The organism is Chryseobacterium sp. NG-CE01 (assembly GCF_055695505.1).
Map to the genome: position 1 here is coordinate 402,372 of NZ_CM146369.1, position 115,343 is coordinate 517,714.

The 115,343-nt window shown below is 35.2% G+C and carries 121 protein-coding genes and 1 tRNA gene (2 of these 122 cut by a window edge); 74 read left to right on the top strand and 48 right to left on the bottom strand.

Going from position 1 to position 115,343, the window contains the following annotated elements; genetic code table 11:
* The 5 genes from rpmB to ACYT6F_RS01945 all read left to right on the top strand — a co-directional run.
* Positions 1-172: the 3' portion of a 50S ribosomal protein L28 gene (gene rpmB / locus ACYT6F_RS01925; protein ID WP_029294538.1), read on the top strand. 68 nt of this gene lie to the left of the window's left edge; the window shows 172 of its 240 coding nt (coding positions 69-240); the start codon falls outside the window, past its left edge; it ends in the stop codon at positions 170-172.
* Positions 173-179: 7 nt separating this feature from the next.
* Positions 180-362, top strand: coding sequence for a 50S ribosomal protein L33 (gene rpmG, locus ACYT6F_RS01930; protein ID WP_027379950.1), 183 nt, complete (start codon positions 180-182; stop codon positions 360-362).
* Between the two features lie 20 nt (positions 363-382).
* Positions 383-535 carry a DUF4295 domain-containing protein gene (locus tag ACYT6F_RS01935; protein WP_002976755.1) on the top strand — a complete coding sequence of 51 codons (153 nt, stop codon included), beginning with the start codon at positions 383-385 and terminating at the stop codon, positions 533-535.
* Between the two features lie 189 nt (positions 536-724).
* Positions 725-1,678 (top strand): signal recognition particle-docking protein FtsY, encoded by a 954-nt coding sequence (gene ftsY, locus ACYT6F_RS01940; protein WP_472599641.1) that lies wholly within the window; start codon positions 725-727, stop codon positions 1,676-1,678.
* Between the two features lie 69 nt (positions 1,679-1,747).
* Complete coding sequence (locus ACYT6F_RS01945; protein ID WP_472599642.1) at positions 1,748-2,008, top strand: GlsB/YeaQ/YmgE family stress response membrane protein; 261 nt, start codon at positions 1,748-1,750, stop codon at positions 2,006-2,008.
* Positions 2,009-2,079: 71 nt separating this feature from the next.
* Here ACYT6F_RS01945 and sppA read toward each other — a convergent pair whose 3' ends face one another.
* Positions 2,080-3,837, bottom strand: a complete 1,758-nt coding sequence (gene sppA, locus ACYT6F_RS01950; RefSeq protein WP_472599643.1) for a signal peptide peptidase SppA — start codon at positions 3,835-3,837, stop codon at positions 2,080-2,082.
* Between the two features lie 18 nt (positions 3,838-3,855).
* On the opposite strand from sppA, the gene folK reads away from it, so the two are divergent.
* The 5 genes from folK to fmt all read left to right on the top strand — a co-directional run bounded on the left by folK (position 3,856) and on the right by fmt (position 9,880).
* On the top strand, positions 3,856-4,272 hold the full coding sequence (gene folK / locus ACYT6F_RS01955; protein ID WP_472599644.1) for a 2-amino-4-hydroxy-6-hydroxymethyldihydropteridine diphosphokinase: 417 nt from the start codon (positions 3,856-3,858) through the stop codon (positions 4,270-4,272).
* Positions 4,273-4,294: 22 nt separating this feature from the next.
* Positions 4,295-5,407: an OmpA family protein gene (locus tag ACYT6F_RS01960; protein WP_472599645.1), complete on the top strand. Its 1,113-nt coding sequence runs from the start codon at positions 4,295-4,297 to the stop codon at positions 5,405-5,407.
* Positions 5,408-5,436: 29 nt separating this feature from the next.
* Positions 5,437-6,897, top strand: a complete 1,461-nt coding sequence (locus ACYT6F_RS01965; protein ID WP_472599646.1) for an OmpA family protein — start codon at positions 5,437-5,439, stop codon at positions 6,895-6,897.
* A 79-nt stretch (positions 6,898-6,976) separates the two neighbouring features.
* Positions 6,977-8,878, top strand: coding sequence for a RecQ family ATP-dependent DNA helicase (locus ACYT6F_RS01970; protein ID WP_472599647.1), 1,902 nt, complete (start codon positions 6,977-6,979; stop codon positions 8,876-8,878).
* A gap of 54 nt (positions 8,879-8,932) precedes the next feature.
* Positions 8,933-9,880, top strand: coding sequence for a methionyl-tRNA formyltransferase (fmt, locus tag ACYT6F_RS01975; protein WP_472599648.1), 948 nt, complete (start codon positions 8,933-8,935; stop codon positions 9,878-9,880).
* A gap of 107 nt (positions 9,881-9,987) precedes the next feature.
* On the opposite strand, the gene ribB is transcribed toward fmt, so the two are convergent.
* Together ribB and ACYT6F_RS01985 are read right to left on the bottom strand one after the other, a co-directional pair.
* Complete coding sequence (gene ribB / locus ACYT6F_RS01980) at positions 9,988-11,109, bottom strand: 3,4-dihydroxy-2-butanone-4-phosphate synthase (protein ID WP_472599649.1); 1,122 nt, start codon at positions 11,107-11,109, stop codon at positions 9,988-9,990.
* Positions 11,110-11,173: 64 nt separating this feature from the next.
* Positions 11,174-12,178, bottom strand: coding sequence for an LLM class flavin-dependent oxidoreductase (locus ACYT6F_RS01985; RefSeq protein ID WP_472599650.1), 1,005 nt, complete (start codon positions 12,176-12,178; stop codon positions 11,174-11,176).
* Positions 12,179-12,539: 361 nt separating this feature from the next.
* Between ACYT6F_RS01985 and ACYT6F_RS01990 the strand changes: the two genes are divergently transcribed.
* From ACYT6F_RS01990 to ACYT6F_RS02060, 15 genes are all read left to right on the top strand, one after another.
* Positions 12,540-13,016 (top strand): hypothetical protein, encoded by a 477-nt coding sequence (locus ACYT6F_RS01990; RefSeq protein ID WP_472599651.1) that lies wholly within the window; start codon positions 12,540-12,542, stop codon positions 13,014-13,016.
* 405 nt (positions 13,017-13,421) lie between these two features.
* A complete protein-coding gene (locus ACYT6F_RS01995) occupies positions 13,422-15,632 on the top strand; it encodes a cysteine peptidase family C39 domain-containing protein (RefSeq protein ID WP_472599652.1) in 2,211 nt (736 codons plus the stop codon).
* Positions 15,629-16,123: a hypothetical protein gene (locus ACYT6F_RS02000; RefSeq protein WP_472599653.1), complete on the top strand. Its 495-nt coding sequence runs from the start codon at positions 15,629-15,631 to the stop codon at positions 16,121-16,123. Before ACYT6F_RS01995 ends, ACYT6F_RS02000 begins: the two co-directional genes overlap by 4 nt.
* A 136-nt stretch (positions 16,124-16,259) precedes the next feature.
* A complete protein-coding gene (locus ACYT6F_RS02005) occupies positions 16,260-16,826 on the top strand; it encodes a cysteine peptidase family C39 domain-containing protein (protein WP_472599654.1) in 567 nt (188 codons plus the stop codon).
* A gap of 5 nt (positions 16,827-16,831) precedes the next feature.
* Complete coding sequence (locus ACYT6F_RS02010; RefSeq protein WP_472599655.1) at positions 16,832-17,329, top strand: hypothetical protein; 498 nt, start codon at positions 16,832-16,834, stop codon at positions 17,327-17,329.
* Between the two features lie 180 nt (positions 17,330-17,509).
* Positions 17,510-18,154: a cysteine peptidase family C39 domain-containing protein gene (locus tag ACYT6F_RS02015; protein ID WP_472599656.1), complete on the top strand. Its 645-nt coding sequence runs from the start codon at positions 17,510-17,512 to the stop codon at positions 18,152-18,154.
* A gap of 34 nt (positions 18,155-18,188) precedes the next feature.
* Positions 18,189-18,314, top strand: a complete 126-nt coding sequence (locus ACYT6F_RS02020; RefSeq protein ID WP_472599657.1) for a hypothetical protein — start codon at positions 18,189-18,191, stop codon at positions 18,312-18,314.
* 296 nt (positions 18,315-18,610) lie between these two features.
* The gene (locus tag ACYT6F_RS02025) at positions 18,611-18,748 is read left to right on the top strand and encodes a hypothetical protein (protein ID WP_472599658.1); all 138 of its coding nucleotides are present in this window, start codon (positions 18,611-18,613) and stop codon (positions 18,746-18,748) included.
* A gap of 15 nt (positions 18,749-18,763) precedes the next feature.
* Positions 18,764-18,949, top strand: a complete 186-nt coding sequence (locus tag ACYT6F_RS02030) for a hypothetical protein (protein WP_472599659.1) — start codon at positions 18,764-18,766, stop codon at positions 18,947-18,949.
* 14 nt (positions 18,950-18,963) lie between these two features.
* Positions 18,964-19,221, top strand: coding sequence for a hypothetical protein (locus tag ACYT6F_RS02035; protein ID WP_472599660.1), 258 nt, complete (start codon positions 18,964-18,966; stop codon positions 19,219-19,221).
* 18 nt (positions 19,222-19,239) lie between these two features.
* Positions 19,240-19,920 carry a cysteine peptidase family C39 domain-containing protein gene (locus ACYT6F_RS02040; protein ID WP_472599661.1) on the top strand — a complete coding sequence of 227 codons (681 nt, stop codon included), beginning with the start codon at positions 19,240-19,242 and terminating at the stop codon, positions 19,918-19,920.
* 4 nt (positions 19,921-19,924) lie between these two features.
* On the top strand, positions 19,925-20,422 hold the full coding sequence (locus ACYT6F_RS02045; protein WP_472599662.1) for a hypothetical protein: 498 nt from the start codon (positions 19,925-19,927) through the stop codon (positions 20,420-20,422).
* A gap of 176 nt (positions 20,423-20,598) precedes the next feature.
* Entirely contained in the window at positions 20,599-20,793 is a 195-nt protein-coding gene (locus ACYT6F_RS02050; RefSeq protein ID WP_472599663.1) for a zincin-like metallopeptidase toxin domain-containing protein, read from the top strand.
* Positions 20,794-20,867: 74 nt separating this feature from the next.
* Positions 20,868-21,116 carry a hypothetical protein gene (locus tag ACYT6F_RS02055; RefSeq protein ID WP_472599664.1) on the top strand — a complete coding sequence of 83 codons (249 nt, stop codon included), beginning with the start codon at positions 20,868-20,870 and terminating at the stop codon, positions 21,114-21,116.
* A gap of 205 nt (positions 21,117-21,321) precedes the next feature.
* Entirely contained in the window at positions 21,322-21,783 is a 462-nt protein-coding gene (locus ACYT6F_RS02060) for a hypothetical protein (RefSeq protein WP_472599665.1), read from the top strand.
* A gap of 110 nt (positions 21,784-21,893) precedes the next feature.
* On the opposite strand, the gene ACYT6F_RS02065 is transcribed toward ACYT6F_RS02060, so the two are convergent.
* Positions 21,894-24,020, bottom strand: coding sequence for a helix-turn-helix domain-containing protein (locus ACYT6F_RS02065; RefSeq protein WP_472599666.1), 2,127 nt, complete (start codon positions 24,018-24,020; stop codon positions 21,894-21,896).
* A 20-nt stretch (positions 24,021-24,040) separates the two neighbouring features.
* Here ACYT6F_RS02065 and ACYT6F_RS02070 point away from each other — a divergent pair, with 20 nt between their 5' ends.
* On the top strand, positions 24,041-24,538 hold the full coding sequence (locus tag ACYT6F_RS02070) for a hypothetical protein (RefSeq protein ID WP_472599667.1): 498 nt from the start codon (positions 24,041-24,043) through the stop codon (positions 24,536-24,538).
* A 96-nt stretch (positions 24,539-24,634) separates the two neighbouring features.
* On the opposite strand, the gene ACYT6F_RS02075 is transcribed toward ACYT6F_RS02070, so the two are convergent.
* A complete protein-coding gene (locus tag ACYT6F_RS02075; RefSeq protein ID WP_169229286.1) occupies positions 24,635-25,180 on the bottom strand; it encodes a gamma carbonic anhydrase family protein in 546 nt (181 codons plus the stop codon).
* 141 nt (positions 25,181-25,321) lie between these two features.
* On the opposite strand from ACYT6F_RS02075, the gene ACYT6F_RS02080 reads away from it, so the two are divergent.
* The 4 genes from ACYT6F_RS02080 (at position 25,322) to ACYT6F_RS02095 (ending at position 27,983) form a co-directional block, all read left to right on the top strand.
* Positions 25,322-26,200: a NifU family protein gene (locus ACYT6F_RS02080; protein WP_169229285.1), complete on the top strand. Its 879-nt coding sequence runs from the start codon at positions 25,322-25,324 to the stop codon at positions 26,198-26,200.
* A gap of 55 nt (positions 26,201-26,255) precedes the next feature.
* On the top strand, positions 26,256-27,302 hold the full coding sequence (gene hemH / locus ACYT6F_RS02085; RefSeq protein ID WP_472599668.1) for a ferrochelatase: 1,047 nt from the start codon (positions 26,256-26,258) through the stop codon (positions 27,300-27,302).
* Between the two features lie 202 nt (positions 27,303-27,504).
* Entirely contained in the window at positions 27,505-27,735 is a 231-nt protein-coding gene (locus ACYT6F_RS02090; protein ID WP_472599669.1) for a hypothetical protein, read from the top strand.
* Positions 27,735-27,983 (top strand): hypothetical protein, encoded by a 249-nt coding sequence (locus ACYT6F_RS02095; RefSeq protein WP_472599670.1) that lies wholly within the window; start codon positions 27,735-27,737, stop codon positions 27,981-27,983. The genes ACYT6F_RS02090 and ACYT6F_RS02095 overlap by 1 nt, the downstream gene beginning before the upstream one ends.
* A gap of 136 nt (positions 27,984-28,119) precedes the next feature.
* On the opposite strand, the gene ACYT6F_RS02100 is transcribed toward ACYT6F_RS02095, so the two are convergent.
* Positions 28,120-29,331 (bottom strand): type IX secretion system plug protein, encoded by a 1,212-nt coding sequence (locus tag ACYT6F_RS02100; protein ID WP_472599671.1) that lies wholly within the window; start codon positions 29,329-29,331, stop codon positions 28,120-28,122.
* Positions 29,332-29,473: 142 nt separating this feature from the next.
* On the opposite strand from ACYT6F_RS02100, the gene ACYT6F_RS02105 reads away from it, so the two are divergent.
* On the top strand, positions 29,474-30,112 hold the full coding sequence (locus tag ACYT6F_RS02105) for an MBL fold metallo-hydrolase (RefSeq protein WP_472599672.1): 639 nt from the start codon (positions 29,474-29,476) through the stop codon (positions 30,110-30,112).
* Between the two features lie 712 nt (positions 30,113-30,824).
* On the opposite strand, the gene ACYT6F_RS02110 is transcribed toward ACYT6F_RS02105, so the two are convergent.
* The 11 genes from ACYT6F_RS02110 to ACYT6F_RS02160 form a co-directional block, all read right to left on the bottom strand.
* Positions 30,825-31,262 carry a hypothetical protein gene (locus tag ACYT6F_RS02110; RefSeq protein WP_472599673.1) on the bottom strand — a complete coding sequence of 146 codons (438 nt, stop codon included), beginning with the start codon at positions 31,260-31,262 and terminating at the stop codon, positions 30,825-30,827.
* A gap of 61 nt (positions 31,263-31,323) precedes the next feature.
* A complete protein-coding gene (locus tag ACYT6F_RS02115; protein WP_472599674.1) occupies positions 31,324-31,536 on the bottom strand; it encodes a hypothetical protein in 213 nt (70 codons plus the stop codon).
* 45 nt (positions 31,537-31,581) lie between these two features.
* Positions 31,582-32,022 carry a hypothetical protein gene (locus ACYT6F_RS02120; RefSeq protein ID WP_472599675.1) on the bottom strand — a complete coding sequence of 147 codons (441 nt, stop codon included), beginning with the start codon at positions 32,020-32,022 and terminating at the stop codon, positions 31,582-31,584.
* A gap of 7 nt (positions 32,023-32,029) precedes the next feature.
* On the bottom strand, positions 32,030-34,444 hold the full coding sequence (locus ACYT6F_RS02125) for a hypothetical protein (protein WP_472599676.1): 2,415 nt from the start codon (positions 34,442-34,444) through the stop codon (positions 32,030-32,032).
* Positions 34,428-34,796 (bottom strand): hypothetical protein, encoded by a 369-nt coding sequence (locus ACYT6F_RS02130; protein ID WP_472599677.1) that lies wholly within the window; start codon positions 34,794-34,796, stop codon positions 34,428-34,430. Before ACYT6F_RS02130 ends, ACYT6F_RS02125 begins: the two co-directional genes overlap by 17 nt.
* A 13-nt stretch (positions 34,797-34,809) precedes the next feature.
* Complete coding sequence (locus tag ACYT6F_RS02135) at positions 34,810-38,883, bottom strand: hypothetical protein (RefSeq protein WP_472599678.1); 4,074 nt, start codon at positions 38,881-38,883, stop codon at positions 34,810-34,812.
* Positions 38,884-39,648: 765 nt separating this feature from the next.
* Positions 39,649-40,095 carry a JAB domain-containing protein gene (locus ACYT6F_RS02140; protein ID WP_472599679.1) on the bottom strand — a complete coding sequence of 149 codons (447 nt, stop codon included), beginning with the start codon at positions 40,093-40,095 and terminating at the stop codon, positions 39,649-39,651.
* 38 nt (positions 40,096-40,133) lie between these two features.
* Complete coding sequence (locus ACYT6F_RS02145; protein WP_472599680.1) at positions 40,134-40,529, bottom strand: hypothetical protein; 396 nt, start codon at positions 40,527-40,529, stop codon at positions 40,134-40,136.
* A gap of 53 nt (positions 40,530-40,582) precedes the next feature.
* On the bottom strand, positions 40,583-40,978 hold the full coding sequence (locus tag ACYT6F_RS02150) for a hypothetical protein (protein ID WP_472599681.1): 396 nt from the start codon (positions 40,976-40,978) through the stop codon (positions 40,583-40,585).
* Positions 40,978-41,265 carry a hypothetical protein gene (locus ACYT6F_RS02155; RefSeq protein ID WP_472599682.1) on the bottom strand — a complete coding sequence of 96 codons (288 nt, stop codon included), beginning with the start codon at positions 41,263-41,265 and terminating at the stop codon, positions 40,978-40,980. Before ACYT6F_RS02155 ends, ACYT6F_RS02150 begins: the two co-directional genes overlap by 1 nt.
* A 66-nt stretch (positions 41,266-41,331) precedes the next feature.
* Positions 41,332-41,775: a hypothetical protein gene (locus tag ACYT6F_RS02160; protein WP_472599684.1), complete on the bottom strand. Its 444-nt coding sequence runs from the start codon at positions 41,773-41,775 to the stop codon at positions 41,332-41,334.
* Positions 41,776-41,941: 166 nt separating this feature from the next.
* Here ACYT6F_RS02160 and ACYT6F_RS02165 point away from each other — a divergent pair, with 166 nt between their 5' ends.
* Positions 41,942-42,097: a helix-turn-helix domain-containing protein gene (locus ACYT6F_RS02165; RefSeq protein WP_472601094.1), complete on the top strand. Its 156-nt coding sequence runs from the start codon at positions 41,942-41,944 to the stop codon at positions 42,095-42,097.
* A gap of 350 nt (positions 42,098-42,447) precedes the next feature.
* On the opposite strand, the gene ACYT6F_RS02170 is transcribed toward ACYT6F_RS02165, so the two are convergent.
* Complete coding sequence (locus ACYT6F_RS02170) at positions 42,448-42,819, bottom strand: hypothetical protein (protein ID WP_472599685.1); 372 nt, start codon at positions 42,817-42,819, stop codon at positions 42,448-42,450.
* Positions 42,820-43,306: 487 nt separating this feature from the next.
* Between ACYT6F_RS02170 and ACYT6F_RS02175 the strand changes: the two genes are divergently transcribed.
* Together ACYT6F_RS02175 and ACYT6F_RS02180 are read left to right on the top strand one after the other, a co-directional pair.
* Positions 43,307-43,834, top strand: a complete 528-nt coding sequence (locus ACYT6F_RS02175) for a type II toxin-antitoxin system antitoxin SocA domain-containing protein (RefSeq protein WP_472599686.1) — start codon at positions 43,307-43,309, stop codon at positions 43,832-43,834.
* A gap of 1 nt (position 43,835) precedes the next feature.
* A complete protein-coding gene (locus tag ACYT6F_RS02180) occupies positions 43,836-45,734 on the top strand; it encodes a hypothetical protein (protein ID WP_472599687.1) in 1,899 nt (632 codons plus the stop codon).
* Positions 45,735-45,805: 71 nt separating this feature from the next.
* Here the strand turns inward: ACYT6F_RS02180 and ACYT6F_RS02185 are convergent, their stop codons facing one another.
* On the bottom strand, positions 45,806-46,537 hold the full coding sequence (locus ACYT6F_RS02185) for a type II toxin-antitoxin system VapC family toxin (RefSeq protein WP_472599688.1): 732 nt from the start codon (positions 46,535-46,537) through the stop codon (positions 45,806-45,808).
* Positions 46,538-46,900: 363 nt separating this feature from the next.
* Between ACYT6F_RS02185 and ACYT6F_RS02190 the strand changes: the two genes are divergently transcribed.
* From ACYT6F_RS02190 to ACYT6F_RS02210, 5 genes are read left to right on the top strand one after another with little or no spacing between them, the layout of a single operon-like run.
* Complete coding sequence (locus ACYT6F_RS02190) at positions 46,901-47,203, top strand: hypothetical protein (RefSeq protein WP_472599689.1); 303 nt, start codon at positions 46,901-46,903, stop codon at positions 47,201-47,203.
* Positions 47,204-47,223: 20 nt separating this feature from the next.
* Positions 47,224-48,450 (top strand): ABC-three component system protein, encoded by a 1,227-nt coding sequence (locus ACYT6F_RS02195; RefSeq protein ID WP_472599690.1) that lies wholly within the window; start codon positions 47,224-47,226, stop codon positions 48,448-48,450.
* The gene (locus ACYT6F_RS02200) at positions 48,443-48,943 is read left to right on the top strand and encodes a three component ABC system middle component (RefSeq protein ID WP_472599691.1); all 501 of its coding nucleotides are present in this window, start codon (positions 48,443-48,445) and stop codon (positions 48,941-48,943) included. The genes ACYT6F_RS02195 and ACYT6F_RS02200 overlap by 8 nt, the downstream gene beginning before the upstream one ends.
* 2 nt (positions 48,944-48,945) lie before the next feature.
* Positions 48,946-50,991 (top strand): DUF3732 domain-containing protein, encoded by a 2,046-nt coding sequence (locus ACYT6F_RS02205; protein ID WP_472599692.1) that lies wholly within the window; start codon positions 48,946-48,948, stop codon positions 50,989-50,991.
* A gap of 16 nt (positions 50,992-51,007) precedes the next feature.
* Complete coding sequence (locus tag ACYT6F_RS02210) at positions 51,008-51,856, top strand: hypothetical protein (RefSeq protein WP_472599693.1); 849 nt, start codon at positions 51,008-51,010, stop codon at positions 51,854-51,856.
* A gap of 29 nt (positions 51,857-51,885) precedes the next feature.
* On the opposite strand, the gene ACYT6F_RS02215 is transcribed toward ACYT6F_RS02210, so the two are convergent.
* The 9 genes from ACYT6F_RS02215 to mce all read right to left on the bottom strand — a co-directional run bounded on the left by ACYT6F_RS02215 (position 51,886) and on the right by mce (position 59,056).
* Positions 51,886-53,013: a DUF3871 family protein gene (locus tag ACYT6F_RS02215; protein WP_472599694.1), complete on the bottom strand. Its 1,128-nt coding sequence runs from the start codon at positions 53,011-53,013 to the stop codon at positions 51,886-51,888.
* Positions 52,997-53,914, bottom strand: coding sequence for an AAA family ATPase (locus tag ACYT6F_RS02220; protein ID WP_472599695.1), 918 nt, complete (start codon positions 53,912-53,914; stop codon positions 52,997-52,999). Before ACYT6F_RS02220 ends, ACYT6F_RS02215 begins: the two co-directional genes overlap by 17 nt.
* Positions 53,915-54,104: 190 nt before the next feature.
* Entirely contained in the window at positions 54,105-54,830 is a 726-nt protein-coding gene (locus tag ACYT6F_RS02225) for a hypothetical protein (protein ID WP_472599696.1), read from the bottom strand.
* A 102-nt stretch (positions 54,831-54,932) separates the two neighbouring features.
* Positions 54,933-56,162: a phage integrase SAM-like domain-containing protein gene (locus ACYT6F_RS02230; protein WP_472599697.1), complete on the bottom strand. Its 1,230-nt coding sequence runs from the start codon at positions 56,160-56,162 to the stop codon at positions 54,933-54,935.
* Positions 56,163-56,220: 58 nt separating this feature from the next.
* On the bottom strand, positions 56,221-57,297 hold the full coding sequence (locus ACYT6F_RS02235; protein ID WP_472599698.1) for a DUF3987 domain-containing protein: 1,077 nt from the start codon (positions 57,295-57,297) through the stop codon (positions 56,221-56,223).
* A complete protein-coding gene (locus ACYT6F_RS02240; RefSeq protein ID WP_472599699.1) occupies positions 57,281-57,529 on the bottom strand; it encodes a helix-turn-helix transcriptional regulator in 249 nt (82 codons plus the stop codon). Before ACYT6F_RS02240 ends, ACYT6F_RS02235 begins: the two co-directional genes overlap by 17 nt.
* Before the next feature lie 96 nt (positions 57,530-57,625).
* Entirely contained in the window at positions 57,626-58,438 is an 813-nt protein-coding gene (locus tag ACYT6F_RS02245; protein WP_472599700.1) for a hypothetical protein, read from the bottom strand.
* 85 nt (positions 58,439-58,523) lie between these two features.
* Positions 58,524-58,597: transfer RNA gene (locus ACYT6F_RS02250), tRNA-Ile, on the bottom strand.
* A 60-nt stretch (positions 58,598-58,657) separates the two neighbouring features.
* A complete protein-coding gene (gene mce, locus ACYT6F_RS02255) occupies positions 58,658-59,056 on the bottom strand; it encodes a methylmalonyl-CoA epimerase (protein WP_472599701.1) in 399 nt (132 codons plus the stop codon).
* An 86-nt stretch (positions 59,057-59,142) separates the two neighbouring features.
* Between mce and ACYT6F_RS02260 the strand changes: the two genes are divergently transcribed.
* The 7 genes from ACYT6F_RS02260 (at position 59,143) to ACYT6F_RS02290 (ending at position 67,124) form a co-directional block, all read left to right on the top strand.
* Positions 59,143-59,502, top strand: a complete 360-nt coding sequence (locus tag ACYT6F_RS02260; RefSeq protein ID WP_169229257.1) for a ribosome-binding factor A — start codon at positions 59,143-59,145, stop codon at positions 59,500-59,502.
* A 2-nt stretch (positions 59,503-59,504) separates the two neighbouring features.
* A complete protein-coding gene (locus tag ACYT6F_RS02265; protein ID WP_472599702.1) occupies positions 59,505-60,710 on the top strand; it encodes an ABC transporter permease in 1,206 nt (401 codons plus the stop codon).
* 48 nt (positions 60,711-60,758) lie between these two features.
* Positions 60,759-62,570 (top strand): endonuclease, encoded by a 1,812-nt coding sequence (locus ACYT6F_RS02270; protein WP_472599703.1) that lies wholly within the window; start codon positions 60,759-60,761, stop codon positions 62,568-62,570.
* 60 nt (positions 62,571-62,630) lie between these two features.
* Positions 62,631-63,368, top strand: a complete 738-nt coding sequence (locus tag ACYT6F_RS02275) for a shikimate dehydrogenase family protein (RefSeq protein ID WP_472599704.1) — start codon at positions 62,631-62,633, stop codon at positions 63,366-63,368.
* Between the two features lie 81 nt (positions 63,369-63,449).
* Positions 63,450-65,255: a DUF349 domain-containing protein gene (locus tag ACYT6F_RS02280; protein ID WP_472599705.1), complete on the top strand. Its 1,806-nt coding sequence runs from the start codon at positions 63,450-63,452 to the stop codon at positions 65,253-65,255.
* Positions 65,256-65,318: 63 nt separating this feature from the next.
* Entirely contained in the window at positions 65,319-66,341 is a 1,023-nt protein-coding gene (gene ribD, locus ACYT6F_RS02285) for a bifunctional diaminohydroxyphosphoribosylaminopyrimidine deaminase/5-amino-6-(5-phosphoribosylamino)uracil reductase RibD (RefSeq protein WP_472599706.1), read from the top strand.
* A 177-nt stretch (positions 66,342-66,518) separates the two neighbouring features.
* Positions 66,519-67,124, top strand: coding sequence for an IMPACT family protein (locus ACYT6F_RS02290; RefSeq protein WP_472599707.1), 606 nt, complete (start codon positions 66,519-66,521; stop codon positions 67,122-67,124).
* On the opposite strand, the gene ACYT6F_RS02295 is transcribed toward ACYT6F_RS02290, so the two are convergent.
* The gene (locus tag ACYT6F_RS02295; RefSeq protein ID WP_472599708.1) at positions 67,121-67,831 is read right to left on the bottom strand and encodes a zinc metallopeptidase; all 711 of its coding nucleotides are present in this window, start codon (positions 67,829-67,831) and stop codon (positions 67,121-67,123) included. The genes ACYT6F_RS02290 and ACYT6F_RS02295 overlap by 4 nt on opposite strands.
* A gap of 106 nt (positions 67,832-67,937) precedes the next feature.
* On the opposite strand from ACYT6F_RS02295, the gene ACYT6F_RS02300 reads away from it, so the two are divergent.
* From ACYT6F_RS02300 to ACYT6F_RS02385, 18 genes are all read left to right on the top strand, one after another.
* Positions 67,938-69,071: a GNAT family N-acetyltransferase gene (locus tag ACYT6F_RS02300; RefSeq protein WP_472599709.1), complete on the top strand. Its 1,134-nt coding sequence runs from the start codon at positions 67,938-67,940 to the stop codon at positions 69,069-69,071.
* 45 nt (positions 69,072-69,116) lie between these two features.
* Positions 69,117-69,293 carry a hypothetical protein gene (locus ACYT6F_RS02305; RefSeq protein WP_169229247.1) on the top strand — a complete coding sequence of 59 codons (177 nt, stop codon included), beginning with the start codon at positions 69,117-69,119 and terminating at the stop codon, positions 69,291-69,293.
* A 294-nt stretch (positions 69,294-69,587) separates the two neighbouring features.
* Positions 69,588-69,959: an NADH-quinone oxidoreductase subunit A gene (locus ACYT6F_RS02310; protein WP_472599710.1), complete on the top strand. Its 372-nt coding sequence runs from the start codon at positions 69,588-69,590 to the stop codon at positions 69,957-69,959.
* A 103-nt stretch (positions 69,960-70,062) separates the two neighbouring features.
* Positions 70,063-70,623 (top strand): NADH-quinone oxidoreductase subunit B, encoded by a 561-nt coding sequence (locus ACYT6F_RS02315; RefSeq protein WP_066441001.1) that lies wholly within the window; start codon positions 70,063-70,065, stop codon positions 70,621-70,623.
* Positions 70,624-70,627: 4 nt separating this feature from the next.
* Positions 70,628-71,122, top strand: a complete 495-nt coding sequence (locus tag ACYT6F_RS02320; protein ID WP_472599711.1) for an NADH-quinone oxidoreductase subunit C — start codon at positions 70,628-70,630, stop codon at positions 71,120-71,122.
* Positions 71,123-71,183: 61 nt separating this feature from the next.
* Entirely contained in the window at positions 71,184-72,407 is a 1,224-nt protein-coding gene (gene nuoD, locus ACYT6F_RS02325; protein ID WP_472599712.1) for an NADH dehydrogenase (quinone) subunit D, read from the top strand.
* A gap of 102 nt (positions 72,408-72,509) precedes the next feature.
* Entirely contained in the window at positions 72,510-73,019 is a 510-nt protein-coding gene (locus ACYT6F_RS02330; protein WP_169229244.1) for an NADH-quinone oxidoreductase subunit NuoE family protein, read from the top strand.
* 89 nt (positions 73,020-73,108) lie between these two features.
* Positions 73,109-74,461 (top strand): NADH-quinone oxidoreductase subunit NuoF, encoded by a 1,353-nt coding sequence (nuoF, locus tag ACYT6F_RS02335; protein WP_472599713.1) that lies wholly within the window; start codon positions 73,109-73,111, stop codon positions 74,459-74,461.
* A gap of 94 nt (positions 74,462-74,555) precedes the next feature.
* Positions 74,556-75,311: a hypothetical protein gene (locus tag ACYT6F_RS02340; RefSeq protein WP_472599714.1), complete on the top strand. Its 756-nt coding sequence runs from the start codon at positions 74,556-74,558 to the stop codon at positions 75,309-75,311.
* A gap of 41 nt (positions 75,312-75,352) precedes the next feature.
* On the top strand, positions 75,353-76,351 hold the full coding sequence (locus tag ACYT6F_RS02345) for an NADH-quinone oxidoreductase subunit G (protein ID WP_472599715.1): 999 nt from the start codon (positions 75,353-75,355) through the stop codon (positions 76,349-76,351).
* A gap of 93 nt (positions 76,352-76,444) precedes the next feature.
* Positions 76,445-77,509, top strand: a complete 1,065-nt coding sequence (gene nuoH, locus ACYT6F_RS02350) for an NADH-quinone oxidoreductase subunit NuoH (RefSeq protein WP_169229240.1) — start codon at positions 76,445-76,447, stop codon at positions 77,507-77,509.
* Positions 77,510-77,635: 126 nt separating this feature from the next.
* Positions 77,636-78,193 (top strand): NuoI/complex I 23 kDa subunit family protein, encoded by a 558-nt coding sequence (locus tag ACYT6F_RS02355; RefSeq protein WP_029298761.1) that lies wholly within the window; start codon positions 77,636-77,638, stop codon positions 78,191-78,193.
* Positions 78,193-78,690, top strand: coding sequence for an NADH-quinone oxidoreductase subunit J family protein (locus ACYT6F_RS02360; RefSeq protein ID WP_472599716.1), 498 nt, complete (start codon positions 78,193-78,195; stop codon positions 78,688-78,690). Before ACYT6F_RS02355 ends, ACYT6F_RS02360 begins: the two co-directional genes overlap by 1 nt.
* Before the next feature lie 3 nt (positions 78,691-78,693).
* Complete coding sequence (gene nuoK, locus ACYT6F_RS02365; protein WP_029298757.1) at positions 78,694-79,023, top strand: NADH-quinone oxidoreductase subunit NuoK; 330 nt, start codon at positions 78,694-78,696, stop codon at positions 79,021-79,023.
* A 2-nt stretch (positions 79,024-79,025) separates the two neighbouring features.
* Positions 79,026-80,939, top strand: a complete 1,914-nt coding sequence (gene nuoL / locus ACYT6F_RS02370; protein ID WP_472599717.1) for an NADH-quinone oxidoreductase subunit L — start codon at positions 79,026-79,028, stop codon at positions 80,937-80,939.
* A 2-nt stretch (positions 80,940-80,941) separates the two neighbouring features.
* Positions 80,942-82,435 (top strand): complex I subunit 4 family protein, encoded by a 1,494-nt coding sequence (locus ACYT6F_RS02375; protein ID WP_472599718.1) that lies wholly within the window; start codon positions 80,942-80,944, stop codon positions 82,433-82,435.
* A gap of 98 nt (positions 82,436-82,533) precedes the next feature.
* Positions 82,534-83,919, top strand: coding sequence for an NADH-quinone oxidoreductase subunit N (locus tag ACYT6F_RS02380; protein ID WP_472599719.1), 1,386 nt, complete (start codon positions 82,534-82,536; stop codon positions 83,917-83,919).
* 61 nt (positions 83,920-83,980) lie between these two features.
* Positions 83,981-86,281, top strand: coding sequence for a GAF domain-containing protein (locus ACYT6F_RS02385; RefSeq protein ID WP_472599720.1), 2,301 nt, complete (start codon positions 83,981-83,983; stop codon positions 86,279-86,281).
* Positions 86,282-86,332: 51 nt separating this feature from the next.
* Here the strand turns inward: ACYT6F_RS02385 and ACYT6F_RS02390 are convergent, their stop codons facing one another.
* Positions 86,333-87,511 carry a Pycsar system effector family protein gene (locus tag ACYT6F_RS02390; protein WP_472599721.1) on the bottom strand — a complete coding sequence of 393 codons (1,179 nt, stop codon included), beginning with the start codon at positions 87,509-87,511 and terminating at the stop codon, positions 86,333-86,335.
* Between the two features lie 38 nt (positions 87,512-87,549).
* Between ACYT6F_RS02390 and ACYT6F_RS02395 the strand changes: the two genes are divergently transcribed.
* Positions 87,550-91,254, top strand: a complete 3,705-nt coding sequence (locus ACYT6F_RS02395; RefSeq protein WP_472599722.1) for a metallophosphoesterase — start codon at positions 87,550-87,552, stop codon at positions 91,252-91,254.
* A gap of 58 nt (positions 91,255-91,312) precedes the next feature.
* Here ACYT6F_RS02395 and ACYT6F_RS02400 read toward each other — a convergent pair whose 3' ends face one another.
* From ACYT6F_RS02400 to ACYT6F_RS02420, 5 genes are all read right to left on the bottom strand, one after another.
* Complete coding sequence (locus ACYT6F_RS02400; protein ID WP_472599723.1) at positions 91,313-92,089, bottom strand: hypothetical protein; 777 nt, start codon at positions 92,087-92,089, stop codon at positions 91,313-91,315.
* Between the two features lie 41 nt (positions 92,090-92,130).
* The gene (locus ACYT6F_RS02405; protein WP_472599724.1) at positions 92,131-93,003 is read right to left on the bottom strand and encodes a hypothetical protein; all 873 of its coding nucleotides are present in this window, start codon (positions 93,001-93,003) and stop codon (positions 92,131-92,133) included.
* Between the two features lie 2 nt (positions 93,004-93,005).
* Positions 93,006-94,085: an FUSC family protein gene (locus ACYT6F_RS02410; RefSeq protein ID WP_472599725.1), complete on the bottom strand. Its 1,080-nt coding sequence runs from the start codon at positions 94,083-94,085 to the stop codon at positions 93,006-93,008.
* A gap of 1 nt (position 94,086) precedes the next feature.
* Positions 94,087-94,854: a nucleoside triphosphate pyrophosphohydrolase gene (gene mazG, locus ACYT6F_RS02415; RefSeq protein ID WP_263601498.1), complete on the bottom strand. Its 768-nt coding sequence runs from the start codon at positions 94,852-94,854 to the stop codon at positions 94,087-94,089.
* Between the two features lie 1,271 nt (positions 94,855-96,125).
* Positions 96,126-96,650, bottom strand: coding sequence for a hypothetical protein (locus tag ACYT6F_RS02420; RefSeq protein ID WP_472599726.1), 525 nt, complete (start codon positions 96,648-96,650; stop codon positions 96,126-96,128).
* A gap of 1,035 nt (positions 96,651-97,685) precedes the next feature.
* Between ACYT6F_RS02420 and ACYT6F_RS02425 the strand changes: the two genes are divergently transcribed.
* The 3 genes from ACYT6F_RS02425 (at position 97,686) to ACYT6F_RS02435 (ending at position 99,905) form a co-directional block, all read left to right on the top strand.
* Positions 97,686-97,913: a helix-turn-helix domain-containing protein gene (locus tag ACYT6F_RS02425; protein ID WP_472599727.1), complete on the top strand. Its 228-nt coding sequence runs from the start codon at positions 97,686-97,688 to the stop codon at positions 97,911-97,913.
* A 153-nt stretch (positions 97,914-98,066) separates the two neighbouring features.
* Entirely contained in the window at positions 98,067-98,960 is an 894-nt protein-coding gene (locus ACYT6F_RS02430) for a sce7726 family protein (protein ID WP_472599728.1), read from the top strand.
* 42 nt (positions 98,961-99,002) lie between these two features.
* Positions 99,003-99,905: a sce7725 family protein gene (locus tag ACYT6F_RS02435; RefSeq protein ID WP_472599729.1), complete on the top strand. Its 903-nt coding sequence runs from the start codon at positions 99,003-99,005 to the stop codon at positions 99,903-99,905.
* Positions 99,906-99,951: 46 nt separating this feature from the next.
* Here the strand turns inward: ACYT6F_RS02435 and ACYT6F_RS02440 are convergent, their stop codons facing one another.
* The 4 genes from ACYT6F_RS02440 to ruvX all read right to left on the bottom strand — a co-directional run bounded on the left by ACYT6F_RS02440 (position 99,952) and on the right by ruvX (position 102,302).
* Positions 99,952-100,419: a hypothetical protein gene (locus ACYT6F_RS02440; protein ID WP_472599730.1), complete on the bottom strand. Its 468-nt coding sequence runs from the start codon at positions 100,417-100,419 to the stop codon at positions 99,952-99,954.
* Positions 100,420-100,651: 232 nt separating this feature from the next.
* The gene (locus tag ACYT6F_RS02445; RefSeq protein WP_472599731.1) at positions 100,652-101,215 is read right to left on the bottom strand and encodes a DUF5606 family protein; all 564 of its coding nucleotides are present in this window, start codon (positions 101,213-101,215) and stop codon (positions 100,652-100,654) included.
* A gap of 101 nt (positions 101,216-101,316) precedes the next feature.
* A complete protein-coding gene (gene def, locus ACYT6F_RS02450; RefSeq protein ID WP_029298725.1) occupies positions 101,317-101,889 on the bottom strand; it encodes a peptide deformylase in 573 nt (190 codons plus the stop codon).
* Positions 101,886-102,302: a Holliday junction resolvase RuvX gene (ruvX, locus tag ACYT6F_RS02455; RefSeq protein WP_472599732.1), complete on the bottom strand. Its 417-nt coding sequence runs from the start codon at positions 102,300-102,302 to the stop codon at positions 101,886-101,888. The genes def and ruvX overlap by 4 nt, the downstream gene beginning before the upstream one ends.
* 113 nt (positions 102,303-102,415) lie before the next feature.
* Between ruvX and ACYT6F_RS02460 the strand changes: the two genes are divergently transcribed.
* Positions 102,416-102,895: a SixA phosphatase family protein gene (locus tag ACYT6F_RS02460; protein ID WP_472599733.1), complete on the top strand. Its 480-nt coding sequence runs from the start codon at positions 102,416-102,418 to the stop codon at positions 102,893-102,895.
* Positions 102,896-103,966: 1,071 nt separating this feature from the next.
* Here ACYT6F_RS02460 and ACYT6F_RS02465 read toward each other — a convergent pair.
* The gene (locus tag ACYT6F_RS02465; RefSeq protein WP_472599734.1) at positions 103,967-105,511 is read right to left on the bottom strand and encodes a serine hydrolase; all 1,545 of its coding nucleotides are present in this window, start codon (positions 105,509-105,511) and stop codon (positions 103,967-103,969) included.
* Positions 105,512-105,879: 368 nt separating this feature from the next.
* Here ACYT6F_RS02465 and ACYT6F_RS02470 point away from each other — a divergent pair, with 368 nt between their 5' ends.
* From ACYT6F_RS02470 to ACYT6F_RS02485, 4 genes are read left to right on the top strand one after another with little or no spacing between them, the layout of a single operon-like run.
* Positions 105,880-106,377 (top strand): metallophosphoesterase family protein, encoded by a 498-nt coding sequence (locus ACYT6F_RS02470; protein WP_472599735.1) that lies wholly within the window; start codon positions 105,880-105,882, stop codon positions 106,375-106,377.
* Positions 106,378-106,403: 26 nt separating this feature from the next.
* Positions 106,404-106,898 carry a Smr/MutS family protein gene (locus ACYT6F_RS02475; RefSeq protein WP_472599736.1) on the top strand — a complete coding sequence of 165 codons (495 nt, stop codon included), beginning with the start codon at positions 106,404-106,406 and terminating at the stop codon, positions 106,896-106,898.
* 18 nt (positions 106,899-106,916) lie between these two features.
* Positions 106,917-107,633, top strand: a complete 717-nt coding sequence (locus tag ACYT6F_RS02480) for a DUF3822 family protein (RefSeq protein ID WP_472599737.1) — start codon at positions 106,917-106,919, stop codon at positions 107,631-107,633.
* Positions 107,634-107,693: 60 nt separating this feature from the next.
* Positions 107,694-108,278, top strand: a complete 585-nt coding sequence (locus ACYT6F_RS02485) for an RsmD family RNA methyltransferase (RefSeq protein WP_472599738.1) — start codon at positions 107,694-107,696, stop codon at positions 108,276-108,278.
* 9 nt (positions 108,279-108,287) lie between these two features.
* Here ACYT6F_RS02485 and ACYT6F_RS02490 read toward each other — a convergent pair whose 3' ends face one another.
* From ACYT6F_RS02490 to ACYT6F_RS02500, 3 genes are read right to left on the bottom strand one after another with little or no spacing between them, the layout of a single operon-like run.
* Positions 108,288-109,007, bottom strand: coding sequence for a GLPGLI family protein (locus ACYT6F_RS02490; protein ID WP_472599739.1), 720 nt, complete (start codon positions 109,005-109,007; stop codon positions 108,288-108,290).
* A gap of 57 nt (positions 109,008-109,064) precedes the next feature.
* A complete protein-coding gene (locus tag ACYT6F_RS02495; RefSeq protein WP_472599740.1) occupies positions 109,065-109,232 on the bottom strand; it encodes a PLDc N-terminal domain-containing protein in 168 nt (55 codons plus the stop codon).
* The gene (locus ACYT6F_RS02500) at positions 109,232-109,807 is read right to left on the bottom strand and encodes a hypothetical protein (protein ID WP_472599741.1); all 576 of its coding nucleotides are present in this window, start codon (positions 109,805-109,807) and stop codon (positions 109,232-109,234) included. The genes ACYT6F_RS02495 and ACYT6F_RS02500 overlap by 1 nt, the downstream gene beginning before the upstream one ends.
* 211 nt (positions 109,808-110,018) lie before the next feature.
* Between ACYT6F_RS02500 and ACYT6F_RS02505 the strand changes: the two genes are divergently transcribed.
* Complete coding sequence (locus tag ACYT6F_RS02505) at positions 110,019-110,231, top strand: hypothetical protein (protein WP_472601095.1); 213 nt, start codon at positions 110,019-110,021, stop codon at positions 110,229-110,231.
* 478 nt (positions 110,232-110,709) lie between these two features.
* Here the strand turns inward: ACYT6F_RS02505 and murI are convergent, their stop codons facing one another.
* The 5 genes from murI to ACYT6F_RS02530 all read right to left on the bottom strand — a co-directional run.
* Positions 110,710-111,540 carry a glutamate racemase gene (murI, locus tag ACYT6F_RS02510; RefSeq protein WP_472599742.1) on the bottom strand — a complete coding sequence of 277 codons (831 nt, stop codon included), beginning with the start codon at positions 111,538-111,540 and terminating at the stop codon, positions 110,710-110,712.
* A 109-nt stretch (positions 111,541-111,649) separates the two neighbouring features.
* Entirely contained in the window at positions 111,650-112,774 is a 1,125-nt protein-coding gene (gene hemW / locus ACYT6F_RS02515; protein WP_472599743.1) for a radical SAM family heme chaperone HemW, read from the bottom strand.
* 51 nt (positions 112,775-112,825) lie between these two features.
* A complete protein-coding gene (locus ACYT6F_RS02520; RefSeq protein WP_472599744.1) occupies positions 112,826-113,776 on the bottom strand; it encodes a PorP/SprF family type IX secretion system membrane protein in 951 nt (316 codons plus the stop codon).
* 51 nt (positions 113,777-113,827) lie between these two features.
* Positions 113,828-114,901, bottom strand: a complete 1,074-nt coding sequence (locus tag ACYT6F_RS02525; RefSeq protein ID WP_472599745.1) for an RluA family pseudouridine synthase — start codon at positions 114,899-114,901, stop codon at positions 113,828-113,830.
* Between the two features lie 71 nt (positions 114,902-114,972).
* Positions 114,973-115,343, bottom strand: the 3' portion of a protein-coding gene (locus ACYT6F_RS02530; protein ID WP_472599746.1) for a PASTA domain-containing protein. It continues 721 nt past the right edge of the window; the window shows 371 of its 1,092 coding nt (coding positions 722-1,092); its start codon lies beyond the right edge, outside the window — the gene reads right to left on this strand; it ends in the stop codon at positions 114,973-114,975.

Genomic DNA, 115,343 nt, shown 5'->3' on the forward strand with positions numbered 1-115,343 from the left:
CAAAACGAAGCGTCGTTTTGAAATTAACTTATTGGAGAAGAAGTTTTACCTTCCGGAGCAAGATAAGCACGTAACACTGAAAGTATCAGCTCATGGATTGAGAGTGATTAACAAGATTGGAATCGAGGAAGCTCTAGAAAGAGCAACTAGAAACGGATTGATTAAAAAGTAATTGAATCATGGCAAAAAAAGGAAACAGAGTTCAAGTAATCCTTGAATGTACAGAGCATAAAGAGAGTGGTATGCCAGGAATGTCGAGATACATTTCTACAAAGAATAAAAAGAACACAACTGAAAGATTAGAGTTGAAAAAATACAACCCTGTTCTTAAGAAAGTAACGGTTCACAAAGAAATCAAGTAATTATTAAAATATAATTTACCATGGCAAAGAAAGTAGTAGCAACCCTACAAAGCGGTCAGTCTAAAAAAATGACCAAAGTGGTGAAAATGGTTAAGTCTTCCAAGTCAGGAGCTTACGTTTTCGAAGAAAAAGTAATGAATGCAGACGAAGTAGACGGTTATTTGAAAAAATAATCTACACTTTATTTACAATATAAAAAACTACTCAGCTTTTGGGTAGTTTTTTTGTTATCTTTGCTTTAATCTAGCTGGAAGTCAGAAGCTGGGAGCCAAAAATTTTAATCATTAAATTGAATTAAGATTGGTACTTCAAGCTTCCATTACCCAACTTCCATCATTAATTAAATTCCGTAATTCATAAAGATGAGTTGGTTTAAAAAAATTTTTAAAAAAGAAGAGAAAGAAACCTTAGATAAAGGATTGGAAAAATCCAGCCAGGGTTTTTTTGAAAAAATGACTAAAGCCGTAGTCGGCAAAAGCAAAGTAGACGATGAGGTTCTGGATGACCTTGAGGAAATACTTATTGCCTCCGATGTCGGTGCCTCTACCACCATCAAAATCATAGAAAGAATTGAAGAGCGCGTTGCAAGAGACAAATATGTAAGCGTAAATGAATTGGATAAAATTCTTCGTGAAGAAATTTCAGGTTTACTGCTGGAAAACCCTCATGCAGGAACAGGAAATATAGATACTTCCAAAAAACCGTACGTTATTATGGTCGTAGGAGTAAACGGCGTAGGAAAAACAACAACCATCGGAAAACTTGCTCACCAGTTTACATCAGAAGGTAAAAAAGTGGTTTTAGGAGCCGCTGATACGTTCCGTGCTGCTGCAGTGGATCAGCTGGTTATCTGGAGCCAGAGAGTGGGCGTTCCTATCGTAAAGCAGGAAATGGGATCAGATCCGGCTTCCGTAGCCTTTGATACGGTACAGAGTGCAGTTGCCCAGCAAGCAGATATCGTAATTATTGATACAGCAGGAAGACTCCACAATAAAATCAACCTGATGAATGAGCTCTCCAAAATCAAGAGGGTGATGCAAAAAGTGATTCCGGATGCACCTCATGAGGTTTTACTTGTTCTTGACGGTTCTACGGGTCAGAATGCCTTCGAACAGGCCAAACAGTTCACGGCGGCCACTGAAGTCAACGCATTAGCAGTAACAAAGCTTGACGGAACCGCGAAAGGCGGTGTGGTAATCGGGATCTCTGATCAGTTCCAGATTCCGGTAAAGTATATCGGTGTCGGCGAAAAGATGCAGGACCTGCAGTTGTTTAATGGTACAGAGTTTGTAGATTCATTTTTCAAGAAGAGATGATGTAACAGTCATGTTTTCCCAAAACAGCAAATAAACCAACTATAAATATTAACATTAAAAAATGCAACTATGGGATTTTTAACATGGATTATTTTCGGACTACTGGCCGGAGCACTCGCTAAAGCAATAATGCCTGGAAAACAGGGAGGCGGAATGCTTGTTACGATGATTCTCGGTATCATCGGCGCTTTCATCGGAGGAGCAATCGGAGTATATGTACTTCATTGGGGAGATGTAGATTCTTTCTGGAATTTCAGAAGCTGGATCTTAGCCATCGGGGGAGCTTTGGTTGTTTTGTGGATCTACGGAATGCTTACACGGAGAAGCTAATTTTAAAGCCAATAAAAATTAAAACGGCGGATTTGAAAATTCAAATCCGCCGTTTCTTTGTACAATATAATTTAGTTAATTTTAATCTGGTAAGGCATCTCCATTTTTATTTCAGACTGCAGTTTTCTCTTTTCAACAACCTGCTGAAGGATTTCGTAATTTGATTTCCCGATTTTATTTTTTATCACTCTTTCGGAAATCTCATCCTGATTCAGATCTTTAAATATCTGCTCGAATGGAGTCATGCTTTTCGGATATGAAGCCACTCCGTATGATTTTAATCCCGCTTTTTGTGCAGCAAATTTTACGGCATCATTTAAAGTTCCCAGTTCATCTACAAGACCTATCTGCTTGGCTCTGGTTCCGCTCCACACTCTTCCTCCGCCGATATTATCAATCTGCTCAAAAGTCTGTTTTCTGTTCTGCGTTACGAAGTGTACGAATCTTTTGTATGTACCTTCAACGCTTCTTGTAATAAGGCTTACCCCGTAAGGTGTAACCCCATTTAATGAAGAATAATACTGCGAATTGGCATTTGTAGAAACAATATCTGCACGGATTCCGTTTTTATTGGCAATGTCCTTAAAATAAGGAATAACTCCGAAAACTCCTATTGATCCTGTAAGCGTGTTGGGCTCAGAATAGATCTTATCTGCCGCCATTGCAATATAATATCCTCCGGATGCAGCGTAATCTCCGAAAGAAACAATTAAAGGCTTTTTCTTTTTTAACTGCTGAAGTTCAAAAAGAATCTCATCAGACGCATTTGCACTTCCTCCCGGAGAATTAATCCTGAATACAACCGCTTTCACGTTGTCATTATCCTGGAGATCTTTAATATACTTAATATATTTTTCAGAGTGAATATCATTGTATTCGTCACCTCCATAGATTGACCCTGAAGCATACAAAACGGCAACTTTATCACCGGATTTTTCGTCATCAGAATAAGAAGCAATATATTTTCCTAAAGAAATCTTATTTAATTTTTCGTCATCCTGTAAGCTTAATTTTGATTTAATCAATTGATCATATTCGGTTTTTTGGATCAGTTTATCTGCCAGTCTATATTTTAGTCCTAATTCAGGAATCATCCCGTAAAGACTGTCGACCACTGTTCTGAAAGCAGCTGTATCAATTTTTCTGGAAGCAGCCATTTTGGAAGATGTATTTTTCCAGATATCATTCAGAAGAGTACTGAGCTGCTCTTTATTTTCAGGTGAAATATCGTTTCTCAGGAAAGGCTCAACGGCAGATTTGAATTTTCCATGGCGGATTACTTCAATACCGATGCCGTATTTATCAGCAAAATCTTTAAAGAAGGTTACTTCCGTAGCAAGTCCTTTCAGTTCGATCATACCAGACGGATTCAGGTAATATTGATCGGCAACGGATCCTAAGTAATATGAAGCCTGAGAAACGGTATTTCCGTAGGCATATACAAATTTTCCGCTTTTCTTAAAATCTGCGATAGCATTTCTAAGGTCATCAATCTGGGTAACTCCGGCATTGAGATTATCAGCTTCAATACTTATCCCTTTGATATTATCATCGGTTTTGGCTTTATTAATGGCCTCAATCGCATCATAAATCAAAACATTTTTGTTTTGCTCGCTGATGTTAAACAGTCCTCGCTGTTCCTCAGTGGGGCTGTCAATAATATTGGTTTTCAGATTAATTGTGAGTACGGAATTCTTTTTTACAATTACAGACTTTTCATTTCCCATAGCACTGAAGACCAGCATTATGATGAAAAAGAAGAAAAACACGACACATAATATGACAATAGCCACTATATTTGCCAGTACATTTTTAAAAAAGCTTTTCATAAACAATCATTTTTCAATATGTCGCAACATAAAGTCGTTTTGTTACTTGGAAGTAATCTCGGAGACAAAAAAAAAAATCTGCAGACTGCTCTGGATAAGATAAAACAGGCAGGAAATGAAATCCGGGAAGTAAGTAATTTTTTGACATCAGAACCGGTGGAGTTTGCCAGTTCCAATATTTTTTGTAATATTGCATCAGTAATATTCACACATCTTTCACCATTTCAGCTCCTTATCCTTATTAAAAGTATTGAAGTCGAAATGGGAAGAACAGACGATTCGGCTGTAACCGGAGGACACACCGACAGAGTTATTGATATTGATATCGTCACGTTCAATGAAGTAAAATTTGTATCAGAAAGACTAAAAATCCCTCACCAAAAACATCTTTCTGAAAGAGAATTTTCAAGAATATTATTAAAAGATTTTATCTAAAAAAACATAAAAAACATATTGTATGAAATTAAGTTTATTGTTATTGGCTGCAATGCCTGTTGCCATATATGCGCAGGATAGTATTGCTGTCCCCTCTAATGATATGTATCCCAATACATTTTCTTCAGGTTCTGCTAATGTTCAACCTTTCAGCAACGCATCGAGACGATTCAATGACTGGTCTGTATCGATAGGTGGGGGTGCTGCATTTATGGTTCACTCAGACCTCAGGTCAATTACAGATCAAAAGATTAACTGGGGGTATAATTCGTATGTAAGCTTAGACAAACAGATCTCTCATGTTTTCGGACTAAGTCTTATTTACCAGAGAGGTGAAACAACGCAGAAAGCACAGCTGGAAGGAGCGGCTGGTATCGCGGCGGGTGTCGGGGAAGCAAAAACGAAATATAATCAGATTGCTTTAATGGGTGATATTAATTTTTCCAATCTTTTAAGAAGAGTTGACAATCATTCTCCCTACAGATGGGCCATGCATGGATACGCAGGTATTGGTGTCATGAACTTCAATACCTCATTACATGATAACAATGAATTCAGATGGAGCACAGTTCCCGCTAGAATTCCTTTGTTTATTAACCAGAAACTGGATATAAATTCTATTTATTATCAGTTTGGACTTGGTGTGAAATATAATGTTTCCAGGCTTATTGATGTAGAAGCACGAACGATGTATATCATCAGTGGGGACGACGAGTTTGATGGCGGCGGATATGCCGGTCCCGCAGACTATGACCCAAGCTCTGCAGTCTCCAAGTATAACATGATTAATAAAAGAAGATCCGATAATGCATGGACTGTAAATCTGGGTCTTTCTTTCAAATTAGGTAAACATATGACGCATCTTGCTTGGCACGATCCTTTGCAGGAAGCATATTACAGAGCCTACATTCTTGAAAATAAAAGTCCGGAACTGATGGTATGCGAAAAAGGTGATGCCGACAATGATGGCGTATGTGACGACTGGGACAGACAACTTGATACGCCTTCCGACGCAAGGGTAGATGGTGCAGGTGTGGCTTTAGATATCGATATGGACGGAACCATAGATTTATATGACAAATGTGTAACGGTTCCGGGACCTGCTGAAAATAAGGGTTGTCCTACAAATAAATAACTATTATTAAAATACTAAAAAAAATACATATGAAATTAAGTTTAGCAATTGTTGCATTAGCGTTAGCTGTTCCCGCAACAGGCTTTGCACAAGACTCAACAGCAGTCACATCAGCCGGAGAATATCCAAATACATTCTCTTCAGGTTCTGCAAATATTTCCCCGTTTACAAATAAATCAAAAAGATTCAATGATTGGGCAATTTCGTTTGGTGCCGGCGTACCATTAGTTCAATCTGCAGACTTAACATCCATAAAAAACGGTAATGGTAAAAACCTTTTCGGTTATTCCGCCTACGTGAGTATAGATAAAGCGATTACCCATGCTTTTGGCATTAATTTACAATATGACAGAGGAGAAACCAGACAGGGATGGTTTAATACAAAGAAAGATGCACCGGCCAATGCTTCCGTAAATAAGCAGGTTGGTGCCAGAACGCAATATGATGCCATTTCATTAATCGGAGATATTAATTTCTCCAACCTGTTCAGAAGAGTGGATAACCATTCTCCTTACCGATGGGCTTTGCATGGATATGCAGGTTTAGGGACTTTAGCTTATCGAGCTTATCAGAAAGATGAAACAGGAGACAGAATGGTAGCTGAAATTAAACCATTTAAGTTAGGTTCAATGTTTGCACAGGCCGGTGCAGGTCTTAAATTTAAAGTAAATCAAAGAATTGATCTCGAGGGAAGAGTAATGTACGCTATTACCGGTGATGATGAATTTGACGGTGGTGGTAATAAGTACAGCGCTATCAACCAGAGAGAAGAACAGGTTTCTGATAACTTCTTTAATGCAACAGTAGGCGTTTCCTTAAAACTAGGCAAGCACGAATCTCACCTGATGTGGCATGATCCGCTGCAGGAAATGTACTACAAATTAGATGTTTTGGCAAGTAAAAACCAGGATATTGAAGTTTGTAAAAAAGGAGATCTTGATAACGACGGTGTTTGTGATGATTGGGACAGACAACTCGATACGCCGTCAGGAGCAAGAGTAGATGGTGCCGGAGTTGCGCTTGATACTGATCTTGACGGGGTAATTGATCTCTACGATAAATGTGTCACGGTTCCCGGGCCTGTTGAAAACCAGGGCTGCCCTACATCAGCTTCTTTAACAGACGGACCGGTAGATGAAAGTGAGACAAAATTAGACGGAATTGAATTTGATCTGAATTCAGACAGAATTTTACCATCCAATACGCTTATCCTGAACAATGCCGTTAATTATATCAACTCTTCAAACGGAACTTACACGGTAGTCGGAGCTACAGATACAAGAGCTTCTGAAGCCTACAACCAGAAATTATCCGAAAGAAGAGCAAATAATGTTAAAAATTATTTAATTAAAAACGGCGTACAGTCTGGTAAATTAAATGCAATCGGAAAGGGCGAAAAAGACCTTAAATATCCTGAATGTGACCCCGCTACAAAATGTCCTGAATGGAAAAACAGAGCCAACAGAAGGGTTTATTTTGAAGCTAAATAATAGAGTAATTTTATAAATAATAATAAAGTCACGCCATGCGTGGCTTTTTTTGTCAGTTAAGTTTCATTATTTTTATCCCATGATTTCCCAACAAGATTTTCAAGAATTAAAATTTAAAACCTTAAAATATTTTTGGGGTTATGATAACTTCCGGGATTCTCAGGAAGCCATTATTGATTCTGTTACTAATGAAAAAGATACCCTCGTGCTTCTGCCAACGGGTGCCGGAAAGTCTCTTTGTTATCAGCTTCCGGCTTTACTAAAAGAAGGAACATGTCTTGTGATTTCACCTCTATTGGCATTAATGAAAGATCAGGTTGGCCAGCTGAAATCAAGGGGAATTGAAGCAGAGTATCTTTCCTCCGAATTGGATGAATATGATGCCGAGGGAATTTATGACCGTTGCAAAGAAGGCTTAACCAAACTGCTTTATATATCTCCGGAAAGGTTAACCAATAAGCAGTTTCTTCAGAATATTGAAGAAATCCAGATGTCCTTTATTGCAGTGGACGAAGCGCACTGTATTTCAGAATGGGGTCAGGATTTCAGGCCAAGCTATCAGAACATTAAAGAATTCAGAAGAAACAATCCTAAAATCCCATGCCTGGCATTAACGGCAACGGCTACACCAAAGGTTCTTGATGAAATAAAAGCAAAGCTCGACCTTAAAGACCCACAGGTTTTTCAGAGAAGTTTTAAACGGGACAATATCAGAATTTTCACCGAAGAAGTTTCTGATAAATTTCAGAAAATCTATGATATCCTGAAGTTCACCAAACAGTCGGGAATCATTTATGTAAGAACGAGAAGAGAAGCAGAACTCCTAAGTGCATTCTTACGAAAAAATCAATTAAATAATGTCGATTTTTTCCATGCCGGGCTTACCACAAAAGAAAAAAATGCCAAGCAGACCATCTGGAATAACAGCGACAGCCAAGTTTTAATCTCCACGAATGCCTTCGGAATGGGAATCGATAAAGACAATGTACGTTTTGTGATTCACTATTCCCCTGCACCTTCTATTGAAAATTATTACCAGGAAATCGGGAGAGCCGGAAGAGATGGCCAGGAAAGCTTTGCCTTTTTACTTTGGGACAAACAGGAACTTTCTAATTTTGATGATATTTTAAAAAATCAGACTCCGGGTAAAACTGAGTTCTTAAAAATCATCACTTACCTCTACTCTATTTTTCAGGTGGCAGAATTTGAAATGCCTGAAAAGGTCTTTCAGCTCAATTTGAATGGAATTCAGAATTTCACAAAACTTTCTTCAGCAAAAATTAAAAATGTCCTGAACTTCCTTCATAACCAGGAAATTATTTATTTTAATGACCACAAAAGCCTTTCTTCCCTCCAGCTTCTGATGCAGGCAGATGAAATCGATCAGCTTCCCCACAAAGATGCCTATTTTATTGAGCTGATGCTTCGTACCATATCGGGAATTACTACACATAAGGTAATGTTCAGCGAGCAGCAGGTAAGCAATAAGATCGGTGTAAGTGTTCATTTAATTAAAGAAAGACTGAAAGAGCTTCAGCAGAAAGGATATGTAGAATATGTAGACGGAGCCTTATCCAGTATCAAATTTTTAAAACCACGAGATGAAAGGCTTAATACTTCACAGTATTGGAAGCTTTTCGAACATATTCAGAAAAACAAAATCCAGAAATGGGAAGAGATGAAATTTTATATCGAGGATAACCGCTACTGTAAAATGAAACTGATTCTCACCTATTTCGGCGAGAAGAAATCTAAAAACTGCGGACAGTGTTCTGTTTGTGAAGCTAACAGGCAATCTATTTTCGGGAAGAATATTTCCGGTGAAATTCTACAGGCACTTGCTAAAAAGCCGTCAACCATAGAAGAAATTTCGATCCAGCTGAATTATCATCCTAAAGAAAATATTCTGGAGAATCTTATCTATCTGCTGGATTCGGGAAAAGTAAAAATGCTGAATTTCAGAACGTATGCTTTAGCCTGAGCAATGGCTTAAGGTTATACCCGATTTTATTGACAAACCGCTTATCTTTGCAGCATGAAATCATTGAAAGTTGTTTTTTTAGGCACTCCGGAGTTTGCAAAGACTTCTTTGGAAGCCATACATAATTCTCATCATAAAGTTGCAGGCGTTGTAACTGTTGCAGATAAAGCAAGCGGTCGCGGCCAAAAAGTGAACCAGTCGCCTGTAAAAGTTTTTGCGGCAGAAAATAATATTCCTGTTTTTCAACCCGAAAAATTAAGAAATCCGGAATTTCTGGAAGAACTGAGAAAACTGGATGCCGATGTTTTTGTTGTGGTTGCATTCAGGATGATGCCAAAGGTTCTTTTTGAAATGCCCAAAATGGGAACTTTCAACCTTCACGCTTCCCTGCTTCCAGATTACAGAGGAGCCGCTCCCATTAACTATGCCGTAATCAACGGTGAAGAAAAAACAGGAGCCACCACTTTCTTTATTAATGAGAAAATTGACGAAGGAAACATCCTGCTTCAGGAAGAATTAGCAATTTTGCCGGATGAAAATGCGGGAAGTCTTCATGACCGGTTGATGGAAATGGGCGCAAAACTCGTAGTAAAAACTCTTGACGGGCTTGCTGAAAATGCTATTACCGAAAGACCTCAACCTCATGTTGAGCATCCTAAAAATGCTTATAAAATCTTTAAAGAAGATACTAAAATAGACTGGACAAAAAAATCTAAAGAGGTTCATCAGTTTGTTTTGGGAATGTCTCCTTATCCTGCTGCTTTCACTACATTACAAATCGGAAACGAAGAAAAAGGACTGAAAATTTTCGGTGGTAAATTCGAGGTTGCTAATCATGATAAGCCTGCCGGAACTATAGATATTTCTAAGAATGAATTTAAGATCTATACTGCTGACGGAATATATTTCCCTTTAGAACTGCAGCTGGAAGGAAAGAGAAGAATGAATATTAAAGACTTTCTGAACGGATTCAGAAGCTTTGAGGATATAAGGATTATTTAAACATAATTTTATTAAAAAGAAACCTTCAAGATTTTTGAAATCCTGAAGGTTTTTATATTAACTGATATCAATCACTTAAATGAGGTTAATTCACAATGGACCATTCACTACAGCTGTACCATCTCCGTTACCTCAACATCATAACCTCCAACCTGAGGCTTAATGTTAGGATTTTGGGTGATTACTTTAAATTTATTGATTCCGAGATTTTTCAGGATCTGCGTTCCGATACCGTAATCTCTGTAATTGTAAGCTAACGTTGGGTGCTGAACCTGTCCGTCCTGGTAATTCAGGAACTGCTGAAGCTTTCTTAACGTATTTTCGGAATTAGAAACGTTATTGATAAAAATAATGGCACCTTTTCCTGCTTCGTTTACCATACCGGTTACTTTTTCCAACAAAGGCTTTTCACCGTTATTTAATCTTGTCAGAACATCAAAATAAGAATCGGAAGACTGCACTCGTACCAAAACAGGCTCATCAACCGTCCATGCTCCTTTTGTTAAAGCAAAATGAATCTGATCATTTGAAGTTTCCCTGAAAGCATAGAAATCATAATCTCCGTAAGCTGTTTTCACCTTTCTTTCTTCAATTCTTTCGATAAGATTTCCTTTTTTAAGCTGATAATAAATCAGGTCTTCAATCGAAACAATTTTCATATTGTGTTTCTGTGCAAAAGCATAAAGTTCAGGCAAACGGGACATTGAACCGTCTTCGTTCATGATTTCACAGATTACCCCTCCTTCTTTCAATCCTGCAAGGCAGGTAAGATCAATGGCAGCTTCCGTATGGCCTGCTCTCTTCAATACACCTCCTTTTTTTGCACGTAGCGGGAAGATATGTCCGGGACGCATAAAATCGGTCGGCTTGGATTTTTCATCCATTAAAGCAAGAATGGTTTTAGCTCTGTCGGCTGCAGAAATACCTGTAGAAGTTCCGTTTCCAAGAAGGTCTACCGATACGGTAAAGGCTGTTTCCTTTGGATCACTGCTTCGGCTTACCATCACTTCCAGCCCGAGTTCATCGCATCTTTTTTCAGGAAGCGGCATACAGATCAACCCTCTTCCGTGGAGTGCCATAAAATTGATGATTTCCGGTGTCGTCAGTTCTGCGGCACAAAGAAAATCTCCTTCATTCTCTCTGTCTTCATCATCTACTACTATGATTATTTTACCATTTTTAAGGTCTTCGATAGCCTCAGGAATAGTATTTAATTTAATATCAGACATTTTTACTTTAAGTTTTTGCAAAGATACTCAAAAATAAGCATCTCCCAATTATGATAAGGGTTTGTTATCCGTTAAGAACAGCGTCTTTTGCTTTTCTGAAAATCGTATAGGAATCAAGCCTTTTCTGATGATCGTAAATATGAGAATTTATCATCAATTCGTTGACATTAAATTTCTCCTGAAAACTCCTAATTTGTTTTTCAATTTCAGCCTGATCACCTATAAATGTATAACGCAGCTTTTGTAAAACCATTGATTTTTCCATGGGCGACCATATATCATCCATCTCATCAACCGGCGGAGCAAAAGGCTTTCTGTCATTCCTGATGATATTGATAAAGGCCTGAAACAAGGTTGTGGATATTTTATGAGCTTCTTCTAAAGTCTCTGCAGCTATCCCGTTGATACAAGCAATAATATAAGGTTCGGCGCAGTACTTTGAAGGTTCAAAATTTTGTCTGTAAATATTGAAAGCCATTTCCATCTGTTCCGGAGCAAAATGTCCTGCAAATGCATACGGAAGACCAAGTTCTGCCGCTAAAAAAGCACTATCGGTGCTCGATCCCAAAATATACAGAGGAATATCAAGACCTTCTCCCGGAATTGCTCTTACGAGTGCTTCAGAATTTTCTTTAGAGAAATATTTCTGCAGCTCCAGGATCTGTCTTGGAAACTGCTGATTAATGATTGCCGGATTTCTTCCTAAAGCCTGCGCCGTAAGACCATCCGTTCCGGGAGCTCTACCCAATCCGAGATCGATCCTCCCCGGGAAAAGAGATTCCAAAGTTCCGAATTGTTCGGCGATAACGAGAGAGCTGTGATTCGGAAGCATAATTCCTCCGGAGCCCACTCTTATTTTTTGGGTTCCGTTGGCAATAAAGCCGATCAACACAGAGGTTGCCGAACTGGCAATGCTTTCCATATTGTGATGTTCTGCAAGCCAGAATCTTTTATAATCTAAACTTTCGGCATGATTGGCTAATGAAAGACTGTCCTGAAAGGTATCGTGAATGGTCTTGTTCTTTTTCACGGGAGCAAGATCCAGCACGGATATTTCGAAGTTTTGCATAATTTCAAATTTTAGGTTCTTAAAACCTCAGCAAATTTAAAGCTAATATTTTGCATTAGTTACTTTTTGTAATTGATAAGACTGATCGGTGAATTCAGGGAAAAACTATTGGAAAAATTTATTTTCCACTTATTTATCCAGGCGTATAATCTGTTCGAAAACTTTAGATCAATGAAAGGTATTACAAAACTCATAGCAAATGAGTAATAATATTCTATCTACTCATGCACTAGATGTAAAAAATTTAATCAATAATTAATTTACAATAAAAATATACTAAAAATACATTATTTACACAACTAAAATACTTTTATTAAGAATTAATTCATTTTTATTACATTTGAATAAACATTTAACAATTATGAAAAACGTTATTCAGACACAGTTTACCAATGATTTAAAAACACAAATTGATGCTAAAATTGCAGAATTAGAAGCTTTATTCCAGGGAAAACTGGCTGCTCTCAATGCAGACCAAAGAAAACTTTACGGAACCATAAACGAACAGAACAAGCTTTTCGTAAACAAGGTAAGAGATTATAAAATGAACCAGCCCCAGCTGAGTGCCGATGATGTGAATTGGGATGAGTTTGAAAATGATTATCAGGCCAGAATTTTCTTAGAAACGAGAAAAGAGAAATTAGCCAGCCTGGTATATCAAATGGAAAGTACCAAGATTTTACACGATTACGATAATTATAATGATGCCTTAGACGATTATGCATACTCCCAATACAAAAAAGGAAGAGAGGTGGTTGGTTTTGCAGAAAAAGTAGCAGACCTGAAACAGTTTTTCCCTAGAACAGCCAAAAGTAACAATACCGAAGCCGAAAAATAATTCAAAATAGCATAGAAAGCACCCGTGACCTAAACGTTAAGGTGAATTGAAGATCTGTTTAAGTCTTTTTACCTTCTGTTTGAGTTTTCTTACTTTATGTTTAGGTTCATTGTCCAAAAATTTAAGTCTTTTGGCTAATATTTTGGCAAACCCGGTTAAAATTTCGGCTATTTCTATCAAAATTTTAAGGAAAACAAAATCAGACAGTTTATTATTGGCTGTCTGATTTACCTTAGAATTAAATTGTCCATCCTTTTTATAACAAATAACAATGGAATGTTGTTTCATGATGGTAAGGATTAATTCTTCAAATAAAAATAACACGCCAGGTTTTGACGCAGGCAGGATCTAGCTTTGCTTTTAGAAATATGTAAACAAAATTAATAATCATTAAAAACACAAAATATGGAAGAATTTGACGATGAGTTCGGGGATCTCTCCCAGTTCAAAATACTTTCTTTTGAAGAAGTAAATCAAGGATTTACAGGAAACAATGCTTTTGCAGATACAATTATCAACAGAGATAATTCTCCTGAGTTTCGGAGTAAATTCCACGACTACAGAAATACACCGTTGGGGTATTCTTATCTTACAGACGATCCTGTATCTGTATTTCCTTCAACCGGAATCAATGAAAAAGGAGAAAAAGGCTACGAATACAGGGCAGCAGTTTTGCCTTGTGAGAATGGTTCTCAGGTATTGGGAAGTTATAATGCTAACAAAAGAGAACCTCAAAGCCTTTTCTTATTTTATGAAAAGCCTAATTCCAAGAAATTCAACTTTGCAGGAGATTTTTATGCTGCTAAAATGGGGGATTATTTCGTAAGCCTCTTTAAAAAATTTCCGGAGCCTTTGCCATCTAAAATCAATGGAAAGTTTTTCAAGAACATTGCTTCTATGGAAGATGAGGCAGGTTATCTGGCACAGCTGGCTTATACCCATGAAGGAGATAAAATTAATGCCACTCTTGTACGGGATGCTTTGATGAGAGAATATCAGTTTTATACAAATGACAAACAGTTTGACAAACTATTAGGAAACATCTCTCAAATTCCTGCAGACGCTATCGGATGGTGTGCCGCGCAACTGGAAAACTTTAAACCGGATGAAAAAAATTACGACCCGGCTTCTAAAGATTACTCTCCTCTTATTCCTCTTTTTGCAGGGGCTGCAGTTCCTGTAAATATGAACAAGGCTGCACAATTTTTTGAAGATCTGGGAAGCAATCCTTTTGTACAGGGCGTAGAAACAGCTTTCAGCCAGGTTTGGGAGTTGGTAAAACAATCTGCAGACAAGGTTAAGGATGCTGCTATTGACCACCTGCCTGATTCCTTCAAAAAACTGGTAATCAGGATTACAGGAATTATCAATACTATCAAAACCTTTCTATCAGAAATTAATGAAATCGTTTCTGATTTGGCACAGAAAGGGATTGAATTCCTAAAAATCCTGAATGCTTTTAACTGTGGGATCCTCAATGGATTGGTGAGTTTGGTACAATGTATTTTGTATATTCTGGAATTTCTTTTACAGCCTACCACTACATTTTCTTACCAGCAGTATTTGGAAAGAAGAAACCTTTTGGAAAAAGCAGAAGATGTATTGGATTGGGTATATGAAAATGTACCTGTGTTTTTAGAAGGGGTTAAAAAACTGTTTCAATCCAGTGTGAATATATCCCAATCTGATTTTGAGAGCATTTTTGACCAATTGAAAGAATACTGGGATAACACTTCTCGCTATACAGTAGCATTTTATACAGGGCTTATAGTCTTTGAGTTCATTATCAACATTCTACTTCTTATCTTTACCGCAGGGGAAGGCAATGTGGTAAAAGGAGCTACTTATGTGCAGAAAGCATCCAGCCTGCTTCGGATTATAACCAGAGAAGCATTTTCAGCAGCAACATTTGGGCTTACTGATTTGCTGCTAGGGCTTGGTAAATTGATGTTAAGATTCTCCAAAGCCTGCGCAAAAGGTTTCAAAGGATTTATTAAATTTATTGAAGAACTCTTGCAGGGCGCTAAAAATGGTGCAAAGGCGGAGGATTTGGCGGAGGAAGCGCAGGATATAGAGGAGGTAATTATAAAGGGAAAGAAATTCCAAAAAGGAAGCGGAGATATCAACAAATCTTTTGCAGAAAATGCAGAAATAAAGATAGAAAAATGGATAAGTGAAGCTAAAATTTTTGGACAATCTACTGACCATACTTGCGTGGCTACTTCTCTAAAAATGGTCTTGGAAGACAAAGGGATTGTAAAATTAGAAGATGAATTGGCACGAGCATTAAAGACAGATGCAAATGGTGCCTCTATTTTAGATATACCTGATGCGTTGGCTTTTAAAAGGATAGATGAAGTAACAACGATTACAGAAAGAGATATTGAACTTCTTGAATTATTAGAAAAATTAGAAGATGGAGACAAAGCAATTGTAAGTGTAGCAACTAAACAATTTTCAGGACATGCAATAATATTGGAAAAAGCAGAAAATGGAAAAGCGTTTTTACGAGACCCATTACCAATGAACCAAGGTACTTCTTATGCTATGAAATTAGAAGATTTTGAAAAAATATTTAATGAAAGAGCCGTAATAATTAAAAAAATAAAACCATGACAGAACAAGGAAATATACGATATAATGTAAAAGGAGAGAAACCTTTAAGTGGATATGAAATTATCCGAGTAAGAAATATTAATAATGCTAAAGAGGTATTAGACAATTTTAAAAACGCAGTATTAACATTCTTAAAAAATAAAGGTCTCCATTATGAAGATCCAAAGTGGGAAAAACTATTACCACAAGATATTATTAATAAAATTAATCAGCTAAATGATGATAATTTTAAGTATGATGAATTACTTTATACTTTCAAATCAAGCATTCGTCATTTTCAAAAATTCAAAGATTGGGAATGGTATAGTTCATTAGAGGTAGAAAAAGGTTTTGATATTATTGTAAAAGGTGATTTCAATATAAAATTCATAAGTTTTATCCATTGTCAAAATGTTCCTTTAGATGATATTAGGATTATAGATGCTGATAAACAAGAAATTTATGAGCTAAAAACCATTAAAGATTATACAACTTATAAGATTTTGAAATAATATAATAAACCACTTTTGAAATATAATAGAAAGTGGTTTTTCTTTTACTAAAGCCTGCGCAAAAGGTTTCAAAGGGTTTATTAAATTTATTGAAGAGCTGCTGCAGGGCGCTAAAAATGGTGCAAAGGCGGAGGATTTGGCGGAGGAAGCGCAGGATATAGAGGAGGTAATTGTAAGGGGAAAGAAATTCCAAAAAGAAGGCGGAGATATTACCAAATCTTTTGCAGAAAATGCAGATATAAAGATAGAAAAATGGATAAGTGAAGCTAAAATTTTTGGACAATCTGAAAATAACACTTGTGCTGCAACTTCTTTAAGAATGGTAATGGATGATAAAGGTTTTGTATTGAGTGAAGATTATTTAGCAGGATTATTAGATACCAAAAAAAATGATGGAGCGTCTATTTTAGATATACCAAAACTTTTTGATGACAAGCTCTATTATTATGAAATGACAACTATAGCAGAAGAAAATATTAAACTTACCAAATTATTAGAGAAATTAGAAGAAGGAGATAAAGCAATCGTAAGTGTATATAAAGATGGTTTTGGTAGTGCTCATGCAATAATAGTAGAAAAAGTAGAAAACGGAAAAATATTTTTAAGAGATCCATTACCTATACGCCAAGGGTCTTCGTATGCTATGAAAATGGAAGATTTTGGAGAAATATTTAACAGAAAAGCAGTAATTATAAAAAAATAAATATCATGACAGAGCAAGGAAATATACAGTATAATCTTAAAGGAGAAAAGCCATTGAGTGGTTACCAAATTGTAAGAGTAAGAAATATTAATAATGCGAAAGAAGTGTTAGATAATTTTAAGGAAGCAGTTCTAACAGTCTTAAAAAACAAGAACTTAAGTGATGAAGACCCTAAATGGGAAAAACTTTTACCACAAGGAATTGTAAATAAATTGAAACAATTGAATAGTGAAGATAAAAAATATGATGAATTATTATTTAGCATTGATTCAAGTATCGATGATTTTCAATCATATAAAAAATGGGAATGGTACAGTTCTTTAGAAGTAGAAAAAGGTTTTGATATTATTGTGAAAGGGAAATTTAATGCAGGGAAATTTATTAATTTCATCCATTGTCAAAATGTTCCTTTAGAAGATATCAGGATAATAGATGCTGATAAGCAAGAAATCTATGAGCTAAAAACTATTAAAGATTATACTACGTATAAGATTTTGAAGTAATATATAATAAACCACTTTTGAAATATAGTAGAAAGTGGTTTTTCTTTTTCCAAAGCCTGCGCAAAAGGCTTCAAAGGGTTTATTAAATTTATTGAAGAGCTGCTGCAGGGTGCTAAAAACGGCGCAAGGGCGGAGGAAGCGCAGGATATAGAGGAAGTTATTATAAAAGGTCAGAAGCCTTTGAGCATCTATAAAATACCGATTTCTGTAATAAGAGGCTTACAAGGGATAGGTATTGAAATTATTGGCCGGGCAAAAGATTATCTCCTGAAATGGAAAGGCAAAAATATATTTATTGGTGATTGGGAAGAAGTAACTCATTTCTGGAGAAAGGCTTTAAAGCCTAAATTAGGCACAGGAACAGGCGGGGTATTAAAATACCTTGAAGTTCTTTCCAGAAATATGCTTGCGCAGGAGCATAGCATGTCTTGTGCTGCTGCATGTATTAGGCAATTAGCTAAAGATAATGGAATTGAAATGACTGAATCCGCAATACGAAAATTAGCTGGGACTACTGATTTAGGAACTACTGATTTGGGCATAGAGTTGGCACTTGGAGATATTTTTAAAGGTAAAACAGTTGAGGCTTTAACTTATGTTAAAAATTCTGATGAATTAATGCCAGATATAGTTACTCATATATCAAAAGATGGCAGTTGGATCGGTAATATTCATCCCTTTGGCGGAAAAAAACATGCAGTAATTATTGAAAAAGTGATTGATAACAAGGTATATATAAAAGATCCTTGGCCAATAGAAGGAATTGGAAAAGGAAATGGTGTAGAAGCAATTGTAGACCTTGAAGAATTTCAAAAGTGTGGTTAAGAGGTGGAGCTAATAAATATAAAATCAAATAATTATGGACTTTAAAACAATATCGACAGAATTAGAGAATGAAGGTTATTCTACTCAATTTCATAAAAGCATTAATTCTTTAGCTATTTGGATTGATGAGAATGGAGAGCCTAAAAAAGAATCCTATTAGCGAGTAGAAGAAATTGACAATAAAATGTTCTTTGTATATTTTATTGCTCAAACTCCTGTAGAAAAAGAGTTTAAGACCATTGAAGAACTTCTCAAATTTGTAAGACAAGTTTTTCCAATAGAAGAATAACTTAGCTTTTCCAACAAAACCACTTTTAAATATTGTAGAAAGTGGTTTTTCTTTGCGCAGGAGCATAGTATGTCTTGTCAGCAGCTTGTATCAGATAATTAGCTAAAGACCACGGAATAGAACTGCCTGAAAAAGTTATCAGAGAGTTTGCAAGAACTACTGAAGAAATGGGAACTTTTCCTGATGGAATTTTAGATGGATTGAAAAAGGTATTTAAGGATAAAGAGATTCTTGATAGAACTTTTATCAGAAATCCAGATAATTTAATGCCATTAATTTTAGAAGATATTTCAAAAGAAGGTTAATGGATAAGTATAGTATTGCCAGAAAATGGGAACTATCATGTTATTATTGTTGATAAAATTGTCGATGGAAAGGTCTTTGTTCGAGACCCATGGCCTACTGAAGGGGTAGGAAAAGGAAAAGGAATTGAAGCAGTTATTGGCTTGGATGAATTTGCTGACTCTTGGTTACGAGGTGGAGCTTCTAGTTATCATGTGAAATAATAAAATTATACATAATGAATATAAAAGAAATCATAAATAAGCTTTCTGAAGAGGGTTATAATCCTTATTTACAAGAAAGATTGGGAATTATTTTTAATAGTATCGATGATTCCAAGGGAAATCCTAAAGTGAATTCTATATCGCAAATTAGAATTGAAAAAGAAAAAATTATCATACAATATCCTTTAGGACAAATTCCTGTAGAAAAAGAATTTAAGACCATTGAAGAACTATTAAAATTTATAAGACAAGTGTTTCCTATAGAGGATTAATTTTCTAATAAACCACTTTTGAAATATAGTAAAAAGTGGTTTTTCTTTTTTACTAAAGCCTGCGCAAAAGGCTTCAAAGGGTTTATTAAATTTATTGAAGAGCTGCTGCAGGGCGCTAAAAATGGCGCAAAGGCGGAGGATTTGGCGGAGGAAGCGCAGGATATAGAAGAGGTAATTGTAAGGGGAAAGAAATTCCAAAAAGGAGGCGGAGATATTACCAAATCTTTTGCAGAAAATGCAGATATAAAGATAGAAAAATGGATAAGTGAAGCTAAAGTCTTTGGACAATCTACAGACCATACTTGCGTGGCTACTTCTCTAAAAATGGTATTGGAAGATAAAAGTATTGTGAAAAGCGAAGAATATCTTGCAGGAGCATTGAATACAACAAAAGATGGGGCAAGAATTAAAGACATTCCTGATGCACTATATAATAGTTATATTGATGATGTAGTGGCAATGTATCAAGAAAAAATTAAATTTTCTAAATTGATAGAAAAGTTAACAGATGGAGACAAAGCTATTGTTAGTATTGGAACAAAAGAGTTTGGTAGCCACGCAGTAGTATTGGAAAAAGTAGAGAATGGCAAAGTGTTTTTGCGGGATCCTCTGCCTATGAATCAGGGAACTTCATACGCTATAAAAATGGAAGATTTTGAAAAAATATTTAAAGATAAAGCGGTAATAATTAAAAAATAAAGTGATGACAGAACAAGGAAATATACAATATAATGTAAGGGGCGAAAAACCGATAAAAGGATATGAAATTATTAGAGTAAGAAATATTAACAATGCCAAAGAGGTACTATACAATTTTAAAGAAGCTGTCTTAACTATTTTAAAAAATAAAAATTTAAATGATGAAGACCCAAAATGGGAAAAACTACTACCACTGGGGATTGTATCTAAAATCAAACAATTAAATAGTGATGATTTTGCTAATGATGAGATTTTAGTAGATATAGATATGTCCATATACAAATTTCAAAAAATTAAAGAATGGGAATGGTATAGCTCCTTGGAGGTAGAAAAAGGATTTGATATTATTGTGAAAGGATATTTTAATGCTCCACAATTTATCAGTTTTATCCATTGCCAAAATGTGTCTTTAGATAATATTAGAATTATAGATGTTGATAAAAATAAAATTTATGAGCTAAAAACTTTTAAAGATTACACAACATATAAGATTTTAAAGTAACCTTAAGAGGCTGTGTAAAAAACAGTCTCTTTTATTTTAAAACAAATCGATGACAGAACAAGGAAATATACAGTATAATATATAAAAGGATAAAGCCACCCTGACAGGTAAAGCCTGGACGACTTATCCCAAAGATATATCTGCTAGTTGTAGAACCCATGAGGTACCACCAAAAAATGTTTTTACACTACGATGCCACAGAACTTACTGTACAACATGAAGTTTGGCATATAGGCGATTTCAAAAAATTAGGTTTTGACGAATATCATAATACCCCAAACTGGAAATTGGAGGAACTTGTATGGGAGAGAGTATGGAAACAAAAAAATCGTTGGACGCAAGAAGAAATTATTGACATACAAGTATTATAAAACAGAACGCGGAAGACAAGGTGCAGATTATAAAATAGTTGAAGAATTAGAAAAATCAATAAAGTAAATAAGTTATGAACTTAACAAAAGAGCAAGCTTTAGAAATAGGCATTAAAGTCATGCAAGATATTCGTTTTGAATATGATGCAAAAGATGAAATAAAAGTTGTTTATGATCAGGGTAAAATATACTCTAATCTTAATATATGGCTAATAGGATTTATGTATGGTAAAGAAGATTATGGAAGAAATGTTGGGGCAAACCTAATAATTAATGCGGATACAAGCTACCCAAAGAACTTTTATTTCGCAACGGTTCTATAACTTTAGGTTATGATGCAGAAAAAGACAAATACTTTGTAAAAAGCAAAAGACCTTAATAGCTGCCAAAACCACTTTCGAAATATAGCAGAAAGTGGTTTTCTTTTTTCTAAAGCCTGTGCAAAAAGGCTTCAAAGGGTTTGTATCTTCACAAATTAATATTTCAAAAGCAGAAGAATTAGTATTATTGTGGCAGATTTATAGAACCATGAAATCAAAAATAATGTATATCGAAAACAAATCTTACGGACATCACGGTCCGGCCTGGATTGGTCTCGTAGAATTTTCTAAATCCGGACAGACTGTTTACTTTAATAATAAAGCGCTCAAAAAACTTAAAAACCCTGGTACATCCGCAAATCATTTTGATATAGAAACCGGAGAAGAATATTGGGTTTCCGGTGTTAAGAAAAACGGACAGGACCGGCATTGGTGCGGTGGCGGAAAGATCATGCTTGATAAAAATTCTGTTGATGAATATCTTAAGCTAATCGATTTTACTATTTTGGATGAAAATCACTTCGTCATGGTCGAATTTGAAAAGACGGATAAAGAAAGATTCAGTACATTGGAAAACAGAGAGACAGAATTCCGGGACACAAGTCGTATGGCGAGCTTCTATGATAATAATCACAGAAAATTAATTTTAGACAGCAAAAGCTCCGATTAAATAGCAATGAAGAATCCCAAAACATGAATATCAACAATATTGAAGTTTCAAATAAACAAACCTCACAGGTTTAAAAACCTGTGAGGTTTATGATTACACCTCGACGATATTTATCTCGATTTCTCTTTCAGATAAGTATAATGATTAATCAAAATCCGGATTTCATTGAATTCAAAATGACTTGGCAAAACATTTTTCCATTCGGTAAGTGTTTCTTTCGGGTCCTTATAGAAAACATCTTCAAAAGCTTTTATTTTATCAGAAGTTACCACCCTTGAAATATCCAGCAGACCCTGTTCGGCAAATTTTGCAAGATGTCCGATTACGGTTTCTTTTACTAAGCCCCGCTCAAGCGCAATTTCACCAATCGTTTTCCCCTGTTCAAACAACTGGAAAGTAAGAACCTGAGACGGCACTTTGGCAACTTTCATGCTGACTTCCTTATTATTGACATCATCCAGAAGCTTGGTTTCCAGCAAATGAGCCTCCTTTAAACTGTTCAGGTATTCTTCAATATCTTCCAGCCAGTTCCTGAATTCTTCGTTATATTGCTTGAGTCCTTTTACTCCTTTAATTTCCGCATAAAAATCTTTAAGCGGACTGAAAACCTTATCCCTGATCTCCGTAAAAAAGAAATTAACGGCTCCTTTTGTTTTGTTCTCAATTTCAGACCATTCTTCTTTCTGCTCAATAAAATTATTAACTTTCTGGGAGATCACCCGATCCAGTTTTTCAAATATTTTACCCAGATTGACAATATCCTGTTTCAACTGCACATACAGCTGATTGGTCTTTACATGATCTATACTTTTTGTAGCAACAGACAGTTTATTCCAATCTTCCACTTCTTTCAGCAACCATTGAGAATCTACAGTTCTAAGCACTTTTTTAATGCTGTAATCGTACTTTTCGTTATTCAGGATAACCTCTACCTTGTCGTTAGCTACCGTGTCACTGTGAAAAGTAAGAATTCTGTTGTCTTTAAAAATAACTTCCGGAGTAATTTTTGACTTCAAAACGATTCCTTCCAGCGTACGGCAACGTGAAAGCGCTACGTAAACCTGCCCTGCCGTAAAACTTTTCCCTGCATCAATAATTACCCTGTCGAAAGTAAGCCCCTGGCTTTTATGGATTGTAACTGCCCATGCGAGCTTTATCGGAAACTGCTCGAAACTGCCCAATACTTCTTCTTTGATATTTTTATCGGTGTCAAGGAAGTATTTTTTTTGCTCCCAGACTTCTCTTTTTACGGTAATTTCCCTTTCGCTGCCGTCAAGAATCACTTTGATTTCATTCTCTTCAAGCGCGGAAATTTCACCCAGTTTCCCGTTAAAATATTTTTTCTCTCCTGAAATATCATTTCGGATAAACATAATCTGAGCGCCTATTTTAAGATCAAGAAACTGTTCATTAGGGAATTGGTTTTCCTTAAACTCCCCGAAGAGTTTCGCTTCATATGTTTTTGGACTTACCTTTAATTCATCCAGTTTTTCCTGATTGATATCGTCTGCCATTTTATTGTGCGAACAGAGATAAACATAAGGCTCATCGCCCATATCAAAATCAGGATCGTATCTTTCATTTAAATGTTCAAAATCGATATTGGCCACATCACCGTCACGGATCGCATTCAGTATGGCAAGGAAATTTTCATCAGACTGCCGGTAGACTTTCGTCAGTTCTATCGTAATTAAAGGAATTTCTTTAATCGCGTGGCTGTCGAAGAAGAATGGAGAGTGGTAATACATCTTTAAAATATGTTCATCCCTTACCACCGGCGGAAGCTGATACAAATCTCCGATGAACAGCATCTGAACTCCTCCGAAACGCTGGTTATTTCTCCGGATAAAGCGTAGGGAAAAATCCATCATATCAAGAACATCAGCACGAAGCATGGAAACCTCATCGATAATAATGATTTCCACTTCTCTTAAAAGCCTCAGCTTATCTTTCCGGTATTTGAAATGCGGCATCAGGTCGGCAATATTGTTTGCCAAACTGGTATTTATCCGTTCGGTAGTAGGAAGGAAAGTCCTCAGGGGAAGTCCAAACATAGAGTGAATGGTAACGCCGCCTGCATTGATCGCAGCAATTCCGGTGGGTGCTACAACAATGTGTTTTTTGCGGGTGCGCTTTACAAAATCATTGAGAAAAGTAGTCTTTCCTGTTCCTGCTTTTCCCGTTAAAAATACACTCCGGTTCGTGTGTTCTATTAAGTCAAAAAAATGATTGTTCATCGTTGTCAAAATTACGGAAAATGAAATTTAAATCCTTACCTTGGCACAACTTTTGGAAATTCTTCTGCATGACGAGAGAAAAACGACTTATGAAAATCCCTGTATTAGCCTTATGTATGGCTCTTTTTATGACCTCCTGTTCTTCAGTAAAAAATACGGATGCAACTTTACCAAAAGATATTTCTGAAAGACCTGCTGATGAAAACAGTCAGAAATATGATCAGGCGCAGCTGGATAAACTGAAAGCTTCCATAGAATCTGAAATTTCAAAAGAAAAGTGTGGCGATGCTGCAGAGTGGACATTTGCTCCGATGGGTGCAAAAGGCTGTGGCGGACCTCAGCTCTATATTGCTTATCCTAAAAAAATGGAAACAACTATTTTACCGCGAATTAATGATTATACCGAAAAGGTAAAAGCATTTAACCAGAAATATGAAGTGGTTTCCGACTGTATGATGATCATGCCGCCAACATCTATTAAATGCGTCAACGGAAAAGCCGAACTGGTAAATTCTTAAGAAATAAAGCATATCAATAAAAAAACCGTTCAGGTTATGAACGGTTTTTGTAATTATCAATTCTGAAAAGTTAATTTGTGATAGTCAATTGACCAATTATAAACTGCTATCTTCCACATGTTTTACGTTTTCTTTATACCATGAAGAATATTTTACATAATTATCTGCAATCCGGTTTACTTCTCCTTCTAGCAGCTGAGAATTGATATCTTTGATTTTTCTGGCCGGAACTCCTCCCCATACTTCCCCGGATTTAATGTGCGTTCCCTGTGTAACTACAGAACCTGCTCCTACAATAGAATTTTCTTCAACGAGGCAGTCATCCATCACAATAGCGCCCATTCCGATTAATACGTTATCTTTAATGGTGCAGCCATGAACGATTGCATTGTGCCCAATGGAAACATTATTACCGATATTTAAAGGATATTTCTGATAGGTGCAGTGCAGCATTGCATTGTCCTGAACATTTACTTTATTCCCCATTTTTATATAGTGAACATCTCCCCTGATCACCGCATTGTACCAAATGCTGCAGTCCCGTCCCATCGTTACATCACCGATAATGGTAGCCGTTTCTGCCAAAAAGGTATTTTCTCCTATCTGCGGTGCCTTTCCTAAAAGTTCTTTAATAAGTGCCATATTTAATTGAATTTTGTAATAGTGAAGGAATTGGATTGTCATTCATAATTTTTAAATCATGCCGATAGCAAAAATCTAACTTCCAACCCCTAAGTTCTAATTTCTAATTGCGTATTTTTGTATCTCAAATTTAAAGAAAAAATGCATACTATACTTATAGAGCCGACTGAAAACCCAAAAGTGATGAAATTTGTTGCGGATTACAACCTGATTCCCGGTTCGCTGGAACTGGACAGGGATTCGGACATTTCGGAAATTCCTTTGGCGCAGGAGCTTTTTAACTATCCGTTCGTGGAAAGAATTTTTATTACGGCTAATTTTGTAGCGGTTGCAAAACAGGACACTATTGAATGGGAACATGTGGCGGAAAGCCTGAAAAACGTTATTGAAGATGAACTTCTGGCCAACCCGAGAATATATCTCCAGAAGAAAAAAGAGCTTTACCAGATTTATGCTGAAATGACTCCGAATCCCAATGTTATGAAGTTTGTCGCCAACAAATTGCTGATGGAAGGTTTCGTAGAAGTAAAATCAAGGGATGCAGCAGAAGGAGTTCCTTTAGCACAGGCTATTTTTAAGGAATTTGATTTTGCCAAAGAAGTTTTTATTTCTGATAATTTTGTGGCGGTAACAAGAGATAATTCTGTAGAGTGGCACCAGGTCATGATGACTGTTCGTGCCCTGATTGCAGAATATCTTCAGAACGGAGGAGAAATTTCCAACATTGAAGCTCAGAAACACGAAAATCCTGTAGAAAAAATCATTAACAGAGATTACACCGCAGATGAGCAGAAAATCTCTGATATCCTGAATGAATATGTTGCGCCAGCCGTAGAAAACGACGGCGGAAAAATTTCCCTAATGGAATACGACCAGGAAAACAAAACCGCAAGAATGCTGCTGCAGGGAGCGTGTTCAGGCTGTCCGAGCTCTACCGCTACTTTAAAAAACGGAATTGAGAATATTCTAAAACAATTTGTTCCTGATCTTGTGGAACGCGTAGAAGCTGTTAACGGATAATTTAAAAACCAAGCTAAGAATCCGAAGAAGAATAGTAAACTTTAAATTAAAAATCTTGCAGAAAGAATCTTCCAACTCAAAAAAAGGAATTTTATTGGTAAACCTCGGTTCGCCAAGATCTACAGACGTAAAGGATGTAAAGGAATATCTTGACGAGTTCCTGATGGACGAAAGGGTAATTGACTACAGATGGATCTTCCGCGCACTTCTTGTGCAGGGAATTATCCTGAAAACACGGCCTCCGAAGTCTGCTGAAGCATATAAAACCGTCTGGACGGATGAAGGTTCTCCTTTGATCGTTATTACTGAAAAAATCCGGAAGAAATTACAGAAACTGGTAGATGTGCCCGTGGAAATCGGGATGAGGTACGCCGAGCCAAGCATAGAAACGGGAATCCGAAGCCTTGTTGAAAAAGGTGCTACTGAAATTGTTCTTTTCCCACTGTATCCGCAATATGCCATGAGCACCACGGAAACAGTGATTGAAAAAGCTGAAGAAGTAAGAAAGCAGAAGTTTCCGGGTTTGAAAATCAATTATATCCAACCGTTTTATAACCGTGAGATTTACATCAACTGCCTTGCAGAAAGCATCCGGGAAAAGCTTCCTGAAAATTTCGACGCGCTGCAGTTCTCTTATCATGGCGTTCCGGAGAGACACATTTTTAAAACAGATCCCACAAAAACCTGCAACCTTAACGACTGCTGTACCAGGGAAAATAATCCCAGTCATCAGTTCTGCTACCGCCACCAGTGCTTTAAAACAACAGAAACTGTTATTGAAAGACTAAATCTGCCGAAGGAAAAAGTGATCGTCTCTTTCCAGTCCAGGCTTGGAAAAGACAAATGGATCGAACCTTATACAGATGAAACCTTTGAAACCATTCCTAAGAGAGGAATTAAAAATCTTGCTGTTGTCTGTCCTGCTTTTGTTTCAGACTGTCTTGAAACCCTGGAAGAAATTTCGGTTGAAGGAAAACATCAGTTTACTGATGCCGGTGGCGAGAACTTCCACTATATTCCCTGTTTGAATGACGAAGACCGATGGATTGAAGTTGTAAAAACATTATGTGAGGAAAAACTCAATGAATTTTATCTAGTTTAATTTAACAATAAGCCTTCGAAATCGAAGGCTCTTTTTTTATATAAAACTTGACACTACCCCCTATTTCCACCTACTTTTTTTTTAAAAAAAACATAAATTTTCAAAACACACCCTTATTATTTACTATTTATTTTAGAAATTTTATATATTTTTCTTACCTTTACCCCATCAAAACAATATCATCACCCTTAAAAATTAAAAAATGATGAGCCCAACTGCAGAAATTTTAAAAAGAAAGATTGAAAACTTTAGTCCTGATGCTTTAGAAGCTTTTGCAAAAATGATGGAAAGCTTTGAAGAAAGGAATACCCCTTCGATTTCACCATTCTATATGGAGGAAATCTTATATAGAATCCGGTTTCATAACGAAAACCCCTCTACAAAACTGGATTTTTATGAAAATATTTCGGAGCTGAAAAAGTATTGTGCATAATGAAAGTCCTCCTTTCTTCTATTGCAAAAAATGACATAAGGCTTTTGATGAGGGTTTTTGGCGCAGAAAACAAACAAAAAGGAATCGATTTTCTGGAAAGTCTGAAAACTTCTATCAACGGTATAGCAGAGCATCCCGGGAAACCTTCAGGTATCAACGTGTGTGCTATGGAACATTTCCCGGTGAATATTCATTATGTTTTTGAAAATGAGAAAACGCTTTTTATAACAGCTATATTTAAAAATTAAACTGATTTCCAGACTATTATTATATTAAGCCTTGCCGATTTGTCGGTGAGGTTTTTTATTTTTATGACAAACTACCAAGCTAACCTTAAAGGTTCTTTTAGGCTGCTTTAATATTTAAATTAAATTTAGATAAATATTATCTTACCGGGGTTCTGAATTCACCATAGCCTATCAAACCATCATAATTTCTTCCGAACGGAGCGTAATACAGAAATGCCTGGTATAAGTTTTCCGTCTGCCAGAAGTTACCATTGACCTCACCAAAATTAAGGGAGCCTCCAGGATTTTTTGTAGCGAGAATATAGTTGTAGAAACCTTGTTTGAGATATATTCTGGCAACATATTTTTTGTTTTCAGCATCGTATTGCATCAGGTTTTCTTTACTGGGTTTGAAATCGTTGAAGCCTCCCAAGACATAAATTTCTTTATCCACAGGATCCGATTCGAGTGAAAAATGCACCCAGGAATAGTCTGCTTCTCTCTCTGCATCCCTCTCTCTTCCCAGATCATTTCTCCTGTAGTACCATGCACCATTCACATCAGGCTGATATTGGTAATTCAGCGGAAAAGCCCAGACAGGATGAAGATAAGTATTATTTACTCCGTCTTTTACTTCTGTGGCGCGCACCATATCTGCTGCCATATTCATGTTTTTATTATCGAAATAATAAAATTCATTATTTCCGGGAAAGACCAGAGACAGCTGCTGGAACAACAATTGGTTTCCGAGTGTAGCGCTTGGTCTTAAATTATTTACCGTAACATTAGGATTGTTATTCTGCATGACATTGAGCGTCATTGAGTTTACGTTGGAAGAGAGATCTCCGCCCTTGGAAACCGCCTTTACCTCTACTCTTTGGTTGGCATCGGGATTTCTTGCATCAGCGAATCTTGAAATTCCCAGAGCTAACGTTGCAGCATCTTCCACAAGGTAAAACCTGCGTTTGAATAATGGTTTGTCTGCAGAGTTTTTATAAACAATAATTTCATAATTTCCTGAAATTTTAAGCTGCATTTTATCATTCGGAAACGTAAGTTTATAATGAGTGTATGACTGGAGCGTATTAAAGGAATACTGAAACCTATCCAGCAAAGCATTTAAACTTCCTGTGGCGTATTCGGTAAAGAAGAGATTGTCATCTTCCCAGTTTCTGTTATAATGTTTTATGGTATATCTGTAAATTTCGCTGGCATTGGTGAGGTCATCAAAGCTTAAAACCAACTGCTGGTTAAAGTAAATAACCGGTGTTTCATCATTGGTCTGGGGATTAAACAGCTGAATGCTCTGGATATTCTGTCCAAAAACAAATCCGCTCAGGGCAAGTAAAATTATTTGCAAAGTTTTCATTATGACGAAGATAAAGAAAAATGAGAGATCTTTGAAGTGACCAGAAGGTTTTTAATGACATTTTAATGCTAAATATTTTGTTACGGATCTTTTACACCCAAACTTTTGTTCCTACATTTGTTTTTTGAAAAATAAATACCATATGCTCCAGATACAAGGTTTCGTATTCAATTTTGCCAGTGAGAATACTTATATTGTTTATAATGAACACAAAAATGCCTGGCTGATCGATCCGGGAAATATGAGTGATTCGGAAACCAAATCCATAGGAAATTTCATCAGGGAAAATGAACTGAACATTGAAAAAATCCTTTTAACACACGCTCATATTGATCATATCTTAGGACTTCAGTGGGCTTCCGATACTTTTAAAGTACCTGTTTTTATGCATAAGGATGATAAAGAAGTGCTTGACATGTTCCAGATCAGCGGAATGCGTTTCGGGATGGAGCTTGAGCATATTCATGCAGATATTCGCTATATTGATGAAAATGACCAACTGGACCTGGATGGTGAAAGATTCAAAATTTATCATGTTCCGGGCCATTCTCCGGGAAGTGTGGTCTACCATAACGAGGCGCAAAAATTCATAATTTCCGGAGACGTACTTTTCGAAGGAAGCATCGGCCGAACCGATCTTTTTAAAGGGAATTACGAGCAGCTGATTGAAGGAATAAGAACTAAACTTTTTATCCTCGACCCGGAAACCAAGGTTTTTTCGGGCCATGGAAATCCGACGAGTATTGGGTTTGAGAAGACGTATAATCCGTTTTTTAGGTGAGATTGGGTTTGGCTTTTTGAAATTCCATACAAAGGTTTTTGTTTCCTTCAAATCCCTGAGTTACTTCCTTAAAAGAAAGTATTATTTATACATTGCAAATCTAACAGTTAATTTTTTCTAAAAAATGCCTGCATTTTGCTGCCTCCAGCTAAATACATACTCTTTAGCAATTTTCCATTATTCTAAATTTTTAATAATTAATCTACCATTTTATATTCCTCCAATTGGGTTAATGTATATACTTTTAAGCTGTGTAATTAGAATTTTTATAAGAAAACCACTCCTCGATAGAAGTGGCATTATTGATTAAAGTTTACTTCCTTTAAAACTTTGCAGTGATCTGGGTGATGCTTGAACCAATCTAACAAATCTTTTTTTCTTCTTCATCCATTTATCAATTTTTTTTTAATTTTGGGATAATCCTCAGGAATTAAATTCTCAATAAGAGCAACGGACAATGTCCAAGCGGACTTTACTCCCAATTTAAAATCATTTTTAAAATGGATATCTTCATTTCATTTAATAGTAACTTCGAATATTCTACATAGTTTTCATTTATTCTTAAAGCAATTTGTAAAATCGATAATTCTCGAGAAAGGTTATGCTCGGAGTTTAAAAATTTATTAATAATTTCCGATATACTCCTTTCCGGTAAGTTTTAATTGTTTCTATTGAAAATATTTTATTCATTTGTATTAAAGTTTAAACAACTTCATTCTTTATAAACATATCTTAAAGGTTTATTAGCAGCAATATGCTCTTCAATTAGTTTTTTGAATCCTAAAACTCCATAAATTAAGCTATCCACATAAAACTCTCTTCCTTTGTGATAAAGATAGTATGTAGTTCCGTTAAATTTAAAAGGTTGACTTCCGTATTGTTCAGGATATCTTTGTCTTAATTCCTCCTTAAAAGCATTAAAATCGGGATGTTTTACTAACTCTTCTATTCTCTTGTTTAAAGTTGGAAGTATCCGTTGAAGTTCCTGTACTGTAACTTCAAAATCTTGCTCTGCATAAATTCTTTGTTTTATATTTTCTTTTAATTCTAAACTAATATCTAATTCTGAATATTCCTTGAATAAACGGTCAGTATCAAGTCCAGAAACTAATTTATTTTTTGTATTAAATGCTAGATAATATGGTTTCATTTTTTATTTTGTTAAAATTGTTCTTATTGAATTATCGTTTGTAATATAAACATCTTTGATTTTATTGAATCCTCTTTTTGCTCATTGTTTTATAAAATGTTGTTGATTCAGCAGCTTCGTACATATCATACGTATCTTCAAAAACTTTATTAAACTGTTTATAGCCTAAAGATTCTCCACCAGGATAATCTGGTAATTGTTTCCATTCTACCTTTATTGTTTTTATTTTGTTTCCAAAATGGTTAAAGGCTTCATGTGTGAATTTTTGTTCCAAGTTTTTAAAATAAAAACCGTTTCATTTATGAAACGGCCAATTCTATTATTCTTTATAAACATATCTTAAAGGTTTATTCGCTGCAATATGATCTTCAATTAGTTTTTTGAATCCTAAAGCACCATAAATCATACTATCCACATAAAATTCTCTTCCTTTATGATAAAGAAAATATGTAGTTCCTTTAAATTTAAAAGGCTGACTTCCATATTGCTCTGGATATCTTTTTCTTAATTCTTCTTTAAAAGGATTAAAATCCGGATGCTTTACTAACTCTTCTATTCTCTTGTCTAAAGTTGGAAGTATCTGTTGAAGCTCCTGTACTGTAACTTCAAAATCTTGCTCTGCGTAAATTCGTTGTTTTATACTTTCTTCAATGACTGGCTTTAATTTCAAAATAGCAAATCTTTCGAAGGTATCATCTAAACTATCGGTAAAGTTTCTAACTTTATTTTCAATATTAAATATTAAATAATGTGGTTTCATTTTAAAATTATTTAGTTAAAATTGTTTTTACTGAATTTTCTTCTTCATAGGTATCTTTAATTTTAGTAAAACCTTTTTTACTCATAGTTTTGTAAAAAGTAGTCGATTTTACCGCTTTAAATTTATCATAAGTCTCATCAAATACTTCATAAAACTGTTTATATCCCAAAGATTCTCCACCAGGATAATCTGGTAATTGTTTCCATTCTACCTTTATTGTTTTTATTTTGTTTCCAAAATGGTTAAAGGCTTCATCGGTAAATTTTTGTCCTAATCCTTTTACTCCATAGGTATTAAAATCAAATTCTAGTTCACCTCCCCATACTCTTGCCGAATTCTCCCAAACAAATCTCTCATCTGCAACTTTCCAAATTATCTCATCTTTATATATCAAAATTCTATATTTCAAACCTTTGTAATAATGATATATACTTTTAAGCAAACCAGCTTTCTCAAAATCTGTAAGTGATTCTATAAGCACACGTTGTATAAACTCTGTCGCTTTTGCAGGTGAAGCATAATACACCCTGCTTAAAAAAGCTCCTACCTCTGCTTCCGTACCTGTTGTTACTAAATACCATTTATAATAAACTTCATAAAGATTATCTCCAGCTTTTCTTACAGAAATTCTCTTCTGAGTAAGGTTTTGTATTATATACTCAAAATTTGCATCTGAAGATGAAAAGAATTTCACAAGTTTTTGCAATAATCCATTCTTCTCGCCCATTAAAACCACTTCTTCTATTACATTAGCCGCATTTCTTGCTTTGTAGGCATCCAGTTCGGTTATTAATTTCTCCAGCTGTTCTGTAAAAATACGGTAATTGCCTTTAACGTTTTTCAGATTCTTTAAATTCTCCAAAAGCACAGGTCCATAGGTGAGAATGCCCTCCATTATCACCACACTCATAATCCCTGCCCCTACTAAAGCATAAATTAAATCCCAGTTCTCTACAAACCATTTGCCTTCCGGATATTGAGAGAGCCACTTCCGGACGTCTTCGTCCATCAAAGATAAATCAACACTCGCTAAAGCTAAATCTGTAATGGCCAATAAAGAAAGTTCACCAGCAGCACCCATTGTGAAAAGTCCTGCAATAATTGCAAAAATATCTCCGCCAATGCGTATGTATTTCAATACTTCTGTCCACTCTTTTTCATCTGCCAGTGCTTTTATAAAAAGAGCGGTCACCAGTTCTGCCTTTTGCCCGGTTTCTGAATCATATGAATAACAGACCAAATTCATGGGATGATAGAGATATCCGGGATCTACATCCTCAGTTACGGTTTCTTCAGCTAGCGGATCTCCTTCTTTCGGGACTATCTTTACATTCTGCTTCACTTTTCTTTTCTGTTGCAGAAAGACGGCATCTTTATAATCAAAATCCCAATCGAAACTCATAATCCCTTTCATTGTATTCAGGGTATCATTCAATTCCAAAATATTGGATTCTATAAAATAACTGCCCGTGCTGACCAATGCATTGGGTGTTATTTTCCTCTTAGCATTTTTATCACTTGCAGCAAACTTATTGAGTACGGAAGCAAACAAAATCCTGTTAGACATAGACTGTCCCAATATCTCAGAACGCCCGTCAAGGTTATCATAAATTTCAGTAAGAACTTTTGGGTTTTTCCAAAAATAATCAGCAGCTTCCTGAAATTTTCTGAACATTCCCATTACCTTTATAAGAAGGGAGCTGGTGTCTCTTGTCCAGCTAAACCAACCGGTGTCATCTTCTTTGGTTAATATTTTCAGATGTTTAGCCACAACATCTGTTGAAAGCTGAATCTTTACTATAAAACTTGTTGGTAAATCTCCATATACCTGATACAAATCATCAGAACTTTCTGAACTTGTTAAAAAATTGGTAAACTCCCTGATGAAAAAAGTAGAAGCATCATAGTCCTTTTCTACATCTCCATAATTTAGATACAGTAATAAATTCCTGTATTCCTGAAAAGAATGTGTCCGTAGTTCTATTGCTGTATCATGGGTATCAACATAGCAAAATGTCAGAACGTAAGTAAGCTTATCATTTTCGTCAAAAAAGACTTCCATATAAGGGCGGTCTCTTGAAAATTTATTAGAAACTTTTACTACTCCATTTTTCAATCCTATTCTGGCGGAAAGATCAATGTGATTCTGCCCATCCATAATATAGGTTTGAGCAATATCCTGCTGATATTCCTGGTAAACATATTGCATTATTCCATTGCTTCCATTGGCTGTTTTGATATTACCCAATAGTATGGTAAGGTTAATATACTCATCGTTCTGATAACTAATATTGTTATTAAAACTTCCGAAGGAACTGGGAAAAAAATTTTTATTTCCTTCAAATCCTTGGGTTACTTCTTCAAAAGAAAGTATTTTGTATCCAGATAAATCTCCGAACTCGTCGTCAAAATTTCCCATCATTTGTGTGTTTAGTGATTAAAAATTCCAATTCATTTACGGGAAAAAGTTGTTTGGTTTTAATATGTTCATAAAGTTCATTAACTCTAGATTCGTCTAATACTAGAAGATCTATATAAAAGTTTTTATTAACTAAAATATCTGCATTTTTCAATTTGCATTTAGCCTGTACCAAAATATCCCAATCCTTTCCTTCAAGCTCATTCCAGCGTTCTACAGGAAGTCTTCCTCTACTTCCGAAAAGCATAATCTTTTCCACGGTAGTAATGTCATTAATCTTATCTTTCAGAGTTGTGAGTATATAAGGCAGCACTTTTTCGTGCTGCCAAATAGACTCGTTTTTTACGCGACTCATAATAGTGATTTAATTATAGTAAAAACTTACTTAGAAGAGCTTTGTCTGTAAAATCTGACTTAGAAAGCTTTTGTCCGTTCTTGTCTAAAATTCTTTCACCATAGGAATCGAATTCGGGAGAATAAATTTTTAAATATTCTTCCTCGGTATTGACAGTAAATCTCAATACATCTAGAGGTTCTCCGAAATTACCTTTCTTAAAACTAAAATTCTTAATCTTAGTGACGTTAATTTTGAAAGTAATTCCATTTTCTCCGGTAGGATATGCCTCTAAACCTTCGATTTGTGAAATTTCATCTGCTAAAGCTCTATAAGCCTTAGTAATAGAATCTGTTTTTAGCCAATTAGCATCTCTATCTATCATGATTGAATTACCTAAACATTCATATTTCTTTTTGAAAAAATCTTGATCATCAGCATCTCCTATGGTTTTAAAGCTTTCTAATTGATCCATTTCATTAAAGCTTATCTCCATCCACTTGTCATTAGACTGGCCAATCTGATTGGTATTCAGTTCAAAATTGCTTCCGCACATTTCGCCTAGGTTGTCATCAAATTTCACTCCGGGTTCACAGTTGCACGGCAATGCTTTTTCTACTCTCAGGCCTATAGAATCTGCCTGAAGGATCGTAAGGGAAGTCGGGATTTTTTCTCTCCACGGTTCGCCTTCTTTGGTTGCTTTTGGTGAACGCATCTCATCTACAATGGATAAGAACAACGGATCATCAATTACCGGAACCTCACCGCCATTCCAGATTTGTCCGGTAGCTAAGAAATGTCTTACCGCTTCTTCAAATCCCGGACGAACTGTAACGATTACCCTCGCCATTCCCGACTGCATAAAGGATCTGAATACAGGATCGTTATCATCAAACTGATAAAGATCTGCCCATGATTTTCTTTCTCCCCAATAGTACGGATAAAAATAGTAGCTCATAATTTCCCACTCAAAAGCCTGCTCCATGAATTTAATGAAAGCTGCATACCGGTCTAATTTTCCATCTACCAAAATATCGGTGTTGGTAAAAGTTTCTTCTAATGCTCCGTCATTCGTATAGTATCTTTTCTTACCGAAAGTAAGGTCTGCCCCCGGACTCTGGTTGAGCATGTACGAAATACAGTTTCTTCTCAGAATCGTATTTTCAATTTTTCGGTAAAAGCCCGGATTGGAACCTTTGATCTGAACACCCATTGCTTTTATTTCAGCGAGTGCCTGTTCGTATTTTGCAAGTTCTGTTTCGTAGGCTTCAATGATTTTGTTGAATACTTTTTGCAACCAGCTGTTCTTAGCTTCAACAGATAATTTGCAATGAATATTAAACCCAACTGTCATAGCATGATAATTTGTTGCATGGTAAGTAACATTTATTGATTTAGCTACATTATCCAAAGAAAAATAAATATCACCAAATTCGCCATTTGCATATTGGTTTCCTTTACAATAAACATGTTGACCGATACCTACACCATAAGAGTGTTGCTGCGTTGAATCATTGTCATATTTAAAATGTCCATTTGCATATCCATGTGTAGCAATATATCCGTCAGGAATTGTAATTGATTCAGTTTTATTGAAATGCTCATCTCCTCCAATCTTTGTATCAGAATAAGATTTACTTAAAACAAGAGTATTTTCCGGAATTTCGATCTCTACATTAAACTTACTGATCCAATATTTTAATTTTGTTTCATCTTGCAGGAAAGAAAAGTTTTCTATTTTTTGTATTGAAGACTCTCTAGGGTCAACCGGTTTTATCAATTGGTTTTCTGAATTATTGGAAATCTTCATCCCAAGATTATGCAGCTTAGCAGGTTCAGGAATCATGAATTCAAACATCATTCTTTTTCCATAATTGTAGATCTGGTTTTTAACCACTTTATCTACCCACCGGTAAACACCTACAACATGGCTGCTTCCTTTGGTATTATCAAAGCCGTGTTTGTTGTTTTCTTCAAACTCTTCAATAATTTTATCGATACGTTCTTCTTTTACTTTGGTCACGATTCTGTCCAGAGCTCTTGCCGTAATGTCTTTGGCTTCCGTAACAGCCTGCCGGTTGCTTTCTTCTTTGGAATTGTGAGTCGCATAATTCGCTCCGACGCTTAAGCCGTATTTATTATCACCAAATCCCCATGAAGCATTAAATCCTGCCTGCGCAGCAAAATCTTTAGATTCCTGAAGGATTTTTGCAATTTCGCTCTGCATTTCGTGCCTTTCGGTAGACGTTGTATCGGTCAGCTTTTCTTTTTCTGTTTCGGAAGAAGTGGTAACCTGGGATTCACTGCGTTTTAATCTTCGGGTAGCCCTTTCTTTATATTCCCTTGCCATGATGTTTTCTATATGCGCCACATCTCCTTCAACATAGCAATAAGTGGACTGCTCTACTTTCTTGTAATCTGTAATTCCAATATTTTTCATTCCGAACCCTAAAGGGATAAAGATATCGTCACTGTATTCGGTATTCTGCCCTCCGTTTTCAATATCTACCTGTGCAGGTCTAAATACACTGCTTCCTTTAAAAACGCCCTGTTTAAGAAACCTGTTAATATCTGAAGGGTCTCTTACCAAATTAACATCCATATTGTATGTTTTACCATCGGCTAAAACAACGGTTCCCTTCAGATTAAACTGGTTGATATTCAGAGTCTGAGAATCAGGAATGACAGTTCCGTTATAGAATAAAAGACTTGTTCCGCTTGAAGATGAAACTACTGTATTGGAAGTAAATTCTGTCCCGTTAACATTTGCTTTATAATTTGCCGAAACTATATTGGAAGCAAAATTTTCCAGAGTAAGCATAATGTACCACGCTGAGTTGGATACGTTATTTGTTTTTACACTATACCCTATAAGCCCGGTGGTATTTGAAGTATTATTAATTACAGGTACCACCACACCTCCAATAGTGCTAAAAGTCTGGTTATTCAAAACCGTATTCTGTAAAACTGTCTGCTGCAAAGAAACGTTATTCTGAGCAATAGCCTGGTTGATTTCAGCAAAAGTTGAAACAGAGCTTAGCGACGTGAAAGCCTCTTCCAAAATTCTTTGTAATGTATTTTTTTCTTCTGTTGTTAATGACTCCATGAGACCTTCCTCCTGAATTTCAGACTCATAAATAAAATTAAATTCCGGAAGTTCCAGGGAAATAGGACGAATTTCCAGAAGTTCTTCATATAATCTGTCCAGGTCATCTTTTAGCTTCGGGTCTTTTTCAAGAGCATCAGGATTAGTGATGGTTAAATCATTAATGTATTTTATTCTGCTTTCAACAACTGCTTTTTTGTTGGCTGTTTCGTCCACGCTTTTCTCATATTCTGCACGAATAGGCCTTACCTGCCGTTCGTAAGCTTCTGTAGCAGCTCTATACGCTTCCTGATATTCTTTCTTGTAGCTGTTTTCCTGAGCCTGCAGTTTTGTGGCTAATTCCTGATTTTTAGTTAATAAGAGTCGGGCTTCTGCAAACTGCATATTTTTGTCGTTATACAAGATCTGACTATCCTGCTTTTCGCTCATTCTAGATACGGCACTGTCTCCGGAAATATTATTTACCGGTTTGAAAAGTTCCTTCGGAAGCACAACTTTAGCCCTGATAACATCTTCATACTGTTCATCGCTATTACCATCATAATGCAACAAAATGTGATTTAGATGTAAAAAATGTATTAAGGTTTCCTTCGCATAAAAATCTTTTTGGGTAACTACCTGATAAATCACGTTATCCCAAATTGAGGAATCAATAGTGATAATCTGTTGCTGGGATTCTCTATATTCATTGAATTTTGCATCAAATTCTTTTTTTGTAGATGATGCTTTATTTCTGGCAACCCAGACTGCCAGATCGTAGAATGCAGGATCCTGCTCTTTTAAAGACTGTTCGGAAAGAATATTCAAAGCTATGTCTTCAGGTCTTTCACATAACTTTTTCAGTGTTGTGGATGAATCTAATTTTTCATCAAAGACACCGTGTTGCGCTTTATAGTCTCTGAAAATGAATCTTCTTTCTTTATTTTTTGGATCCGAAAGTTCAGGATTTCTATGAGCCGAAAATCTGAACAGCGTTTGTGACGTGTTGTTGTTTGTAGTCATTTGTGTAATTTATTTATGGTTTATAATAATTTGAAGTTTCTTTTTAGTAGAATTACTTCGGATTTCAGCCTTATTTTTTTTAGGTGGTTTCCGGCCATGATATCCACCTGAATGTTTAATGGGAAGCATATCTGATATTTTATTTTAATATTAATTTGAAATTTTCGTTGCTATACTTTACCTATGTGAATGTTTACTGACAAAGAAAATGTACAATAACGTCAAAACGTGACGTATTAAAATAGTTTATAATTGTTCGGTGACAACCAAAGACATAGTGCCAAAAACAATTAAGATTTCGGATCACTTTTAAAATAATAACAGATAAGGTTCTGTGTATCGGGAAACGATAGAATTACGGTAAGATTGTGTATAATTTTCATGGTATGTGTTTTTATTTTCCAAAAATAAGAATTATTTCATTTTAAAGTGAAAATAGAAAAAATAATAACAAAATTTAACTATTTTAACTTTATTTTAAATTCTTACCTTCCATAAGGGATGAAACAAAAAAACCGGAAAACCTGTAGGTTATCCGGTTGTGGTCCCACCTGGGCTCGAACCAGGGACCACCTGATTATGAGACGAAAAAAGTTACTTTACATTTCATTTCATTCTTTTTCATTGTTCTGATTTTCAACAAAATAAAGATTTCTTATTTTTCATTTCTTTATAATATCTTGTATTATTCTGATAAAATGTTTCACCTATGTTTCACCCAGATATTTTTTAGTCAATTTGCAGAAACTGCAAGAACTGCAACTGTTACAACAGTCCTTCATCATTAAAACTTGTATAACTTTCTTTTGTGATAATAATACTGTCAAGGAGGGAAATGTCAAGTAATGTACAAGCTGTCTTAAGCTTCTTTACTATTGAAAGGTCAGCACTACTTGGGTTAAGATTGCCACTTGGATGGTTATGAACTAATATAAGCCCTGTGGCTAGGCATTTTAAAGCTACAGATAAAATCAATCTGATATCTACTAAACTTGCTGTAATTCCACCTTTAGACAAGTTGTAGACTCCAATCACTGCATTTGATGAATTTACAAGAAGAACCTTTACTTCTTCCTGCATTTCTATTCTCCCTTCATCCCACACTGTCCTTATAATTGCTATTACATCACTGCTTGTAGTAAGAGTAACTTCAAACATTTTACAAGGATGATATGCTACCTGTATCTCTGATACTTTTGTTTCTGTATTCATTTTTAATTTTTTTGAAGTATGTGGGGGTGCAGCTTGTATTATGTTTTCTTAACTCCAAAATCGTAAAACCTGTTTAGAACTTCTTTCTGATACATCAGAATAGTCATGTTATCCTCTTGCTGATAATAGAGTTTCAGAGTTACAGAACTGGGAAAAGAGACTGTAAATTCTTCTAATTTATTTTTAAGACTCTCAACCTTGTTTTCTCTATACTTTAGTTCTACTCTCATTAGCCTGTCAGCATTGAAGTACAGTAATACCTGTTTTACCTTTAAACCTAGTATTTCGTTTATTTCTCCAAAGTACTCATAAGAGACGAGAGATAAATTGTTTTCTATGAACTCATAAGGAGGTACAGATATGATTTCAAACTCAAAATCTTGGTGTTCATCATCCAGTCTGAATTTTAAGTGCTCATATATGTCATTTATCATTTTGATTTTTAATTGTTAAAAGCCACCTGGATTAGAGGTGGCTGTATTATTGCTTACAAGGGCATATTCTGATTATATTCTTCAAGAATTGTCTTGAAATTCACATCTTCTACGCATCCATTTTTGATTTTAATTGAGAAATAACCATCAATCTTGGCATTACCTGGAATTAGATAACCTGGAGCTAATATTTCACAGTTTATCCAATCATGAAAGACCTTATTATCATCTTCAAGAATCTGGTTTACATAAGATTTCTCATAAATTTCATCATGCTTACTGTATATCTCACAGATATATAGCTTACCATTACTAAGTTGCCAGGTTATTACACAATTACTTAAAAAGAATGTAGAAGTTGTAACTATGATGAACATTCCCTGTTTAAGGTCTTTATCAATGTCAATATTATCTGGAACTGTGTAATAGTGAATAACCTCTAACACCATTACTTCTGGTCTGCAATGTTGGTTGAATCTATGTTCTTATTGATTGGACCATCTTCCCTATCATCAGTAAATGCGATGTAAAGTTTATTCTGTCTTTTGTTATAATACCCTACAAGATTACTTTCAGGAGTTATTTCTTTATATTCTTCTGGTAGAACTATCTGTACAGGATAGTTGACAAGGTTATATCCTTCGATATTTGATTCTTGGTAGAATTTAATTCCAAAGACTACTAATAGTATTCCCAGTACAAATGTGATTGTGATTAATAGTGATTTTAGTTTCATGTTGAACAAGATTTTTTCATGTTGAATATTCGAGAAATTGACTTTTACAGCCAAGCTGTGCAATGTTTACTTATAGTTAGTTAACCTTGCCCACTCTGAGGTAAAATATTTTGTAATTGTGTAGTTATCCTTTGAGGTATAGGTAATTTCCACCACAACTATTGGCTCTTTACTATCTTCCTTGTAGCAAAATTTAAATATTCTTTTAACAGGATTATTAAGAAGATTTGATGGTATATACTCCTTTATATATAAACCTTGCTCAATATAAGTTCTGTCTAATTTTGCAGGATACTCAGCAAAACTGTTATCCAAGACTTTTAAAACCTCTTGCTTTTCTTCCCAAAAAATAAACATGCTTACTTCTTTTTGGATGGGTGAACTATCCTTCTTTGTGTAAAAACATACTATTCCTCCAGAATCAACAAACTTATTAAAAACTTCTTCTGAAGATTGAGAGTATCCAATAGTGAAGAAAAACAGAATAAATAACAAATAGATTTTTTTCATTTCTATAAAAATTTAGATTTAACAAATATATTAAATTATCAAAAATGATAATGAAAATATTATCATTTTTGACCACTTTTGAAGTCAGTAATTTATGTTGATGGAGAAAATAGATTTTCAAATAGCGTTAGGTAAAAGGATAAGACAGCTAAGAGAGGAGAAAAAGATGTCTCAGGCTGAACTAGCTTTATTATGTCATTTTGACAAGCCTAACATGAACAGAATTGAAACAGGTAAGACGTGTCCAAGTAGTTTTACCTTATACAAGATTTCCATTAGCCTAGAGGTAAAACTTTCTGAAATCACAAATGTGATAGAGTAATCCTCATCTATAACCATCATCTCTACAACAAACCAAAAGTTAGTGTAATCTTCTAGTAAGAGGTTACTTGGAAGTTCTGACATTATGTTCAATCACTTGCATGAAAAAGCAAGTATAAGTTGAAACTTTTAGCTATTAATAAAATCATATCCAATCTTTAATTTCATTTAAAGCCATAGTTACCTGGGGATGCTTAAAGGTAAACATCAGTAAACAAGAAAAAATAGAGTAAAAGAAAAGGACAAAATTTACTCCCTTTCTTTATAGGCTCCAGGTAAATTTGTCTTGGAAAGTCCCAGTTTTTGTATAATGTATATATAGAAACAAAAAGTGGGACTTATTTTAAGATTTTACTGAATAGCATTCACAGGGTTACCTGGGACTGTATAATTCTCTAAATAATTATTGCGTGCTAGTTGTGAACTTTCATCAGGAGTGTACTCATACCTGTGATTCAGGGTAATAAGTTCTCCTGTTTCTTTGATAGTGTACTGGTAAGGTTCACATTCAACTTTGATAATGTCACCTTTCATCATAGTTCCCTTTAAACTTCTGCATACTGCTTCATCAAAGGTTGCAGGGATAAAACATTTCTTGGCAGTAGCATAATACTGACCTGTGGTCTGACTTTGTAAAAGTTCAATACCACTGTTAATTTCAAGGACGCAAAACGCTGTCCCATCTTCTCTTTTTCTTTTGGTGTAATTCGTAATCGTTACCATAGTCTTTTTGATTTTGAGTTAATTGTTAATTAATGAAACACAGACACAAACCATTATGCCACCACTATTACCTGGGGTTTAAAGGTCTAATGCCTGTTTTCTCCTAATAGGTGGGGGTTATTCAGGAGTGTTGCATTGTAAAAGAGAAAGATGGACACAATTCTTTACCTACCCAGGTTCAGTAGTGATTGAGATGAATAGAAATCATTATAGGAAGATGTAGTGAAAGTACATTTACAAGGAGACATAGTGCTATCATGAGTAAAGAATTAAAATTGAAGTTGCAATTGTTCACATAAAATAATACAACTGTAAAATTTTTAAGTTATTATAAAGTATAGGGGGGGGGGAACTTTCACTTTATAAATATGGTGGTGCAATACTACAGTGCAATTACATACAAAAAAATATGTTAAAAAAATTTTTTTTAACATATTTTTAACATTAAAAATAGTACTTTTGTTTTTAAAAGTTAGAAATTTATACCATGGACAAACTATTAAACACAAAATATATTTTTATTCAATTCTTAGATTGGTATAAAGAGTCCTTTGGAGAAAGTGAATCAAATGATTTAAGTATTCTTAAAAGTCTAAAGTTAATTTTTCTTCTTTCAACAATTAATACTAATAAACAAAATGAAAGTTTATTGGATTTTGATTTTAGATATGCAGCTATGCCTTATGGTCCTGTTGAAAAAGATATTTATGATTGGTTTAAAGAAGGAAAGTTGGATGATGTTATCGATAAACAAGGTATCAAAAATCATAATCTTTTTAACACAAATTTCGATTCAATAAATTATGATTTTAAAAAAGTTGTTGATACGAACATAATTCTTTTGAAATCAGAGAATTTTTATCTTATAACAAAATCTGCTTCATATCTTGTAGATTTAACTCACGAATTTACATCTTGGAAAGAAAATTATAATAAAGCTCTTAGTTTAGGTAAATACTCAGAGGATATTCCTAAATCAGATATACAAAAAGATAACTTTTTCTATTCTTTCTAAAATGTTCCAAAACTCTATTCAAGAACTTGCTAGAATTAAAGCCAGTTTACCTGCTGATAATCCTACATTTGACCATAATACTTTTTCATATTCCCCTATTGAAACATTTGTGGAGGAATGTATTTTAAATACAAACTTATCTATCATAAATGGAGAATATATAACGATTGATGTTAAATCTGAAGGAAAACAATTCAATTTGGAGCTAGACCAGTTCGAATTTGATATGCCTCATTTGATTAATGTTAAAGGTCATTTAGATATAATTAGAGCATGTGTTAATTTATATATTAACTTTTTTGCAGACATAAATAATTTTTATGCGCTGGGTATTGTGGATTTCAAACCTTACTTTCCTAAATCCAATAAGGAAATAAAGTTCTTAGAATTTAACATTAGGGTCAATATAATTGATAATAATTTTACTTCTGATGAAAGTACACTTAAGAATCTATTTCGTTTAAAAAATGAACTAAATAGGCATTCACTTTCAGGTACATTTTCAGAAATACATCTCGCATTAGAATTAAAGTTAAATTTCTTAATATATAAATGGTATCTCAGGGCTGCTCAAAAAGAAAAGACGTCTGATTATGATGACATTCTTTTGAAACAAAAGAGAACTTTACCAACATCTGTCTTTGGAAGCTGGATCGAAAAAACTTTAAATCATTATGAAATAAGTAATAATGATTGGAAGTCCTATTTTACTACTAAATACAAAAATTCACCTTTTATTTCTACTAATTTAACAAATTTTTCCTTTCTTAATATTAGCAATAATATAAAATATTTTAAAGATGTAAAGGAAGATGAAATTACTTTAAAAGAGATTATAGCATATATTGAAGGAAAAATACACACACTTCCTTCTAGTACTTCTCGACTAGAAAAAATATCATATGAGCTACTTTTAAATTACTCCATAAATAATTATTATTCTTCTTACTGTAATAAAATTTTTAAAAAATTCTTAATTTTAAAGACAGCTAATGATAAAAAAATAGTTGAAAAATGCAGGTCTTTAATAGAACTATTAATTACTGAATATGATAGTCTTTCATTAAAAATAAAGGGAAATGTGAATAATTTCTTTTTAGACTACAAAGTAACATATACATGCCTACAAATCCTAAATTCAGCTTATGAAGTTTGTGTCAATAAGTTATTATTTATAGAAACTTTTGATGATGATGTTAACTCTAAATTTAAGCTAATTTTAGAGAACTATAAGATTAAAAAAAAGTGGTCAATTAACAACAATAACTATATATTTAAACTTGATTTCGAAGAATCTAGACTGCGACATAACAATCTTGATGTTTATTATGCATCATCATTTACATTAGCAAAAGTAAATGATGATGTAGAAAATAGATTTGAAAAAGTTTATACATTATATAGTGATTTAAAACTTAGATTCACTTTAAAATATGAAATAGAAACTATTCACTCTTTAAGTGAAGAATTTAAAAAAGATAATAAACGAATTATTGAAGTTGTTACTCTATTTACTGCAATTATATCTTTTGTTGTTGGTTCTATAAATGCTTTTCAAGCTGCAAAAAATTTTGTAGAGGTTATAATTATTTTATTATCATTTGGATTAGCCATTTCTATATTCATTTTGCTAATGTATTTAGCCAATAGTAAATTAAATAATACTAGAAAATTTGGTAAAATAAATAAAATTACATTTTACGAGAATAAAGGCGCTTGGTTTGGAATAAGATACCCTATTTTCAATTACAGACTAATTAGAAATTTTATTACAATAACTATTATTTATTCATTATTTTTAACTATTTTATACTATCTTTTCCAATATAATGATAGTTCTTCACAAAAAAATAATATTAAAAAAGCTGAAAACCATACCTCACAAAATATAAGCAAATAAGATATAGATTAAAAGTTTACATTAAATTTCGCATTTAAACTTACTTCTATCATCATAAAATACACACTAACCTATATCTTAAGAAGATAATTGCCACATCCTGAATCTGTAATTAAAGTTTTCCATTTTTTATCTTTAGTTATGTAAATATCTCCAGGTTGAACATAACTGAGAATAAAAAAATCCATTATATCATTTGTTACTGATACTATATCGCCAACTTCTAATTTTTTGAAGAATAAATCAAGCGTTTTAATTAAAAGTTCAATTTTTGAAAAATCCATTAACTTTATATCTTGACTAGTAGCTAAGGCAACAATATTAGAAATATATTTTTCTACTAATACTGTTGTTTCCTTTTTAAGATGTTTATTTCTATTTTTTATTTGCCCTTGTATTTGCTTAGCTCCAATATTATAAGATGATGATAAGTTTTGAAAATCTTGATTTATTTCATCAGCATGATCATAGAAATCTTTAATATTTTCCTCTGATATTACAGCACCATATCTGTAATTTGATAAGAAATCAAAAAGTCCCTTTAATTTCATTAAAACATTATAGTGGAAAAATTGATGTTGTTTTGCTATATGAACAAATGGGGGGTCAAAGTTTTTCTGAAATTCATCCATTTTATTGAAAATCCATCTAAATTTTTCAACATTTGTAACCATACCCCTTTTCTTTATTAGTTCAAAATAATTTAAAAATGTAGTACAAATTAAAGATTTATCTAAGCCATCTAGCAAATTTCTATTATCAAACAAATCTAACCAAATGTTTGTATCAAGTATTATTTTCATGAGCTATTTTTTACTAAAATAAAAAATGTTTTGCAAAAGGCATAACGAAAGACAAACAACCAAAATAGCATTAATAGTAGGATATTTAACAACTGTAAACTACATTTACTAATTGAAAAATGCTTAAACTGTTAAAAAGTAAAATTTCCCAAACCTTAAGTTTCAAAAAAATCTTTATATTTATCTTCAAATAACTAAAAACCAATGAAAAATTATATGTACCTATCTTCTATCTATTTCCAAAAATAGTTAACTAATTAAAAATCTATTGAGCAGTATGGATGTTATAGCTCAAATATTTAGTTTTTTATTTCCACATTTTAAATTTATCTAATCTTACCCAAAAATATAAGTAATTGAACCATGAACCAAAATCAAAAACAAGAATCATATTACGCTATATTAGCATTTATGGAAGCTTTAGACATAGACAGACTTCCAAATTCTTATGAAATTAATTGTCAAGTAAGTGACAATTCAGAGAAACATTTTTATTCTGATACCATAGAAATAGATTTAAAGCAAGGATATGCACTATATTATAACTTATTAAATCAATATAATTTAGGAAATAAAATTAATTCTAATCAGAATCTGTTTATTTGGGATAGTAATCAAAGTGTTCTGAGTGTCGAAGTTGGTGAAAGAATTTTTAAGTTTAAATAATAGTTAGTAAGTAATTCTATATGTCTGATTCTGCCAAAGGACCTTCCTCAGGTTATATTTATCAATTCGAAGTTGCACTTCTTCAATTAATAAAACTCAATAAAAATGAATTTCTATCAATAGAAAGAGTTGACGACATAGCTGTAGAAGATTCAAAAGGATTATATGTAATGACCATTCAAGCCAAGCATTCTATTTCCTCTACAGCAACAAATTTTGGTAATACTTCCAAAGATTTATGGAAGACTTTAGTATTATGGGTAAAAAAAATAAATCAGGGAATACTGACAGATAAAAATAATTACATCGCAGTTAGCAATAGTACAACCCCTAAAAATGCTATCATTCATTCATTTGGAAAAAAAAATTTCAATGAAATTTGCTCTCTAATTGAAAATATTAAGCAAGAACAGACAGTAAAGTTAAGCCAAACAACAAAATCAGGAAAAAGTATTCAATTCATAATTGACCAAATTGATTATGTATTATCCCACAAAAAAGAATTTAAAATAATTGTAGACAATTTTAAATTACAACATTTTAAAAATGTAAAAGATGATGTTATAAATCATATATTTTTAAATGAAGCTACTGACGAAGTTAAAAATAATTTTTATGAATCTTTATGTGGATGGTTAATAATAAAATGCAAAGAAACATGGCTAAATAAAGAAGAAACGAAATTCTCAAAAAATGATTTCAACAGTAAATTTAATAATCTAAGAGACAAGCATTCTTTAATAAAAGATATTTTTAGATCCAAACAAACCATACAGTCCCTAAATAAAGTTGATTTTAACACTGTAGATTATGATTCTCTTTATATAAGGCAGATTAAAGAGATAGAAAGAGATGAAGACGATAAAAAAGACATAATTCAGGATGCTATTATAGATTATATTTTCAGGGATATCGAAGTTGCATATTTGATAAAAAATACGAGCAGTCCCATCACAAAATATGATTTTGAAGAGTTCGAAAAAAAATGTGAAGAAAAATGGAAAGAGGTTAAAAGAAAAATTGTGACAAAAAATATTACAAATTATACTCCAGAACAATTAAATGATTTTGCAATAAGTATTTATGACCAAATAATGCTTGATTTAAAAATCGAATTTCAAGACTATTTTGGCTTTAGTGATCGTAATAAATATATTCAAAATGGAACTTTTTTGAATTTATCAAATTTACCTAAAATTGGGTGGCATCCAGATTGGAAGAAAAAATATATTAAAACTGATGAATAATTATAATATTAACCTATTTGACATTTTACAAAATCCTGCAATAGGAGTTATTGCTATTCATAGTTTTATAGAAGGATATAATTCAGTAGCAAAACATAAAGAAGATAGACATAATTATCCTCGTTTAGACTATATATTTTATATTCTACCAATAATATATGATTCCTATGCAATTAATAATGTTAAAATGGAGCTGTATACCACATTGACAGCAAATAAAAACATTACTTTAGGGCTTCAAGAAAGAGCCAATAAAATGTCTGGACAAACTCTTGACAGTTTAAACTTAGGATTTAGTAAAAAAATATTTTACCTTAATAAAGAAACCTTTACAATAGAACTTGAGCCTGACTATAGCAAAAATATATTATCAATGATGAAAATTCAATCCCAATTTTTAAGTGATGTAAAAAAGGCTTCTAAGAGATTAGGTAATATTTTTGCTAAAAAAGATGAAAAAGTACTGCAATTAGAATTAAATATCAGATTTTAAAAATGAATCTAAAAATCAAAAATATAATACTTTATCCCACTAATAAAGAACTGAAACCTAGATTTATAAACTTTGACGTAGATAAAATAAATATAATTACAGGTTACAGTAAAAGAGGAAAATCATCTATTATAGAAATTATTGATTATTGCTTAGGTAACAGTGAACCCAATATTCCTATAGGAAAAATACGCAATAATGTAGACAAATTTGCTTTAAAAATAAATATTGATGGGCAAGATATTTTCATTGCAAGAGATAGCCCTAAAGATGGAAGTCAGAGTTCAGATAATATGTATTATTTAGAAATAGACAAAAAAGGGGAATATAAAGAACTTAATTCTAATGACTGGATTTTCCATGCTGAGGAGTTTAAATTTAATAGAGACTTTATTAAAAACATTCTAAATAGTAAAGCAAAATTTAAAAATATAGAAGAAATTGTTAAAGGTAATGACAAACCTATTACTGTTGGTTTTAGAGATACAAGTGCTTTCTTATTTCAACCTCAAAATATTATAGCTAATGGTAATACAATATTTTTCAAAACTGATTCCTTTGAACATATAAACAGGTTGAAAACCTTGTTTCCTTTGGCATTAGGGTATAAATCTTATGACATCTTAATTTTAGATAATGAAATTAATTACCTAGAAAGTGAGCAAAAAAAGATTTTAAATAAAATAGAAGATATAAATATTAGATACCAAAATTGGAAAACAGAATTATTTGAATATTATAGTGAAGCAGTAAGTTTAGGTTTAAGTAATGCTGACATAAATCTTGAATTATCAAATACTGATTTAATTAAAGATGAACTTGAAAATATTATAAAGAATGTCAGAAAAAATCAACTATACAAAGAAGGTTCTGGATTAAGATTTTCAGAAAAACTACAACAATTTGAAGAGGAAAGACAATCTTTATTTAGACAGTTACAAAACCTAAAAACTGAACTTAGTAAGATTTTAAAATTTGAACATACAAAAAATGAGTACATAAATAATGTTGCTGATGAAATTGAAGATAGATTAAAACCCATTGACTGGTTTCTAAAACAAAAAGGGACAGATCTCTGCCCTTTTTGCGATTCCAAATCAGACAAGGCATTAACACAATTACAGCAACTTAAAAGTATTAAAGAAAAAAATGCAAAACTTTTGCATAATAAAAACAGTAATACGTTTTCATTTGAAAGTGAAAAACTAAATCTTAAAAAACAAATTAGAATACAAGAAGGTAAAATAATGGCATTTGATTCTAATATTGATATTTTAGTGAGACAAAATGCAAATGAACAAGTTCTATATCAGCAAACCTATGAATTTATAGGTAAGATATCAAATTTTATTCAAAACCTCAACCTCCCTGACAGTTCATACAATATACAATTAGAAAACATTAACTCAAAACTAACTGAAAAAAGAGTAAAATTAGATAAACTTAAAAAGAAATTTGATAGAGAATTTACACTCTCTAAACTAAGTAAAAGTATAAAAACATATATAGATTTACTTCCTATAGAAGATAATAAATATTGTAATGCTTTATTAGATCCAGAGAAATACTTAGGTATTAAGATAGAAAACACGTTAAATAAGACAGTTACATTTTTAAATAAAATAGGAAGTGGTTCAAATTATATGTGTTACCATTTAGCCACGTTTTTAGGACTTCATGAGTTCTTTTATAAGTTAAAACAGGAAGGCAAGATTAATTACGTGCCTTCATTTATTATCTTTGATCAACCTAGTCAAGTTTATTATCCTGAAAAATTGGAGCTAAAAAGAAAGGAATCTCTAACTGAAAAAGAATCTGATGACCTTATAAATACAAGAAAAATATTTGAAGTGTGTGATGCTTTTATGAAAAGAACAAATTACGAGATTCAAATCATAATATTAGAACACGCTTCGCAAAGCACATGGGAAGGAATTGAAAGTATTAACCTAGTTGAAGAATGGAGGGGTAAAGAACTTGAAGATGGCACATTTACAAAAGATTATAATGCCTTAATCAAAAAGGAATGGTTAACAAATCAAAGTTAAAAGCTTATTTTTAAAGATGGAATCAAAAATCAAGTTATTCTTAAACAAACTGGAAGAACTTCAAGAAAAAAAAGAAGTACAGATTCTTTATAGAGGGATTTCAAAGAAAGATGCATTTGGAGTTTTTAAAATTGATTTAGAAGATTATAAAATTGAACAGTTTTCTCAAAAATTATTCTTCTATGGTAGTAAATCTGTTTATTTTATTAGAGACAAATACAAAAGGGATTTTGATATCCATGATATATCTACAGAAATTTTTGAGTTTATTTTTCTAGAATTTCATGCATTAAAAAAAGTAAAAAATCAACGAACCAAAGAATTTATATCTAAAAATCAGAAAATTTTTGAGTTTTTCTTTGATAAAAAAAACAAACAGGATTTTATTAATAATGTTTTGGCACAAAAAGAAGATAATATTATTATTACAAGAAATTACCTTCTTTCTATTTTACACCAAATTGGTAATTTTACTAGATATAAAAAGAAGTCTCACTTCTTATCTTCTTCTTCAAGAGAAGAAGTAGCTAAACAATTTTCAGACGATGATTTAATTATTAAATTCTGGAAACCAGTTTTTAATAAAACTGAATATAAAGGAATTTACTGTTTTGATTCATTTGTATATCCTGAGCAAGAAGAATACTCAGTTTTTTCTGCTATATTTCCTCATTATATTTTCTCCTTTACATTTAAAGGTAAGGAGTACTTTAATCCCTACATAAATACATGTAGCTTTATAGATTATTGTATATATTTTGGCTTTGATATAAATCAAGATAACTTTATTCCTAAGCTATATTCTGAAACCTTTCATACTAGAGGGGTTCAACAAGATAGTTCAGGAAAAATGAGAGAAATTTAAACTCCAGTCTTTATTTGACTGGAGTTTCTTTAACTCAAAAACCAATGATAGTCAGAATTACCATTGAGTACTTTCTGAATGCCTGTTGAAAACTCAAAGGCATTCAGATTTCTATCAAGGAAAGTATCTATATAACTGCTCTTATTAGCCTGTGTAAAGAGATTGTAGACATTCCAGAGGTTAATATCACCATCTTCATTCCTACAAAAGCTTTCATCTTCATAGTAATCTTTTGCAACTGTATTAAGCTGACTATCATTGAAGTTCAGACTTGGAATTCCCAATTTTTCTTTTTTAGGTAAGTGTTGATATAATCTTGACCTACCTAAAAGTTGAGCAAATTGATGCTCTGTAATGTGGCTGTGAGATAAAGACTTCATAACCTCCAGGTGACTTTGTGCATTATAGTTCTGGATAACAGAAGTAATTTTCTCCTGTAGCTCGTGATAATTTCCCACTCTCATTTCTTCTACAAAACCATCAGAAGATACACAGAGGTTACAGCAAACTTTGTTTTGAAAGCCAATGAAAAACTTAAACTTTTCAAAAGTTTTCTTGTTGTATAGGTTTTCCAGATTATAACTTCTTACTCCACCTACAGTAAGTGCCAGTTCATTACCATTAATAGTATCTACAATGGATGGTATCTGAATAATAAAAGCCATTCTTTCATAATAAATAGTCTTTTCATGGTCAAGTAAATCTTTAGCACTTTTGTAGATGGCATCAGGAGTTCTGCCCTTGATTTGGTGTGACACCCTAATTTCAGGATTACTAATACTGTGATGGGGAAACATTTTCATGACAGTATTAGTAACAATTTCTATAAATTCTTGGTGGGCAATAGTTTTTTCATTGTCCTTGCTGAATACAGGAATGATGCAATCACTTTTAAGGTGACTTAAATCTACCTGTAAGGTGTTGGCTTCAATAAATGGTTTGTGAACATAGGCAGAGACTGTTGCATCAGTAGTAGTACTGATTGTATTAGAAATCAAAAGAGGTTGAACACTTCTTGGCTCAACCTCCTTTATTTCATTCATTCTGCTTGGATAAAATACCTCTGCATCTTGGATATTTACAGCCTCCAGGTTAAGGTGACTGCTTCTTTGAACATTGTGCAGTTCCATTAATGCTGTATTATTTGTATACTCCATTAGTTGAAAAGTTTTGAGGGTTAGACAATTTGATTAAAAATGATTTTCTTGCTTCATATTCTGGCTTTAGCTCTTCTTGATACTGAGGATACTGCTTATATAAAGCCAAAAGTTCAGCCACAGTATTACAATCCCCAATCTTACTAATCAATTTACTAATCTCATTAGAGCCCAGGTAGCTTTGTTCAGAGGTTGAAGAGGTTACCTGGAGTTTAGTAACTGCTCCTGTATTACACCAGTCAAGAATCATTTTACCTGTTTGAGAGGTTATCAGAAATTCAGGTTTATTCATAAAGAGTCCTGTTCTGTCCTTACTTGCTTTAGCCAAATGATTATCATTGACTAACTCGAAATTGATGGTGAGTTCATATTCAAAACCATCTCTGGTGATTTCTTTAGTCCCATGTTTTACAACTTTAGTTTTACCATTACTACCAATATCTAAAGAATAATCCATCTTTCTTCTGGTAGTGGTAATGATGTGGCAACTTGATTGCAGAATTTTATTAATGAATGCCTGATGTCTTGGGGTAACCTGTGCCCAATCCTGAAACCTTCCACCCAATTTTTCATGAATTTCCAGACATCCACCAGAGCCATTCCATTCATGACTGGCAGAATCTATGATAATGACTTCTATTCCTGATTTTTCACATAGTTCAATAGCTTGTATGTATCTTTCAGGACTGTAAGGTGCTTGTAAATCCAGAACATTATAACTGCCCAGGTCAGAATACAAGGATGCAGAAGAATTTTCTGTATCTATGACTGCTATTTTGCCCCAATCTTGTGTCATTCCATAGGCTAATAATAATGCTGATTTGGTCTTTCCAAATCCAGAAGCTCCTGATAAGCCAAGTCTTAACTTAACTTGTTGTCTTTTTGATTGTTTTAATTGCATAATATTTTGTATTTAAAATTGTTAAAATCACGCTTGAATTTTCAAGAGTGTTGTTGAATTATTGTTTAAAAGGGCACGATGCAGAGGAGTAAACCCATTAGAGGAAATCCTCAAATAAAAGATATTGTATAATCTTTTTAATAATATCTTTTATTGGGGGAAATCCTCCATTGGGGAAAGCTGGATATTGTCATTTGTTACCTTCCTTTTTCTTTAGCCCAGGTTTAAGATATCTTTGAATGTCTCTGTGCAATGGAAAAATCCACTCTTCTTCTCCAAATATTTTAGGAAGTAGTTCAATAACTTTTTCAGGATGTAAAAAGAAGTAATTAACCTGCTGTGGTTTTTCTTCAAATGTTCTTGTTTTCTTCTCAACAGAAATAATTCCTAAGTTCTTAAATCTGCTGATTATTTTTTCTGCTCTGTCTTTTTTGATACCTAATTCATTAAATATTCTTTCTTTGGACCAGTAAAATGAGGTAAAGTCTGATTTTTTGTATTTAATAATAAGTGCTTCAAAAAATACTCTTTCATCACAAACAAAGAAACTGCTGTCATACTTGATAAAGGATAGAAATCTTGTTCCAAAGATTGTATCATAATCTATCATATAATTCTCAAATGCAGAATAATCATATACATTCATATTGACTACAATCTTGTCAAAAGGTGTTAATGATGGCGTATTATTCTCAACAACCATGTTACCATCTTTTGTAACTTTTACCAAAGTGTACTTTGGATTGTTGTTTTCTTGGAAATTTTCTTCAAAAGTAATGTCGTGATTGTAGAGTTCTATTTTTTCAGACCTCTCTTCAAAATCTTCACTATATTCTCCAGGTAACTTTTGACAAGGAAGATTACTTTCAATCCCATTTTCTTTATGAAAATCCTCTTCTAAAGGGAATTTATTCATAATATTAATGAGTTAAAAATTTGTAAAAATTGAAATTAAGAAAATTCTTAATTTTATTACATAAGGGTACTTCTATTTTTTCAGATTAAGTTTAATCTTAATCTATAAATCTAATAATGTTCTGTTGGCTTTATCCAGTTCTTCATCATCAAAATCTTTTAGATAGGTCATAGTTATTTGTACATTAGAATGCCCCATCAGTTCAGAAATCAAATCTGTACTTGTTCCTTTCTTTTTAAGGATGGTTGCAAAGCTGTGTCTAGCTACATAAGAGGTTACATGAGATTCAACACCTGCAATTTTAGCTATCTCTCCTAATTTTCTATTATAACGACTTAAAACTTTATGCTTTCTATATTCAATCTGTTTTGGTGTCATGTCATCACTTAACAGTATTGGGAATACATAAGAAGTATTATGGGTTTTATCTTTGTAAAAATCAATAATTTCCTGCGCCTTATCAACAATTTCTATATTAAACCTGCCTTTGGTTTTGGCTCTGGTATAATATAATCTGTCATTAACTATATCTGATTTTTTAAGGTACATCATATCCACAAAGTTCATCCCTCTTGTGTAAAACGAAAACATAAAGTAATTGTAAGCTTCCATAAGATGGGGAAACTGCGACAAATTAACATCTTTCATCTTTTTAAAATCTTCTACTGTCAATGCTCTTTTGTTGGGTTTTGCTTTGAGCTTGGAAACCTTGTAGTATTTAAAGGGATAAATATCCTGTGATATGATTTTTCTATTAATAGCTTTATTAAATATTGCTCTAATTTGTCTCATCTTAAAAGCCATTCCTCCATTTTCATTTCCTCTTGAACGCATATATACTTCATATTTTTCAAGTAACTCTGGGGTCAATTCTTTGAATTTAACTAGTGTTTTGCCTGGATGGTTCTCATTTATAAATTTTAACAGAGATTCTTTTGCTTCTTTATAGGCTCTTGCATTTCCTAATCTGTCTGACTGTTCCATTTCTTTAATAATTTCTTCTGTAAAGTCAAAAAAATTGTCATTGGTTTCTGGTACTCCCCTAAATTTTCTTTCAAAAGATTCTAGGGTGAAATCTTCATCGTTAAGCTGAAAATTTCTGATTATACTTAACGCTTCATGTTTTTGTTTTATAATAAAGCCATTTTCAATTTTAAAGTTGGGATGAGGCTTTATAAACTGTTCACTAACAAAGTGTTCTTTAAAACCTTTTAAACCAATTGAGATTTCTTTTTTTTTTCTATTTTTTGTTATACGCAAGTAAACCAGATACTGACCATCAGACAAAGGTTTACTACCCATAACAACTTTTATTGTTGCATGGTTATTCATTTTTCTAGATTTAGTTAGTTGATAAAAGCCTGCCTGGAAATAGGCAGACTTAAGAAGTTTAGATTATTTTTTTAAAATTCAAACTTTTGAAATTATAAAGAGAATGTTGAAAATAAATATCTATTAATTTTAAGCAGTTGTCAAAATCAGCATCTGTACAAACTAATTTATTAGGCTCTATTCTTTCTTCCACAAACCTTAAAGCAGAAATTATCATACATAATTTAAAAAAAATTAAGGCTAATCTATTGTTATTAGAAGTAAAGTTTAAAGATTCTTTATTCAGTATATAAGTTTGCTTATCTTGAAAATGCTGATGAAAAATTCTCTTTTGACGCTCTGTCAACTCAAATTCCAATTTGTCTCCATATCTCGACAAGGAATACTTTTCTTCCAACATTTCTGAATAATATTCAAATACACCTTTTTTATTTTTATCTCTATTGGCAAAAACATCTTTAAACTTAGTAACCTCATCAAAAGAATAAGTAAGAAATATTGATGCTAAATCATTTCCAGCAGAATTCATTATACGTTTATACTGCTCCTGAGTACTACTTAATACAAGTGAAAGTTTAGGTTTTTCAATATTCATATAAAAATCTTCCTCCTTCAATGATATTGGTTCATGGTGAAAACTTTTCTTCAGAATATATAAGAAATTATCCATCATAACTTTAATTATATCTGATTCAGACTCTATAATCAACAATCCTCCATCAGTTCTGTCCAGAAAGCTATAAAAATCTTTGCTATTAACATTTACAGGTAAAATCTTTAAATCAAAACAAGGTCTAACCACTTTATTATCACGCTTCATTTCAAATTCATAATCTGAGGTAGATACAGAGACGATAGCTTCATTAGTAATATCTACTAAACTTCTAGCTTTCATTAAAATTCCTTTATCTGATGCAATAGGTGCAGTTATAAAAGTGTGTAAATTAGGATAAACTATATCAGAGTCATAATATCCATAGATATGGGGTAATAAACTGCTTAACACCCCTAAAGATGACGTAAGAAGCATATCTTTCTCCCTGCCTGAAAAATCTCCAGTAACATCTCTAAGGATACGTGGTAAATTCTTGTAAATTTTGTTAGGAATTAATGGTGTTTTAGTTTGTTTTTCCATTAGATTTAAAATTTTTGGTTAATAAACGCTTTTCTAAACTTTCAATAGACTTCACTTCATTCTGCATCATCCAGTTCTCTAAATCTTCTTTTTTAAAGTAGATTTTACCATTATTAGGCTTGAAGAAGCTGATTCTGCCTTCTGATGTCAATTTATACAAGAATGACTTGCTGACATCCATAAATTCAATGGATTCTTTGAAACTCAAAATTTCTTTTTCAATGTTTTTCATTGCTTTAAATTTTTGTTGTGACAAAGGTAAAAGCATAAAAAAATCCACTTCTCAAATGGTAAGAAGTGGATAATATACGAGTAATATTACTTGATATTACTGTGGTCTATTCTGTAGTTTGGTAAAGAAATCTAACAGTTCTTGTGATAAGGTTATTTTTGATTTTTTATTGGTGGTTTTGTACCTATGATAATTACTAACTTTCAGAATAGTATTATTTGATGTATAAAAAAGTCCTGATAGTTCAATGTTTTTTATTGTTCCTTTTTCCAATATTGGTAATAAATTTCTGATGTATTCTACCAATTCTGCTGTTGAACACTTAAACACTATATTTTTATTACTGTCACCTGATAGTACATTAAAGAAATCATCTACATCTAAATTTTCATATTCAATATAATCATCAATACTCAAATTATACAGTTCAGTAATATCAGATTTTCTAAGTCCTCCTTTTAACCTTAGATATGGATTAGCTTTTTGATTAGCAACAAAGGGAGCAATAGAAATTTCAAAATTATACTTGGTCTGGAAAAAATCAATCAGCTTGTTTATATATTTTTTAGTGAAACCATAGGTGTCTAATCTTAATATATTTCTTAAGGATTTTTCAACATAGTCTTTAAAGCCTTTGATTTCTTCTTTAATATAAACTTCTTCCATTAGAATTTTAGCTTTCTCAAACAGTGCTTCAATATTTCTTTCAAAGTTAGACAGCCAAGATGAACAACTATCATTTGGAAGATGCAGAATAATATCATTTCCTCTTTCTTCAATATGAATATCATTAAACTTAGACCCATACTTGTAATAAGATTCTGTAAAGTTGATTTGAGAGTTTTTTATACCTTCAAGAGTAAAGCAATCTTCAATTTCTTTGAAAAATAACAGTTTATTATCAGTCATAGTCAAAATTACAAATGTTTCACCTATGTTTCACCCAACAAAACAAAAAAGCACCTACATTTCTGTAAGTGCTTGATTTAAAAAGTGGTCCCACTTGGGCTCGAACCAAGGACCACCTGATTATGAGTCAGGTGCTCTAACCAACTGAGCTATAGGACCGCAAAATTGGTTGATTTTGTGACTGCAAAAATAACAAAATTTCCGGCACTACAAAATTTTTTATTGCTTTTCTTGACAAAGTTCTACCAAGACTCCATTCGTGCATTTAGGATGAAGGAAGACAATTAATTTATTATCAGCACCTTCCTTTGGTTCCTCGGAAATAAATTCAAATCCTTCTTTTTTTAATCTTTCAACTTCTTGCAGAATATTAATAACTCCAAAAGCCAAATGGTGAATACCTTCTCCCTTTTTATCAATAAATTTTGAAATCGGACTTTCTTCCTTACTCGCTTCCAAAAGTTCGATTTTACTTTCACCTGCTGCATAAAATGAAGTAACCACTCCTTCCCTTTCCACAGATTCTTTTTTATAAGACTCCTTTCCCAAAAGTTTGGCAAAAAGTTCGTCAGAAACTCCCAACGATTTTACGGCAATACCGATATGTTCTAATTTCATAAATTATATAATTATGTCGTAAATTTGATAAACGTTCAAATTTTCAAAGTATCAATTCAAACAAAAGTACTAAATTTGCACAACTTATGGAAAGTAACAGACAACGAAAAGTAGCACAGATTATACAGGAAGACTTCGCAGAGCTTTTCCGCAAGCAGGCCGCAGAAAGCGGACAGGGTATTTTGGTATCGGTATCTGATGTAAAAGTAACGGCAGATCTGGGAATTGCTAAAATCTACCTCAGTATCTTCCCTCAGGAATTCCGTTCTGCGGTAATGAAGGAGATTGAAGAAAGCAAAGCGCAATACAGAAACTTTATCGGCCAGAAAATGGCAAAACAGGTTCGAGTGATTCCTAATCTTAACTTTTATTTGGACACCACTCTCGATGATGTTGAAAAATTAGACAGAGAATTAAGAGGCGAAGGCGATAATCCTATTCTGTAACCTTGAAGAACATTGCATTTTATATAGCATCCCGGTACCTTTTGGCAAAAAAAGGGAGTACGGCTGTTACGTTTATTACGTGGCTTGCAGTCGGGGCTATGACGGTTGCCGTTACTGCAATGTTCGTGATTATTTCAGTTTTTTCAGGACTTGAAGATCTCAATCAGGAACTCATTTCCAATCTCCACGCAGATCTTACTGTTAAAAGCACTTCGGGGAAAACACTGAAAGATTTTGATAAGATAAATTCTGTTCTTAAAAGTAATAAAGAAATAAACCACTTTTCACGAGTAATTGAGGAAAAAGTTTATATCAGCTACAACGAAAAAGGTGATATTGCCTATCTGAGAGGAGTGGACTCTGCTTATACCAAGGTAAATCCTATTGACAAAGATATTTTCTACGGAGCTTACCCGGGTTTTAAATATTCCAATGAAGTTTTGATGGAAAATTCTCTGGACAACAGGCTTTCCATCCCCGTACCTTCTAATTCCGATTATGCCACATTGTTTATGCCTAAACCTGGCACCGGAATCATTAACAAAGAAGAGGATATATACAACAAGAAAGACATCCTCGTGACAGGAGTTTTCCCCGGAAAAGATCAGCTGGACAACTATATCATTTCACCCATTGAACTTACAGAAGAACTATTGGATCTACCAAAACATTCTGCCTATCAGATTGTTATTACGTTAAAAAATCCGGATAATACCAATTCCGTAAAACAGCAGCTTCTTTCCGCTTTGGGCAAAAATGTTGAAATCAAAACCAAAGAAGAAGAAAACGCCGCTTTCTGGAAAATGATCAATACGGAAAAACTCTTTATCTATTTGATTTTCGCATTGGTTATTTTCATTACTACCTTTAACCTTGCGGGAGCTATCATTATTTTACAGCTTGATAAAAAGCAGCAGGCGAAATCTTTGGTGTCATTGGGATTTCCTTTGAGCCATCTGCGTCAGATCTATTTCTATACCGGAATACTCATTGTTGTACTGGGAATTATTTCCGGGCTTATACTTGGAACAGCACTTTGCTATTTCCAGCAGTACACCGAATTCTTCAAAGCCAACGAAACATTGCCTTTCCCTGTAAAAATAGTAGGCAAAAATTATCTTATCGTAGCACTTACCGCGGCGATCTTCGGTTTCGGTATTTCATGGGCATTTTCTAAAATAAGCAAGGAGTATATTACTAAAAATTAATACCGTAACCTTTCATTTTTTCGTACCTTTACGCCCCAATTTTTAAAAATGAAACGTACTTTATTATCTTTATTATTAAATCTGGCATTTGTAACAGCATTTGCCCAAATTCCTTCCGGATATTACAATGCTGCTACGGGACTTTCCGGAGCAAGTCTTAAAACAGCATTAAGCCAAATTATTACAAACGGCCATATAGACAATGGTTATGGCGGTTTATGGGGTGGATACCAAACAACAGACCGTGATAATATTGCAATGGCAGGTTTTGAAAACGACAATACGATTTTAGATATTTATTCTGAAAATCCTAATGGTACAGATCCATATAACTACAACTATTCTGCCGGACAATGCAGCGGGAACAGCGGACCAGAAGGATTTTGCTACAACAGAGAACATATTGTTCCGCAGAGTTTATTTAATAGTAGTGCTCCCATGGTTTCAGACATTCATTTCATCAGGCCAACTGACGCAAAAGTAAACGGAATGAGATCAAATTTTCCTTTCGGAAAAGTAGGATCGGCTTCTTTTACATCTCAAAACGGATCAAAACTGGGAGCGTCTGTTTCTCCCGGATATTCAGGGACGGTTTTTGAACCTGTTGATGCTTTCAAAGGCGATGTTGCAAGAATGATTCTTTATTTTGTAACCCGGTATGAATCTCAGCTTTCAGGCTTTTCAACCGGAAACATGTTAGGAGGTTCCGCTTTTCCGGGATTACAGACATGGGAACTGAACCAGTTATTAGCATGGCATGCAGCAGATCCTGTTTCTGCAACTGAAATTGCAAGAAACAATGCCTCATATGTATATCAGGGAAACAGGAATCCATATATTGATCATCCGGAATATGTAAATCAGATCTGGGGAACTCCTACAATTGATACTCAGGCGCCAACGGCTCCTACTAATTTAGCAACCAGTAATCCTACTTCAAATACGATTTCTTTAAGCTGGACTGCTTCTACTGATAATATTGGAGTTGTTGCGTATGACATTTACAAAGATGGTACTTTCTATACAACCGTTACCGGTACTACAGCAACCGTTTCAGGATTAAATCCTTTAACAACATACAATTTCTATGTAATTGCTAAAGATGCGGCAGGAAATTCTTCTGCAGCAAGCAACACAGCGCAAGGCACTACTCTTGCCGGAGGCCAGCCGGGAGGAAGCTGCGGAACAGAAGATTTTTCTAATATTCCGGCAAGCTCTTCAAGTTATTCTACGAGAACCTGGACCAGCAACAATATTTCATGGACAGCCACAGATGCCAGAACAGATCAGACAATTAATGGCAAGGCCATCACACTGAGATCCGGAAATCTTACAAGCTCTTCTGTTTCAGGAGGTATCCAGAGTCTCACGATGACTACATCATTAAAATTCGGAAGCGGACCTGGTGTCTTAAACATTGAGATAAACGGTACTCAGGTAGGTACAATTCCTTACAGCGCTACTACAAATGATACAACCACCACCACAATCAACAATATCAATGTAACAGGAAATGTAGTGATTAAAATTACAAATCCTACAACAGGTACTAGCGGACCAAGAGTCGCGATTGACGATTTAAGCTGGACATGTTACAGCACATTGGGAACAGCAGAAACTTCAGGTAATAAAGCAGGTTTTGTGATTTATCCTAATCCAGTAAAAAACAATGAATTATTTGTAAAAGGAGAAAATCTAAATAAAATTACAAAAGCTCAGATCTATGATTTTTCAGGAAAACTGATTGAAACAATTGAAAACCCTTTCAAAACAACAAATAAAATCAATCTTAAAGGTCTGGCTAAGGGAAATTACATCCTTAAAACAGATTCTTTCTCTACAAAATTTATAGTAGAATAACTCATAAAAATATTTATTCAAAAGACCGGTTTTTTCCGGTCTTTTTTTTATTTTTATAGTATGGATTCCAGCAAAAAATTAGGCCTAATCGGGAGAAACATTTCTTATTCTTTCTCTAAAAAATTCTTTGAAGACAAATTTCAGAAACTGATGCTGAAAGGCTACTCATATAACATTTTTGATTTAACCGAAATTGAAGAAGTCAACAATCTTTTTTCTGTTCCGGATCTGGTAGGATTTAATGTAACCATACCTTATAAGGAAAAAATCATTGATTACCTGGATGATCTCAGTGATGAAGCAAAAAAAATAGGTGCCGTAAACTGCGTTTTAATAGAAGACGGAAAAAAAACAGGCTATAATACAGATGCATTCGGTTTTGAAAAAACATTGCTTCTCCACAAGAAGCCGCATCAGGAAACGGCTATCATATTAGGAAACGGCGGAGCAGCAAAGGCAGTGAAGTATGTTCTTGATAAGAATAATATTCCATCCGTTACCGTTTCCAGGAAAACGGAAATCAATTATGATAACCTTGATGAAAAGACGGTTGAAGATCATAAAATTATTATACAGTGTACTCCTGTAGGAACTTTTCCGAATGTTGACGATTGTCTGGACTTCCCTTTTGAAGGGATCACAGGAAATCATCTGATTATTGACCTGATTTATAACCCAAGCTACACGCAATTCATTATCAAAGCTTCGGAAAAAGGAGCAAAAACAGTGAACGGATACTACATGCTTGAACAGCAGGCAGAAAAAGCCTGGGAAATTTGGAACTTTCAAAAAAAATAACATAAATTAGTACTATAATTGGCTTTTTTGCTCTATATTTAGAGGATATATTTTAATGCCACTCACAATAAACGATTTGCTATGACTACAGAAAACAACCTTTCTGAAAACGAGGAAAACAAAAACTTTACTCAGGAATCTTCGGAAGAAAATTCACAAAACGTTACCCCTAAGAATGAAAATGTTCAAGTTGAAGAACATGAACAGGATGAAGAACACGAAGAGGTAGACCTATCCCTGGCTGATACGTTGAAGGAAATGGAAAAAATCATCAACGCTCCTAATGCCGGTGAGGATTTTAAAAAATTCAATCAGCTTAAAGAAAAAGCAAGTCATTACATCCATGATGAGGTGGAAGATAAAAAGCACGAATATACCGACGCCGGAAACGCTCCCGAAAACTTCAGCTACGAGCATCCTTCCCAGGCAAGATTTTCAGCTCTGGTAAATATATTCAGAGAAAAACATGATGCTTACCAGAAAGGTCAGGAAGAGGAGCAGAAGAAAAATCTGGACCACCGACAGAATATTATTGAAAGGCTTAAAAATCTATATACTAATTCTGAACCCGGCACGAATCTCTTTAAATCTATAAGAGAGATTAAAGAGGACTGGTCGAAGGCAGGACAGGTAGCAAAGTCTGAGTTTAAAATCCTAAACAATAATTATTTCCACCATCTGAATCAGTTTTATCAGATGCTGGATCTCAACAAAGAATTTCTTGAACAGGAATACAGCCACAATCTTGAAAAAAGACAGCATATTATCGAACGTGCCAAACAGCTTGAGCAGGAACCTGTGATTCAGAAAGCACTGAATGAGCTTCAGTACCTCCATAAACTCTGGAAAGAAGAAGCAGAGCCTGTAGCAGAAGAATTCCGTGAGAAAACATGGGAAGAATTCAAGGAAATTTCCAATAAAATTCACGAAAGAAAATCTGAACTTTCGGCAGCCATTGAAACAGAGCAAAACGAAAATCTTGAGAAGAAAAACCAGATTATTGCTGAAATCAAAAAACTTTCAGAACCATCTGAAAACCCGAACCACAATTACTGGCAGAACGCCATCAGAAGAGTGGAAGAATTAAGGTCGGAATTCCTGAAAACCGGAAGCGTTCCAAGAAAACTTTCCAACCAGAACTGGAGTGATTTTAAAACAACATTAAGAGGCTTCAATACTACGAAAAATACGTATTACAAATCATTAAAAGGCTCTCAGCAGGCTAATCTTGAAGAAAAGCTAAAGCTTATCCAGACGGCAAAAGATAATCAGAACAATGAAGAATGGGATATTGCCGTACCTCTGTTTAAAAAGCTTCAGGAAGACTGGAAAAAAATAGGACATGTTCCGAAGAGCATGACCAATAAAATCTGGGACGAATTCCGTGATGCCTGTAATGCATTTTTCAATAACTACAGGGAAAAAAGCAATGCTTCTACCGACAACTGGAAAGAGAATTATAAAAATAAAAAAGTGCTTCTTGATGAGCTGAAAACAGTTACCAATGAAGAAGGAAGCATTGAAAGAATCGAAGCTATAAAAACCGCCTGGAACAACATTGGAAAAGTTCCGAGAGATAAAATTTCAATCAATACCGAGTTCAACAAAACATTGAGAGAAAAACTTAAACTCAATAAAATCAACGAACTTGAACTTAAAGAGGAAGGCCTGTCTGAAAATCAGCTGACTGATAAAGCAAGAAAGATGAAGAGCCAGATTTCTGATCTCGAAGCTGAAATTGTGAAACTGGAAAACAATCTTGCATTCTTCAAAAATCCTTCCAGAGAAAATCCGCTTTTAAAGGAAACCTTTGATTCTATTGAAGAGAAAAAAGCTCATTTGGAAACATTGAAACAAAATCTTCACAGCATTATTGCCGGAGAATAATATAACTTAAAATCTAAAAAAGGCGGAGCAAAGCAATTTGTCTTCGCTTTTTTTCATTAAAACATGCAGGACGAATTTTATATTAAAAGATGTATTGAACTTGCCGCTAAAGCACTCGGCAGAACCTACCCGAATCCGCTGGTAGGAAGCGTAATTGTATATAACGACACCATTATCGGTGAAGGCTACCATCAGAAAGCAGGCGAAAATCATGCGGAAATAAATGCTATCAATTCCGTTAAAGACCGCTCACTTATCCCGGAATCTACCATTTATGTATCACTGGAGCCCTGTGCACATTACGGAAAAACGCCGCCGTGCGCCCTGAAAATAAAAGAATTAGGCTTTAAGAAAGTCGTAATCGGCGCTATGGACTCTCACGACAAAGTCAATGGAAAAGGAAAAAAAATCATTCAGGATGCAGGAATAGAAGTCGTTTCAGGAATTCTTGAAGAAGAATGTACCGCATTAAATAAAAGATTTTTCACCTATCATGAAAAGAAAAGGCCCTACATCATCCTGAAATGGGCCCAATCGGGTGACGGATTTATGGATAAGGATTTTCAGCCCGTTTCCATTTCAAATTCTTTGGTAAATCAGTTTGTTCATCAATTAAGAGCAGATGAACACGCGATCCTTGTCGGTACACAAACAGCACTTAATGATAATCCTGCCCTCACTGTAAGAAACGCAGAAGGCGAAAATCCTATCAGGATTTTAATTGATTTTGATTTGAGAGTTCCGCACGATTTTAACATCTATAATAAAGAAGCCAGAACTTTAATCCTTAATACTATTAAAGAGGAAGAAACAGCAAATTTGCGTTTCATCAAAATTAAAAAGGAAAATTTTCTGAATGAACTGATGAATGCTCTATATAAAGAACAAATCCAGTCGGTGATTATAGAAGGAGGCAGATTCACATTACAGCAATTTATTGATGAAAATCTTTGGGATGAAGCTGTCGTTATTGAGAATAAGGATCTGAAACTTCTGAACGGGACACCTGCTCCGCAATTTGAAAAAGAAAAAAATAAGTCAGAAAAATTCAGAGATAATATAATTTCATTCTATGAAAATAAATAAAGTTATATTAATTATATGGCCTTTGTGCATGAACCAATTGGCAGATGCTCTGTGTTCGCATGTGAAGGCGTTCCACAGATTTAATCCGTTTGAATCATTTTGAATAATATTTATTATCTGAGCCTTTTAAAGAGGCTCATTTTCTTTTAGTATTTTTGCAAATCAAAGCAGAAAACAATGACGTTAGAATACAAAACGATAGAGAAACCCATAGAAAATGTACTATTAAAAGAAAAGGGAAGCAAATTTATAGGATTTGCCTATCCTATTAACAATGAAGGGGAACTTAAACTTGCTTTGGAAAAAATAAAGGCTGAACACCCGAAAGCAACGCATCATTGTTATGCTTACAGAATGGGACTTACAGGAGAAAATTACCGCGCCAATGACGATGGAGAGCCTTCAGGAAGTGCAGGACTGCCCATTTACAATCAGCTTTTGGCAAACGAGATTACCAATGTTATTGTAATCGTTGTACGATATTATGGAGGTACAAAACTAGGCGTTTCGGGTTTGGTAAAAACATATAAAGAATCGGCTAAACTGACTTTGGAAGAATCTCATATTATCACCAAAGAACTTGAAACAACAATAGAAATCAGGTTCAATTTTGATCAGCAGAATATTATTTTTACACTCCTTTTAAAGTATGATGCCAAGGTTATTGGCTTTGACGCTAATGAACAGTGCCTGGTCACCGCCTCCTTAAAACTTTCACAAAAAGAAAGCATTTCGGACAAACTGTCCGAAATGCAGCATATAAATTTTAAATTCAATAATTAATCTCTTCTGCCTCCCATAAGCAGTGATGCCCAGTATAAAAGCTGAGCCAGCGAGCCTATCGCAGCAACCACATATGTTCTGGCCGCCCATTTCAGACTGTCTTTTACACCTACATATTCTTCGGCAGTTACAGTACCTGTGTCTTTCAGCCATTTCATAGCCCTTTCACTTGCATCATATTCTACCGGCAGAGTTACAAAGGCAAAAAGAGTGGTAAAAGCAAACATAATTACTCCTATCGCTAATACCATACGGTTACCCGTAGGATTCTCAATACTTTGTGTAGCAGCCATAATCATAATTCCGGCAATAAGAACAAACTGCATAAGATTCGAGCTGATTTGAACTACAGGTACCAGCTTGGAGCGCAGCTGAAGCATTGAATAGCCAACCTTATGCTGTACTGCATGCCCGCATTCATGCGCTGCAACCGCCGCTGCGGCAGCATTTCTTTGCATATAAACCGCTTCGGAAAGATTTACTGTTTTATTTTCAGGATTGTAGTGGTCTGTTAACTGTCCCGGAACCGATATTACCTGAACATCGTTAATACCGTTGTCTCTCAGCATTTTTTCTGCCACCTCCTTACCGGAAAGCCCGTTTCTGAGATGTACTTTGGAATAATATTCGAATTTCGACTTTAGCTTTGATGATATCCACCAGCTTACAAGCATAGAAACCCCAATGATTATATAATAACCTATCATTTTTTAGTAACTTTACAATATATTTTCACCCCAAATGATGTAAAAACTGTGCCAAAGTATAACATTTAATTGGTTATATTTGCTTATTAATTTGCCTTTTAAAACTATGTCTAAAGTTTCAGTAATTGAAGTAAAAACAACGGATCAGTTAAAGCAATTCGTCAGATTTCCAATGGATTTGTATAAAAACAATCCGTACTACGTCCCGTCATTTATCAATGACGAAATCAATATATGGAATCCGTCTGAAAACCCTGCAATGCAGTATTCTGAAGCGAAGCAGTTTTTAGCTTTTAAAGACAATAACATTTGCGGAAGAATCGCTGTAATGATTAATCACAAAGAAGAAAAGGAACTGGGAATCCGAAAAGTACGCTTCGGATGGATAGATTTTATTGACGACCGTGAAGTTTCAAAAGCATTAATAGATACCGTAATCGCTTATGCCAAAGAAAAAAGCATAGAAAAAATAGAAGGCCCGATGGGATTCACCAATCTTGATAAAGCCGGAATGCTGACAATGGGTTTTGACAAGCTTGCTACCATGATCGGAATTTACAACCACGAATATTATCCGAAACACCTTGAAGATTTAGGCTTACAGAAAGAAAAAGAATGGGTAGAGTTTGAGCTGCAATTCCCGGAAATACTTCCTGATAAAATACACAAATTCAACGAACTAATTTCACAAAAATACAAACTTAAGGTTTTGAATTTCAGATCAAAAGAAGAGATTACTGAATATATTGATCCTATGTTTGATCTTTTAGATGAAACGTACAAACATTTATCTACCTACACTCCTATTTCTGAAGAACAGCGCAGAACCTACAAGGAAAAATATTTTAAATTAATCGATAAAGATTACATTGTATGTGTCGCTGATGATGCAAATCAGCTTGTTGCTTTTGCCATTACGATGCCTTCCTACTCAAAGGCACTGCAGAAATCGAAAGGAAAACTTTTACCCTTCGGCTGGTGGCACTTTTTGCAGGCTGGAAAGAAGAATGACCGCGCAAATTTTTATCTGATAGGGATTCATCCCGACTATCAGCGAAGAGGTGTGACATCCATTATTTTTAAGGAAATCTGGAAACTTTTCAGAAAAAAAGGAGTGAAATACCTGGAAACCAACCCGGAATTGGAAGAAAACAAGAGCGTTCAGCTGCTTTGGCAGGATTATAACCCTGTTAACCATAAAAGAAGACGTACTTACGCCCTGAACATTATCAACGGGTAATATGTCTGAGAAAACCTTTAGATTAATACAATTTAATTTCATCTTATGAAGCCACAGCTTATTATCTTCGGTGTTTTAGTTGCCGGATATATTATATACAATCTTTTTCTTCAGATTCCTGATGACCGTACCAATACCGTTGTCAACATACTATTCGCAAGCATTATTTTCGCCTATATCGCATTTATGGCATTTTCACTTCTTAAAAAGATGAAAAAATAACAGATGTGATATTTGCTTACTATTCTAATATTTCATCCGTTTAGCAATATTATTTTACAGATGATATTAAATTATTAAAATGCCTTAAAATCTCCGATAATAACACGGTAAAACATTTATTGATTTTACCTACAAAAAAAGGGAAAATCTACATAATAGAAACAATCATCAATAGCTAATTTTTATTGATTCTAAATTACCGGTTTAATGGATTTTAATTCCACTTTTAAGTCGATAAATTTCATGCTTTCTTGTTTATTCGCTAAATTTGCAAATTGAGATAATAATGCAAAAATGAATTTACCCGAAAGTTATATTCCAATCCTTATACAAGCAGGTGTTGCGATAGGTTTCGTAGCCATTTCTTTGCTTGGCGCGCATTTTTTAGGTCCGAAACAGAAAAAAGGAAATTCTGTGAAAAACCAAAGCTGGGAATGTGGAATCCCGGTAGAAGGAAATGCAAGAACACCGTTTTCGATAAAATATTTTTTGACAGCAGTACTGTTTGTATTATTCGATATTGAAATCGTATTTTTTTATCCGTACGCAGTAAATTTCAGAGAATTCGGCATGGAAGGATTCTTAGCTGTGCTTATGTTCGTAGCGATTTTTTTCATGGCATTTTTCTATGTCTGGAAACGCGGTGCATTGGATTGGGATAAATAAAAGAAATAGAAATTTTAAATGATGATTTTAGATAATTCAGCTTACTTTATAACTAACATTAACAGTAATTTGAAATCTAAATTAAAATCTTAAATCTAAAAAAATGTCAGATAACAAACCAATAATAAGAACAGATGCACCTGCTCCGGAAGGATTTGAAGGAGAAGGGTTTTTCGCAACGAAACTGAGCAGTGTAATCGGTATGGCCAGAAAGTTTTCGCTATGGCCGCTGCCTTTTGCAACCTCTTGTTGTGGTATCGAATTTATGGCTACCCTAAACCCAACGTATGATGCTTCAAGATTTGGTATGGAAAGGAACTCTTTCTCACCAAGACAGGCAGATTTATTGATGGTTTGCGGAACGATATCAAAAAAATTAGGCCCGGTGCTTAAAGAAGTTTATACCCAAATGGCAGAGCCGAAATGGGTAGTATCTGTTGGTGCCTGTGCATGCAGCGGAGGTATCTTTGATACTTATTCTGTATTACAGGGTATTGACAAAATTATTCCTGTGGATGTTTATGTTCCCGGATGTCCTCCTAGACCGGAACAGATTATAGAGGGCGTAATGCAGGTTCAGGCTCTTGCAGAAAGCGAAAGCATCAGAAGAAGAGATATGCCTGAATATCAAAAACTATTAGATTCTTATAACATAAGCAACTAACGGAATGACGAACGAATTTGTACTAGAAGCAATCACAAGAGAATTTCCGGAATCTGTGATTTCAAGTTCAGAACCTTATGGAATGCTGACGATCGAGGTAAAAAAAGAAGACCTGAAGAAAATAGTTCATTACCTTAAAGATTCATCATTAGAAATCAATTTCCTTACAGATGTCTGTGGAATCCATTACCCGGAATTTCCTGAAAAGGAAATCGGAGTGGTTTATCACCTTCACAATATGATGACAAGTTTCAGGCTCCGTCTTAAGGTTTTCATGTCCAGAGAAAATATCGAGGTAGATTCTTTAGTAGATCTTTACGCCGGAGCCAACTGGATGGAAAGAGAAACTTATGATTTCTTCGGAATTAAATTTAAAGGACATCCGGATCTTAGACCTATTCTGAACATGGAAGATCTCGGATACCATCCTATGCTTAAAGAATATCGTCTGGAAGATGGCACAAGAACCGATAAGGACGATGCAATGTTCGGAAGATAAAAAGCGAATGGCCAAGGGCAGTTAGACAATAGCCATAAGCAAATAGCTAAAAGCAATCATTATGAAAGATAACTCATTATCCAATATACTCAACCAATACGAAAGTAAGGAACAAATTGACGGGCAACTGTATACCCTCAATTTGGGACCGACACACCCTGCAACACACGGGATTTTCCAGAACATCTTAACGATGGACGGGGAAAGAATCCTTCACGCAGAACAAACCGTTGGATACATCCACAGAGCATTTGAGAAAATCTCCGAAAGAAGAAATTACGCTCAGATCACTACCCTTACCGACCGTATGAATTACTGTTCTGCCCCAATCAACAACTTGGGATGGCACATAACCGTAGAGAAATTAATAGGCGTTGAAGTTCCTAAACGTGTAGACTATATGCGTGTTATTTTAATGGAACTTGCAAGAATCGGGGATCACCTGATCTGTAACGGTGTAACGGGAATGGACTCCGGAGCAATTACAGGCCTTACCTATATGTTTATCGAAAGAGAGCGCATCTATGATATGTATGAGCAGATCTGCGGCGCAAGGATGACCACCAATATGGGAAGAATCGGAGGTTTTGAAAGAGATTTCACTCCAAAATTCCATGAGTTAATCAAGGATTTCCTTAAAACATTCCCACCAAGATTCAAAGAATTCTGTACTTTATTAGAAAGAAACAGAATTTTCATGGACAGAACCATCGGAGCAGGAGCAATTTCTGCAGAAAGAGCTTTAAGCTATGGGTTCACAGGTCCAAACTTACGTGCAACAGGTGTGGATTATGACGTAAGAGTTGCCCAGCCTTATTCTTCTTACCAGGATTTCGACTTTATTATCCCTGTAGGAACTTCAGGAGATACCTACGACCGATTCATGGTTCGTCAGCAGGAAATCTGGGAATCAATCAAGATCATCAAGCAAGCTTACGAAAATCTTCCTGAAGGCCCGTTCCATGCGGACGTTCCGGATTTCTATCTTCCTGAAAAGGCAGATGTTTATCAGAAAATGGAAGCATTGATCTACCATTTCAAAATCGTAATGGGAGAAACAGATGTACCTAAAGGTGAAGTGTACCACGCTGTAGAAGGCGGAAACGGAGAATTAGGATTCTATCTGGTAAGTGATGGCGGAAGAAGTCCTTACAGGCTTCACTTCAGAAGACCATGTTTCATCTACTATCAGGCCTATCCTGAAATGATTACAGGTTCTGTAATTTCGGATGCCATTGTAACGATGTGCAGCATGAATATTATTGCGGGAGAATTAGACGCATAAAAAGGTAAAAAGTACGAGGTATTAAGGTATCATGTACTTAGAAATATAAACAGATAATAATACTTTGTACTTTGTACAATGTACATTTTACAACAAAATAAAATGAGCGAAACAATAGCTTTTAAACCGGAAAGTTTAGCACAGGTACATAAAATTATCGCAAGATACCCTGAAGGCAGACAAAAATCTGCGCTTATTCCTGTACTGCATTTGGCACAGAAAGAATTCGGAGGATGGTTAGACGTTCCAGTAATGGATTATGTTGCGGAATTATTGAGTATAAAACCTATCGAAGTATATGAAGTGGCTACTTTCTATACGATGTTCAATATGAAGCCGGTAGGTAAATATGTTCTGGAGGTTTGCAGAACCGGTCCGTGCATGGTTTCGGGAAGTGAAAAAATCCTGAACCATATCCGTACAAAACTCAACATCAAAGACGGACAGACTACTGAAGACGGAATGTTTACCCTAAAACCTGCAGAATGTCTTGGTGCTTGTGGTTATGCTCCGATGATGCAGCTTGGAAAATTCTTTCATGAAAATTTAACAATAGAGAAAGTAGACGAAATCCTTGATCTTTGCAGAGAAGGACAGATCGCTTTAGACTAATAAAAATTTAAATCTCAGATTTAAATTAATTTAAATTTTAATAATTAAATGCAAGAAGCTAAAAGCCAATTGCAATAAGCAAATAACAAATGAGTAAAAAACTTTTACTTAAAGACGCACATATAGAAGGAATCCGCTACTTCGACACCTACCGCAGACAGGGAGGTTACGGAGCAGCTGAAAAAGCTCTTAAAATGACACCCGACGAAATCCTGGAAGAAGTGAAAGCTTCCGGACTGAGAGGACGTGGTGGTGCCGGATTCCCTACCGGGATGAAATGGAGCTTTTTAGCGAAACCTGAAGGTGTTCCAAGACACCTGGTGGTAAATGCCGATGAATCTGAACCTGGAACCTTTAAAGACAGATATTTAATGGAATTTCTTCCTCACTTATTGATCGAAGGAATGCTCATTTCATCATACTGCTTGGGCTCCAACACTTCTTATATCTACATTCGTGGGGAATACTCATGGATTCCCGATATCCTGGAAGAAGCGATTGAAGAAGCTAAAGCAGCAGGTTTTCTAGGTAAAAACATTCTGGGGACAGGTTTCGATCTTGAAATTTACGTTCAAAGAGGTGCAGGAGCATATATCTGCGGTGAAGAAACGGCATTGCTCGAGTCTCTTGAAGGAAAGAGAGGAAACCCAAGATTAAAACCGCCATTCCCGGCTGTAAAAGGACTTTGGGAAAGACCTACGGTAGTAAATAACGTTGAGTCTATAGCGGCAGTTGTTCCAATCATCGATATTACCGGAGCCGAATACGCAAAAATCGGAGTGGGGAGATCTACAGGTACGAAATTGATTTCAGCTTGTGGAAACATCAATAAACCCGGAGTTTACGAAATCGACATGACCATTACGGTTGAAGAATTTATTTATTCAGATGAATATTGTGGCGGTATCAAAAACGGGAAGAAGCTGAAGGCCTGTATTCCTGGAGGAAGCTCTGTACCAATTGTTCCGGCTAATTTATTATTAAAAACCGTAAACGGAGAACCGAGATATATGAACTACGAATCATTGGCAGACGGAGGTTTTGCTACCGGAACAATGATGGGTTCGGGTGGTTTTATCGTATTGGATGAAGACCAGTGTATCGTAGAACATACCATGACTTTAGCGAGATTCTATAATCACGAAAGTTGCGGACAATGTACACCATGCCGTGAGGGTACGGGATGGATGTATAAAATTTTAAAGAAAATTGAAAATGGACAGGGCAAGATGGAAGACATCGATTTGCTTTGGGACATTCAGAGAAAAATAGAAGGTAATACAATCTGTCCATTGGGGGATGCGGCAGCTTGGCCGGTAGCAGCAGCAATACGCCATTTCAGAGATGAATTTGAATGGCATGTGAAAAATCCTGAACTGTGTTTAACACAGAATTACGGATTGGCTCACTATGCAGATCCGATACCGGCACCGACAGTTTAAAGACTGTTTTAAAACAAGAATGAAGGTGATAAAGAAGTGTGTATTACTGCTTGGGTTAGCAGTAAGCTTGGGTGTGAATGCCCAAAAAAATCATGTGGATCCATTTAAAAAAGGATCAGTATTAATATTTTGGGGGTGGAACAATTCGGTGTATTCAAAATCGGATATTCATTTTAAAGGGGATGGATATGATTTTCAACTGAACAATGTTGTTGCCCATGACAGACAGACGAAATTTGATTGGGGAGATTATTTTAAACCTAATTCAATCACAATTCCGCAGGTGAATTACAGAATCACGTATTTCCCTAAAGATAATCTGGGTATTACTTTAGGAATGGACCACATGAAGTATGTAATGGATCAGGAGCAGACGGTAGATTTTAAAGGATATATCAATAATCCTGAATATGCCGCATTGGTTCAGAATGGAAAAGTAGATTTGAGTGATTCCAAATTATTAACATTTGAACACACAGATGGTCTCAATTATATTAACATTGGTGCGCAGAGGTATCATAATATTTTAAACAAAAATAATATTGATCTTTTTGTGAGCTATGGAGCCGGAATCGGCGCCCTGCTGCCAAAGTCGAATGTAAAGCTGATGGGAAATGAAAGGAGTGACAGATTCCATCTCGCAGGGTTCGGTGCTGATATCAGAGGAACGGTAAGTCTGGTCGCCATAAGACATGTTGTGGTTCAGGTGGAAGGTAAATTGGGTTACATTAATATGCCGGACATTAAAACAACTCTTAATAACAAGCCGGATAAGGCTTCACAGGATTTTGTGTACGGAGAAGTTGATTTTGGTATCGGCTATACATTTAATACAAGAAAGTATAATTAATAAAGCATACTGCTCGAACAGTAAAGCGAAAAGCATAGAATATGAGCGAAGAGGTTAAAAAATTCAAAATAACTATAGACGGACAGACTACCGAGGTACTGCCTGGAACTTCTATTTTAGAAGCTGCCAGACAAATCGGCGGAAAATCTGTACCTCCTGCAATGTGCTACTACAGCAAATTGGAAGCCAGCGGAGGAAGATGCAGAACTTGCCTGGTGGAAGTTTCTAAAGGATCTGAAGCAGACCCCCGTCCTATGCCAAAATTGGTTGCAAGCTGCAGAACCAATGTAATGGATGGTATGGAAGTAAAAAATCTTACTTCAGAAAAAGCTCAGGAAGGAAGAAAAGCAGTTACCGAGTTTTTACTGGTAAATCACCCGTTGGACTGCCCGGTTTGTGATCAGGCGGGAGAATGTCATCTTCAGGATCTGGGTTACGAATACGGAAACCCCGAAACACGAACTGAGTTTGAAAGAAATACCTATGATGCAGATGATCTTGGCCCGCATATCAAACTGAATATGGACCGCTGCATCCTTTGTGCAAGATGTGTATTGGCTGCTAACCAGTTAACAGGAAAAAGGGAACACGGAATTCTTTTCAGAGGAGATCATGCAGAGATTTCAACTTATTTAAATAAAGCTTTGGATAATGACTTCATCGGAAACGTAATCGACGTTTGCCCGGTAGGAGCATTAACCGACAGAACAGCTCGTTTTGCCAGCAGGGTGTGGTTCACAAAACCAATGAACGCTACCTGTAACTGCGAGAAATGTTCAGGGAAGGCTACGGTTTGGATGAAAGGTGATGAAATTATAAGAGTTACCGCAAGAAAAGATCAGTGGGGTGAAGTGGAAGAATTCATCTGCGATACCTGCCGTTTCGAAAGGAAGAATCTAAGTGACTGGAATATTGAAGGTCCTAGACACATCGACAGACACTCCGTAATTTCATTGAATCACTACGAAAAGCCTAAAGATGAGCTGAGAGTTTTAAACAATCCGCTGGCTAAAGAAATCAGTGAAAAAGACGAAAAATAAATAATAAAGACAATGAGATCTCAGACATAGACATTAGATTTTTATCTCTTATCTAGCATCTGACATCTCATATCTAAAATCTTTAAAAATAAAATGGATTTACTTACATTTAAACTTATACTTGTATTAGCGCTTTTTCTGCTGTCCTTAACGATTGCAGCCTACTCTACCTGGGCGGAAAGAAAAGTGGCCTCTATTATGCAGGACAGGATCGGGCCCAACAGAGCAGGACCATTCGGTTTACTGCAGCCTCTTGCCGACGGCGGAAAGTTTTTCTTCAAAGAAGATTTTACCCCGGCCAACGCAGAAAAATTCCTTTTCGTATTGGGGCCGGCTTTAGTAATGTTTATATCATTAATCACAGGAGCAGTAATTCCCTGGGGTAAAAGTTTAAATATTGCCGGTACTTCTTACGATCTTCAGGTAGCGAATATCGATGTTGGGGTACTGTTCATCATCGGAATGGCTTCCATCGGAGTTTACGGAATTATGATCGGAGGCTGGGCATCCAACAACAAATATTCATTATTAGGCGCCATCCGTGCTTCTTCCCAGATGATTTCTTACGAATTGGCAATGGGATTAGCCTTGCTTTCTATCATTATGATGACAGGAAGTTTAGATTTAAAAGAAATTACGGAAAGCCAGACCAATGGAAAATTATGGGGATTCATTCCCTGGGTTTCCGGATTGAACTGGAACATTTTCTACCAGCCGATCGCTTTCCTTGTGTTCATAGTAGCTGCTTTGGCAGAAACCAACAGACACCCTTTCGATTTACCGGAGTGTGAATCTGAGCTGGTAACAGGATATTCTACAGAATATTCTTCTATGAAATTAGGTTTGTATATGTTTGGTGAATATGTAAACATGTTCATTTCCAATGCATTCATGGTTGTTCTTTTCTTTGGAGGGTATAACTATCCGGGAATTGAATGGGTAACTCAACACTGGGGAGAAAATACAGCCGGGATTTTGAGTATCGTAGCATTTTTAATTAAAACAATCATCGGAATTTTGATCTTTATGTGGATCAGATGGACACTTCCAAGATTCAGATATGACCAATTAATGCACTTGGGTTGGAAAACTTTGATACCAATGGCATTAGTGAATTTGCTGATTACAGGCGCTGTAATTTTAGCATTTGGAAATTAATACAACGTATCTAAACCTTATAGGTTTTTGAAACCTATAAGGTTTGTGTGAATAGAATATTAAAAATTAAGATAACAGACAAGATTAGTCTAAATCTAATGTCTAACATCTAACATCTATAATTAAATGAAACTTACGAACAGATCAAAAGTTGTTTCCAACAAAGAAATGACCCTTGCTGAAAAAATCTACCTTCCTGCCATTTTTACGGGAATGGGGATTACTTTTAAGCATGCTGTAAGAACCGTACTGAAAGGTGCACCTGCAGTATATTCTTATCCGGAAGTACAGAAACCGAGAGCAGATATCTGGAGAGGTCAGCACGTTTTGAAAAGAGACGAGGAAGGCAGAGAAAGATGTACCGCTTGCGGACTTTGTGCAGTAGCGTGTCCTGCAGAGGCTATTACCATGACAGCTGCTGAAAGAACTAAAGAGGAAAAGCATCTTTACAGAGAAGAAAAATATGCATCGGTATATGAAATCAATATGCTGAGATGTATCTTCTGCGGTATGTGTGAAGAAGCCTGCCCGAAATCTGCCATCTATCTTACAGACCGTTTGGTAGACGTGGAAACCAACAGAGGTTCTTTCATTTACGGAAAAGATAAATTGGTTGAAAAAATAAACGAAAGGATTGATATCACTGAAAGACAATCCGAGAAACAAAAAAATGCGGTAAAATAATGGATCAGTTTTTATTTTTCTTGGTGGCGTTTTTAGCAGTGGCAAGTGCGGTATATTTCGTATTTGCAAGAAATCCTTTGTATGCTATTTTGTCATTAATTGTTACGATGTTTTCTATTGCGGGCATGTACATTCTTCTGAATGCACAGTTCCTTGCGATTATCCAGATTATTGTTTACGCCGGAGCGATCATGGTATTATTCCTTTATATCCTGATGATGCTTAACCTTAATAAACAAGACGAAAGTAAGAAGAACAATACTTTAAAATTTGTTGGAGTTTTTACGGCCGGGCTTTTATTAATTGGAGTTTTGGGCGTATTCAGAGGAGTTCAGCAGGACCAGATTGCAGTTGAAAATGTAGATGGAAGTATCGGACTTACGAAAAATCTGGGAAGACTTTTGTTTAATGAATATGTTTTACCGTTTGAGCTTGCATCCATCCTTATTTTGGCAGGTATTGTAGGTGCGGTATTAATCGGTAAAAAAGATTTATAAATTATGGGAGAAGTAAATACATTTATACAAAGCATCCCTCTGAATTATTTCATCATTCTTTCTTCTGTATTATTCAGTCTGGGAGTGTTGGGAGTATTGCTGAGAAAAAATGCTATTGTTATTTTGGGTTGTGTAGAGCTTATGCTCAATTCTGTTAATCTTTTACTGGCTGCATTTTCGGCATACAAAGGTAATGGCGACGGACAACTTTTAGTTTTCTTCATTATGGTGGTTGCTGCTGCGGAAGTAGCGGTAGGTCTGGCAATTATTGCTATGCTGTATAGAAATACCCGTTCTGTTGATGTAAGTATATTTAATAAATTAAGAGGATAAGAATGGAAAATTTAGTGTATGCAATAATACTTTTACCACTTTTAGGTTTTCTTATAAACGGTTTATTCGGGAAAAATCTGCCAAAAATTGTTGTGGGTAGCCTGGCTACAGCAATGGTTTTTGCGTCTTTCTGCATTGCAGTAAGTATTTTCATGAATTTCGACTCCGAGAGCCAGCCTGTAATTGTAAAAGCTTTTGAATGGTTTAGAGTAAACGGTGTTCAGATTAATTTCGGATTCCAGATCGATCAGTTGTCATTGATGATGATCATGATCATTACTGGTATCGGTTCTTTAATTCACCTCTACTCTATCGGATATATGAGCCATGATAAAGGTTTCTATAAGTTTTTCACTTATCTGAACCTGTTTATCTTCTCTATGTTACTTTTGGTGATGGGAAGCAACTACCTGATTTTATTTATCGGATGGGAAGGCGTAGGATTATGTTCCTATTTACTCATCGGTTTCTGGTACACCAATGAAGAATATGGTAAGGCAGCAAGAAAAGCGTTTATCATGAACAGAATTGGTGACCTTGCTTTACTGATCGGAATTTTCATGCTGGCATCACAGACGAATGCCGTAGATTATCTTACGATTAAACAAAATGCCGGAAAATTTGAACTGGACGGAAGTGTAATCATTTTCATTACGGCGAGTTTATTTATTGGGGCAACGGGTAAATCTGCTCAAGTTCCGTTATATACATGGTTACCGGATGCGATGGCAGGACCGACTCCTGTTTCAGCATTAATTCACGCTGCAACGATGGTAACAGCGGGGATTTATCTCGTCGTAAGATCCAACTTCTTATTTACTTTAGCGCCAAGCGTTCAGGACGGAATTCTATTCATCGGATTCTTAACGGCAGCGTTAGCAGGATTCTACGCATTGCGTCAGAACGACATTAAAAAAGTACTGGCCTACTCCACCGTTTCACAGCTTGGATTCATGTTCATTGCTTTAGGGTTGGGAGCTTATACAACAGCGATGTTCCACGTAATGACGCACGCTTTCTTTAAGGCCTTATTATTCCTTGGAGCAGGTTCTGTAATCCACGCTATGAGCAACGAACAGGATATGCGTTTCATGGGTGGATTAAAAAAATACATTCCTCTCACCCATGCTACTTTCCTTATCGGAACATTAGCTATTTCAGGATTCCCATTATTATCGGGGATGATTTCCAAAGACGAAATTTTAGTAGCTGCTTTTGCTAAAAACCCGGTTTATTGGGTGATTTTATTCATTTTGGCAGCAGTTACTGCAACCTATATGTTCAGATTGTACTATTTAACTTTCCACGGAGAGTTCAGAGGTACTGACGAACAAAAGCATCACCTTCATGAAAGCCCTTCCAATATGACCATACCATTGATCGTATTGGCTGTTCTTTCGGTTGTAGGCGGTCTTATCAACCTTCCTCATTTCATAGGTCACGGTCATTATGCCAAATTAATGGAATGGCTGAAGCCGGTGCTTACCGAGGAAAGCTTTAACCAAATGGAAGCAACGCTCTCCGGCGTTCCTTTTGGTACAGAAATGATACTTTTGGGAGCTACCGTTTTAATGTTCTTCTGTGTATGGTTTCTTGTTAAAAATACCTATGTTAACAAGAAAAAGCAGGCTCTTCCGGAAGAGCAGTACACAGGATGGGAAAAACTGTCTGCCAGAAAATTATATATTGACGAACTTTACAATGCTTTGATTGTAAAAACTGTTGAAGGATTAGGACGCGGAGGAAAGATGTTTGACAATGGTATTCTTGACCGTTTTGTAGACTTTGTGGGTGATGGCGCTGAAGATAGCGGAAAAGCCATGAAACGTATTCAGAACGGAAATGTAGAGAATTACATTCTGGTTATGTCTTTGGCGGTGGGAATTATATTAATTGTTAACTTTTTATTACAATAATAATGTCTGAGTTGTTATTAACATTATTACTATTACCTCTCGTAGGTTCGGGATTAGTTTTTGCATGGAAAAACAATTCAAGCAAATATTTGGCATTGGGAATTGCATTGGTACAGATGCTCATCACTTTTTACATTGCGGCAGATTTTAATTATGCCCCTACTGTAGACAGTGTACTGCAGCATGAGATTAATTATCCCTGGTCACAGTTCATTAAAAGCTCTCTTCACTTCGGTATTGATGGGATGAGCCTGCTTCTTTTATTGCTGACCAATATTTTAACGCCGATCATTATTTTATCTTCTTTTAATGAAAATGTAAGCTACAGAAATTCTTTTTACGGACTTATTCTGCTCATGCAGTTTGGGTTGGTAGGAGTTTTCACTTCGCTGGACGGATTATTGTTCTACATTTTCTGGGAAGTAACCTTGATTCCGATCTGGTTTATTGCCGGACTTTGGGGCCAGGAAAATAAAAGATTTGAGTTTACTACAAAATTCTTCGTATATACATTCGTTGGGTCATTATTCATGTTAGCCGGATTGATCTATGTGTACAATCAGTCTGCATCTTTTGCACTGACAGATTTATATAATGCACAATTAAACGAAACACAACAGACTGTGGTATTCTGGTTTATTTTCTTTGCTTTTGCAGTGAAATTACCAGTTTTCCCTTTACACACTTGGCAGCCTGATACGTATACCTACTCACCGACTCAGGGCTCTATGCTTTTATCGGGGATCATGCTTAAAATGGCGATCTACGGAGTTATGCGTTATTTATTACCGATCACACCACTTCCGATTGCCGGAATTTCCGGGCAAATTGTTATTATCCTTGCCATTGTAGGCATTGTTCACGGAGCATTGATTGCCATCATTCAGACGGATATGAAGAGAATCATCGCATACTCATCTTTTTCTCACGTAGGATTGATGGTAGCAGGTATTTTTGCTTCTGCAGTCATTACTTTAAGAGGAACTTTCAATATTGAAGGTGCCGAAGGTGCACTGGTACAGACTTTTGCCCACGGTATTAATGTAGCTGGATTATTCTACTGTTGTGATATTTTATACAAGAGATTCAAATCAAGAGACATCAGACAAATGGGAGGCCTTGCAAAAGTAGCGCCTAAGTTTGCCGTGCTGTTCCTGATCATTATATTAGGTTCAATGGGAGTTCCGTTAACCAATGGATTCATCGGGGAGTTTATCCTCCTGAAATCGATATATGATTTTAACGGATTGGCAGCGGTAATTGCCGGTCTTACAGTAATCCTTGCCGCAGTATATTTATTAAGATTTTACGGAAAAGCAATGTTCGGTCCCGGTGATGAGGCCGTTCTGAGCACAGCAAAAGATCTTTCTGCTGTAGAATTTTCAGTATTGGCAAGTTTAGCGGTTTTCGTGATTGTATTTGGTATATTCCCACAACCGATCATCGAGCTGGTGAATAGTTCATTGAAGTTTATCTACACGGCGATGGCCAGTTAAAAATTAAAAGATTTAAAAATTAAAAAACTAAGAGATCGGTGAAGAATAAAGAGCAAGAACAGATCTTAACTTTAAACTTCAAATCTCGAATATAAATTATGAGTGTTTTAATTATTGTTTTCCTAACGGCAGTTGTTGCGTTATTTTCAGGAGTTTTTGAACAGGGGAAATTCGCAAGATACATTGGGATTTTGGGATTAATCATCGCATTATGGGTAAGCTTTATGCCGGAAGCGGCATTCTTCGGGCAGTACAGACACATGTACGACTATACTGCGAATACTGCATTATTTACTAAAATATCCATTGTAACCACATTACTATTATTCTTTTTGGGAGGTTTTGCATTCAGCAATCACAGAAGCCACCAGTCTGAATTATACGCTCTGATGCTTTTCGCATTGTGCGGCGGCATTATCCTTTTCGGATTCCAGAATCTGGTAACATTATTCTTAGGAGTTGAGATCCTTTCCATTCCTTTATACGTAATGGCAGGAGCGAATAAAACCGATTTGAGATCTAATGAAGCTTCCATTAAATATTTCCTGATGGGTGCATTCGCAACAGGTTTTTTATTGTTTGGGATTGCCTTTATTTATGGAAGCGCAGGAAGTTTTGATTTATACAAAATTCAGGATTTCGGAGTTTCAAATCCAAAAGATGCCATGTTTATTTTAGGAGTCTTATTGATTCTTTGTGCACTGGCATTCAAAGTGGCATTAGCTCCGTTCCACATGTGGAGTCCTGATGTATATTACGGTTCGCCGTCATTAATCACGGCTTTCATGGCAAGTGTCGTAAAAATCTCAGGATTTTTTGCACTGTTCAGACTGATGACCATCGGGTTTGGCGGTGTTACGGAACAATGGATCAATGTTTTCGGGGTATTCCTGATCATTACCCTGCTTCTGGCAAACGTTATGGGTCTTGCCCAGACCAATGCAAAAAGAATGTTGGCTTACTCATCCGTTTCCCATGCAGGATATATCGGATTGGTGTTCTTCGGAATGACAAGTCTTTCAACTTATAATTTAGCATTCTATCTGTTTGCATATGCATTATCAACAGTAGGTGTTTTCATGTGCCTGATCTATGTTGAAAAATTAAAAAGAGAAACTTCCTTCGGAGCTTTCAGAGGACTGGCAAAATCGGAACCGTTATTGGCTACGGCAGCTGCAATCTCAATGCTTTCAATGGCAGGTATTCCTTTAACGGCAGGTTTCATGGGTAAATTTGCACTATTTTCCCAGGCTATGAATTCTGATCACGGTGTTTTCCTTGTATTGGTTGCCGTACTAGGATCTGCACTCTCCATTGCTTATTACCTGAGGTTAATCATCTCTATGTTCTTCTTTAAAGAAAGCACATTCAAATCTTCAGAGAAAGTAACTATAACGTACAATATTGTTGCTGTATTCGTGATCGCTTCAATCATTGTTTTAGGTGTTTTCCCAGATCTTTTTGCAAGACAGTTCGGACTATAAAAGTCCTCATAAAATATAAAACCACAACCTTAAAGTTGTGGTTTTTTTATAACTTTACTCTATGGCAAATCTTTATAAAAAAGACGCTCCATTTCAGGTTTACATCTCTTTCAAAAAATACTTGGATGTGCTGGAGCACATCCGCTACAACGACCGTCTGGAATACCGGGTGAACTATGCTAAATCATTAATCGATAAAACCGCAAACTTTCAGGAACTGAGAGATGGCTTTCAGGATGTATCACTGCTGGAAAAACACGAAGAACTGATCAGGCTTCTGCTTTCCGATCTGTTTCCCACTGGGCTTACCAATAATGAAATAAAAGCTGCCAGCATACCACTTTCCAATATCACATTCAACTATACGGAAAGATTTAAAAATATTCTTAAAGACGCAGGAAAAGACTTCGAGATAGAGCTCCGGAATATTGATGACGACGAATTTTATGTATTCTGTTGCTGTCTTATTCTGCAGACTTATTACAAAAGAGACATCAGAAGTTCGCTTCCGTTTTATTACGACATTCCCAACAGACAGGGAATCATGAAACATTACAAAATCACCGTGAACGCGGATTTTGCGGAAGTATATCCTACTGAAGATGCAAAGATTCCTTCTGAAGAGGTAGTAGATATGCTGCTCGAAAATCTTGATGATTTTAAACTCTGGAAAAAATATTTTCCTTCGGAATCGTGGATCTTAAAAGGCTTCACAATTATTTCCCTGGTAGACTGTACTTCAGAAGTGGCATTGTCTGATCTGAAATCAAGCATGATCAGTATAGACCCTGAAAACCTTTCGCCGGATGAAAACCTCATCGAGATTTTCAAATCCTATTTTGATGTTTCCGATCTGAATTTCGGACTGATGCTTTTTAACAAAAAAGATCAGCGGCTGGAGAAATTGCCGATTTATGAAAACCTTTTTACGAATCATATTCTGGATTTCTGGATTAATACTTTTGATGATGAAACAAGGAAAACAACATTTACCAATTTAAATCACAATTCTAAACCGATTGTAGTCTCCAACATCGAAAACCTTGATCACGAAATCAAATCACTGTCTTCTTTCGGGATTTTAAGGGATAATAACATCAACAGTTTCATGGTCATTCCTATTGTGAAAGATAATGATCTGCTGGCAATCATGGAATTTACATCACCGGTAGTGAACAGCTTCAATGGGTTAAAATTAAAAAAAATGGAGTTCTTCTCAGATATGATCCTGTTTTCATTAAACAGATTCAGTTTTGAGAAAAATTATCAGATCGAAGCCATCATCCAACGCGAATACACCACTATTCATGACAGTGTGGTGTGGAAATTCAGGAATGAAGCCGAGAAATATTTCAATGCGTCACTGGCAAAAAAAATATATACTTTAAGACAGATTTCATTTAAAAACCTGACACCGCTTTTCGGGTTTTCCGATATCCGGTCTTCGTCTGAAAAACGGTTTAACCTGATGCTTGAAGATCTTAACCAGCAGATCGAATGTCTTCATGAAATTTTTACATTAACCAATTCGGAATCGGAAAAATATCTTCTGGCGCTGGATATTTTTGAAAACGAGCTCAACAACGAAATAAAAGCAGACAGCGAACAGCGGTTCCAGCGGCTGCTGAGAGATGAGATACATCCGTTTCTTCAGGCCAAATTAGAAATAAAATCTTCCAGTGAGGTTAAAGCAAAAATTAAAGATTATTTTGCACAGGTTTTCACCCAGACAGACCTTTTTTATGCCAACAGGAAAAGCCTGGATGATTCAATAACATTGGTAAACAGGAAATTGGCTGATGTTCTGGATGAAGCACAGATACAGGCTCAGCAGATTTTTCCTCATTATTATGAAAGGTTTAAATCGGATGGCGTTGAGCATAATCTGTACATCGGCCGGAATATTGCTCCAGATCTTCCTTATCACTCAAAGGTTGTCCATAAGCTCAGATACTGGCAGCTGAAGACGATATGCAATATGGAACGTGAATTCCAGAATTTCAGGAAAGATCTTCCAATCTGCCTGGATATTGCCTCACTCATTTTTGTCTATAATGAAAAAGTGGATATCCGCTTCAGGATGGATGAAAAAAGGTTTGACGTTGACGGGGCCTACAACTCATATTACGAAATCATAAAGAAACGTCTGGATAAAGCGCATGTAAAAGATTCTACAGACAGGATAACGTGTCCGGGAAAAATAACGATCGTGTATTTTGGCATGGAAAATCAGAGAGAATATCTTGATTATGTTAATAAACTGCAGAAAAAAGGAATTCTGAAAAATGATGTAGAGTTTCTTCGCGTAGAAGATCTTCAGGGAATTACAGGGCTTCTTGCTCTGAGAGTTTCATTGGCTTAAAATAAAAACTCATCCTGCTTTGGATGAGTTTTTCATTAAAAAATGTATATTTTAAAGGCTTAAAAAAGCATAACCAAAAGAGAGTACGGAAATTATGATTCCTGCCATAAAAATCTTGTAGGTGATTGATAAGAGCCTGTATTTTCGGTCCAGCACTTTCCCGAGATAGTACAGATCCTTTACCATAGAATCATAAATGTAATCCCTGTCTTTGATCAAAACATTCATGGCGCTCTGATAATCATCAAACAGCATTCTGTTAAAATTACCAAAGAACAGCAAGTTTACTTTTCTGTCGGCTACATCCTGCAAACTGAATTTAGTTTTTGTAACATTAGGCTTTGTCGATAAGATTGCAAATATGATGGTAAGAACCGCCGACAAAAGCAAAATAAAACTCGGAATAATCAAATGCGAGTTTTTTGGGGTGTCAAGCTTTGGAACCAACACCGAGAGACAAACCGAAATAATAATGGCATTTACAGAAAGTAGAATATTGGCCTTGCTGTCGGCAATATCACTCAGTCTTGTGTGATTACTCAGCGTAACCCTGAAAAGCGTATCAACACTTCTGTCCGGCTTAGGATCTTTATCCTTATCCTTTTCTTTTTTATTTTCTGAGCTGTCTTTTTTACTGTCTTCTTTTTCTAATTTCTTTTCAATTTTTTTGATATTTTTTTCCTTCAGCGGCTGCCATGTACTTTTTGCATAATCGGTATAAAACTGATGCCGGTTTTTCAGCATATCCAGATTACCCGCATTCCATTCGTCATTAGAGAAACATCTTACGTTGGTAAGCTCCCACTCTTTTCGTAAGGCATCGGAAATATCATTGTAGTCGTGGCTTGCAAAATGGCTGCAGTCTGCATCCTTTACAATTTTTTCAAGAAGATTCCGGGGATCGTAGGTAATTTTTGTGGCTAAAATCAGATTGGCGATCTCATTAATATCGTTTTCGGGATAATTTTCTTTCTGCAGAAAGCTTTTTGCAATCTCTGCGCCTTTTTCTTCGTGGTCTTTGGCACATTCTATGTATCCAGTATCATGAAACCAAAGTGCAAGCAGTACCTTTTCCTGATCTTTTTCAGAAACAGGCGTGTTTTTCAGGATCTCTTCAGCTTTATTTACCGTAAATGTTGTATGTATAAAATTATGATAAAAGTATACCGAAGATAGCTTATCTTTGAATAAGGTCTCAACATAATCTTTGGCTTTTTTTAAAATGTCCATCACCGAAATTTTGTTAATGTAAATTTATGAATTTATACTTGAAAACTCATCTAAAAAACACTTCTCTTGCTCTTAGGTTCGTATTGTCTGCCGGGGTGCTTTACTCCTGCGCAACATATAACGTAAAAAAGGGTAAAAACTTATCTGAAGTCAGTAATTCTGATGCGAAATCCGAAAATGACTTTACCTTGTTTCTTGTGGGAGATGCGGGAAATGCAGATGAGCCTCAGTCTCAGCAAACTTTACAATTACTGAAAAACCGGCTGGAATCGGCAGGAAGCAATTCGATGCTGATTTTCCTGGGAGATAATATTTATCCGCACGGAATGCCGAAAGAATCTGATAAAGATTATCCATTGGCCAAACAGAAGCTCGAAGACCAGCTTACTATTGTAAAAAACTTTAAAGGCAAAACACTCGTTATTCCCGGAAATCACGACTGGTACAGCGGTCTTGATGGTTTAAAGGCTCAGGAAGATTTCGTAAAAAATTATTTAAACGATAAGAAAGCCTTTCTTCCCAAAAACTCCTGCCCCATTGATGATATCAGCCTTACAAAAGATATAAAGTTAATTGTAATCGATTCCGAATGGGCATTGCTAAACTGGGACAAACATCCCGGAATTAATAAAAACTGCGACATCAAAACGCGTGAAGACCTTTTTACCGAATTCAAAGATTTAATTAATAAAAATCAGGATAAAAGAATTATCGTTGCGCTTCATCATCCTATTATCAGCAGCGGAACACACGCAGGATACAGCTCTGCAAAATCTCATTTATTTCCTTTAAAAAGTAAAATTCCGGTTCCCGGAGTTTCAAGTCTCATCAATGTGGTAAGAAGTTCTTCAGGAGCAAGCCCGCAGGATATTACCAATAAACATTATGCAGATCTGGCCAACCGAATCAAGAGTATCGTGCAGGAAAAGGAAAATGTTATTTTTGTTTCGGGACATGATCATAATCTCCAGTATCATGAATTAAGAAATATCAGACAGATTATCAGCGGCGCAGGTTCAAAAGTTGACCCTGCCACCATCAGGGAAAAAACCGATTTTTCATACGGAGGAAGCGGCTTTGCGGTATTAAATATCAGAAAAGATAAAAGTTCGGATGTAGAATATTATTCCACGAAAAATAATTCTTTAGAAAAGCTCTCGCACATCCAGGTAACTGAAAAGCCTGTGAATTTTCTAAACAATTACCCTGATTCTTTTCCTTCAACAGTAACATCGACTATTTATCCTGAAAAATTAACGGAAAAAGGAAAATTTTACAGATGGCTCTGGGGCGACCATTACCGCAAATATTACAGAATACCTATTGAAGCGCCTACAGCGAACATTTCAACGCTGGATGGCGGCTATACACCTTTCAGGGAGGGCGGCGGCAATCAATCGAACAGCCTCCGGCTGAGAGCGCAGGACGGGCAGGAATTTGTCATGAGAGGAGTTAAAAAAAGTGCTGTCCGGTTTCTTAACAATATGGCATTTAAGAAAAGCACTTTCGGAAATGAGCTGAATAATACTTTCCCTGATAGATTTCTTCTGGATTTTTATACAACCAATCATCCTTTTACTCCTTTTGCCGTAGGAAATATGGCAGATAAGATTGGCCTTTACCACAGTAATCCAAGATTGTTTTATATCCCGAAACAAAAAGCTCTGGGAGAATACAACATCAATTACGGAGATGAAATGTACATGATTGAAGAGCGGTTTTCTTCAGATCCTAAAACCCTTAGGTCTCTTGACAATGCAAAAGATATTGTTTCGACGGATGATGTTCTGAAAAATTTCAATAAAAACTACAAATATTCCGTAGATCAGGAACTGTATATCAGGGCAAGGCTTTTTGACATGCTGATCGGCGACTGGGACAGGCATTCCGACCAATGGAAATGGGCCGAATATCAGGATGGTGACAAAGTAGTATATAAGCCGATTCCGCGAGACAGAGATCAGGCCTTCAGTAAGTATGACGGAAATGCGTTTAAAATTATCATGAATATTCCTGCAATCCGCCATATGAAAACATTTAAAGATGATATTAAAAATGTAAAATGGCTTTCTATGGAACCTTATCCTCTTGATCTTGTTTTCCTTAAAGGAGCAACTCAGGAAGAATGGATTGCGCAGGCAAAATACATCCAGGAACACCTTACGGATGAAGATATTGATCGTGCTTTTAACAATCTCCCGAAAGAAGTACAGGATGAGACCATTGAAGATATTCAGAGAAAGCTGAAAGCAAGAAAAACAAAGCTTGAAACGTACGCTTCACAATATTACGATGTGCTGCAGAAAAAAGTTCCGTTGGCAGGAACGGTGAATCCTGATAAATTTGTTGTTACCAAAACGGGAAATTCAGTTAATGTAAAACAGTACAAATTAGATAAAAAGAAAGAAAATCCTGAACTGGTTTTTGAAAAAACCTATGATGATTCCAAAACCAAAGAGCTATGGATCTACGGATTGGAAGATGATGATATTTACGAAGTTTCAGGAGACGGAAGACCAAAGATGAATATCAGGCTGATCGGCGGTTACAACCATGATACGTATAATATTGCCGATGGTAAGAAGGTGAAAATTTACGATTTTAAATCACAGAATAATACGTACAATACTAAAGGCGCTTCAAAAAAGATTTCTGACGATTACGATGTCAACACCTACAATTACAAACATCCGAAATACAACTTCGTTGCAGGCTATCCGAATGCCAATTTCAATCCTGATGACGGAGTAATCTTAGGGGTGGTAGCCAACTATACCGTAAACAATTTTATCCGCGATCCCTTTACCCAGAGACACAGCCTCAGTGCCAATGTTTATACCGCTACGGGAGGATTTAATATCGGGTATAAGGGAGTTTTCAAAAAAGTGATCGGAAACTGGGATGCCGGTATTGATGCGTTATACACGACTCCGTTTTTTGCAAGAACATTCTTCGGTCTGGGCAATGAAACGCAATATGACAAAGAGGCAGTGGACAGAGACTATAACCGGGTAAGGATTTCGCAGTTCAGGTTTGCACCATCATTATCAGCTACGGGTTGGAACGGTATAAAAAATCAGTTCCAGCTGACTTTCGAGCATGCTAAAGTGCAGCGAACTGACGACCGCTTTGTAGCGGTTTCTCCGGATGTGAATCCTGAAGTCTTCGATGGACAGCAGTTTGCAGGCGCAAATTACACGTTCAGTTTTAAAAATTTAGACAATAATGCATTTCCTACATTAGGAATGGAATTTCTCTTAAATGCAGGCTGGAAAGCAAATATTTCTGAATTCAATCAAAATTTCACTACCTTCCAGGGAACTTTGAATATATTCCACAAGATCGACAAAAGAGGAAGGTTTGTATTTGCCAATTCTACAAATGCCATGATCATCAACAATAATAATTTTGAATTCTATCAGGCGGCAGCAATTGGCGGGAACAACGCGATGCGCGCTTACAGAAACGAGCGGTTCGCAGGAAAATCATATTTCGTGAATAATGCCGAAGTACGCTGGGATTTTGGGCGTGTTAAAAATAATATCGTACCGGCCAATATGGGAGTTTTGATAGGTTATGATCTCGGAAGAGTCTGGATGGACCGTGAATCATCCGACAAGTGGCATCAGGGTGTCGGTGCAGGATTCTGGCTGAATATCCTGGAAATGTTCTCCGCACGCATCGATTATTTCACCGGAGAAGATGGCGGACGAATTTCAGGAGGTGTAGGATTGGTGTTTTAGAATATTGACAAAAATCTATCATAAAAAAACCGCAGACTATTATGCTGCGGTTTTTATTTTATTGCAATGTCAGGATTACCTGTCCGTCCGAACCATAAGAATAGGTCCATTCTGAATGGCCGCTTCCAGGAGGGAACTGTGTATTCTGAAGGTCCTGAACTGTATACTCGATCTTTCTATAATTGTTTTTTGATAAACTTTTTTCGTAAAAATTATCATTGCATAAATACAATTTTTTAAAAGGATTTTTTGCAGTATCGAAATTTGAATAAAAAGTTGTTGTAAGCTTAGAATCTATGCCTCCTGATTTTTCTAATCTTTCACTTTTAATTAAATTTTCGTTTGAGTCAAAAAAATATGTTGTAATATACTCCCATGTATATGTCTTTTCATGTACAACAATCTTGTCTGTCTGGTAAGAATAGGTTTTTTCAGAAAATAAGAAATCTGAACCGTTATACAAATACCTGCTTTTAAGCTTTCCATTTTCCATATTACAAACTTCTTTTACTGCCCCATTGGCCTCTACTTCAGAATGCTGAATAGATATCTTATCATTATTGTAAGAAAACAAAGAATATGGATCTGTCATAAAAGTGGTAATGCCCGGAGTTGGTGACATAATTTTACCGGAAGCCTTTTTCAGAAGACCATTTTCATATGAAAATTCGTAATTAAGACGCGGGTCAATTGAAAAATAGCTTTTAGGAAATGAAGCTATAAAAGCGGAAATTTTTTCAGGCTGTAAATCCTTTTCAGCAACAATTATACTCTCATCGTTACTACATGAAGAAAATATTCCTGCAATACATAAAATATAAAAAAATTTTTTCATAGTTACTTTTTCAGCCGCAAAAATACAATTTCCGGCACAACTCAGAAAGAAAACTTATACACATTCCCTCCTTCTTTCCCGTCCTTTTCATCGGCAATGAGAAGTGTCTTATCATCAAGGAAAACAATAGCTTCTTTTTGGGAATTATGGTTTAAAGAAACTTTCTGAATTTTGGCTTTGCTAAAATCGTCCGCCGAAAAACCTGTTAGAATCTGAACATTTTTATGATTTAACAAAACGATTTTATCTTTGGTGCTGTTAATAGTTGCAGAAGTGATCGCGGCATCGCTGTACCCTCCCTGAAGCTTTAATTTACCGATTAATTTAGCCTCAAAATCACCGGCTTTATTAGGAATCTGAAAAACGAGAAAAGTCCCGTCGAAACCTTTGCTCCGGTTTTTGGTGAAGAGGTAAAAGTAGCCGTCTTTTTCTACGAAAGCTTCACAGTCATAGAGCCAGTGAGATTTTTTTGGCGGAAATGCGGTCTGTCCTTCATAATGAAACGTTGTGGTCTGAGTAACGTTTGTGGATTTTTGGGAAGCATCTTTTAAATCAACTTTTAAAATGGATAAATTGCGCCTGTCGTTTTCATTATTTCCAAAGTCACCGATGTAAACATTTCCCTGAACATCTGTTGTGATATCTTCCCAGTCGTGGTTCTCGGCATTTTCTACAAGAACATCCGCGATCTGCTTTCCCTGTCTGTCCAGGCCGTAAATCACGTTTTTATTGCCCTGGTCTTCAATCGCCCAGATTGTTTTTTTATCTTTCGATAAAGTAATTCCGGAAACTTCCTTAAGCTTTTTAGGCAAAGAAAACTCAACGGTAAGCGCACTGGCGGACTTCTGAGAATCCTGAGCTTTGGGATTGCAGCTGAGTAAAAGGAATACTGATAAAACAAGAACGCGCAACATATTTATTTTTTTAATTTTTTAAACTGAAAATAAGAGAACCTGATATTTTTCTCTAAGTTATTAATAATCTGCTGATGATGCAGAAAAAATCCGGCCGCAAGACCGATCAGGCTGCCAATGACTGTATCGATAAGTCTTGCCTGCATCAGCGCTTCAACAGGATGATAAACCGGACTCGCCGTCTCTGCCAGAAGAATCGTTAATGGTGTGATAAAAATGACTGCAAAACCGTAATTCCTAACAATGAGCAGTTCAATAATAAACTGTAACACTGTAATAATGACGATCATTACGATCTTTTCAGGGTTAAATAAAAGAATAATCCACGCAAATCCGATTCCGATAAAGGTTCCTAAAATCCTGTGCATATTCCTTTGTCTTACGTGCTCAAAATTTCTGCCCTGAATAATCGCAACCGCTGCAATCGAAATCCAATAGGTATTGCTAAAATGCAACAGATGGCCGATTATTAAAGTCAGCGCCATGAAGAAACCGATGATGGTACTTTCCACAAATTTGGTATATCTTCTTTTGTTGAATGTTCTTCTCGGTACGGCTACCACTTTGCTTTTTTCAATAAAAACCGAATAAAGAAAAGCCAGAGAACAGGATAATATTGCTCCCATTGCCACAAGTCCTACTCTTGTGGGAATCAGTTCCAAATCAAACGGATACGTACTTGCCATTGCCGCAACCATAATGAAGAAAAAATTTCCCGGTGGCGGAATTTTATAGTAGGAAGAAATAAAATGCGCTAAAAAAGACACTAAGCCCAGTGACAAAGCTCCTGCATACGCATTAAACCCGAAAAATGAACTCACGGAAAATGAAAAAACAATTCCAAAAGCGCATACCGCGAGATGGATCATTCTCTGCGTAATCGGAGCCGAAGTAAAATATAAAATCGTAAGCGCTCCCAAACTGGAAAGTGCGCCGTAGTTAGGCTTTCCGGAAAAATAACCGATGAATAAGCAGCTTCCGATGCAGAGTGCTGCCAGAAAAGGGAAATGCCATTTTCTTTCGGTCTGTTTAAATTCCAGTAAATACTGAAATCTGTGAGGTGCCGGATTCTGTACTTTCATGTTACTGCAATTGTTTTGCTTCTTCCCAAAGAACATCCATTTCTTCCAGCGACAGATCGGCCAGCTTCAGGTTCTTTTCCGAAGCCAAATTTTCCATCTTCTGAAATCTCGAGATAAACTTTATATTGGTTCTTTCCAATGCGGAATCCGGATTGATGCCCACAATCCTGGCGTAATTGATCAGGGAGAAAAATACATCGCCCAGTTCCTGCTCTTTTTTGTCTAAATCTGTTTCATCGTGAAATTCGCGGATCTCTTCATCCACTTTTTTCCACGCATCTTCGGCATCGTGAAATTCAAAGCCGATTCCTTTTACTTTGTCCTGAATCCTGTATGCTTTTACCAAACTTGGCAGACTCTTCGGAACTCCGCCCAGAATGGATTTGTTGCCTTCTTTCAGCTTCAGTTTTTCCCAGTTCTGCTTCACCTCTTCTTCATCTTTTACTTCGGTATCGCCGTAAATATGAGGATGGCGGAAAATCAGTTTTTCATTTAAAGAATTAATGACATCCGCAATATCAAAGCTTTCTTTCTCCGAACCGATCTTCGCATAAAAAACCAGATGCAGCAATACATCGCCCAGCTCTTTTTTGATTTCCTGCAAATCATTCTGCAAAATCGCATCCGAAAGCTCATAGGTTTCCTCCAGCGTCAGATGCCGAAGCGATTCCAGCGTTTGTTTCTGATCCCACGGACATTTTTCCCGCAGATCGTCCATAATATCCAATAATCTTCCGAAAGCTTCCAGTTTTTCCTGTTTGGTATTCATAGTTGAGAATTCAAGTCTTACAAATTTACGGGAAATCTTTTGATGTGCTTCCGTCTTGAAACAAAAGAATGGCTTCGAGAGCCTCAGCCAACTAATTCGAGAGCCTCAGCCAACTAATTCGAGAGCCTCAGCCAACTAATTCGAGAGCCTTAGCCACCTAATTCGAGAACCTCAGCCACCTAAGTTGGGAACTTCAGCCACCGGACCGCTTATTTTATTATGCAAACGCATAAGTCACAGAAGAATTTTAACACATGAGTCACATTAGATAAAAGGTTAAAGCTTTTCACGTATTTCAGAACACATAAGTTTAAAAAATCTTTGGTTTTTTTTATTTGCATAATGAAATTTAACAGTCTGGTGGCTGAGGCTCCCGAAGCCATGTCATCCTCTATGAAAATCCGTGCAATCCGTGGGAAATTTTTAAACCACAAACCGAAGGTTCGACGGAGTCAAAAGTGGCAAAAGATATTATGCTATATAATAAATTATTTTGCTCAACGCTTATAAGCATACAAAAGTTTAAAAATCTTTGATTTTTTTGTTTACATGATGAAATTCAACGGTCTGGTGGCTGAGGCTCCCGAAGCCACGTCATCCTCTAGGAAAATCCGTGCAATCCGTGGGAGATTTTTAAACCACAAACCGAAGGTTCGACGGAGTCAAAAGTGGCAAAAGATATGTATGCCGCTTAAAGAAGTTAAATGCTTGATGCTGAAAAGCTTTCAAAAGTTGAAAATCTTTGATTTTTTTGTTTTACATGATGAAATTGAACAGTCTGGTGGCTGAGGCTCCCGAAGCCACCGCATCATCTGTGAAAATCCGTGTGATCAGTGGGAGATTTTTAAACCACAAACCGAAGGTTCGACGGAGTCAAAAGTGGCAAAAGATATGTATGCGGCTTAAAGAAGTCAAATGCTTGATGCTGAAAAGCTTTCAAAAGTTTAAAAATCTTTGATTTTTTTGTTTACATGATGAAATTCAACGGTCTGGTGGCTGAGGCTCCCGAAGCCACGTCATCCTCTATGAAAATCCGTGTAAATCCGTGGGAAATTTTTAAACCACAAACCGAAGGTTCGACGGAGTCAAAAGTGGCAAAAGATATGTATGCCGCTTAAAGAAGTTAAATGCCTGATGCTGAAAAGCTTTCAAAAGTTTAAAAATCTTTGATTTTTTCTTATGTGTTCTAAAATATTTTCAACTCTATCAAAAATCTTCTGTGACTGATGTGTTAAATATCTTTTGCCACTTTTGCGGTTAAAAAAATAAGCTTACTTTTCCTTTGAAACTCTCTCCACGACCAGCCAGGCGGCATCCAACATTTTCATGAGCTGGAGATACGGAATGATGATCTTCTGTTTCTCTTCACACTTCGAATTTCCCAGCGAGAAACACACCATCGCCGACAGAAACCCATCGAAGTCCCGCAAACTGCAGATGACAAAAGCACTCCGGAATATCTGCACCGGATTTTGGTATTCTTCCGCTGAAAGGAAAGACGGGTTTTGAGAATGGTTTTTATTATGAACTTTAAACGTTTCTTTCTTTGCTTTTTTTGAGATCAGAAAAGAGGCACGAACCAAAGACCGCAACGACAGGTACAAATGGAACACTTCGGCGGGATTTTTTGTAATCCGGGAATTCTTCTGTACCGAATTGTGCATCATCGTGTTGAGCATTTCTTTTACTTCAATCAGGTTGTTGAACTGGAAAAATGCCTCCAGCAATCCAACTGCGGTATGTTTCCGGGTGCCGGACCAGAACCGGGATTCGAAGTCGTTTTTTTTATTTTTCATAATTTTTAATTATCCGTTATTAAGCATCATCGTTTTTAACGCAAAGAGTCGCTAAGATTTTTTTTATAGCCATTGTTTTTAAGTTTGCAAAGTTGCTTCGGCAGGCTCAGCATAAACTGTTTCACTCAGCAATGATACATGTGCTTCAAGAGATTAACAATTGAATAAGCGTTGCTATCATTCTAATATTCATCAGTTATTTTATTTAATATCCCGCTGATTACACAGATTACGCAGATCAGATCATGCGCTTCATCAAATTAGTTAGCAGATAACAATTGAATATGCGTTGCTATCATTCGCTGAACAGAGTGCCGTAGCGATCGTAAATTAACAAGCAATAAAACATTGCTTTGCGATCGTAGCGTTAGATTTCTAATATTCATCCTATTTTTATCAATATCCCGCGGATTGCGCGGATTACGCAGATTAGATGCGCTTTAACTTATTTATCGCAAAGCAAAACAAAGGATCTTGACCTTTTGAAAGGTTATCCAAAAATTTTTCAATCTTAAAGCATACCGGAGCCGGCCTGCCTTTATGGCAGACCATTACCGGATGTTCAAAACAACAATCACTGCGCTGCGCTTTGCAGACCGTGTTCTTTTTTAAATTCCTTTCGGGATGAAAATAATTTGGAAAATTGACAGAAAGCCAGTACTTTTAAGGGATGAGTTTTAGCGTACTTCGGCTTTCCTTTAGGCATAAAGGAATTTCGGAGGTGGTGGTTTTTTGGTAAAGCTGTACCGATTTGCCGCATTTGCGGGCATTTTCGGGATAGCGCTGTGATGATTATGCAGCACGGTTCCGTTTATTCCGGAGGTGCTGAAAACAGCAGGGTTGGGATTTTCTTTCTCATCATCTGTGTATTATAAAATTTTTACCTGAAACCTACCAAAGACTACATTTTGCCGACGTTGTTGGCTTACTATGCGTCTTTTGAATTGGTCTTTCGAGGCTGATCGTTAATTCGCTGATACAAATATAATAACAATTTTTAATTGTGGCAATAAAACCACAATATTTTTTTTTGATATGGATGAAAAATTTGTGACTATCTATAAAACAATCGGTGAAAATCTGAGAGATCAACGAAAAGAAAAAAATCTATCACAACAACAATTGGCAGATTTAGCTGGCAAAATTGATCGATCTAAAATTAGTGATATCGAGAATGGTAAAGAGGATTTCTTGTTCTCTACTCTATTAAAAATTTGTGTTGCGTTGGATTTGAATATTAATCAGCTATTTAAAAAATCTTAATGTGATCAGGAGTTTAATTTATAGTTTTTAATATCGATTTCTGCAGCAAATTTCTCTGATAATTAAGATTTATTGTTACTAAATTTTCTATCAAAAGGCTTAATAAAGCTCTGAAAATAGAAACAGATATATTTTTCAAAATAATTATTATCTTTGAGCATTGATTTAGAAATGAAGATAAAATCAAAACTTTGCAAATCTGAATATATACAAATTTCAAAGCTTTTTTCGTCCGCTTGTTTTAATTCATTAGCAGTACAAGAGGACGAAAGAATTGAATATATTGCACATACTTTTAAGAATTTGTGTTTGGATACTAAAGATTTGACTATTGAAAGTGCATATTCAGAATTCTACAAAATATTAACAAAGAAATATAGAAACGAGTACGTTTTTAAGAATATTATTTTCAAAGATTTAGTTTTAAAAAAACATAAAATAAAAGAATGTGTTACTATTCCCGAATTTAATGTTGGGAGATCAAAAGCTGATCTTGCTGTATTCAATGGCGTTTCAACCGCATATGAAATAAAGTCTGAAATTGATACTACTGATAGATTATTATCTCAGATTTCTGATTATTCAACTTTTTTTGAGTTCGTAAATGTTGTTACATGTGAAAAACATATTAAGAAAGTTGAGAGTTTGGTAGATGAAAGAGTAGGAATAATAATAATTGATGACCATAATAAAGTTACTATTCACAAAGAACCATCTACAAATTTAGCCAATATCACTCACAAATCTTTATTTTATTCTTTGAGAAAAAATGAATATTTGAATGTTATATGCGAAATTTATGGTGGAGTTCCGATAATGCCCAACACTAAAATTTTTGAGTATTGCTTTAATTTATTCAAACAGATTGACATAGAAAAAGCTTATAGAATTACCATAAGTCAATTAAAAAAAAGGCAGCTAAATAACGAACATATCGATTTAATAAATAAACTTCCACTTAGCCTTAAAAGTATGACTTTGCAACATTCTTACAATAGAATAAAATGTGAAAATATTATTAAAAATATGGAAAGAATTATTTTTTAGAATTTTTTTTTATATTAGTTGTCTAATATAAAAACAAAAACCATGTATTTTCCAATTTTAACAGCAAAGCAAAACGAAGTGTTTGCTCTTTATGAACTTCCTCAAAAGGTATTCGAAAACACTATTCCTGTTCTTATTCCACCAAATAGTAAAAATTTAAAATCACAAATTTTAAAACTTACTGAGAAAAATATTTATTTTATTTTGGTGGTAAATCCTCAAAGACCTACATATCCAAAACAAAATGAGATTCAACATGAATTTATAGATGGAGTTTTAAAAGGATATACTAATTATTCTTTAGGTTATATTATTGATAATAAAACTTCCAATTATGATTTAAAAGATTTTTTCAAATCAAACCCTAAGTTAGAAAAATCACTTTTGCATTTTGGTAAGTTTAGCGACATTACTTTCTTAAACAAATTTTCGAAAGCAAAATATGATATTTATTTAATAAATAAAGTTGACGAAGATTATATAAATAATACAGCTTACGGAGAAATAGTTTATATTAAGGATGGATTTCAAAGGAAAGATAGCAACAGAGAATACCCTGAAACCTCTAGTTTTTCCTCTGATCTTTTTAACTTTAGAACAGAGGGAATATCAGGCTTTGGTGATTTTAATATTATCGGAAAAGATGTTAAAGATGGAGGAGGTTCACCATATGCAATTGTTTTACATTTAACTACAATTAAACATCCTGATTTAACAATTTACCATTTTATTTCAGACAGTAATGATGATCAAAAAAATCAAGCAACAAAATTTGTTGAGGCTGCAAAAAAACTTATCAATCATGTTAACACAAATCCAATGTTTGAGGGTGAAGGAATCGCAGATTTCAGAAGATGTTATAAAGAGATGCATTACCCAGGTTTAGGCATTTGTAAGAGGATGTCAATAAAGAATCACATTGAGCAGATTAGTAATGTAATTTAATCAACAAAATTCATAATAATCTTAGCCCGCTTTTTAAGTGGGCTATTTATTTAATCTTTGATAGCATATTAATTTCATAAAATCCGCTTGTGTTTTTTTGAGCAGAAATGCTTATTATCATGCTGTCTTTAACATACATATGTATAAAATATTCATTATTCAACTCTTTTTTACCCATATATTCATATCCAGTTGTTATAACCTCTGATTTTAATTCTTGAATATAATTTTCATTTGCTGATCTTACAATTACAATATTTTTATAGTTGTCAATTATTGGAGACATTACTTTAACATAAATAGCTTCATTGAAATTGTTTTTACCATTATAATATTCAAAATCATTTGATGATTCAGTTCTTTCATATTTTATTTTCTTAAATCCTAATCCGTTTGCTAGATAATCCTCAACATAGAAAGGCTTCATAATATATAAATCATAAATATTACTGAGTTTCAATTGCGCATTAAAGCATAAAGGAAAGAGAAGAATTAAAAAAATTAGTTTTTTCATTTTAGTTAAAAGTTCTTGTTTCAGTCATTTATTTAAGACAAACTAAATCGCTTTAATGATTGTCTGGTTAAAATTTTTAACAAATTTAAATATTTAAATTATTTCTTTTTTGATTATTTGCAAACTTATGTAATTTCCTGTAATATGCTCGACTTCTTATACTGACATTTTATCTCCAACAAAAAACCCCATCAAATCTGATGAGGTTCATATTTTAAGTAAGATAAATCAATTATCCCTGTTTTCTGTGTGTACTTTTCGGAGCGGCTTTGGCTGCAGAAGTTGCTTTTACTTTTGGAGCGACTGGCTTTTCAGCTTTTGGAGCTGCTTTTTTAGGCGCTTCTTTTTCTACGTTTACTTCTTCCGTTGCCGGTTCGCCATCCAGTGTTTCAGGCTCTGCCTTTACAAAGCTTTCCGGAGTGATGTATCCTGCTTTATGAAGGATGTTGTACCACTGCGCCAGTTTTTTGATGTCGGAAGCATATACTCTTTCGGTATCGTAATTCGGAAGAGAAGCCGTCATGAATTCTTTCAGTTCAGCATCAGATGCTTTGTGGTGAATGGCTTCCTTGTAGTCATAGTTTTTGGCAATATTTTCAAAAACTTCGAACAAAGGAACTTCTTTATCAAAAGTGAACATGGCAATATTATCCAACAGGCTCACCTGGCTGGAATTCCCAATGCTAACTTTTTTCTTCGTAGTAACATCTTCAATAATAAATCCGTTTCTTAACTGAGAAACTAATTTGTAAAGTCCTGGTTTTCCTGAAATTGAAATTATTTTTTCTAACAGCATAATTTTATTTTTTGTAAATTCTGCAATCGGCTATTCCACTTCGGCAAGCTTGGTGTGACAGCTTTTTTGCGCTTTCTTATTTTCTTTATTTTTAATGTAAACTATTTTGGAAATCTCATTTTGTAACCGATGCTTACGTCACCCTGGGTAATTTTGGTCAGTTTTCCTTTTACCAGCTTCTTTTTCAGGGCGCTGAGGTGGTCTGTAAACAAAATCCCTTCAATGTGGTCGTACTCATGCTGAATTACGCGGGCTCTAATATCGGAAAAAGTTTCTGTATGTTTTACAAAATTTTCGTCATAATATTCGATCACGATCGTACCTTTTCTCTTCACATCTTCTCTCACATCCGGAATAGACAGGCATCCTTCGTTGAACTTCCACTCTTCCCCGGATTCTTCAAGAATCTTCGCATTGATGAACACTTTTTTGAATTCTGCCAGCTCGTCCTTGATGTCCTCATAATCCTCATCTTCCGCCAAAGGGCTCACATCGATCACAAACAGACGGATATCCAGCCCGATCTGCGGGGCAGCCAACCCAATTCCGTTGGCGCTGTACATGGTCTCAAACATGTTCTCAATCAGTTCCTGCAGGTTGGGATACTCTTTGTCAATATCCTTTCCTACTTTTCTTAAAACGGGGTCACCAAAGGCTCTTATCGGTAAAATCATCTTGTTCTTTGTTCTAAAAAATTCTGCAATATGATGGTTGCGCTTACTTTATCTATTAATCCTTTCTGCTGTCTCTGCTTTTTATTCTTTCCGCTCTGGGAGATAAAAAAAGAAGCCATCCTGGATGTAAATCGTTCATCGAAGCGGTTGACCTTCACGGCTGGAAATTCTTTTTCAAAAATTTCTATAAACTGCAAAATGTCGGTTTCCACTTCGGAGATATTTCCTTTCAAATCTACCGGAAGCCCGATCACGACTTCATCTACTTTATTTTGGCTGAAATATTTCTTTAAAAATTCAGTAAGAAGCGGCGTCGATACGGTATCCAGACCACTTGCAATGATCTGCATATCGTCGGTTGCAGCGATACCACAACGTGCCTTTCCATAGTCTATTGCAAGGATTTGTCCCATAGGTTTGCAAATTTAGTAAATTTTAATGATTTTATTCTAAACACATTTTTTTTATAAATCATGTTTTTATTCCGCTAATTTTTTTATAATTTTAATTTTCTAAAAACGAAAATATGAAGAAACTCATTCTTGTAAGACATGCGAAGAGCGACTGGCCGGAGGAAACGGAAGACTTCGACAGACCATTGGCAGACAAGGGGTTGGAAGAAGCGATGCATATGTCCCGGTTTATGAAAAATAATAATGTAGCGATCGACTACTTCGTGTCGAGCCCGGCGGTGCGTGCACTGAATACCTGCAAAATTTTCAACCAGTCCTACAACATCAACATTACAACGAATGAGAAGCTTTATAACCCTTCAGAAAAGAATTTTGAATCCGTTATCTATGACCTTGACGATAATGTAAATTCCGTAGCGTTTTTCTCGCACAACAACGGGATTTCCAACTTTGCCAATTCTATTTCCGAAGACATCTTCCACTTCCCGACCTGCGGTGTTGCGGGTTTTGAAATCGACTGCAACTCGTGGTCTGAATTTGACGGTGCCAAAAAAAGACTGATGTTCTTCTATGATCCGGGGAAAATAAAATGAAATGATCCGGTGGCTTCGAGAGCCTCAGCCACCGGATCGTTTCATTTGATCATGTAAAAATCAAGATTTTGTGTTCTAAAATATGCGCAAAGCTTTATCCTTTAATCTAATGTGACTTATGTGTTAAAAGCTTTTGTGACTTGTGATTAAAGCTCCACAGACCGCACGGATTTCATAAAGGATGACGTGGCTTCGAGAGCCTCAGCCACCAACTGTTTGATTTCATTATGTGAAAAATCAAAGATTTTAAAAACTCATGTGTTCTAAAATATATGCAAAGCTTTGTTCTTAATCTAATGTAACTTATGTGTTTAAAATGCTTTTGCACTTGTGATTAAAATCTCCCACAGATTTCACAGAGAAATTAACACATCAGTCACAGAAGAATTTTTAAAAATATCGAGAATATTTCAGAGCACATTAGAAAAAAAATCAAAGATTTTTTAAAACTCATGTGTTCTAAAATATGTGCAAAGCTTTGTTCTTAATCTAATGTGACTCATGTGTTTAAAAAGCTTTTGTAGCTTTTGTAATTAAAATCTCCCACAGATTTCACAGAGAAATTAACACATCAGTCACAGAAGAATTTTTTAAAATATCGAGAATATTTCAGAGCACATTAGAAAAAAAATCAAAGATTTTTTAAAGCTTATTTGTTCTAAAATATGCGCAAAGCTTTATTCTTAATCTAATGTGACTCATGTGTTTAAAAAGCTTTTGTGATTTGTGATTAAAGTTCCACAGACCACACGGATTTTCATAAAGGATGACGTGGCTTCGAGAGCCTCAGCCACCAACTGTTTGATTTCATTATGTGAAAAATCAAAGATTTTTAAAAACTAATGTGTTCTAAAATATGCGCAAAGCTTTATCCTTTAATCTAATGTGACTTATGTGTTAAAAGCTTTTGTGACTTTTGTGGTTAAATAAAAAGTTCAAACAAATTAACCAATAATTTTCGGCTAAAGCCTTTTTTCTGCATTCAAAACAAAAGACGGGCTTCCTTCGACAAGCTCAGGATGACATTGCCCGTCCCTATTGATAACCATCCCCTTAATAATTTTTTATAAATTATTTTCGTCTCAAATCCAGATCATCAAAGTCAAAGCTGAAATCGGTAACATCGGAAATCGGTTTTAATCTCGCCGACCGGGCTTTTCCCGTTTCATCGTAATCAAAAATAATATAGGCATCAGCATCATAGCTTCTGTCGTCCCATTTGATGATGAAAGAATTATTGGAATACGGAAGCAGCTCACCTTTTAATCTTGGAGAACTTTTACATGAAACTCTGTAAGCACTTCCCTGCTGCGCAATTTCTACATCGCCGAACCATTGATCATGGTAAGTCCCGGTAAACTGCTCTGCTTTCGGCTGAAGGTTCTTATCTTTCCTGAAAACTTCCGATTTGGCAAAGGCATCTTTTTTCTGTTTGTTAAAACTTTCTTCCATTTTCTTCATCCTTTCGCCGTAGGTTTTCAGCCAGTTTCTGTCGGCCACGCCTAGGTAAGAATCTTTTACGGTATTGGTAATGGTATTAAAAGCCGCTCCGGATTGTTGGTTGGTCAACACCACGATTCCCAGTTTCATATCCGGAATTAAGGTAAACTGCGTCACCGTTCCGATCAATCCTCCCGTATGCTGAACCTGTTTGTGTCCTTTCACGTCACTTAAAAACCATCCCATTCCATATCCGTAGAAGCTGGTATCGTAAGGATTTTTTGGGGCAACTCCGGCCGGAATCTGCAGGCTCCACAGCTGTTGCACATTTTTATCTGAAACTAATTTCTTTCCGTCTTTGGTTGTGAAATTGTTCAGAAGGCATTCTGCCCAAAGCGTCATGTCTTTGATGTTACTCATAATTCCTCCGGCTGCATTGGCCGTTTCGTTCCAGTCGTGAGGAACGGCGATGGCTTTTCCGTCAACAGGAGCGTGTGCATCGATCTTATTGGCAACGGCTTTTGCCCTGTTATAGCTTCCGAAACTGGAAGTCATCCCAACCGGCTTCATGATTCTCTGTTCGATAAATTCGGACCAGCTTAATCCCGAAATCCTGTGGATCACTTCTCCGGCTACAATAAACATGATGTTGTTATAATCTAAAGTTGTTCTGAAAGGGTTTTCAGGTTTTAAATATCTAACATTATGCACAATATCATTTACCGTTAAATTCCCTCCTTCCGGAAAGAACATCAAATCTCCCTGCCCTAAACCTAATCCGGCTCTGTGCGTTACCAGATCTTTAATGGTAACATTCTGCGAAACATACGGATCGTACATCTGGAATTCAGGAATGTATTTTGAAACTTTATCGTCCCAGTTCAATTTTCCTTCATCAGCTAAAATTGCCAGCGCCGTACAGGTAAAACCTTTGGAATTGGAGGCAATCCCGACCAGCGTATTGTCGTCCATCGGCTGTTTTGTCGTTAAAGAGCGTACACCAAATCCTTTTGAGTAAATAACTTTACCGTCTTTAATGATTCCGACTGACATTCCCGGTACATCAAAAGTTTTCAGGGTGTTCTGTACGAGTTCATCCAGTTTTTTCTCTTCAACCTGTGCATTGGCGATGCCAACCGTGAGCAAAAGAAGGAAAATAGAAAGTTTCTGCTTCATTTTTTTTAATTTTTTCAAATGTAGTAAATAAAGCCGTTTACAATCTCCTGCGCTGATCATTTTTATAAAAGTTGTTTAATTAACTTTACTTTTACCGCAAAAGACACAAAGCTTTATTATAAGATTTCGTTAGATAATGAAAATTTTCAAAAGAATAAAGATCAAAAATTTTAAGCCCCGTATGTTCTCTAAATGAGAAGCATAAAATTAATCTTTGCATCCTTGCTTTTAATAAAATCTGAACATATTCATAGATTCTTCATTTCAGAATGCTGCCCAAAATTTTATTCAGAATGACATCCTTATCTATTCAATGAAATGAAATAATTTAATTTTAAACTTATCTTTGTACAAAATTCAATGATTCAATGACAAAAATCCTTCTCCTTTCCGATTCCCATTCATACATTGATGAGCGGATTTTAGAATATGCCGGTGAGGCTGATGAAATATGGCACGGCGGCGATTTCGGGAGCATGGAAGTGATTGAGCAATTGGAAAAACTAAAACCTTTAAAAGGTGTTTACGGAAATATTGACAACGCAAAAATACGGTCTGAATTTCCTGAAGTCAGCCGTTTCTTTTGTGAAAATGTGGAAGTCCTGATGATTCACATTGGCGGTTATCCGGGAAAATATACACCGCTGGCTAAACAGGAAATTGCCGAAAAGGCTCCTAAACTTTTTATTTCCGGGCACTCTCATATTTTAAAGGTGATGTATGATCAGAAAAACAACCTGCTGCACCTGAATCCGGGAGCGTGCGGAAAGCAAGGATGGCATAAGGTAAGAACAATGATGCGTTTTGTGATTGACGGTTCTGAAATCAGGGATCTGGAAGTTATTGAGCTGGGACCGAAGTTTTAAAGTTCAAGGTTTAAAGTTTAGAGTTTATGAAAATTGGTGATAAAGTTTCTGTGGTAGATGAAGATTTGAGCGGGGCTGTAACTTCGGTTAAAGGAAATATTGTGGTTTTCAAAGATGAGTACGGCTTTACCTATCAATATCCTAAAGAAAAGCTGGTTCCAAAAAATTCGGATATATACGAAAATATCAACATTGTGCAAAAAGCGGAACCCAAGAAAAACATTTCGAAAAAACATCAGAAAAATGCGTTGGTTCTCGATCTGCACTTTCATAACCTGGTCAAAAATCCCAATGATTATGATAGTTTTGAAAGGCTTTTCATTCAGAAGGAAAGATTACTCGAAACCTTAAGTTTTTGCAGGAAAAACCATCTTAAAAGATTGGAAATCGTTCACGGGATCGGCGACGGTGTCCTGCAGAGAATGGTTTGGGATATTCTGGAAAGCCAGACCGGACTGGATTTTTACAATAAGGAAATACTTCACCATCAATCGGGTGCTGTAATGGTAGAATTTCACTAAATTTGCAGGAATTGAACTATGAACATACTTAATTTACTTTTCACCAAAGACGGATTAACCTACCAGATTGCGAAAAACAAAAGCATCGTGGAAGAAAAATCCTATTTTAAAGATGAAGAATCTCCGGAGAATCTTATTGCAGATAAACTGGATGAAGTATTGATCAAACAGCGGTTTGATGAAATTCATGTGATTTCCGCACTTAATCATTTTACGCTGATGCCGGAAGGTTTTTCCGAGCATGAAGCCGGATTTGACCTGATTGCGTTTAACGCTCCCGTTGATAAGGAAAAAGAAGAGCTGATGCTCTCGATCAACGAGAAATTCAAGGTTCAGTTTTATTATACATTTCCGAAGAATTTTTATAAAAAGATAAAGGAGCTGGCTTTGCCTGTAAACTTTAATTTTTCGGGCGAAAAGTTCCTGAATTCCATCCAGAATAAAAACAGTAAAGAAATTCATATCAATCTTTATCATAATCAATGTGAATTTTTTGCCATAGACCAGAAGAAAATTATTTTATACAATAACCTGGATGTCAATTCGGAGGTTGATTTTCTTTATTTCATCATGTTTACCTTAAGCAAGATCGGTTTCGGGATTAATGAAACCCATTTCTTTGCTTATGGTGAAACGACGGAAAATGAAACCTTTATTTCAGAACTTCAGAAGTTTGTTAAAACTCTGAAAATCGTATACGATAATATTCCCAATAAAAATTTTATATTAAATTAGACTTGAAAATCAGGTTAAAGCTTATTTTCCTGACAATTTATCGTCTAAAACCCAATACTTATGTACAGAATCATTTCAGGCAAATGGAAAGCCAAGAAAATAGCAGCTCCAAGAAATTTTGATGTAAGGCCCACCACGGACTTTGCAAAAGAGGCGCTTTTCAGTATTTTGGAAAACACCTACGACATGCAGTCGGTTTCCGTACTTGATCTTTTTGCAGGCATCGGCTCCATCACGCTTGAATTTGCTTCGAGAGGATGTCAGGATATCACTTCCGTGGAAATGAATCCGAAACATACGGCGTTCATTAATGCGACTGCTGCTGAACTCGATATGTCTTTGCAGGTGAATGTTCAGCGAGGAGATGTATTCGACTGGCTGAAAAAATTCAGGAATAAAAAATCTTTTGAGATCGTATTTTCCGATGCGCCTTTCGAAATGGAAGAAAAGAAATATCAGGAAATTATCTCGCTGGTTTTAAATAATAAATACCTGAAAGAAAACGGTGTTTTAGTAGTAGAACATCAAAGCAGAATGAAATTTAATCATCCGAATTTAGTAGATACCCGAAAATACGGCAACGTAAGCTTCAGCTTTTTTGAACCGAATAGAGAAGAGGTAACAGAAATACAAAATCAGGAGTAATTTCCTGATTTAATTACTGTTTTCGTTCCTACATAAAAAATCTAACATTGGATCAAAAAAGATTAAGTCATCTTTAGCTTTATCATCCAGTTTAACAACACTCAGCATTTTTTCAATTAGTTTACTATCTATATCTTTTCTATTTCTCCTGAATTCTTTAAACTTTTCCAAAGACATCTCTCGAACATTTTTGTTATCTAAATTGTATAACTGATTATTTACTTTTTTTATAGATACTAATGTGAAATTATAATTGTTTTCCTTATCGGATATTGAGTAAATCAAACCAGGTAGATTTTTAAAAACAAAAGGGCCATCAGGTATTTGCATATCTTTAATATACCATCCTTTCCAAGTCGTTCCATCATAGTTATAGTCAGCCGAGCGTAAATCAAAATTTTCTTCTTTTTTATATTCATCAGTAATTGTCCAGTTCTTTAGATTATCTAAATCACTTTTGATTTTCAGTCCATTCTCGTTTGATATAATATTTACACCATCTCCTCTTTTAGCAACTATAAAATTTCTATGCTCTATTTTAGTAGTATCTACTTCTATTTGTTTTTTATTGATCATATAAAAGTCTGAGTTATTATTATCAATAATTAATTTATAATAATAATCTTTTTTGGATTTATAGTTGAGTTTATAAATAACTTCCAACTTTTGAGATAAAAATAATAATGGAACTAATAAAAGTACTACCAAGAAAGTTTTATATATCTTCATAATTTATCTTTATTAAAAAATCTGCCAACTATAAAATATAGTTGACAGACGCTAACGTTACTTCATTAAATTTTGTTTTTTACTTGCTAAATAAATTAAAGGCCCAATAATGGGGAAAAAGCAAATAAATAAATGCCAGATTAATCTATTTTTATCATTACGTATTTTTAGTAAAACGTAAATAAAATTGATAAAAACAAGTAATAGTAATATAAAAAAAATCATTATTTTGGGGGTTGATTATTATTAGCGGCACAATGGGCTGCAGCAACTGCATAAATATAAGAATTACATTGAGGAGATAGATCACACAGTGATCCTGCTACATCATCGGCTTCTACAATTTGTTTAATTTTCTTTGCTGTTTCTCTGATACATTTTATACTAGGATTCACTATATCATAAGAGGAAAACAAATTGTCTTTTAACTCTACAATTTCTCCGTTATTATAAGATATTTTTATATTTTCTGATGATACATACGAAAATGAAATAGAATTATTCTCAGCTATAGCAACTAAAATTGATCTGTTATTATCAATTTTATATGAATGTAAAATTGTGTTTAATTTTGAAAACGTAACTGTTTTTTGTTGACTGTTTTTCAATTCAGCAAAAGTAACTTTACTCTCTTTTAAGAAATTTAAAAATACTTCTGTATTTTCAAAACTATTTACATTACTAAAGTTTACATTATTAGTAGTGTGTTTTTCTTTTGGTTGTGACTTGTAGTTTAAACCTTCCTTAGCACTTACTAGTCCTGCCATTCCAAGAACGGCGATAAATAAAATTTTTTTCATGTTTTTGTATTTAAAAAATCTGCTTCAAAAATAAATTTTATCTGCGATGCTAAGGTAATAAAAACTCCCCAAATTATATCCCTCTTTAGGTACAAAAGTTATATATTTGTCTGTAAAATAGTACATAATAAGCCATGAGCGTAGGAAAAACATCAAAAGATTAAGGAACAGAGTAGGCAGATCTCAGCAGGAAATAGCAGATCTGCTGGATATAGACAGGAAGACGTATGCAAAATGGGAAGCAGAAACCTGTGAAGTAAAAAGTAACTATATTCCGCAGCTTGCAGATATTTTTCAAGTAGAAATTGCAGATCTGTTTAAGGAAAAAACAACACAATTAAATATTGTCCAAAATTTACAGATAATAATAATTTTATTAATGCAGTTGTATTTCTTACCGATAAAGAAGCGTTGGATAAATTAATGGAAGTATTAGGAAATACCTTAAAAAAGGAAGAATAATATAAATTTTGAAAACATTAATAGGTTTTACTAAAAACGTACGCATGTTTTTCATAAAAGATACGGACGTTTTATTTAAAAGATATGGACGTTTTTAACAAAAGATACGGATGTTTTTGTTTTAATAGATATTTATGTATTTTTTGATAAAATTTATACAGAATAATTTTATTGTTCAACTCTTAAAAACAAATACAAATTCCAATTTATTTTAATTAATTTTTTGGAGCTTTTTCCCGCTTTCCATTACAATCTTTTTTTTGCAAAAAAGGATTTCCATTGCAATCGGGGCTATTTTGACTTACCGAATAATAAATAAATCGTCTTCAATATTCATACATCATGTATTGTTTAGATCCTTTCAGGATGACAAAAAGTAAGATTAGAACTTAAGCAAAATATCAAAAAAGCTGTTTCAAGATGAAACAGCTTTTATTTTTTTATAATACTTTTAATTCCAGATCGATAGTTTTGCCAAAGAATTTCTTTGAGATCTTCTCAAAATTTTTGGTGAGATCCGAAAGGTAAAAATGATAATTTGGCTTAGGATTCTGATCATTCAGCAGATTATATTTATCCAGAATAATTTTCAGATGATTGGCTACAATATTCGGGGAATCGATCACACGGACACGGTTTCCATAATACTGCTTTATTTCATCAATTAACAAAGGATAATGAGTGCAGCCTAATATTAAGGTCTCGATATTTTTAAGTTTACTGTTGCTGAGGTAATTATAAATAATTGCATGCGTAATCGGATGATTTTTAAAGCCTTCTTCAATAGCAGGGACTAATAGTGGCGTTGCCAGCTCATCTACTTTAATCCACTTATTATGCTTTCTTATACTCTTTTTGTACAAGCCCGAATTCACTGTGGCTTTTGTCGCAATTACTCCCACATTATTATGAATTTCATAGGAAACCTTTTCTGCAACAGGATTAATCACGTCAATTACCGGAACTTTTCCCGAAACCGACTGCATGACTTCATTCAAAGCATTTGCGGTGGCGGTATTGCAGGCAATTACGATCGCTTTGCAGTTCTGCTCCAGCAAAAAATTGGTGATCTTTGTAGAATACTCAATGATGGCTTCCCTGGATTTTTCACCGTAAGGAAGATGCTTGGTATCACCAAAATAGATCAGGTCTTCATGCGGAAGAAGTCTTTTGATTTCTTTGGCAACCGTTAACCCCCCCACTCCGCTGTCAAAAATGCCTATGGGCTGCTTTGGTGAAAGATGCGAATAATCGTGCTTTTTCGTTTTCAAAATTGAGCTGAAATTTTATACAAAAATAGTGAAATTGTTGGATGCCTGAAGCCGGATGTCAGAAGTTTTTTACAAACTGTCACTCGGTCTCCTGCTATAAACCTTCTATCTAAACCATAAACAAATCTGCGGCGATTCCGTCTGCCATAAACCAATTCTTTTCCGGAATTTTCACATGATTTTCTTCGATGATCAAAATTCTTTCTTCAAGTTTCTGTTTAATTTCTTTTTGGAAATATTCCAGAATTTCGCCGTTAAATTTTTCATTAAGCTGTGCGAGGTCAACTCCCCAGATTGTTCTTAATCCAATCATAATCATTTCATTAAACTGATCTTTCTGTGAAAGAACTTCTTCTTCTTTAGCCAGGAGATTCGCATTTAATTTTTTAATATATTGCTGATTGTTGGCAACATTCCAGCTTCGTCGATCGAAACCGTTATAAGAGTGCGCCGAAGGACCAATTCCTAAATACTCTTTATACTTCCAATAAGAAGAATTGTGTCTTGAATAAAAACCGGGTTTTGCAAAATTTGAAACTTCATAATGTTCAAATCCGTTATCTTTCAGAAAATCTGACAGGTAATAGAATTCTCTGTTCTGCTCTTCTTCTTTCGGGCTGATTACTTTTCCTTTTGATATCCAGTTTTCCAATGCTGTTTTAGGTTCTACCGTCAAAGCATACGATGAGATGTGGGGAACCTCCAGCGCAATTGTTTTATTCAGATTTTCTTTCCAGATTTCCAGATTGGAAGTCGGCGAACCGTAGATCAAATCAATACTCAGGTTTTCAAAACCGAAATCCTGAGACCTTTTAATGGAGTCTTCTGCTTCATTTGAAGTGTGTGCCCGGTTCATCAGCCTTAAATCTGCTTCAAAAAAGCTTTGAGTACCTATAGACAAACGGTTTACCGGAGAATCAGCCAGACCTTTCAGGAAATTTTTATCAAGATCATCGGGATTAGCCTCCAGGGTAATCTCGATATCATGATCAAAAGTGAAATACCGTAAAACCTCATCAATAAGGGATTTTATTTCATCTGATGAGAGAATCGACGGGGTCCCTCCTCCAAAATACAGGGACTGCAGTTTTTTGTTTTGCAATTCATCCTTACGGAGGCAGATCTCCTTCTTCATAGCAGCAAGCATATCATCTTTAAAATTAAGAGATGTAGAAAAATGAAAGTTGCAGTAACTGCATTTTTGCTTGCAAAAAGGAATGTGAATGTAGATCATAAAAAAAGCCCTGAAAAAATTCAGAGCTCAAATTTATTTAAATTAAATCAATTAATATCTATAACCTCTGTGGTTAATGAAGTTATCGAAGTTATATCCGACTCCGATCATGAAGCTGTTTCCTCCATATTCCTGAATATCAGACAATCCCAAGTTATAAGTAGCTCCAATCATGAATTTGTTGAATCTTACTTTTACGACCGGTGCAATCTGCAGCTGCTGGCTGTCGAATCTGTTCTGAACAGATCTGTAGCTAACTCCGAAAGAGAATGCATTGATATCATTAAAGAACGTTGCCATTAGGTTATAATCAATCGTTCTTGTAGAGTTTGTATTAAGGTTAATTAAAGCTGACGGTGTGAAATAGATGTTATCTCCTACATGCCAGTCATATCCTAAATTTAAGAAAAATTTGATCGGAGAAGGTTCACGTCCGTTTACAATTGCCTCATCATTCGTAAGGGCGATATCATTAACGGAAACTCCTGCGAAAATATTTCTATAGGTAGCCTGCGCCCCAAAGTTGGCATATGCCATGAAAATATTGCTTTCACTTCCCTGTAATAAAGGATCTGAAGCATCTTGTGTATTAATTTTTGAATAATCAAAATTCATGTTGTATAAGCTTACGCTTGTACCGAAAGAGAACTGGTCTTTTCTGTCTCCTTCGCTGCTAAGAGGAATAAAATATGAAGCACCAGCTGTAATACCTCCTGCAGAAATAGGACCATTACTGTCTCTGAATACAGATAAACCTGCTCCTACTCTATCAAAGATGTTCGCGTTAATCCCCACCGACTGTACGTTTGGAGACTCACTGAACTTCGAAAATTGCTGCTGATAGTTAAGATTAAGTTGCACATAGTCAGTTTTTCCGTATTGTGCTGGGTTGAACAGAAACTCACCATCCAAAAGGTACTGTTGATAGTATGGTAATGTTTCTTGTGCTTTGTATGCATTTGACAAAAGAGCTAAACATACGATAGCATATAGTTTTCTCATAACAAATCTTGATTTCAATTCAACAAATATAAAAAAATTCTCAATATATTTTTAGTTTTCTAAATAATTTCTCCATTTTTTTACAGCATCCGCCATATCTTTCGGCATTGGGCTTTCAAAATATAATTCCTTTTTTGTAGTAGGATGTACAAATCCTAAAGTATGGGCATGGAGCGCATGTCTGGGCAGAATTTCAAACACATTTTTTATAAACTGCTTATACTTAGGAAGATTCACTCCACGGAGAGGTGTATGCCCTTCGTACCTTTCATCATTGAACAGGGTGTGGCCGATATGTTTGAAGTGCGCCCTTATCTGGTGCGTTCTTCCGGTTTCCAGCTTACATTCTACCCAGGTCATATATCTGAATCTTTCCAATACTTTGTAATGCGTCACGGCATGTTTCCCCTGGCTTCCGTCTTCATACGTATGCATCTGCATTCTGTTCTTCGGATGGCGCCCGATGTGCCCTCTTATGGTGCCTTCATCTTCCTGTACATTTCCCCACACGAAAGCCCAGTAAAGTCTCTTCGTTTTCCTGTCGAAAAACTGTTTGGCCAAAAAGCTCAGTGCATATTCGTTTTTAGCAATAACAAGGAGGCCGGAAGTATCTTTATCAATCCTGTGAACCAGCCCTACTCTGTCGAGATCGGATTTTTCACCTTTCTTTTCAAAATGAAAGGCTAAAGCATTCACCAAAGTTCCGTCCCAGTTTCCGAATCCCGGATGCACCACCATTCCCGGGTCTTTATCAACAACGATAAGATCGTCATCTTCATACACAATATTGATCGGAATATCCTGAGGGATAATGAAATTTTCCCTTGGCGGATGCGCCAGCAATACGGAAATCTGATCTCCGGGTTTTACACGGTAGTTTTGTTTTACGGCAACTCCGTTTACAATAACATTACCTGCCCTGCAGGTCTGTGAGATTTTGTTTCTTGATGAATTTTGACGAAAGATCAATAAGAATTTGTCGATTCTCAAGGGTTCCTGACTTTTATCCACCGTGATATTAAGGTGTTCATACAGTCCTTTGTTTTCCTCATCGATATCAATATTGTCAATACTGTTCTGATCTGCTAATTCTTCATCGAAAAAATCTTCGTTATCTTCTGCCATTGTTATATTTTTTATACAAAAGGCTTCAACATAATGAAAGTTGAAGCCTGTATTTTTATGAAAATTAGTTATTATTCTACCACTATTTTTTTAGCTTTCGGCTTTTCTGCAGTTTTTTGTGTTGTTGCAGCAGGTTTATTAGCAGAAGCTGTATTGCCGGAAGTACCGGTACCCGTAGTTTTCGGCTTAGCGCTTTCATTTCCTGAAGAAGGTTTTATCGAAGATTTCTGAGCATCTGTCTTCTGTACATCCGTCGACGGTTTCGGACTTTCTTTTTTAGGTGCTGCAACAGGCGGAGGAGCTTCATAAGCCGGCTCCTGAACAGGCATTTCCTGATACTGAATCGGAGGCAGCGCCGTGTCTACCTTCATTCTGTAAATGGAATTCAGCTCTTCTATTTTTGCTCTCAGCTCAGCCGGAGTTCTTTTACTGGCCCAGAGAT

Bases quoted from the DNA above. Each gene is read 5' to 3' on its own strand.
- rpmG (WP_027379950.1), top strand. From the start codon at position 180: ATGGCAAAAAAAGGAAACAGAGTTCAAGTAATCCTTGAATGTACAGAG.
- ACYT6F_RS01935 (WP_002976755.1), top strand. From the start codon at position 383: ATGGCAAAGAAAGTAGTAGCAACCCTACAAAGCGGTCAGTCTAAAAAA.
- ftsY (WP_472599641.1), top strand. From the start codon at position 725: ATGAGTTGGTTTAAAAAAATTTTTAAAAAAGAAGAGAAAGAAACCTTA.
- ACYT6F_RS01945 (WP_472599642.1), top strand. From the start codon at position 1,748: ATGGGATTTTTAACATGGATTATTTTCGGACTACTGGCCGGAGCACTC.
- sppA (WP_472599643.1), bottom strand. From the start codon at position 3,837: ATGAAAAGCTTTTTTAAAAATGTACTGGCAAATATAGTGGCTATTGTC.
- folK (WP_472599644.1), top strand. From the start codon at position 3,856: ATGTCGCAACATAAAGTCGTTTTGTTACTTGGAAGTAATCTCGGAGAC.
- ACYT6F_RS01960 (WP_472599645.1), top strand. From the start codon at position 4,295: ATGAAATTAAGTTTATTGTTATTGGCTGCAATGCCTGTTGCCATATAT.
- ACYT6F_RS01965 (WP_472599646.1), top strand. From the start codon at position 5,437: ATGAAATTAAGTTTAGCAATTGTTGCATTAGCGTTAGCTGTTCCCGCA.
- ACYT6F_RS01970 (WP_472599647.1), top strand. From the start codon at position 6,977: ATGATTTCCCAACAAGATTTTCAAGAATTAAAATTTAAAACCTTAAAA.
- fmt (WP_472599648.1), top strand. From the start codon at position 8,933: ATGAAATCATTGAAAGTTGTTTTTTTAGGCACTCCGGAGTTTGCAAAG.
- ribB (WP_472599649.1), bottom strand. From the start codon at position 11,109: ATGTCTGATATTAAATTAAATACTATTCCTGAGGCTATCGAAGACCTT.
- ACYT6F_RS01985 (WP_472599650.1), bottom strand. From the start codon at position 12,178: ATGCAAAACTTCGAAATATCCGTGCTGGATCTTGCTCCCGTGAAAAAG.
- ACYT6F_RS01990 (WP_472599651.1), top strand. From the start codon at position 12,540: ATGAAAAACGTTATTCAGACACAGTTTACCAATGATTTAAAAACACAA.
- ACYT6F_RS01995 (WP_472599652.1), top strand. From the start codon at position 13,422: ATGGAAGAATTTGACGATGAGTTCGGGGATCTCTCCCAGTTCAAAATA.
- ACYT6F_RS02000 (WP_472599653.1), top strand. From the start codon at position 15,629: ATGACAGAACAAGGAAATATACGATATAATGTAAAAGGAGAGAAACCT.
- ACYT6F_RS02010 (WP_472599655.1), top strand. From the start codon at position 16,832: ATGACAGAGCAAGGAAATATACAGTATAATCTTAAAGGAGAAAAGCCA.
- ACYT6F_RS02020 (WP_472599657.1), top strand. From the start codon at position 18,189: ATGGACTTTAAAACAATATCGACAGAATTAGAGAATGAAGGTTATTCT.
- ACYT6F_RS02025 (WP_472599658.1), top strand. From the start codon at position 18,611: ATGGGAACTTTTCCTGATGGAATTTTAGATGGATTGAAAAAGGTATTT.
- ACYT6F_RS02035 (WP_472599660.1), top strand. From the start codon at position 18,964: ATGAATATAAAAGAAATCATAAATAAGCTTTCTGAAGAGGGTTATAAT.
- ACYT6F_RS02045 (WP_472599662.1), top strand. From the start codon at position 19,925: ATGACAGAACAAGGAAATATACAATATAATGTAAGGGGCGAAAAACCG.
- ACYT6F_RS02050 (WP_472599663.1), top strand. From the start codon at position 20,599: ATGTTTTTACACTACGATGCCACAGAACTTACTGTACAACATGAAGTT.
- ACYT6F_RS02055 (WP_472599664.1), top strand. From the start codon at position 20,868: ATGAACTTAACAAAAGAGCAAGCTTTAGAAATAGGCATTAAAGTCATG.
- ACYT6F_RS02060 (WP_472599665.1), top strand. From the start codon at position 21,322: ATGAAATCAAAAATAATGTATATCGAAAACAAATCTTACGGACATCAC.
- ACYT6F_RS02065 (WP_472599666.1), bottom strand. From the start codon at position 24,020: ATGAACAATCATTTTTTTGACTTAATAGAACACACGAACCGGAGTGTA.
- ACYT6F_RS02070 (WP_472599667.1), top strand. From the start codon at position 24,041: ATGAAATTTAAATCCTTACCTTGGCACAACTTTTGGAAATTCTTCTGC.
- ACYT6F_RS02075 (WP_169229286.1), bottom strand. From the start codon at position 25,180: ATGGCACTTATTAAAGAACTTTTAGGAAAGGCACCGCAGATAGGAGAA.
- ACYT6F_RS02080 (WP_169229285.1), top strand. From the start codon at position 25,322: ATGCATACTATACTTATAGAGCCGACTGAAAACCCAAAAGTGATGAAA.
- ACYT6F_RS02090 (WP_472599669.1), top strand. From the start codon at position 27,505: ATGATGAGCCCAACTGCAGAAATTTTAAAAAGAAAGATTGAAAACTTT.
- ACYT6F_RS02095 (WP_472599670.1), top strand. From the start codon at position 27,735: ATGAAAGTCCTCCTTTCTTCTATTGCAAAAAATGACATAAGGCTTTTG.
- ACYT6F_RS02100 (WP_472599671.1), bottom strand. From the start codon at position 29,331: ATGAAAACTTTGCAAATAATTTTACTTGCCCTGAGCGGATTTGTTTTT.
- ACYT6F_RS02105 (WP_472599672.1), top strand. From the start codon at position 29,474: ATGCTCCAGATACAAGGTTTCGTATTCAATTTTGCCAGTGAGAATACT.
- ACYT6F_RS02110 (WP_472599673.1), bottom strand. From the start codon at position 31,262: ATGAAACCATATTATCTAGCATTTAATACAAAAAATAAATTAGTTTCT.
- ACYT6F_RS02120 (WP_472599675.1), bottom strand. From the start codon at position 32,022: ATGAAACCACATTATTTAATATTTAATATTGAAAATAAAGTTAGAAAC.
- ACYT6F_RS02125 (WP_472599676.1), bottom strand. From the start codon at position 34,444: ATGATGGGAAATTTTGACGACGAGTTCGGAGATTTATCTGGATACAAA.
- ACYT6F_RS02130 (WP_472599677.1), bottom strand. From the start codon at position 34,796: ATGAGTCGCGTAAAAAACGAGTCTATTTGGCAGCACGAAAAAGTGCTG.
- ACYT6F_RS02135 (WP_472599678.1), bottom strand. From the start codon at position 38,883: ATGACTACAAACAACAACACGTCACAAACGCTGTTCAGATTTTCGGCT.
- ACYT6F_RS02140 (WP_472599679.1), bottom strand. From the start codon at position 40,095: ATGAATACAGAAACAAAAGTATCAGAGATACAGGTAGCATATCATCCT.
- ACYT6F_RS02145 (WP_472599680.1), bottom strand. From the start codon at position 40,529: ATGATAAATGACATATATGAGCACTTAAAATTCAGACTGGATGATGAA.
- ACYT6F_RS02150 (WP_472599681.1), bottom strand. From the start codon at position 40,978: ATGGTGTTAGAGGTTATTCACTATTACACAGTTCCAGATAATATTGAC.
- ACYT6F_RS02155 (WP_472599682.1), bottom strand. From the start codon at position 41,265: ATGAAACTAAAATCACTATTAATCACAATCACATTTGTACTGGGAATA.
- ACYT6F_RS02160 (WP_472599684.1), bottom strand. From the start codon at position 41,775: ATGAAAAAAATCTATTTGTTATTTATTCTGTTTTTCTTCACTATTGGA.
- ACYT6F_RS02165 (WP_472601094.1), top strand. From the start codon at position 41,942: ATGTCTCAGGCTGAACTAGCTTTATTATGTCATTTTGACAAGCCTAAC.
- ACYT6F_RS02170 (WP_472599685.1), bottom strand. From the start codon at position 42,819: ATGGTAACGATTACGAATTACACCAAAAGAAAAAGAGAAGATGGGACA.
- ACYT6F_RS02175 (WP_472599686.1), top strand. From the start codon at position 43,307: ATGGACAAACTATTAAACACAAAATATATTTTTATTCAATTCTTAGAT.
- ACYT6F_RS02180 (WP_472599687.1), top strand. From the start codon at position 43,836: ATGTTCCAAAACTCTATTCAAGAACTTGCTAGAATTAAAGCCAGTTTA.
- ACYT6F_RS02185 (WP_472599688.1), bottom strand. From the start codon at position 46,537: ATGAAAATAATACTTGATACAAACATTTGGTTAGATTTGTTTGATAAT.
- ACYT6F_RS02190 (WP_472599689.1), top strand. From the start codon at position 46,901: ATGAACCAAAATCAAAAACAAGAATCATATTACGCTATATTAGCATTT.
- ACYT6F_RS02195 (WP_472599690.1), top strand. From the start codon at position 47,224: ATGTCTGATTCTGCCAAAGGACCTTCCTCAGGTTATATTTATCAATTC.
- ACYT6F_RS02200 (WP_472599691.1), top strand. From the start codon at position 48,443: ATGAATAATTATAATATTAACCTATTTGACATTTTACAAAATCCTGCA.
- ACYT6F_RS02205 (WP_472599692.1), top strand. From the start codon at position 48,946: ATGAATCTAAAAATCAAAAATATAATACTTTATCCCACTAATAAAGAA.
- ACYT6F_RS02210 (WP_472599693.1), top strand. From the start codon at position 51,008: ATGGAATCAAAAATCAAGTTATTCTTAAACAAACTGGAAGAACTTCAA.
- ACYT6F_RS02215 (WP_472599694.1), bottom strand. From the start codon at position 53,013: ATGGAGTATACAAATAATACAGCATTAATGGAACTGCACAATGTTCAA.
- ACYT6F_RS02220 (WP_472599695.1), bottom strand. From the start codon at position 53,914: ATGCAATTAAAACAATCAAAAAGACAACAAGTTAAGTTAAGACTTGGC.
- ACYT6F_RS02225 (WP_472599696.1), bottom strand. From the start codon at position 54,830: ATGAATAAATTCCCTTTAGAAGAGGATTTTCATAAAGAAAATGGGATT.
- ACYT6F_RS02230 (WP_472599697.1), bottom strand. From the start codon at position 56,162: ATGAATAACCATGCAACAATAAAAGTTGTTATGGGTAGTAAACCTTTG.
- ACYT6F_RS02235 (WP_472599698.1), bottom strand. From the start codon at position 57,297: ATGGAAAAACAAACTAAAACACCATTAATTCCTAACAAAATTTACAAG.
- ACYT6F_RS02240 (WP_472599699.1), bottom strand. From the start codon at position 57,529: ATGAAAAACATTGAAAAAGAAATTTTGAGTTTCAAAGAATCCATTGAA.
- ACYT6F_RS02245 (WP_472599700.1), bottom strand. From the start codon at position 58,438: ATGACTGATAATAAACTGTTATTTTTCAAAGAAATTGAAGATTGCTTT.
- mce (WP_472599701.1), bottom strand. From the start codon at position 59,056: ATGAAATTAGAACATATCGGTATTGCCGTAAAATCGTTGGGAGTTTCT.
- ACYT6F_RS02260 (WP_169229257.1), top strand. From the start codon at position 59,143: ATGGAAAGTAACAGACAACGAAAAGTAGCACAGATTATACAGGAAGAC.
- ACYT6F_RS02270 (WP_472599703.1), top strand. From the start codon at position 60,759: ATGAAACGTACTTTATTATCTTTATTATTAAATCTGGCATTTGTAACA.
- ACYT6F_RS02275 (WP_472599704.1), top strand. From the start codon at position 62,631: ATGGATTCCAGCAAAAAATTAGGCCTAATCGGGAGAAACATTTCTTAT.
- ACYT6F_RS02280 (WP_472599705.1), top strand. From the start codon at position 63,450: ATGACTACAGAAAACAACCTTTCTGAAAACGAGGAAAACAAAAACTTT.
- ribD (WP_472599706.1), top strand. From the start codon at position 65,319: ATGCAGGACGAATTTTATATTAAAAGATGTATTGAACTTGCCGCTAAA.
- ACYT6F_RS02290 (WP_472599707.1), top strand. From the start codon at position 66,519: ATGACGTTAGAATACAAAACGATAGAGAAACCCATAGAAAATGTACTA.
- ACYT6F_RS02295 (WP_472599708.1), bottom strand. From the start codon at position 67,831: ATGATAGGTTATTATATAATCATTGGGGTTTCTATGCTTGTAAGCTGG.
- ACYT6F_RS02300 (WP_472599709.1), top strand. From the start codon at position 67,938: ATGTCTAAAGTTTCAGTAATTGAAGTAAAAACAACGGATCAGTTAAAG.
- ACYT6F_RS02305 (WP_169229247.1), top strand. From the start codon at position 69,117: ATGAAGCCACAGCTTATTATCTTCGGTGTTTTAGTTGCCGGATATATT.
- ACYT6F_RS02310 (WP_472599710.1), top strand. From the start codon at position 69,588: ATGAATTTACCCGAAAGTTATATTCCAATCCTTATACAAGCAGGTGTT.
- ACYT6F_RS02315 (WP_066441001.1), top strand. From the start codon at position 70,063: ATGTCAGATAACAAACCAATAATAAGAACAGATGCACCTGCTCCGGAA.
- ACYT6F_RS02320 (WP_472599711.1), top strand. From the start codon at position 70,628: ATGACGAACGAATTTGTACTAGAAGCAATCACAAGAGAATTTCCGGAA.
- nuoD (WP_472599712.1), top strand. From the start codon at position 71,184: ATGAAAGATAACTCATTATCCAATATACTCAACCAATACGAAAGTAAG.
- ACYT6F_RS02330 (WP_169229244.1), top strand. From the start codon at position 72,510: ATGAGCGAAACAATAGCTTTTAAACCGGAAAGTTTAGCACAGGTACAT.
- nuoF (WP_472599713.1), top strand. From the start codon at position 73,109: ATGAGTAAAAAACTTTTACTTAAAGACGCACATATAGAAGGAATCCGC.
- ACYT6F_RS02345 (WP_472599715.1), top strand. From the start codon at position 75,353: ATGAGCGAAGAGGTTAAAAAATTCAAAATAACTATAGACGGACAGACT.
- nuoH (WP_169229240.1), top strand. From the start codon at position 76,445: ATGGATTTACTTACATTTAAACTTATACTTGTATTAGCGCTTTTTCTG.
- ACYT6F_RS02355 (WP_029298761.1), top strand. From the start codon at position 77,636: ATGAAACTTACGAACAGATCAAAAGTTGTTTCCAACAAAGAAATGACC.
- ACYT6F_RS02360 (WP_472599716.1), top strand. From the start codon at position 78,193: ATGGATCAGTTTTTATTTTTCTTGGTGGCGTTTTTAGCAGTGGCAAGT.
- nuoK (WP_029298757.1), top strand. From the start codon at position 78,694: ATGGGAGAAGTAAATACATTTATACAAAGCATCCCTCTGAATTATTTC.
- nuoL (WP_472599717.1), top strand. From the start codon at position 79,026: ATGGAAAATTTAGTGTATGCAATAATACTTTTACCACTTTTAGGTTTT.
- ACYT6F_RS02375 (WP_472599718.1), top strand. From the start codon at position 80,942: ATGTCTGAGTTGTTATTAACATTATTACTATTACCTCTCGTAGGTTCG.
- ACYT6F_RS02380 (WP_472599719.1), top strand. From the start codon at position 82,534: ATGAGTGTTTTAATTATTGTTTTCCTAACGGCAGTTGTTGCGTTATTT.
- ACYT6F_RS02385 (WP_472599720.1), top strand. From the start codon at position 83,981: ATGGCAAATCTTTATAAAAAAGACGCTCCATTTCAGGTTTACATCTCT.
- ACYT6F_RS02390 (WP_472599721.1), bottom strand. From the start codon at position 87,511: ATGGACATTTTAAAAAAAGCCAAAGATTATGTTGAGACCTTATTCAAA.
- ACYT6F_RS02400 (WP_472599723.1), bottom strand. From the start codon at position 92,089: ATGAAAAAATTTTTTTATATTTTATGTATTGCAGGAATATTTTCTTCA.
- ACYT6F_RS02405 (WP_472599724.1), bottom strand. From the start codon at position 93,003: ATGTTGCGCGTTCTTGTTTTATCAGTATTCCTTTTACTCAGCTGCAAT.
- ACYT6F_RS02410 (WP_472599725.1), bottom strand. From the start codon at position 94,085: ATGAAAGTACAGAATCCGGCACCTCACAGATTTCAGTATTTACTGGAA.
- mazG (WP_263601498.1), bottom strand. From the start codon at position 94,854: ATGAATACCAAACAGGAAAAACTGGAAGCTTTCGGAAGATTATTGGAT.
- ACYT6F_RS02420 (WP_472599726.1), bottom strand. From the start codon at position 96,650: ATGAAAAATAAAAAAAACGACTTCGAATCCCGGTTCTGGTCCGGCACC.
- ACYT6F_RS02425 (WP_472599727.1), top strand. From the start codon at position 97,686: ATGGATGAAAAATTTGTGACTATCTATAAAACAATCGGTGAAAATCTG.
- ACYT6F_RS02435 (WP_472599729.1), top strand. From the start codon at position 99,003: ATGTATTTTCCAATTTTAACAGCAAAGCAAAACGAAGTGTTTGCTCTT.
- ACYT6F_RS02440 (WP_472599730.1), bottom strand. From the start codon at position 100,419: ATGAAAAAACTAATTTTTTTAATTCTTCTCTTTCCTTTATGCTTTAAT.
- ACYT6F_RS02445 (WP_472599731.1), bottom strand. From the start codon at position 101,215: ATGCTGTTAGAAAAAATAATTTCAATTTCAGGAAAACCAGGACTTTAC.
- def (WP_029298725.1), bottom strand. From the start codon at position 101,889: ATGATTTTACCGATAAGAGCCTTTGGTGACCCCGTTTTAAGAAAAGTA.
- ruvX (WP_472599732.1), bottom strand. From the start codon at position 102,302: ATGGGACAAATCCTTGCAATAGACTATGGAAAGGCACGTTGTGGTATC.
- ACYT6F_RS02460 (WP_472599733.1), top strand. From the start codon at position 102,416: ATGAAGAAACTCATTCTTGTAAGACATGCGAAGAGCGACTGGCCGGAG.
- ACYT6F_RS02465 (WP_472599734.1), bottom strand. From the start codon at position 105,511: ATGAAGCAGAAACTTTCTATTTTCCTTCTTTTGCTCACGGTTGGCATC.
- ACYT6F_RS02470 (WP_472599735.1), top strand. From the start codon at position 105,880: ATGACAAAAATCCTTCTCCTTTCCGATTCCCATTCATACATTGATGAG.
- ACYT6F_RS02475 (WP_472599736.1), top strand. From the start codon at position 106,404: ATGAAAATTGGTGATAAAGTTTCTGTGGTAGATGAAGATTTGAGCGGG.
- ACYT6F_RS02480 (WP_472599737.1), top strand. From the start codon at position 106,917: ATGAACATACTTAATTTACTTTTCACCAAAGACGGATTAACCTACCAG.
- ACYT6F_RS02485 (WP_472599738.1), top strand. From the start codon at position 107,694: ATGTACAGAATCATTTCAGGCAAATGGAAAGCCAAGAAAATAGCAGCT.
- ACYT6F_RS02490 (WP_472599739.1), bottom strand. From the start codon at position 109,007: ATGAAGATATATAAAACTTTCTTGGTAGTACTTTTATTAGTTCCATTA.
- ACYT6F_RS02495 (WP_472599740.1), bottom strand. From the start codon at position 109,232: ATGATTTTTTTTATATTACTATTACTTGTTTTTATCAATTTTATTTAC.
- ACYT6F_RS02500 (WP_472599741.1), bottom strand. From the start codon at position 109,807: ATGAAAAAAATTTTATTTATCGCCGTTCTTGGAATGGCAGGACTAGTA.
- hemW (WP_472599743.1), bottom strand. From the start codon at position 112,774: ATGATCTACATTCACATTCCTTTTTGCAAGCAAAAATGCAGTTACTGC.
- ACYT6F_RS02520 (WP_472599744.1), bottom strand. From the start codon at position 113,776: ATGAGAAAACTATATGCTATCGTATGTTTAGCTCTTTTGTCAAATGCA.
- ACYT6F_RS02525 (WP_472599745.1), bottom strand. From the start codon at position 114,901: ATGGCAGAAGATAACGAAGATTTTTTCGATGAAGAATTAGCAGATCAG.